The 115,343-nt window shown below is 53.3% G+C and carries 85 protein-coding genes (2 of these 85 cut by a window edge); 38 read left to right on the forward strand and 47 right to left on the reverse strand.

The window, feature by feature from the left end; all coding sequences use genetic code 11:
* Window positions 1-555, reverse strand: the 5' portion of a protein-coding gene (gene trmB / locus HG66A1_RS02080) for a tRNA (guanosine(46)-N7)-methyltransferase TrmB (protein WP_232106737.1). It extends 78 nt beyond the left edge of the window; the window shows 555 of its 633 coding nt (coding positions 1-555); it begins with the start codon at window positions 553-555; its stop codon lies off the left edge, out of view.
* 123 nt (window positions 556-678) lie between these two features.
* Between trmB and HG66A1_RS02085 the strand changes: the two genes are divergently transcribed.
* Complete coding sequence (locus HG66A1_RS02085) at window positions 679-1,239, forward strand: CinA family protein (protein WP_145180392.1); 561 nt, start codon at window positions 679-681, stop codon at window positions 1,237-1,239.
* A 438-nt stretch (window positions 1,240-1,677) separates the two neighbouring features.
* On the forward strand, window positions 1,678-4,047 hold the full coding sequence (locus HG66A1_RS02090; protein WP_197996947.1) for a HEAT repeat domain-containing protein: 2,370 nt from the start codon (window positions 1,678-1,680) through the stop codon (window positions 4,045-4,047).
* A gap of 87 nt (window positions 4,048-4,134) precedes the next feature.
* Here the strand turns inward: HG66A1_RS02090 and HG66A1_RS02095 are convergent, their stop codons facing one another.
* On the reverse strand, window positions 4,135-4,401 hold the full coding sequence (locus HG66A1_RS02095) for a hypothetical protein (RefSeq protein WP_145180396.1): 267 nt from the start codon (window positions 4,399-4,401) through the stop codon (window positions 4,135-4,137).
* Between the two features lie 389 nt (window positions 4,402-4,790).
* Between HG66A1_RS02095 and HG66A1_RS02100 the strand changes: the two genes are divergently transcribed.
* On the forward strand, window positions 4,791-6,464 hold the full coding sequence (locus tag HG66A1_RS02100; protein WP_145180398.1) for an NAD+ synthase: 1,674 nt from the start codon (window positions 4,791-4,793) through the stop codon (window positions 6,462-6,464).
* A gap of 50 nt (window positions 6,465-6,514) precedes the next feature.
* Window positions 6,515-8,860: an exo-beta-N-acetylmuramidase NamZ domain-containing protein gene (locus HG66A1_RS02105; RefSeq protein WP_145180400.1), complete on the forward strand. Its 2,346-nt coding sequence runs from the start codon at window positions 6,515-6,517 to the stop codon at window positions 8,858-8,860.
* A 25-nt stretch (window positions 8,861-8,885) separates the two neighbouring features.
* On the opposite strand, the gene ppk2 is transcribed toward HG66A1_RS02105, so the two are convergent.
* Entirely contained in the window at window positions 8,886-9,803 is a 918-nt protein-coding gene (ppk2, locus tag HG66A1_RS02110) for a polyphosphate kinase 2 (RefSeq protein WP_145180402.1), read from the reverse strand.
* A 402-nt stretch (window positions 9,804-10,205) separates the two neighbouring features.
* Between ppk2 and HG66A1_RS02115 the strand changes: the two genes are divergently transcribed.
* Window positions 10,206-11,027: a hypothetical protein gene (locus tag HG66A1_RS02115; RefSeq protein WP_145036114.1), complete on the forward strand. Its 822-nt coding sequence runs from the start codon at window positions 10,206-10,208 to the stop codon at window positions 11,025-11,027.
* Window positions 11,028-11,047: 20 nt separating this feature from the next.
* On the opposite strand, the gene HG66A1_RS02120 is transcribed toward HG66A1_RS02115, so the two are convergent.
* From HG66A1_RS02120 to HG66A1_RS02135, 4 genes are all read right to left on the reverse strand, one after another.
* A complete protein-coding gene (locus HG66A1_RS02120) occupies window positions 11,048-11,725 on the reverse strand; it encodes a dual specificity protein phosphatase family protein (protein WP_197996948.1) in 678 nt (225 codons plus the stop codon).
* Between the two features lie 115 nt (window positions 11,726-11,840).
* The gene (gene tatC / locus HG66A1_RS02125) at window positions 11,841-12,785 is read right to left on the reverse strand and encodes a twin-arginine translocase subunit TatC (protein WP_145180406.1); all 945 of its coding nucleotides are present in this window, start codon (window positions 12,783-12,785) and stop codon (window positions 11,841-11,843) included.
* A 289-nt stretch (window positions 12,786-13,074) separates the two neighbouring features.
* Window positions 13,075-14,856 (reverse strand): hypothetical protein, encoded by a 1,782-nt coding sequence (locus HG66A1_RS02130; RefSeq protein ID WP_145180407.1) that lies wholly within the window; start codon window positions 14,854-14,856, stop codon window positions 13,075-13,077.
* 208 nt (window positions 14,857-15,064) lie between these two features.
* On the reverse strand, window positions 15,065-15,928 hold the full coding sequence (locus HG66A1_RS02135) for a tetratricopeptide repeat protein (RefSeq protein ID WP_145180409.1): 864 nt from the start codon (window positions 15,926-15,928) through the stop codon (window positions 15,065-15,067).
* Window positions 15,929-16,469: 541 nt separating this feature from the next.
* On the opposite strand from HG66A1_RS02135, the gene groES reads away from it, so the two are divergent.
* The 4 genes from groES to HG66A1_RS02155 all read left to right on the forward strand — a co-directional run bounded on the left by groES (window position 16,470) and on the right by HG66A1_RS02155 (window position 20,826).
* Complete coding sequence (gene groES, locus HG66A1_RS02140) at window positions 16,470-16,787, forward strand: co-chaperone GroES (protein ID WP_145036124.1); 318 nt, start codon at window positions 16,470-16,472, stop codon at window positions 16,785-16,787.
* Window positions 16,788-16,885: 98 nt separating this feature from the next.
* Complete coding sequence (gene groL / locus HG66A1_RS02145) at window positions 16,886-18,487, forward strand: chaperonin GroEL (protein ID WP_145180411.1); 1,602 nt, start codon at window positions 16,886-16,888, stop codon at window positions 18,485-18,487.
* Between the two features lie 269 nt (window positions 18,488-18,756).
* Complete coding sequence (locus HG66A1_RS02150; protein WP_145180413.1) at window positions 18,757-20,013, forward strand: argininosuccinate synthase; 1,257 nt, start codon at window positions 18,757-18,759, stop codon at window positions 20,011-20,013.
* 117 nt (window positions 20,014-20,130) lie between these two features.
* Entirely contained in the window at window positions 20,131-20,826 is a 696-nt protein-coding gene (locus tag HG66A1_RS02155) for a metallophosphoesterase family protein (protein ID WP_145036131.1), read from the forward strand.
* A 26-nt stretch (window positions 20,827-20,852) separates the two neighbouring features.
* Here HG66A1_RS02155 and HG66A1_RS02160 read toward each other — a convergent pair whose 3' ends face one another.
* Entirely contained in the window at window positions 20,853-22,271 is a 1,419-nt protein-coding gene (locus HG66A1_RS02160) for an aldehyde dehydrogenase family protein (protein WP_145180415.1), read from the reverse strand.
* A 344-nt stretch (window positions 22,272-22,615) separates the two neighbouring features.
* Here HG66A1_RS02160 and HG66A1_RS02165 point away from each other — a divergent pair, with 344 nt between their 5' ends.
* Complete coding sequence (locus HG66A1_RS02165) at window positions 22,616-23,047, forward strand: hypothetical protein (RefSeq protein WP_145180417.1); 432 nt, start codon at window positions 22,616-22,618, stop codon at window positions 23,045-23,047.
* Window positions 23,048-23,071: 24 nt separating this feature from the next.
* Here the strand turns inward: HG66A1_RS02165 and rlmN are convergent, their stop codons facing one another.
* The 3 genes from rlmN to HG66A1_RS02180 form a co-directional block, all read right to left on the reverse strand.
* Complete coding sequence (rlmN, locus tag HG66A1_RS02170; protein ID WP_145193651.1) at window positions 23,072-24,178, reverse strand: 23S rRNA (adenine(2503)-C(2))-methyltransferase RlmN; 1,107 nt, start codon at window positions 24,176-24,178, stop codon at window positions 23,072-23,074.
* A 206-nt stretch (window positions 24,179-24,384) separates the two neighbouring features.
* Window positions 24,385-26,301, reverse strand: coding sequence for a hypothetical protein (locus HG66A1_RS02175; RefSeq protein WP_145180419.1), 1,917 nt, complete (start codon window positions 26,299-26,301; stop codon window positions 24,385-24,387).
* Window positions 26,302-26,610: 309 nt separating this feature from the next.
* On the reverse strand, window positions 26,611-27,810 hold the full coding sequence (locus HG66A1_RS02180; protein WP_145180421.1) for a DegT/DnrJ/EryC1/StrS family aminotransferase: 1,200 nt from the start codon (window positions 27,808-27,810) through the stop codon (window positions 26,611-26,613).
* Window positions 27,811-28,405: 595 nt separating this feature from the next.
* On the opposite strand from HG66A1_RS02180, the gene HG66A1_RS02185 reads away from it, so the two are divergent.
* The gene (locus HG66A1_RS02185; protein ID WP_145180423.1) at window positions 28,406-28,684 is read left to right on the forward strand and encodes a ferredoxin family protein; all 279 of its coding nucleotides are present in this window, start codon (window positions 28,406-28,408) and stop codon (window positions 28,682-28,684) included.
* A 68-nt stretch (window positions 28,685-28,752) separates the two neighbouring features.
* On the opposite strand, the gene HG66A1_RS02190 is transcribed toward HG66A1_RS02185, so the two are convergent.
* Window positions 28,753-29,721 carry a dihydrodipicolinate synthase family protein gene (locus tag HG66A1_RS02190; protein ID WP_145180425.1) on the reverse strand — a complete coding sequence of 323 codons (969 nt, stop codon included), beginning with the start codon at window positions 29,719-29,721 and terminating at the stop codon, window positions 28,753-28,755.
* A 100-nt stretch (window positions 29,722-29,821) separates the two neighbouring features.
* Here HG66A1_RS02190 and HG66A1_RS02195 point away from each other — a divergent pair, with 100 nt between their 5' ends.
* Both HG66A1_RS02195 and HG66A1_RS02200 read left to right on the forward strand, forming a co-directional pair.
* A complete protein-coding gene (locus HG66A1_RS02195; RefSeq protein WP_145180427.1) occupies window positions 29,822-31,252 on the forward strand; it encodes a sulfatase-like hydrolase/transferase in 1,431 nt (476 codons plus the stop codon).
* Complete coding sequence (locus HG66A1_RS02200; protein WP_145180429.1) at window positions 31,252-31,461, forward strand: RNA-binding S4 domain-containing protein; 210 nt, start codon at window positions 31,252-31,254, stop codon at window positions 31,459-31,461. The genes HG66A1_RS02195 and HG66A1_RS02200 overlap by 1 nt, the downstream gene beginning before the upstream one ends.
* Window positions 31,462-31,467: 6 nt before the next feature.
* On the opposite strand, the gene HG66A1_RS31815 is transcribed toward HG66A1_RS02200, so the two are convergent.
* The gene (locus HG66A1_RS31815; protein WP_187782005.1) at window positions 31,468-31,608 is read right to left on the reverse strand and encodes a hypothetical protein; all 141 of its coding nucleotides are present in this window, start codon (window positions 31,606-31,608) and stop codon (window positions 31,468-31,470) included.
* 118 nt (window positions 31,609-31,726) lie between these two features.
* Window positions 31,727-34,312: a hypothetical protein gene (locus tag HG66A1_RS02205; protein ID WP_145180431.1), complete on the reverse strand. Its 2,586-nt coding sequence runs from the start codon at window positions 34,310-34,312 to the stop codon at window positions 31,727-31,729.
* A gap of 406 nt (window positions 34,313-34,718) precedes the next feature.
* On the opposite strand from HG66A1_RS02205, the gene HG66A1_RS02210 reads away from it, so the two are divergent.
* Window positions 34,719-36,014 (forward strand): glycoside hydrolase family 15 protein, encoded by a 1,296-nt coding sequence (locus tag HG66A1_RS02210; protein WP_145180433.1) that lies wholly within the window; start codon window positions 34,719-34,721, stop codon window positions 36,012-36,014.
* 29 nt (window positions 36,015-36,043) lie between these two features.
* Here HG66A1_RS02210 and HG66A1_RS02215 read toward each other — a convergent pair whose 3' ends face one another.
* The 5 genes from HG66A1_RS02215 to HG66A1_RS02235 are packed head-to-tail and all read right to left on the reverse strand — an operon-like array spanning window position 36,044 to window position 40,531.
* Window positions 36,044-37,213: a GTPase gene (locus HG66A1_RS02215; RefSeq protein WP_315851625.1), complete on the reverse strand. Its 1,170-nt coding sequence runs from the start codon at window positions 37,211-37,213 to the stop codon at window positions 36,044-36,046.
* 6 nt (window positions 37,214-37,219) lie between these two features.
* Window positions 37,220-38,050 (reverse strand): type III pantothenate kinase, encoded by an 831-nt coding sequence (locus tag HG66A1_RS02220; RefSeq protein WP_145180435.1) that lies wholly within the window; start codon window positions 38,048-38,050, stop codon window positions 37,220-37,222.
* 24 nt (window positions 38,051-38,074) lie between these two features.
* Window positions 38,075-38,425, reverse strand: a complete 351-nt coding sequence (locus HG66A1_RS02225) for an exodeoxyribonuclease VII small subunit (protein ID WP_145180437.1) — start codon at window positions 38,423-38,425, stop codon at window positions 38,075-38,077.
* A 47-nt stretch (window positions 38,426-38,472) separates the two neighbouring features.
* Window positions 38,473-39,714 (reverse strand): exodeoxyribonuclease VII large subunit, encoded by a 1,242-nt coding sequence (xseA, locus tag HG66A1_RS02230; protein ID WP_145180439.1) that lies wholly within the window; start codon window positions 39,712-39,714, stop codon window positions 38,473-38,475.
* A gap of 34 nt (window positions 39,715-39,748) precedes the next feature.
* Window positions 39,749-40,531, reverse strand: coding sequence for a sugar phosphate isomerase/epimerase family protein (locus HG66A1_RS02235; protein WP_145180441.1), 783 nt, complete (start codon window positions 40,529-40,531; stop codon window positions 39,749-39,751).
* Between the two features lie 227 nt (window positions 40,532-40,758).
* Here HG66A1_RS02235 and HG66A1_RS02240 point away from each other — a divergent pair, with 227 nt between their 5' ends.
* Window positions 40,759-43,440, forward strand: a complete 2,682-nt coding sequence (locus HG66A1_RS02240) for a hypothetical protein (RefSeq protein WP_145180443.1) — start codon at window positions 40,759-40,761, stop codon at window positions 43,438-43,440.
* 9 nt (window positions 43,441-43,449) lie between these two features.
* On the opposite strand, the gene scpB is transcribed toward HG66A1_RS02240, so the two are convergent.
* The 13 genes from scpB to hpf form a co-directional block, all read right to left on the reverse strand.
* The gene (scpB, locus tag HG66A1_RS02245; protein ID WP_145180445.1) at window positions 43,450-44,340 is read right to left on the reverse strand and encodes an SMC-Scp complex subunit ScpB; all 891 of its coding nucleotides are present in this window, start codon (window positions 44,338-44,340) and stop codon (window positions 43,450-43,452) included.
* Window positions 44,341-44,347: 7 nt separating this feature from the next.
* Window positions 44,348-46,099 carry a hypothetical protein gene (locus tag HG66A1_RS02250; protein WP_145180448.1) on the reverse strand — a complete coding sequence of 584 codons (1,752 nt, stop codon included), beginning with the start codon at window positions 46,097-46,099 and terminating at the stop codon, window positions 44,348-44,350.
* 378 nt (window positions 46,100-46,477) lie between these two features.
* Window positions 46,478-48,442: a prolyl oligopeptidase family serine peptidase gene (locus HG66A1_RS02255; RefSeq protein WP_145180450.1), complete on the reverse strand. Its 1,965-nt coding sequence runs from the start codon at window positions 48,440-48,442 to the stop codon at window positions 46,478-46,480.
* Between the two features lie 68 nt (window positions 48,443-48,510).
* Window positions 48,511-50,286: an SLC13 family permease gene (locus HG66A1_RS02260; protein WP_145180452.1), complete on the reverse strand. Its 1,776-nt coding sequence runs from the start codon at window positions 50,284-50,286 to the stop codon at window positions 48,511-48,513.
* A 40-nt stretch (window positions 50,287-50,326) separates the two neighbouring features.
* Window positions 50,327-51,313: a 3'(2'),5'-bisphosphate nucleotidase gene (locus HG66A1_RS02265; protein ID WP_145180454.1), complete on the reverse strand. Its 987-nt coding sequence runs from the start codon at window positions 51,311-51,313 to the stop codon at window positions 50,327-50,329.
* Between the two features lie 119 nt (window positions 51,314-51,432).
* The gene (locus HG66A1_RS02270; protein ID WP_145180456.1) at window positions 51,433-52,479 is read right to left on the reverse strand and encodes a Gfo/Idh/MocA family protein; all 1,047 of its coding nucleotides are present in this window, start codon (window positions 52,477-52,479) and stop codon (window positions 51,433-51,435) included.
* A gap of 242 nt (window positions 52,480-52,721) precedes the next feature.
* A complete protein-coding gene (gene lpxB / locus HG66A1_RS02275) occupies window positions 52,722-53,891 on the reverse strand; it encodes a lipid-A-disaccharide synthase (RefSeq protein ID WP_145180458.1) in 1,170 nt (389 codons plus the stop codon).
* Window positions 53,892-54,147: 256 nt separating this feature from the next.
* The gene (rplU, locus tag HG66A1_RS02280) at window positions 54,148-54,519 is read right to left on the reverse strand and encodes a 50S ribosomal protein L21 (protein WP_145036180.1); all 372 of its coding nucleotides are present in this window, start codon (window positions 54,517-54,519) and stop codon (window positions 54,148-54,150) included.
* Window positions 54,520-54,767: 248 nt separating this feature from the next.
* Window positions 54,768-56,324, reverse strand: a complete 1,557-nt coding sequence (locus tag HG66A1_RS02285) for a ribonuclease E/G (RefSeq protein ID WP_145180460.1) — start codon at window positions 56,322-56,324, stop codon at window positions 54,768-54,770.
* Between the two features lie 859 nt (window positions 56,325-57,183).
* Window positions 57,184-58,947: a phosphoenolpyruvate--protein phosphotransferase gene (gene ptsP / locus HG66A1_RS02290; protein WP_145180462.1), complete on the reverse strand. Its 1,764-nt coding sequence runs from the start codon at window positions 58,945-58,947 to the stop codon at window positions 57,184-57,186.
* Window positions 58,948-59,022: 75 nt separating this feature from the next.
* Complete coding sequence (locus HG66A1_RS02295; RefSeq protein WP_197993780.1) at window positions 59,023-59,325, reverse strand: HPr family phosphocarrier protein; 303 nt, start codon at window positions 59,323-59,325, stop codon at window positions 59,023-59,025.
* Between the two features lie 219 nt (window positions 59,326-59,544).
* The gene (locus tag HG66A1_RS02300) at window positions 59,545-60,018 is read right to left on the reverse strand and encodes a PTS sugar transporter subunit IIA (protein WP_145036190.1); all 474 of its coding nucleotides are present in this window, start codon (window positions 60,016-60,018) and stop codon (window positions 59,545-59,547) included.
* Between the two features lie 203 nt (window positions 60,019-60,221).
* On the reverse strand, window positions 60,222-60,596 hold the full coding sequence (gene hpf / locus HG66A1_RS02305; RefSeq protein WP_145180466.1) for a ribosome hibernation-promoting factor, HPF/YfiA family: 375 nt from the start codon (window positions 60,594-60,596) through the stop codon (window positions 60,222-60,224).
* A gap of 430 nt (window positions 60,597-61,026) precedes the next feature.
* On the opposite strand from hpf, the gene HG66A1_RS02310 reads away from it, so the two are divergent.
* The gene (locus HG66A1_RS02310; RefSeq protein WP_232106739.1) at window positions 61,027-61,251 is read left to right on the forward strand and encodes an FmdB family zinc ribbon protein; all 225 of its coding nucleotides are present in this window, start codon (window positions 61,027-61,029) and stop codon (window positions 61,249-61,251) included.
* Between the two features lie 22 nt (window positions 61,252-61,273).
* Window positions 61,274-62,074 carry a hypothetical protein gene (locus HG66A1_RS02315; protein ID WP_145180470.1) on the forward strand — a complete coding sequence of 267 codons (801 nt, stop codon included), beginning with the start codon at window positions 61,274-61,276 and terminating at the stop codon, window positions 62,072-62,074.
* A 33-nt stretch (window positions 62,075-62,107) separates the two neighbouring features.
* Here the strand turns inward: HG66A1_RS02315 and HG66A1_RS02320 are convergent, their stop codons facing one another.
* The 4 genes from HG66A1_RS02320 to HG66A1_RS02335 all read right to left on the reverse strand — a co-directional run bounded on the left by HG66A1_RS02320 (window position 62,108) and on the right by HG66A1_RS02335 (window position 68,406).
* Window positions 62,108-63,637, reverse strand: coding sequence for a polysaccharide biosynthesis/export family protein (locus tag HG66A1_RS02320; RefSeq protein WP_197996949.1), 1,530 nt, complete (start codon window positions 63,635-63,637; stop codon window positions 62,108-62,110).
* A 75-nt stretch (window positions 63,638-63,712) separates the two neighbouring features.
* Window positions 63,713-64,612, reverse strand: a complete 900-nt coding sequence (locus tag HG66A1_RS02325) for a hypothetical protein (RefSeq protein WP_145180474.1) — start codon at window positions 64,610-64,612, stop codon at window positions 63,713-63,715.
* Window positions 64,613-65,081: 469 nt separating this feature from the next.
* Window positions 65,082-67,226 carry a diguanylate cyclase gene (locus HG66A1_RS02330; RefSeq protein WP_145180476.1) on the reverse strand — a complete coding sequence of 715 codons (2,145 nt, stop codon included), beginning with the start codon at window positions 67,224-67,226 and terminating at the stop codon, window positions 65,082-65,084.
* 394 nt (window positions 67,227-67,620) lie between these two features.
* Window positions 67,621-68,406 (reverse strand): IclR family transcriptional regulator, encoded by a 786-nt coding sequence (locus HG66A1_RS02335; protein ID WP_145180478.1) that lies wholly within the window; start codon window positions 68,404-68,406, stop codon window positions 67,621-67,623.
* Between the two features lie 147 nt (window positions 68,407-68,553).
* On the opposite strand from HG66A1_RS02335, the gene HG66A1_RS02340 reads away from it, so the two are divergent.
* The 4 genes from HG66A1_RS02340 to HG66A1_RS02355 all read left to right on the forward strand — a co-directional run bounded on the left by HG66A1_RS02340 (window position 68,554) and on the right by HG66A1_RS02355 (window position 76,011).
* Complete coding sequence (locus HG66A1_RS02340) at window positions 68,554-71,613, forward strand: DUF1553 domain-containing protein (RefSeq protein ID WP_145180480.1); 3,060 nt, start codon at window positions 68,554-68,556, stop codon at window positions 71,611-71,613.
* Window positions 71,614-71,650: 37 nt separating this feature from the next.
* Complete coding sequence (locus HG66A1_RS02345) at window positions 71,651-73,099, forward strand: DUF1501 domain-containing protein (protein ID WP_197996950.1); 1,449 nt, start codon at window positions 71,651-71,653, stop codon at window positions 73,097-73,099.
* Between the two features lie 174 nt (window positions 73,100-73,273).
* Window positions 73,274-74,620, forward strand: coding sequence for an NAD(P)/FAD-dependent oxidoreductase (locus HG66A1_RS02350; RefSeq protein WP_145180482.1), 1,347 nt, complete (start codon window positions 73,274-73,276; stop codon window positions 74,618-74,620).
* A gap of 92 nt (window positions 74,621-74,712) precedes the next feature.
* Window positions 74,713-76,011 (forward strand): hypothetical protein, encoded by a 1,299-nt coding sequence (locus tag HG66A1_RS02355; RefSeq protein WP_145180484.1) that lies wholly within the window; start codon window positions 74,713-74,715, stop codon window positions 76,009-76,011.
* Window positions 76,012-76,019: 8 nt separating this feature from the next.
* On the opposite strand, the gene HG66A1_RS02360 is transcribed toward HG66A1_RS02355, so the two are convergent.
* From HG66A1_RS02360 to proC, 7 genes are all read right to left on the reverse strand, one after another.
* The gene (locus tag HG66A1_RS02360) at window positions 76,020-77,384 is read right to left on the reverse strand and encodes a DUF1501 domain-containing protein (RefSeq protein ID WP_145180486.1); all 1,365 of its coding nucleotides are present in this window, start codon (window positions 77,382-77,384) and stop codon (window positions 76,020-76,022) included.
* A gap of 122 nt (window positions 77,385-77,506) precedes the next feature.
* A complete protein-coding gene (locus HG66A1_RS02365; protein WP_145180488.1) occupies window positions 77,507-78,835 on the reverse strand; it encodes a metal ABC transporter permease in 1,329 nt (442 codons plus the stop codon).
* Window positions 78,835-80,337, reverse strand: a complete 1,503-nt coding sequence (locus HG66A1_RS02370; RefSeq protein WP_145180490.1) for an iron chelate uptake ABC transporter family permease subunit — start codon at window positions 80,335-80,337, stop codon at window positions 78,835-78,837. The genes HG66A1_RS02365 and HG66A1_RS02370 overlap by 1 nt, the downstream gene beginning before the upstream one ends.
* Window positions 80,334-81,167: a metal ABC transporter ATP-binding protein gene (locus HG66A1_RS02375; RefSeq protein WP_232106740.1), complete on the reverse strand. Its 834-nt coding sequence runs from the start codon at window positions 81,165-81,167 to the stop codon at window positions 80,334-80,336. The genes HG66A1_RS02370 and HG66A1_RS02375 overlap by 4 nt, the downstream gene beginning before the upstream one ends.
* A 38-nt stretch (window positions 81,168-81,205) precedes the next feature.
* A complete protein-coding gene (locus HG66A1_RS02380) occupies window positions 81,206-82,195 on the reverse strand; it encodes a metal ABC transporter solute-binding protein, Zn/Mn family (protein WP_145180492.1) in 990 nt (329 codons plus the stop codon).
* Window positions 82,196-82,311: 116 nt separating this feature from the next.
* A complete protein-coding gene (locus HG66A1_RS02385; protein WP_145180494.1) occupies window positions 82,312-85,089 on the reverse strand; it encodes an alpha/beta hydrolase in 2,778 nt (925 codons plus the stop codon).
* 157 nt (window positions 85,090-85,246) lie between these two features.
* On the reverse strand, window positions 85,247-86,071 hold the full coding sequence (gene proC, locus HG66A1_RS02390) for a pyrroline-5-carboxylate reductase (RefSeq protein ID WP_145180496.1): 825 nt from the start codon (window positions 86,069-86,071) through the stop codon (window positions 85,247-85,249).
* A 301-nt stretch (window positions 86,072-86,372) separates the two neighbouring features.
* Between proC and HG66A1_RS02395 the strand changes: the two genes are divergently transcribed.
* The 8 genes from HG66A1_RS02395 to HG66A1_RS02430 all read left to right on the forward strand — a co-directional run bounded on the left by HG66A1_RS02395 (window position 86,373) and on the right by HG66A1_RS02430 (window position 97,252).
* Window positions 86,373-87,194, forward strand: a complete 822-nt coding sequence (locus HG66A1_RS02395) for a menaquinone biosynthetic enzyme MqnA/MqnD family protein (RefSeq protein WP_232102114.1) — start codon at window positions 86,373-86,375, stop codon at window positions 87,192-87,194.
* Window positions 87,163-88,293, forward strand: coding sequence for a cyclic dehypoxanthinyl futalosine synthase (mqnC, locus tag HG66A1_RS02400; protein WP_145180498.1), 1,131 nt, complete (start codon window positions 87,163-87,165; stop codon window positions 88,291-88,293). Before HG66A1_RS02395 ends, mqnC begins: the two co-directional genes overlap by 32 nt.
* 154 nt (window positions 88,294-88,447) lie before the next feature.
* A complete protein-coding gene (locus HG66A1_RS02405) occupies window positions 88,448-89,218 on the forward strand; it encodes an ATP-binding cassette domain-containing protein (RefSeq protein WP_145180500.1) in 771 nt (256 codons plus the stop codon).
* Between the two features lie 29 nt (window positions 89,219-89,247).
* Window positions 89,248-91,734, forward strand: a complete 2,487-nt coding sequence (locus tag HG66A1_RS02410; RefSeq protein ID WP_232106741.1) for an ABC transporter permease subunit/CPBP intramembrane protease — start codon at window positions 89,248-89,250, stop codon at window positions 91,732-91,734.
* Between the two features lie 124 nt (window positions 91,735-91,858).
* Window positions 91,859-93,031, forward strand: coding sequence for an amidohydrolase family protein (locus tag HG66A1_RS02415; RefSeq protein ID WP_145180504.1), 1,173 nt, complete (start codon window positions 91,859-91,861; stop codon window positions 93,029-93,031).
* A 177-nt stretch (window positions 93,032-93,208) separates the two neighbouring features.
* Window positions 93,209-95,104, forward strand: a complete 1,896-nt coding sequence (locus HG66A1_RS02420) for a hypothetical protein (protein WP_145180506.1) — start codon at window positions 93,209-93,211, stop codon at window positions 95,102-95,104.
* A gap of 144 nt (window positions 95,105-95,248) precedes the next feature.
* Window positions 95,249-96,430, forward strand: a complete 1,182-nt coding sequence (locus HG66A1_RS02425; protein ID WP_145180508.1) for a hypothetical protein — start codon at window positions 95,249-95,251, stop codon at window positions 96,428-96,430.
* 24 nt (window positions 96,431-96,454) lie between these two features.
* Window positions 96,455-97,252, forward strand: a complete 798-nt coding sequence (locus tag HG66A1_RS02430; protein WP_145180510.1) for a class I SAM-dependent methyltransferase — start codon at window positions 96,455-96,457, stop codon at window positions 97,250-97,252.
* A gap of 11 nt (window positions 97,253-97,263) precedes the next feature.
* Here HG66A1_RS02430 and HG66A1_RS02435 read toward each other — a convergent pair whose 3' ends face one another.
* Window positions 97,264-97,797: an adenine phosphoribosyltransferase gene (locus HG66A1_RS02435; protein ID WP_145180512.1), complete on the reverse strand. Its 534-nt coding sequence runs from the start codon at window positions 97,795-97,797 to the stop codon at window positions 97,264-97,266.
* Window positions 97,790-99,520 carry a serine/threonine protein kinase gene (locus HG66A1_RS02440; RefSeq protein ID WP_145180513.1) on the reverse strand — a complete coding sequence of 577 codons (1,731 nt, stop codon included), beginning with the start codon at window positions 99,518-99,520 and terminating at the stop codon, window positions 97,790-97,792. Before HG66A1_RS02440 ends, HG66A1_RS02435 begins: the two co-directional genes overlap by 8 nt.
* Window positions 99,521-99,656: 136 nt before the next feature.
* On the opposite strand from HG66A1_RS02440, the gene HG66A1_RS02445 reads away from it, so the two are divergent.
* A complete protein-coding gene (locus tag HG66A1_RS02445; RefSeq protein ID WP_145180515.1) occupies window positions 99,657-100,052 on the forward strand; it encodes a sirohydrochlorin chelatase in 396 nt (131 codons plus the stop codon).
* An 83-nt stretch (window positions 100,053-100,135) separates the two neighbouring features.
* Here HG66A1_RS02445 and HG66A1_RS02450 read toward each other — a convergent pair whose 3' ends face one another.
* Window positions 100,136-101,149: a DUF1573 domain-containing protein gene (locus HG66A1_RS02450; protein WP_145180517.1), complete on the reverse strand. Its 1,014-nt coding sequence runs from the start codon at window positions 101,147-101,149 to the stop codon at window positions 100,136-100,138.
* A 992-nt stretch (window positions 101,150-102,141) separates the two neighbouring features.
* Between HG66A1_RS02450 and HG66A1_RS02455 the strand changes: the two genes are divergently transcribed.
* From HG66A1_RS02455 to HG66A1_RS02485, 7 genes are all read left to right on the forward strand, one after another.
* The gene (locus HG66A1_RS02455) at window positions 102,142-102,933 is read left to right on the forward strand and encodes a hypothetical protein (protein ID WP_145180519.1); all 792 of its coding nucleotides are present in this window, start codon (window positions 102,142-102,144) and stop codon (window positions 102,931-102,933) included.
* A gap of 241 nt (window positions 102,934-103,174) precedes the next feature.
* A complete protein-coding gene (gene lpxK, locus HG66A1_RS02460; protein ID WP_197996951.1) occupies window positions 103,175-104,233 on the forward strand; it encodes a tetraacyldisaccharide 4'-kinase in 1,059 nt (352 codons plus the stop codon).
* 314 nt (window positions 104,234-104,547) lie between these two features.
* Window positions 104,548-105,321 (forward strand): hypothetical protein, encoded by a 774-nt coding sequence (locus HG66A1_RS02465; RefSeq protein ID WP_145180523.1) that lies wholly within the window; start codon window positions 104,548-104,550, stop codon window positions 105,319-105,321.
* Window positions 105,322-105,426: 105 nt separating this feature from the next.
* Window positions 105,427-107,601, forward strand: coding sequence for a PQQ-binding-like beta-propeller repeat protein (locus tag HG66A1_RS02470; RefSeq protein WP_145180525.1), 2,175 nt, complete (start codon window positions 105,427-105,429; stop codon window positions 107,599-107,601).
* 58 nt (window positions 107,602-107,659) lie between these two features.
* Window positions 107,660-108,262, forward strand: a complete 603-nt coding sequence (locus HG66A1_RS02475; protein WP_145036255.1) for a peroxiredoxin — start codon at window positions 107,660-107,662, stop codon at window positions 108,260-108,262.
* Between the two features lie 161 nt (window positions 108,263-108,423).
* Window positions 108,424-109,131 (forward strand): hypothetical protein, encoded by a 708-nt coding sequence (locus HG66A1_RS02480; RefSeq protein WP_145180527.1) that lies wholly within the window; start codon window positions 108,424-108,426, stop codon window positions 109,129-109,131.
* A gap of 106 nt (window positions 109,132-109,237) precedes the next feature.
* A complete protein-coding gene (locus tag HG66A1_RS02485) occupies window positions 109,238-113,821 on the forward strand; it encodes a PQQ-binding-like beta-propeller repeat protein (protein ID WP_232106891.1) in 4,584 nt (1,527 codons plus the stop codon).
* Window positions 113,822-113,890: 69 nt separating this feature from the next.
* On the opposite strand, the gene HG66A1_RS02490 is transcribed toward HG66A1_RS02485, so the two are convergent.
* Window positions 113,891-114,871 (reverse strand): AAA family ATPase, encoded by a 981-nt coding sequence (locus HG66A1_RS02490; RefSeq protein WP_145180531.1) that lies wholly within the window; start codon window positions 114,869-114,871, stop codon window positions 113,891-113,893.
* Window positions 114,872-115,316: 445 nt separating this feature from the next.
* On the opposite strand from HG66A1_RS02490, the gene HG66A1_RS02495 reads away from it, so the two are divergent.
* Window positions 115,317-115,343 carry the start of a CBS domain-containing protein gene (locus HG66A1_RS02495; protein ID WP_145036263.1) on the forward strand. Its footprint extends 453 nt past the window's final position, so the window shows 27 of its 480 coding nt (coding positions 1-27); the start codon lies at window positions 115,317-115,319; its stop codon lies beyond the right edge, outside the window.

Consider the following 115,343-nt stretch of genomic DNA (forward strand, 5'->3'; position numbering starts at 1 on the left):
ATCCATGTCGTGTTCCGGGAGTTTTTCCTCGGGGGCTTCCCGTTTGATGAACTGGGGCGCGTGATCCATCAGGTTAACGACCCGTTCGTAGTATTCTTCCACGTCCGTCCAGAAGTGCAGCTCACCGCCATTCTTTAATGCTTTGGTGACCCGTTCCACAAACACGTCGGTAAAAATCCGGCGTTTGTGATGACGCTTCTTCCACCAAGGATCGGGAAAGTAGACATGTACTTCGGAAACAGAGGAGTCGGGGATGAACTTGTCGAAAGCAACCCTCGCATCTCCGCCCAGCACACGTGCATTGGGACGCGCGGACTTCAGTAACCGGGTTGCAGCGCGGCGCCCTTCGCGGTAGTCGATCTCCATCCCCAGAAAGTTTTTCTCCGGGTGCTCACCGCTGGAATTGAACAGAAACAGACCGCGGCCGGCACCTACGTCCAGAACCACCGGATTGTCATTGCCAAAAAAGGCAGCCCAGTCGAAAGGGCCTTCCAGGTCTTCGAGAGTCTGAAAATAGGGTTTGAGGTCTTTGGTCGGTTTCGAACGCGTCATCATGGATTCGTTGTGCTATCGCAGGTGAGGTAAGAGAAATTATTTCTGGTTTGCACACTGTAGAATAGATGGGATGTTGTGTAAATTATCAGCAGAGCCGCAAACGCTGTTTTTGGAGAGATCTGCATGTTTCCCGAGTTTTTGATCCAGTCTGCTGAGGAAGTTAAATCAGCTCTCTCCCGTCACGACCGGAAACTCGTCCTGGCAGAGAGCTGTACCGGCGGACTGGTGGCCACGCTGATGACCAGCCTGCCGGGGATTTCTGACTACTTCTGTGGCTCAGCCGTGGTCTATCGCTGGGATACCAAAATGAAGTGGCTGGGAGTACAGGCGGAGACGCTGAACCAGTTTACCGATGTCAGTCGCGAGACGGCCCGGGAAATGGCTTTGGGTGTCCTGCAGGAAACTCCCGAAGCGAGTCTCTCCGCAGCGATCACGGGGCATCTGGGACCTGGTGCCCCGGAGTCTCAGGATGGGCTTGTCTGTATTGGTATCGCCCGACGGACTTCCTGTGATCTTGCGGTGCCACCGGAACTGGTGTCTGTTGAGGCGCTGCAAAGTGATGCGCTGATCGCGAGTGGACCAGTACAGAATCATCCCGCAGACGGGCTCACTCTACGTCAACGTCGTCAGCTGGCAGCCGCCGATCAGATGCTGAAACTGATCGCCAAAGCACTGGAAAGCTGAAGGATAAGCCTGATGGAGTGCCTGTCGGCAGATTCGGGATAATCGCCAAGGTTTAACTCTTCGGAAATCTTGCCCCGGTTTGGTCACGCGTTACAGCCGGCGCTTCCGTCACGATCTTCATGACAGGTGCGATATTCTGTACTTCCCTTTACACCGCTGCAACGTGAATAACCGAACTATTCATAAAGCCGTGAGTTGTCGTTGCAGGTGGTTTACCTGTTACATTCGCTACGAGCGAGAACCGGACAGGAATCCCTGCGCCAGCGACAGCTTGAACTGACTCTCAAAATATCTCAGTCATTCGTGCTCACGAGACGGCTAACCTGAACTAATCGCTCTCGACTCTATTTATTCGAGGATTTCAACATGAAGCGCTGCAGTATTTGGGCCGCAGTTCTTTCAGCGTCTGTTGCTGTTCCATTTGCCGGTTGTACTCATATGCCCACAGCCATGCTCCCAGCCTCCGCGAAGGCCAAGGTACTGGACAGCAAGATGGAGGTCGCTCAGAATCTGGAAAACAAAAAAGAATTAAAAAAGGCGAAGGAAACCTACGAAGACATCTTCGAAGCGGATCCCAAACGGGCATTGGCGTGTCACCGCCTGGCGATCGTAAGTTATCGCGTGGGTGAGCGGGAAGAAGCCCTGGAATACTTCAAAAAGGCGGAAGCACTCACACCGGAGAATCCGGAACTGTTGAGTGACTACGGCTATGCTCTGTACAAGATGAAAAAGCTGGACGAAGCCGAAAAGGTTCTGCAGAGATCCGTCAAGCTGGAGCCGGACAATGAACGCGCCGTGACGCGTCTGGCCACGGTTCTGGGAACCCAGGGGAAAATGCACGAGAGCTATACGCAGCTGTGTAAAATCAGCACCCCCGCCGAAGCCCATGAGATCGTTGCACATCTGCACGCTCAGCGTGGTGAAAAACGTGAAGCCCTGGAACGCTATCAGCGATCGCTGGCCATGAGCCGGATGGCGGCTGGTGAAAGCGGCGGCCTGAAACCGGGGTCTGCTGAATTCAAACAGAATGAAAAACTGCTGAAACGCGTGCAGATGAATATTGCACAGCTGTCTGCAGACCCTGCATTGAAGTCGGCTAAACCGGATGTGCAGATGGCTCAGCATTCGCGATCTGATACTGCCAAATCCAAACTGGAAACCGCGAGTGCAGAACAGAACACATTCCGTAAATTTGAAGTCGCTCAAAAAACAACACCGAAACAGAAACCGGCTCCCAAAGCGGAACCGACCAGAGAAGGCTTCGAGCCCAAAACCGAAGTGGCTGCGACCAATGATTCTCCTTTCCGGAAGATTCGTGATCGCATCGGTAAAGGATCTGCTAAACAGGAAGTTGAAAACCCGTTCCTGACCGACCCGAGTCTGAGCGAGCCTGCATTTGAGCAGGAATCAATGGAAGTCGCCGAGGTGAAATCGGAAAAGACACCGATGAAATCTCAGGTAGACGACTCAGCACAAAAACGGGAACAGGCAGGTTCCAGACTGAATGAGATTCTGGCCCAGGCTGAAAATCGTTCCCAGCCCGAAGAGGAAGTCTCTTTCAGAAGACTGACTGACGAAGCGGTCGCCCAGATGGAATCCGCGAGTCAAGCAGATCGGCAACCGGTTCGGAATGCCGAAGTCCGGGAAACACAGGTCGCTCAAGCGACTGAAAAACCGGCTGCAACTCAGCCCGCGCAGAAACGTTCCGCTTACGAGCTGATGCGGGACCTGCAGACAGAGTTAATCGCTGATTTCACACCGGCGGACGAGCAACGGGTACAGGTTACACCAGATTTCCGACAGGTCGCACAAAGCGAAATGCTACGGGAAACACAGAATCCGTTCGAGCGTCAGCAGCGTGAAGCTGTCAGCAATTCGCCTTTTGAAGATGCTGAAGTGGCTCAGATCGGAACCTGGAATCCCGTCGATCCGAAATCAAAATCGGAACAGGGAAAAATCAGTACGGTTTCCCGGCAGATCGAAGTTGAGCCGGTACAGCCCAGCCAGAAGCCGATGGTACAGAACGTGAGCCTCAGCCAGCCCAAGCGGGAAATCGTACCTCCCAATTCGGCAGCCGCTCTCTGTCCCAATGCCAGTGGTGAAGTCCTGTACCTGGTCAAACAGTTGGATTCCAGTGATGTGCCCGAACTGAAACAGGCAGTCCAGCGACTGGGAGCGATGGAAGCAGAAGCGATTGCTTCGGTTCCCGCTCTGCGTTCTCTGTCACTGCATGAGAATATGGGTGTGCGGATTCAAAGCGCATTCGCATTATGGAGAATCGAAGGGAATACCGATGATTCCGTGCCGACTTTGATTGAAGCCATGAATTCCCAGGTGGAAAGTGATCGTTCGTTCGCGGCAGCAGTGCTGTCACAGATTGGTCATCAGTCACAGGAACTGACACCGATTCTGGTTCGCTCACTCTCGGACAGCAATCCTTACGTTCGCCTGCATACGGCTGAACTGCTGGCCCGGAATCCGGACTGGAAATATCAGGCTCATAAGACACTGTCAGACTGCCTGATGTCCAAAGATGTCAACATCCGTTGGCTGGCCTGCTACAGCCTGGCTGATCTGCAACCGGAAGATGACCGTGTCGTAGCGGCCCTCTCACTGGCTCTGCAGGATAAAGCAAGTCAGGTGCGTGCGGGAGCCGCTTATGCACTGGGAGAGATTGGGCCCTTCGCTCACAAATCAATTCCAGAACTGCAGAAAGCCCGGTTTGATACGAACTCAGACGTACGGACCGCAGCCCGTAATGCCTTGACCCGGGTAAGCCATCGGATCAATGCTCCTTCAGCCAACTGATTGAGTATGTGCTAAAAAGCTCCGAACGGTTTCAGATTCGCGAAAGCAATCTGGAACCGTTTTTTTATGCCCGTCTGAAACCAGAGTTCAGCGATTCTGGCATGCGGTCAGTTGAGGCATCTCAGCCTGACGGTCAGCGTTATGCAGGCTACCTGCACTGGCCACGCGCTGAGGCGGAGGGCATTGCGGATTCGTGGTCAGATGGCGTTCCAGACGGCCTTCGAGTGCTTCTTCTTTCTGTTCCAGGATCTGCTGCCGACGTTTCCGCTCGCGGGAATCGGCCAGCGCACCCAGTCCAAAGTATGAGATGACGCCGAAGACGCCCATCATCAGGAACGAACTGTTAGCAGGCACGGACGAAATATTTCCTGTAGCCATACCCAGGATGAAGATACTGATAATCAGGATCGAGGTATGGCTCAACAATGGTCGCCCATTTGCCTGTGATGAAGCTCTTTTTCTAAAATGTGTCATAAGAGATCTCTGTCCCGGGATACTTTGTAAAGGGGAATCAATCTATAATGAGCCTCAACAAATGGCCCTGTTCCCTTGAGAGATGTAGTTCTACTCATCTAAACTTAGGTCGCGTGTCTGCGGTGGTCAAAAAAAAGTCGTGGAATTAGCCCAAAATCAGGAAATTCCTTTGTCTGCTGTCTGAATTACAGCAAGTTTGGGTTCCCCTGGCGTTCAGGTCCGTAGAATCCGAACATCTGATGTATCTGTTGCAGGAGTAAAGAGCGTCCGTGAAAATTGCTTTGGCCCAGCTGAACCCGACGGTAGGTGACCTGCGCGGAAACTGTCAGCGAATCTTGGAAGCAGTGCAACGAGCTGAACAGGCCGGCGCTGAACTGGTCCTGTTTTCGGAACTGGTTGTCTGCGGATATCCCCCCAAAGACATCCTGCTGAGAGAAGGTTTCATCGCAGCCTGTGACCGGGCAGTAGAAAAACTGGCACAGGAAATCCCCGTCAATATCGGCGTGATAGTAGGACATCCAACCGGACGAGGTCTTCGCGGCAGACGCATGGCAAACGCGGCCAGCCTGCTCTATCAGGGAGCTGTCGTGGAATGCGTGCACAAGCTGCTGCTGCCCAATTATGATGTCTTTGATGAACAGCGCTATTTCCGCCATGCCGAGCTGGAGCAGATCTGCCCCGTCACTTTTCGTGGACTCAAATTGGGTCTGCATATCTGCGAAGATGCCTGGTGGGGGCAACCCGATACCTTTTATCATGATCAGCCGGTGCAACTCCCCGATCCGGTTCGAATCCTCGCCGAAGCCGGTTCCGATCTGCTGATCAACATCTCTGCCAGTCCCTTTGAAATCGACAAACGAAAACGACGGCAGCAGATCATTCAGTCGCATGTGGATCGTTACTCAATCCCTTACCTGTTCGTCAACCAGGTGGGGGGCAACGATGATCTGGTGTTTGACGGGCATAGCTTCGTCCTCGATCAGAACAGTCAGCTTCAATTACAGATGGCCAGCTTCAAAGAAGATCTGCAGCTGTTTGATACTGAGGCGGCCGTTGAATCGCCTCTCGAAATTTCACCCCTGTCCCGCGATGAGCAGTTGTTCGATGCCCTGGTGCTGGGCCTGCGGGATTATATGCAGAAGTGTGGATTCACCGATTGCGTTCTCGGTCTTTCGGGAGGCATCGACAGCGCACTGGCCGCAGCGGTTGCAGCCGAGGCCATCGGTCCGCAGCACGTGCATGGTCTGCTGCTTCCCAGTCGATACAGCAGCGATCACAGTGTGGTGGATTCACTGGCACTGGCGGAGAACCTGGGCATCGATTACGAAACCGTTCCCATTGATTCAGTGCATCAGGCATTTGAGAATCTGCCTGTTATCGGCGATGATTTACGCGAAGCACCTGCAGGGCTGGCAGATCAGAATCTGCAAGCGCGTATTCGCGGAGCCAACGTGATGGTTCGCAGCAATCAACATGGCTGGATGGCTTTAGCGACCGGTAACAAGAGCGAACTGGCCATGGGATACTGCACGTTGTATGGCGACATGGCCGGAGGTTTCGCCGTTCTCTGTGATGTGCTGAAATGTGATGTCTACCTGGTTTCGCGTTATGTTAACCAGCGCGCCGGCCGTATTGTGATTCCGGAGAACATTCTGGATAAGGCACCCAGTGCAGAGCTGGCACCGAATCAGGTCGATCAGGACTCACTGCCACCTTATGATGTTCTGGACGGGATTCTGAAAGGTTTGATCGAAGACGAACGTTCCGTGCGGAGCATGTCGGAGCAGTATCCACGTGAGACCGTTCAATGGGTTGCCAACCGTCTGGATCGGAATGAATTTAAACGTCGACAGATGCCACCCGGCATTAAACTGTCAGCCCGGGCATTCGGATCAGGTCGTCGTATGCCGATGGCGGCCCGCTTTCACTGGGACGAAGAGTAAGTACTGAAGCATCAATGGAATTCAATTCGCTGGTTAGTAGGGAGTTTTCTATGAAGTATTTCATCCTGTTTATCACCTGCCTCCTGTTTCTGTCAGCAAGTCTTCCCGAGGTCCGCTCGGCTGAACCAACCCGACTGCCGCATGCTCAGGCAGCAGCAGTGGGGATGAACCCACAGAGGTTGTCTGAGATTGACTTTGTCGTCGAGCGTGGTCTGGCGCGAGATTCGATGCCCGGCGCCGTGGTGCTCGTAGGATATAAGGGCAAAATTGTTTTCCTCAAAGCCTACGGCTATCGTCAGGTGAAACCCGAAAAACGGGCCATGACGACAGATACCGTCTTTGACCTGGCCTCCCTGACGAAACCGATTGCGACCGCGACCAGCGTGATGAAGCTGGTCGAGCAGGGGAAGCTGAAGCTCAGTGATCCAGTATCGAAATATATCCCGGAGTTTGCCGCCAATGGCAAGCAGGATATCACTATCTATCAGCTGCTGACCCATCAGGGAGGCCTGATCCCGGATAACTCCATCAAAGATTATCTGGATGGTCCCGAGACCGCGATGCAGAAGATTTATGATCTCAAACTCTACTACAAACCGGGAACACGGTTTGCCTACACCGATGTCGGCTTCATCATACTGGGAGATATTGTGAAACGAATCAGCGGAGATTCGGTGCATGAGTTTTCTCAGAAAAATGTATTCCAGCCGCTGGGGATGCAGGAAACCGGATACCTGCCGGCAGACGAACTGAAACAGCGGGCCGCGACAACGCAGGAACGGGACGGACACTGGATGCAGGGGGAAGTTCATGATCCGCGCGCTTATCGACTCGGAGGGATCGCCGGGCATGCGGGCCTGTTTTCGACTGCCGAAGATCTGGCGGTTTACGCCCAGATGATGTTGAATCAGGGTAGCCAGAATGGTACCCGCGTTCTGAAACCAGAAACGATCGACCTCATGACGCGGGGCTATCCTGTCGTCGATGACATTCGAGGCCTGGGCTGGGACAGCCTGTCGCGTTATTCCTCGAACCGGGGCGACCTGTTTTCCCCACGTGCGTTCGGGCATGGCGGATTCACGGGGACTGCAATCTGGATGGATCCCGCGCAGGACCTGTTCGTGATTTTTCTCAGCAACCGAGTACACCCCGACGGGAAAGGCTCTGTCAATTCTCTGGCGGGGCGGATTGGCACGATTGCCGCTGCGGCGATTACCGGACAATCGGCAGCGACAGCGGAAGTCAAGGTTGCATCAAAAGACAGCCTGGATGTGCTGACCGGAATTGATGTCCTGAAGCGGGAACAGTTCAAATCATTAAATGGGAAACGCATTGGCCTGATCACGAATCATACCGGGCTCACCCGCGAGGGGGAGAGTACGGTGCAGGTTCTCAATGACGCACCACAGGTGCAGTTGAAAACCCTCTTCAGTCCCGAGCATGGCTTTGCCGGTAAACTGGACGTGTCGAAAATCGGCGATTCCACTGACGCGAAGACAGGACTTAAAGTCTTCAGTCTGTATGGCAAAACGCGAACGCCTACGCCAGAAAGTCTGCAGGATCTGGATGCACTGGTGTTCGACATCCAGGATATCGGGGCGCGGTTTTATACGTATATCTCTACCATGGGAAATGCGATGCGGGCTGCGAAACAGCAGGGCATCAAATTTATTGTGCTGGATCGGCCGAACCCGATTAATGGCATCGATTACGCAGGACCCGTGCTGGATGAAGGAGCTCAATCGTTTGTCGGTTACCACCGCATACCCGTGCGTCATGGCATGACTGCGGGCGAACTGGCCCGGATGTTCAATACGGAAATGCAGATCGGCGTCGACCTGCAGGTCATCAAGTTGCAAAACTGGAAGCGGGACATGTACTACGACGAGACCGGGCTGACCTGGGTCAACCCGTCGCCCAATATGCGGAGTCTGAATCAGGCCGTCCTGTATCCCGGTATCGGTTTACTGGAGACGACAAATCTGTCGGTCGGACGTGGAACGGATACGCCCTTCGAATGGATCGGAGCTCCCTGGCTGAAAGGCATGCAGCTGGCTGAAGCGTTGAACCGGTCGGGATTGCCGGGCGTACGATTTGTGCCGGTTGAGTTCACTCCGGAATCGAGTAAATTTTCCGGGGAACTGTGTGGTGGTGTGAATTTTATTGTCACTGACCGGGAGCAGTTTCAACCCGTGCAGACCGGCCTGGAGATTGCCATCCAGTTAAGGAAACAGTTTCCCAAGAAGTGGGAGACTCGGAATTTCAATCGACTGCTGGGAAATCAGCGTGTCTTTGATGCCGTGCTTCAGGGGGAGTCTTTGATGCAGATACGCTCTGGCTACCAGCAGGATCTGGCAGAGTTCGGCGTCCGGCGGGCCAGGTTTCTCATGTATTAAATGTCTGACAGAGGATCAAGGCAGTCTACCACTCACTGGTGTCGTAGATGACTTCCTTGGGCCCAATGATGGCAGAATCGAAGTCCGACACCAGGCTTTCATCCTTGTGTGGATAGTTAAGCGCATTCAACACATATCGAATGCAGTTCAGCCGGGCGCGCTTTTTGTCGTCGGAACGAATGACTGTCCACGGACAGGCTTTGGTATCCGTCGCCATGAACATCGCATTCTGGGCATTGGTGTATTCGTCCCACATGCCCAGGCTCTTGACGTCGATGGGGCTGAGTTTCCACTGCTTCAGTTGATCGGTTTCTCGTGACTTGAAACGGCGGTACTGCTCCTCGCGGCTGACAGAGAACCAGAGCTTGAACAGGTGAATGCCCGAATTGACCAGCATGTTTTCCAGTTGTGGTGCCTCGCGCAGAAAGGTGTGGTGCTCGGTCGGGCGGCAAAACCCCATCACCGGTTCGACGACGCCCCGGTTGTACCAGGAACGGTCGAAAAAGACGATTTCTCCCTCAGTGGGTAAGTGCTCAATGTACCGCTGGAAATACCATTGGCCTTGCTGGGTATCGCTCGGTTTGGGCAAGGCGACAACCCGGGCACCCCGGGGATTGAGGTGTTCGGTGAAACGTTTGATCGTGCCCCCTTTGCCGGCGGCATCCCGTCCTTCAAACAGTAACACAATCCGTTCGCCATTCAGTTCGACCCAGCGCTGCAGTTTTAACAGTTCAATCTGCAGCGGCACTAACTGTTCTTCGTATTCCGGTCGTTTTAGTTTCTGGCGATAGGGGTATTTCTCGCAGAGGATATCCCGTTTATGCGCTGCCTTTACCTTGTTCCGGATTTCTTCCGGTACGACATCCCGGGGAAGTTTCCGCTGCCAGGTGACCGGCATGAGCGCCGCTTCCTGTTCCTGTTTGTCTGTTTTGGACGAGCCCATGCTGATTCCTGTTCTGCTGAAGTGATACCGGCTGGAGAGAGATGAACAGTAAACTTTATTATGAAGATCCTGTGAGAAAAGTGGAACCGGATTTCGGGTCATGAACCGGGTTTGAATTAAAAGGGCCGTTTTTTGTTATGTAAGTCACTTTTATTTATGGAGATAAGTGCTGCGGTGCTTCTGGTCGATTTGTGAAGTTGTCGAGACAAAACGGGGCCCTTGATCGCCAACTTCCTCTTGCAGTAAAACGGGCTTTTTTTTACGCTCCCGCTCTCATCTCTCAATTCTTACCCGAAGTACATTCAAAAACACTCACTCTGAACAGACTGAAACCGTGCAGCTTTTCTGCTGCCGACGGTAGCACTCCGTCTCTCTGTTTCAAATCAGGAAAGTATATCTGATATGTGGAGACCACTTCTCATCACAGGCATTCTGGCTGTTGTACAGCTTGCGGGAAGCAATACCGGTATCGCCCAGGAATTTCGCATCCGGACGACGGTATATCACCACCAGCCACAGGTCGATCCGACAATCGTCTCGCGGAGTGTTTCTATCTTTCATGCTGAGAAGGTTTACGATCATGTCGACGGACTCGGAGAAGTCACCATTTTCGAGCCGGCCCGGAAACGCCTGATGATTCTGAACGAATCGCGGATGATTAAAACCGTGATCAACTTTGATGAAATCAAGAATGTGCTCAACGTCGCCCAGCATCAGACTCAGGAATACATTCACGATCAGCTCAAAGTTCAGGGAAGCCAGGGAAAGAAGATTGCCTCCGAACTGCAGTTCCAGTTGGAACCACAGTTCAATATTCAGTTCGAGAACAATAAAAACCTGCTGACACTGGACAGCAAACTGATTACCTACCGCGTGCAGTGTGTCACACCTGATCAACAGGACGCTGTGGAAACCTACCTGCGTTTTGCAGACTGGATGGCACGCCTGAATTACGTGCTGCACCCTTACACGCTGCATCCCACTTCAAGGATTACGCTGAACGAAGAGCTGCGAAGCCGCAAGAAACTGCCCATCGAAGTGGAACTGCAGACTCGCATGGAAGACCCGCTTCACCTGCGTGCCGAGCATAAAATTCACTGGAAGCTGGACCACAAGGATCGTGGCCTGATCCATCACTGGGAAACCCTGCGTAAGAACAAAGATGTAAGCTCCATCACTCTGCAGGAATATCTCCGCAATCAGTTTGCGAATCTGCGGAAGTAATAGAGCTCTTTTCCACAGCGTTACTTCCCAATCACAGGGATCTCGGCTGGCGGCTCATACCAGTCGACTTTCTGTTCGAGCCGTTTGGAAAGCTCTGCCAGATTCTGGTTCAGGTAATTGATGAGTGCCTGGTCTTTGTGTGGTTTCCAGTCGTAGAGCAATAGTTCCTGATACGCTTCTTCAGGAGACTTTTTCTGGACCAGCATGCGATAAGCGGCGACAACACCACCGGTTCGCTGTGCACCAGCGGCACAATGGACCAGAACCGGTTTACCCGCTTTTTCACAACGCATGAGTTCAGCGACCGCTTCCGCGTAATCGTCAACATCGCCTGTTCCGTCGCCAATCAGATGCAGCACCTGGTGGTCGATGTGTAATTTCTTCGCCGTTTCGACTTCAGTTTTCAGGTAAGGCTTCTGTAAGTCGCTGCCGTTGAGCGCGATGACCTTTTCGATTTTATTTTCACGCAGCACGGGCTCAATCAGGTGACTGGAGATCTGGCCGCTGCGGTAGATTTTACCCGGTTCCACGACGCCAAAGCGTTTCGCTACCAGGCGGTCTTCGAGCAGGCCCTCCCAGAGCAGGACTCCGCCACCAATCAGTGCGCACGCCAGAAGGGAGAATTTAATCAGTTTATGCCGCCGAACTGGTTTCTCGGCGGGTGGCACAGGCGCATCCTGCTCAGTGCTGGTACTCATGGTCTTCCTCATTGATTCGAGTACAGTATCGCTTTTCCAGGGAATCCTCACCCCGGGCTGAAAGCATTGTAGTCCAACCTCGCGCCGTCTGAACAGGGGAAATTCAGCCTCTGTTTCAGGGGGTATCTGGCGATTCAAAGGGGCTGGCGTTGGCGCTGGGGAAATATTTGCACATCGCGATTCCCAGTCCATAAAGCAGCAATAACGGCAGCATCATCAGCAGCATACTCATCGGATCCGCGGGGGTCATCAGCATCGAGATGATGGAAATCACGAGGATGGCCATGCGGGTTTTCTCGATGTAATCTTTGACTTCGAAGACGGAGATGCGTTCCAGGAAGAGCATAATCAGCGGTAACTGGAAGCTCAGCCCGAACATCAGCGGGAGTGTAATCGCAAAGCTGATCCATTCCGAAAGCCGAATCTGTGGATTCACACCCAGGAGTTTATTGAACCCAAGCAGGAAGTTGAGCACAAACGGAAAGACCGCATAGAAACAGAACAGGGCACCACCGAGAAACAGAAAGATACTGATCGGGAGGTAAATATAGACATACTTGCGTTCATGAGGGTAGAGCCCCGCAGCCACAAACAGCCAGATCTGATAGATCACCCAGGGACTGGCCAATACCAGACCGGCGACAAAAGAAACCTTGAGGTAAATCGTGGTAAACGCTTCCTGAACTGCCAGCGTTACCGGCTCTGCCATCGTGTCTTCGATGTTGTTGATCCGGTGCTGATAGTCCTGGAGAATCTTCTGCAGTGCCTTGTTTTCAGCAGTGGGGTTCTCCTGGGCACTCAGGCTTGCGATCAGGTCTTCAATGCTTTTCTGCTGTTCTGGCGACTCTTCTTCAGGGAGCTTGTCCAGATTGTACTCTTTCAGAGCAGAGTCGATGGGAGCCCGCACCACTGCAACGATTTTATGTCCGATAAACAGGGCCAGGACCACACAGATCGCCAGTCCAATTAATGCCTTCCAGAGGTGGATTCGCAGGGCTTCGAGGTGATCTCCGAAGCTCATCGTCGATTCGTCAAATAGATCGTGAGACTGTGGTTTCATCAAACTATGTCATTCTGGAGTGACCAATGCCCGGCGGTACCACGATCAACAGCTTGACTGTAAGGTGAACGGCCATGGCATCGATGAGATGAGTGGGTATGGTTCAGAACAATTGGGATACTGTCACTGGCTCCCGGCAATCCAGCTCGCTTCAGGAACTGAATCAGGAGTACCCACTCTGGTTGCCCGCTGGATGAGCAGGAGGGAAGAGCGGTCAATACAGACTTTATTGTAAACAACCAGACAGGGCTGTCAACCAGCGACTGCCGACTGAGGCCGATTTCCCTGATTATGGGACCGCTGGTTCGGCAGGTGCTGCATCAACTGCAGGATCAGCGGGACCCTCACCAGCTTCAGCAGCGGCCGGGTCTTCCGGGGCCTGAGCGTTCGCATTATTGTTCAATTCCGTGAATATCATGCTGACGGCATGGTAGACGAGTCCAATTTGAGTGAGCGTACTGGCTATGAAAAACAGGGTCCAGAGCATCATTGTGCCACCGATTTCCTTGTCTTTCTTGGCATAGATCCAGCCCATGACATAGGCATAAATTGAGACAAAGAAACCCAGAATTGCAAATCCCAGCCCTTCTTTCTGCTTGATCTGGGCGAGCACATTGAACAGACAGCCGATCTGAGCGACCCCCATGATGATGAGCAGAACACGCAACAGAAGCAGGGGCATGAGGGGAATCAGGAAGAACATCGCAATCCCGACGACCACACCGATCCCGATTCCGACCAGCGAGAGCTGCCAGCGGGGAGTCGGGGGACCCGTTTTCTCCCGTTCTGCTTTCGAAACGTATTTGACTTCTTCGAGCTTGGTGATCAGTTGTAAATCCGGTTTGCAATGGACGGCCAGCAAGCCATTCACCCGGGCATTGTAAATCAGAGTCGGGGCATAAAACGCACAGGCGAACAGCCAGAGAATCGATGGCAAGATCAGCACTTTGGGCTGCAATTCAACTGGCTTTTTGCCAACCATGGGGCCTTCGACAAAATCTTCGATCTTGTTTTCATCGGCCCATTCTTTGGCGTCATTATCGGCAGCGACGGCCGAGTTATAGCGAACGTTGGAGAAAAATGTATCCAGGTCACTACCGGAAATGGCTCCGATGGCAGCCAGACAACCGAGGGCCGGCAATGTAGTGACAAAGAAGACAAAGCACCAGAACAAGGCTGGTTTCGCGAGTGTTAAAAACACTCTGCCCAGTTTATGGACCAGCCAGCCTGGTGTGGAATCGGCCACAGTCATATGAGGCATCGCCAGGGGGAACATCAGAAATGTCGGAATGAATCCAACGGCAATCAGCGCGGCTCCGATGGGAATCGATCCGTTAGTGATATAGTAATAGCCGATGGTGCCAAACACGGCCTGTGCAGGCAGGCTGAACAGCACGATCCAGAAAATGAACTTCATTCCCAAGGCCGAACAGAGGAAGAAGTCAAAGTTGATCCGTTTGAGTTTATCTTTCTTCTGCAAGGCGTAGCGAACGACTTCGGTCTGAATAAACCAGATCCAGCCTGGAACTGCCATAATGGAGACAAAGGCAATGAATCCCCAGAAAGCTCTCGGTGGAGTCCGATGGCACCAGAACATCATGAAGATGGCACAGAAGAAGAGTGTGCTGGCGATAAACGAATACAGAAAAGTTTTGGTTGCCAGTCCCTTATGATTTCCCAGAAACGTATAAGCATCGCCCCAGGATTTCGAGTAGAACTCTTCGATCGCCGGGCCTTTTCGTCTCCGTTTTTTACGGGTCTTTTCACTCAGACGACCGGTGGTCAGGTTCACGCCACAGTTGGAGCATTCGATATCTTCTTCGTCCGCATCGTGTCCACAACGGGGACAGATCCGGGCTTCCTTGTCCTCAATTTTATCGATATCAAAACTGGCCAGAAAATCATCCGTGTCCGCTGACTTGCTGGCAGTGGCGGCCCGTTTCTTCCGCTTCTCGCCAGAGGGGACCTTAACCGGTGAGCCGCATCCTTTGCAGCGTACCCGCTTTCCAGCCGCTTCATCTTTGACAGAAAAGGTAGTATCACATTCTTTGCAATGAACCTTGATGGGCATGGATGACCTTCGAGATGTTGAGAGATATCGCTCGTAGTGAAACTGAGCAGCGTCCACCTGTTAAACAGATCCAGCCAGGGACCAGGATGGGCAATGACAGGATGGACTTGCGCGTTTTTCTAATTATCAACAGAGAGAGGGGCAGTTCGCAAGTGGACAGTCATGGAATTTCAGGGGCACTCAATTTCTTGCTGACAGATCTGACGGGTTAATTCAGCAAAGGATCATGCTGCTGGACGGCGAGTAATCGTTGCAATTCATGTAAACGGACGCATGCCTCTTTTTCCGCATTTCCCTGGCTGTTGCATTGGGAGAAACAGTTGATTGCCCGCTGTAGGCAACGCGCGGCGCGTTTCAGACGACCAGTTAACTGGAAAACTTCTGCCAGATGGACCAGATCCTGTCCCAGGGCAGAATGGTTTTGCGTCTGTTGATGGAGTTGATATGCCTTATGCAGGTAGACGATAGCGCGGAGATGATTACCTTGTAAACCCTGTAGGATACCAAGGTTGCCCCAGTCGGCGGCCTGGGCATCCGCATCACCGTCAAGTATCTCTCGGCTAAGTGAAATGTTCAGTAGTTGTTCTGCAAGCTGATAGTCTTGCTGCAAGATCGCGTCGTTTGCCCTGCCTGTCAGATCGCAGGCTGCATGTTCGGACAAATGATGAATTTCTGATTCGAGAGTCTGATGATCAGCGGAGCGAAGGTCCCCCCAGGCGATCGAATATTGCTGAAACTGGGCCGCGAGTTGCGAATACCCCAGTTCACGATAGGCGATCGCCAGGTTGTGGCAGGCGACTGAGCGAAGCGATTTTTCGTCGGTCTGGTGTGCATAATCCAGGACCAGCGAGAATGGTTCGATCGCATCAGCAGTCTGACCCATCGACAGGAGAAATTCCCCCAGTCCCAGCTGGCGTTGCCAGTCTGGTCCCTCAAATTCGTCTGCATAAAAAAGTGCACGGGCCTCGCCGAACTTTCCCTGTGATGCCAGTTCACGTGCATGCTGGCTCAGGGTATTCAGATTCAGGTAGGGGCTGTTGTTGTTGGATGTAGAGGAATATGGCTCAGGCACGTCTCTCGGTCTCCTGTTATGGATCGTGATTGAAACAGAGAGAGAGTGTGCGAGGATCTTGAATAAGAGTGGAGCGGTGTGAACCGCCGCTGATTTGAGAAGATCAGCCCCTGATTGAGAGCTCAGGGAATTTTTATGTGTTGGGTTTGTAGTGATATTACCTATTTTAACATCTGTGTCAATTTGAATTCCCTGGTTTTCTCTGAGATTATTCAGACTGCCTCAGGGTCGGATGCCTCAGAGCGTGAATGTGCTGGCGCTGCCAATATGGCAGCGGATTTGAATCACACACGACTGTCCGGCAGCAAACCTGACATATCGTTATTTGGGTGGAATTTCTTAAGTATAGATATATTTTACTCTTAGGGATTAATCGCTAAATAGGCACGGCGTTCGCATCTGGTCACGGTACGCTGAGGTCTGCCATCAGATCTGAGCTGAGAAATGTGTTGTTGTGGTCCGGCCTATAGCCACCACAGATCATAAATCACACCGATGTGAAGACATTTGAGTCGAAATCAAAGCAAACTAGGAGATCCCAATGGCGAAGAAGGCTGCCAAAGCAAGCAAAGGCGCCCGTATTGTCCCTCTTGGTGACAAAGTCGTTCTGAAAAGAGAAGTTGCAGAATCAACCACCGCAGGGGGGATTGTTTTACCAGACAGTGCCCAGAATAAACCACAGCGTGGTGAAGTGGTCGCCGTGGGAGATGGACACGTCAAGTCTGACGGAACCAAGCTGCCATTGACGGTAAAAGAGGGCGACCGTGTCATTTTCAGCCCTTATGGCGGAGATGAAATCAAAATCGGCGGAGAAGAATACCTGCTGCTCCGCGAAAGTGACATTCTGGCAACTTACTAGGCTGTCATTATTGTATTACTGGATCATCGCTCCCCGGCTGGGTGAAGCGATGACTCTTCCCTTTATATTTCATACTGCGTACATGGAGATATAGTGAAATGGCAAAGATGATTGCCTTCGATCAGGAAGCTCAGGAAGCGATGCGACGCGGCATCAGCAAGCTGGCAAGAGCTGTTCGCGTGACTCTGGGGCCGAAAGGTCGTAACGTCATTCTCGAGAAAAGCTTTGGTTCTCCGACTGTAACCAAAGACGGTGTATCTGTTGCCCGTGAAATCGAACTGCCTGACAAGTTCGAAGACATGGGTGCCCGCATGGTGCGTGAAGTTGCCAGCAAAACATCTGACATCGCTGGTGACGGAACCACAACTGCAACCATCATGGCTGAAGCGATCTACAACGAAGGCCTGAAGTCTGTTGTTGCCGGCGTCAGCCCGATTGCCATGAAGCGTGGCATGGACAAAGCTGTCGAAGACATCGTGGATAAACTTCACAAGATGTCCATCGAGTGCAAAAACAAAAAAGCCATCTCTCAGGTTGGTAAAGTTGCTTCTAACGGCGATGAAGAAATCGGCAAGATCCTGGCTGACGCTATGGAGCAGGTCGGTAAAGATGGCGTGATCACCGTTGAGGAAGGACAGAGCCTGCAGACCAGCTTCGAAGTTGTCGAAGGGATGCAGTTCGATCGTGGTTACCTCTCACCTTACTTCGTGACCGATCCTCAGAGCATGTCTTGCGAACTGGAAGACTGCTACGTGCTGGTACACGAAAAGAAGATTTCGAACATCAAGGACCTGGTTCCTGTTCTGGAAAAAGTGGTTAACGCCGGCAAGCCGCTGCTGATCATCGCTGAAGACATCGAAGGCGAAGCCCTCTCGACTCTCGTGATCAACAAGCTGCGTGGTACCTTCCGCTGCAGTGCAGTCAAAGCTCCCGGTTACGGTGACCGTCGTAAAGCCATGCTGCAGGATATCGCCATCATGGTTGGTGGTCAGGCCATCTTCGAAGACCTCGGAATTCAGCTGGAAAACCTGCAGCTGTCTGACCTGGGCGTCGCTAAGAAGGTGACCGTCGACAAAGACAATACCACCATCATCGAAGGTGGCGGAAAGCCAGGCGAAATCAAAGCCCGTATCGACCAGATTCGTCGCGAACTGGAAAACTCCACCAGCGACTACGACAAAGAAAAACTGGAAGAACGGATCGCCAAATTGTCCGGTGGTGTTGCCCAGATCAACGTGGGTGCCGCTACAGAAAGCGAAATGAAAGAAAAGAAAGCACGCGTCGAAGACGCTCTGCACGCCGTTCGGGCTGCTGTTGCTGAAGGGATCCTTCCCGGTGGTGGCGTCGCCCTGCTGCGAAGCTCTGCTGCCTGCAAACCAACCGGTCTGTCTGAAGAAGAAAAAGTGGGTTACGAAATCATTCTGCGTGCCTGCCGTGCACCACTGACTTCGATCGCCAACAATGCCGGCGACGATGGCAGCGTGGTTTGCGAAAAGGTTTCGGAGCTGGAAGGCAACATGGGCTACAATGCCGCGACTTCCAAGTACGAAGATCTGGTCAAAACCGGGATCATTGACCCGACCCGCGTGACCCGATCCGCTCTGCAGAATTCCGCCAGTGTTTCAACCCTGCTGCTGACCAGCGATGCTCTGATCGCTGAAAAAGGCAAGGATGACCATGGCGACGACGACCTGCACTAAACGCAGGTTACGTCCCGTTTTTTAATAGATGCGAAAGCACCCGACAGTCATTCTGTCGGGTGCTTTTATCATATCTGTCGCGACTGTGGTGGCTGAACGGTTGTGGAAGGCATCCGGCTTTCAGGCATCAGATTTCGTATTTTGCGGCTCAGAATGTTAGAATGTGCGCATTGCGGATGCGTTTCGATCATAGTACCATTTGCATCGTTCGCAGATTCCGTCGAATTCGTTTCTTTACTCCTTCATTTCCAGAAGATTGGTAGAATTTCGTGGCAAGAGAAAAAGTAGTTCTGGCATACAGTGGTGGTCTGGATACTTCCGTCGCCGTTAAGTGGATCAATGAAAAATACGACATGGACGTGATCACTTATACCTGTGATCTCGGCCAGGGTCGCGATGTGGACGGAGTCAAGGAAAAGGCGATCAAAACCGGTGCCGTGGAAGCCGTAGTCGAAGACGTAAGAAACATGTTTGTCGACTTCTTCGTCTGGCCTTCATTGATGGCTGGCACCATGTACGAAGGTAAGTACCCCCTGGCGACCGCTCTGGGCCGTCCGCTGATCGCCCACCGGATGGTGGAAGTCGCGAAAGAGCACGGGGCGACTGCTGTCGCGCATGGCTGTACCGGTAAAGGTAATGACCAGGTCCGCTTCGATGTCTCCTTCCAGACCCTGGCACCACAGCTGAAAATCATTGCCCCCGTTCGCGAGTGGAAATGGACACGCACCGAAGAGCTGCAGTACGCCAAAGAACATGGAATCGAAGTTGAAGCCACCAAGGAAAGCATTTTCAGTATCGACCAGAACCTCTGGGGACGCTCCGTGGAAGCGGGCGTGCTGGAAGATCCCTGGGTAGCTCCGCCGAAAGAAGCTTACAAGTGGACCGCGTCTCCCAATGATGCTCCCGATCAACCAGTAGAACTGGAGATCGAATTCGAGCAGGGACGTCCAATCGCCATCGATGGTAAGGAAATGGACGGTGCTGACCTGATCGCACACCTGAATAAAATTGGTGGCGAAAATGGTGTCGGTCGGATCGACCACGTTGAGAATCGTCTCGTTGGTATCAAGAGTCGTGAAATTTACGAAGCACCCGCTGCCGTGATTTTGCACAACGCACACCGTGAACTGGAATACCTGACACTCAGTCGGCAGTCACTGCGATTCAAAACGTTCGTCAGCCAGACTTGCAGCGATATTATTTACGATGGTCTCTGGTACAGCTCTTTCCATCAGGACCTGATGGGATTTGTTGAAAAGAACCAGCGGTTTGTTTCCGGAACAGTCCGCGTCTCGCTGTATAAAGGAAATCACACCGTAACCGGTCTGAAGAGCGAACACAGCCTTTACAGTCCCGAACTGGCAACCTACGAAGAAGGCGACCAGTTCCCGCACGAGACTGCCCTGGGCTTCATTCGTATTCACGGACTGGCACAACAGACACAAGCCCGCCAGCAGTTGTTGAAGGGGGAACCGAGCTCGAAACCGACCCGGATTATGCCCCCCAGTCAATCCGATAAATCCTGATCACACCCACCGGTAAATTTCCGTGGTTCAGTTGCGCAGCTTTGACTGTTGCAGCTGACTCCGGAACCCGGTCCCCCAGGCTGTTTTCAGGTTGACTTCAAACAGGATAGTCGCGTGATGGATCAAACGACTCAGCAAGGACGTACGATTGCGATCGGTGACATTCACGGTTGTGATGTTGCGCTGGGAACGATTCTGTACCATCTGGAGCTCAAGCGCGAAGATACCGTCGTCTGTCTGGGGGATGCTGTTGACCGTGGTCCCGGTACGAAGCATGTCATCGAAATGCTGCTGGATCTGAAGTCCACCTGTAAGCTCGTGATGCTCAAGGGGAATCACGAAGAGATGATGCTGGACGGACTGCACGGAGGACGCTGGGAGTCCACCTGGTTGCAGCATGGTGGAAAGGAAGCTTTGGATTCCTACGGGGGACGCTATGACCTCATCCCGGAAGAGCACCGGATTTTCATGGCTACCGCCCTCGATTACTACGAAACGGACACCGATATTTTCGTGCATGCCACAGCTGTGCCGGGAGTGCCGCTGGAAGATCTGACTCCACAGGAACTCCGCTGGGATCGACTCAAAGGGACCGAAGAGCCCGACCCCTCCGGACGACGGATTATCTGTGGGCATACCGCGCAAAAATCAGGTAAGCCGCTGGTCTTTGATGGCTGGGTCTGTCTCGATACAGCCGCCTATCGCGGCAACTATCTCACCGCGATTGACGTGAAGACAAACGAAATGTTTCAGGCTAAGCAGTCCGGAAAATACCGTGAAGGCAAAACCCTGGAACAGTATGTGGTGAAGTAATCCGCATTGGGAAACAACTCGCGGGGTCAGTCCGCAAGATGCATTACCACCATCTTTTCTTCGCTCATTTCATGAATGGCGTACTTGGGGCCTTCTTTACCGGTGCCGCTGTGTTTCAGGCCACCGTAAGGCATCGCATCGGCCCGCCACTGGCTGGACCAGTTGATGTGAATGTTACCGCTTTCTACCTGCCGGGCGAACTTCATGGCCCGATCAATATCCTGCGTAAAGATACCGGCCGACAGTCCGTAGGTGGTGTCATTGGCCAGCCGGACGGCTTCATCGATGTCATCGAAGTATGACAGAGCGACAGCGGGACCAAAGATTTCGTCTTTAACGACCTGCATTTCCGGCGTAGTGTCGTCCAGAATGGTGGGGGCATAAATGGCTCCCTGTCGCTGGCCCCCGGTAATCAGGCGTGCTCCCTGGCTGACGGCTTCGTTAACCCACTGCTCAACCCGGCTGGCATCCGATTCCCGGACCATGGGGCCGATTTTGGTGCCTTCTTCCAGTTGGTTGCCCGTCTGCAGCACATCAACTTTGGATTTCAGTAGATCGACGAAATCTGTTTTGACTTTGGAAGAAGTCAGAATCCGCTGTGCCGAGATACAGACCTGGCCTGCATTGGCATAGCCGGCCATCGTAATCGCGGTGGCAGCTTTTTCCAGATCGGCATCGTCCATGATAACCACGGGACTGTTGCTGCCCAGTTCCATTGTCACACGTTTCATACCGGCCATTTCACAGATTTTGGTTCCGACCTCATAGGAACCCGTGAAACTGATTTTGCGAATGCGGGTGTCGGTACAGATGGCGCGGCCGATTTCTCCCCCCGGGCCGGTGACGCAGGCGATAGCTTCGGGAGGCAGACCGGCTTCGAGCAGGATCTCCGTCAGCTTCAGTGCAGAGAGTGGTGTGTCGCTGGCGGGTTTGATCAGGATCGCATTCCCGGCGGCGATGGCAGGGCCGACTTTGTGGCAGACCAGGTTCAGTGGGAAGTTGAACGGAGTAATCGCAGCCACGATGCCGCAGGGAACTCGCAGGGTGAATCCGAGTTTGTTTTTTCCGCCCGCGTTGCCTTCCAGTGGAATCATTTCGCCTGTCATGCGCCGGGCTTCTTCTCCGGAGAGCCGAATCACATCAGCACTGCGGCTGGCTTCGACCTGGCCTTCACCCAGGATCTTTCCGACTTCCAGGCTGATGGTGCGGGCCAGATCGTCCTGACGTTCCAGCATCAGTTCCGCTGCTTTTTGTAAGATCACGCTGCGATCATAGGCCGTCATGGATTTCATGATCTGTGCCCCCCGCTCCAGCACACCTACGGCGTTCTGGATGTCCTCGCCGCTTCCCTGGGGAACTGTATCGATGACCGACTGGTCAAAGGGGTTCGTCACATTGATTGACTGTTTGGTATCCTGCCACTGGCCAGCGCAAAACATTTTCATCTTGATCGAAACCTTCCGGAACGGAGTAACTCTGGGGAACAAATGCGTCCTTCAAATTCAGAATAGACGTGCGGCAGGAATCTGACAAGCCAGCGAAAGAACCGATTTTGGTTTAGCAGGGGGAATTTGGCCTTAAGCTACTGTCAGTTAAGCGTTTAATGAGGCATGTTGCTGGTGAAATCTGATCTTGGCAGGATACGGATATTCTGCTAAAAAACGGCCCACATTTCATGGGACAGTCTCGTCTCCGAATTCACTTCTCTCCAGTCCTCGGTACTGACTCTGTTTCGCGCCAGTGACGCACTCTCCCAACCTTCAAGACCTTTTATCAGACGGAAATGATCATGGCCAATCTACGATCCATGGCGCCGTGGATGACATGTATTGTCGTCACGCTGCTGCTGAGTACGGGATGTGAAACCATGCCCGACTGGGACAGCGGTATGGCGAGTGGCACACATCGAGCAGAGAAGCGGGTCAGTAAAGCAGAGCATCAGCGGATGTTATTCCTCACCGATCGTGATCCTGATGCGTTGAACTGGATCTTGAAACACCGACTGCAATCCGGTATGTCACGCGCCAGCGTAGAGAAAGAACTCGGTGAAGAAGGGGAATTCCAGGAATCCTCCAAATGGTTGAAGGCCAGCGGTGGTTCATTCCGCACGACGGATGACGCGTACAAATGGGGACCGGATAAGACCGGTCGCAGCGTCTACCTGATGTTCCGGGACGACGTGCTGGTTAATTTCCATCCCGAAGATTTCAATCTGGATTAAACCACTGATTCAGATTCCTGGTTTCTATTGAATCTGAACCATTTCCTTTTCTTTTTCCCGGTTCAGACGCAACTGGCCGCAGGCGGCATCGATGTCGTCCCCTTTACGCTTGCGGACAGTGACATTCACGCCCCCCTTCGCCAGCGTCATAAAGAAGCGATCTACATCGGCCGTGGTGGGGTTCTGGTAGCCGGTCTCTTCCACACCGTTGGCTGGAATCAGATTCACGTGTGCATTGCGGTGTTTGAGCAGGCCTGCCAGCTCTCGGGCATGAGCCGGACTGTCATTGACGCCGGACAGCAGGATGTACTCAAAGGTCACTCGTCTGCCGGTGGTGACGTAATAGTAATCGGTGGCATCCAGGATTTTCTGAATCCCGATTTTATTGTTCGTGGGAACGATCTGATCGCGGAGGACATCGTTGGGGGCGTGCAGGGAAACGGCGAGGATGTATGATTTGTTGACATCCGCCAGTTCCCGGATTTTTACAGGAAGACCAACTGTAGAGACCGTAATCTTACGGGCGCCAATCCCCATGCCTCCCTTGTGATTTAATGTATCCAGGGCAGGAATCAGTGCCGAGAGATTGGCCAGCGGCTCGCCGATTCCCATGACCACAATGTTGGAGATGCGTTCGTCTTCATCGATCACGCGGTCCAGACGGAGAATCTGTTCCAGAATTTCGCCCATTGACAGATTGCGAGTCAGTCCCAGCAGTCCGCTGGCGCAGAAGACGCAACCCATAGCACAGCCGACCTGTGTACTGATACAGACGGTATTCCGCTTGGGCTCCCGCATCAGCACGCATTCGACGTGGTGTCCGTCTTCCAGTTCCAGGAGTAGCTTTTCCGTGCGGTCCTTTGCGGTCTGCTGTTTGACGATCGTAGTCGAAAACAGCCGGAAGTTCTCTTTCAGCAGTTCGCGAAACTTTTTGGAGATGTCGTGCATTTCGTCAAAATCGTTGACGCGTTTGGTAAAGATCCAGCGACGAATCTGGTCTGCACGATAAGAAGACGAACCGTGATCGATGCACCACTGGGCAAGTTGTTCCCGGGTGAGATCAGTAATCAGGGGGAGTCGACCTGCTTCAACAGGAGAAGCGGTGGACGGAACATTTTCGGAAGAAAGCATGGTTTCTGGCTCGAGCGTGCGTTCGCGGTCGGTCTGGACGCGGCGAATCGGTTTCGCAAATAACAAAAGTCGCGATTTTGCACCGGCACCGGAAAAGCAGGGCCGGGATACGTTGCTGTCATCATATCGGGGACCGGGGCAGATGACTACTATTTATCGGACCAGATTTCTAATTCTAGCCCGGTCTGAACACGTTTTTGCCAGATTTACGGTACATTCGTCTCTTCAGGAGGGGCTGGAAAGCTGACTACCGTCCCTTTTTTCCCTTTCTGGATATCCTGCTCCTCCTCGAATGTGCCCGGATCAAAGGAGAGGGCCGGGATTGGCGGAGGAGACTGGGGGATGCCCAGCTCAGGTACATCCAGCGTCGGAAGTTTCGACTTCGTCTCGGCCTGGAGAGTCTGCTCAACAGCGGGCTGCTGCGGACGAGGCTCGTCCTGCGACAGCCGTGGTGCATCGGTAACTGGTTGTGGTTTCTGTCTCACAATGCGTCGCCCGTCGTCAACGATGGCTTTGTCATTGAAGGCGATCCGCTGACCCTGAATTTCTGCACCAACAATCCGGTAGTGCTGGCCGGGAGGTGCTTTGAGTGTGTTCAGAGCATTACCGACGTCAATCTGTTTGCGATCCTGTGGGTTTGAAGCCAGCATCAGTTCCAGACTGGACCCGTCCGGATATTTCAATCGCAGTTTAGGTTGCGCACTAGCCAGGCCTGAGTTCGCAAACGGATTTCCAAATTCGGCGACCCGTTCAAAACGGGCATGAACTTCATTTTGTCCGGTGGCAAGCCGGGGTCGGGAATAGGTTTTGTTTGCCATCACCAGTTCCGCCTGAGACATGTGCAGGTGCCAGTTGCCGGTGGAAGCAATGACGATATCGTCTGCTCCAAAATGGAGCTGCGGATAGACGTAAAGTGAGGATTCAATCTGCGCAGTGGCAACCGGAGGCATTTTGTCTGCCCCCAGGAACATGGCACATTGAATCAATGTGGGGACCGGAACCGATTTCACGACCTTGGGCTGATTCAGTTGGGCCATCATTTTCTGCTTGTTATTTGTTTTGTAATAAAGCGAAAGCAGGGCGACCGAGCTTTGCCGGGTTTCCAGATCGACGTCCAGATTCCGCAGGATGGCTTCTTCCGCTTCATCCGCCTGCTGATGCTTCTGCAGGATCTGCGAACAGAGCAGGTTGGCTTCCCAGACTTCGCTGGAATAGGTTTGTGATTTCATCGCCATCTGTGCGGCACCCGGTTGTCCCAGGTAGTCGCGAATACTGGCCAGGTTGGCCGTGCCCGAAGCCAGCATATCATCTCGCCGGAAATAGCCTTCACCGATACTCGCCAGTTCGGTATAGGTCTGCGAGGCGGCGAACAGTTGCCCCTGAGCCTGCTGTGTACGGGCAACGTAATACCAGTACGGAGGGTAGTGGCTCATGAAGCGTTCCATGCGTTTCAGAATCCGCAAACGCACGCGCGGGTTCTGCTCCTGCATGGCTTCATCCAGCGCATCGAGATCCACATCCCGGATCAGCCATTGATCCGGAATCTTTTTCTCCTGAGCCAGTTTCCAGAAGGTGTCCAGGAAAAGGGTCGATTTGGAGATCACCGTCTCCATGCGCTGCTTATCGACTTTCCAGAGATCAAGGTCTTTCTGCGCCTGGACGTTCCGATAGTCCCACCAGCTGTTGGCACCCGTGCGGACGGCACTGCCAAACTGCAGTGTGAGTACATCGGTCGTGAGTGCCAGCGCGTTGATGGCCACTTTCTGGCGAGCCTGATAATTATGTTTGTTCTTGAAGTATTCGCGTTCCTGGTCCGCGATCTCAACCTGCGCGATTTCATCGAGCACTGATGAGTAGAGTTTGATGACTTTCTCATCGCCGATGCCGTTGAGGTTCAGGTTGTTGAGGATCTTTTCCCGTTCCTCATACATCACCTCTTTCGAGCCGGTTTTCCTGATGCGGTAGAATGCGGCGCGACAGTAGTTGAGCGCAATAGCGGTTTTGCTGGCCGTGGAGTCAGGTTCCCCTGATGTTTCTGCTGCGTGTGAGGAGTCCGAAACGGAAACGCAGAAAACAAAAGCCAGTATGATCAGAATTGTCGGTTTTTGAAAAAGAGTCGGCATGGGCTCTCCTTAACTGCCGATCAACGTCATTATTTTGGCAGGAATTGGGATTGGTTTTTGGATGCTTTGCACATCAATGCAGGAAATTAATTTCATCACTCTAAGCTTACCCTACGAAAGGCAGTCGTGTGGGCGCGTCCTGATTTTTTGTAGGTTTTTCGCCCCTGCAAAATGCTGTCAGGTCCGGTTGAGTAAACTGGGGTGACTTTGGTGTGTGGCTACCTCAGGAGCCTCTACCGTGCAAAAAAAATCCCCTGACTGCTGGAGCAATCAGGGGATTTGGAAATTTCAGATTGTTCGGGTTGCTGATTAAGCAACCTTTCTGACCTGTGATGTCTCTGAATAGAGGGTCGGGAAGTGAGGAGAAGACAGCCGACCCAGGCTTTCCGCAATTCCGCGAATCACAGTTTCCTGCTGAGTCGCTGTTAATTCAGAGAAAATAGGCAGAGCCAGGCATTCGCTGGTGATCAGTTCAGTGACGGGCAGGTCCCCTTCCTGGTATCCCAGATACTGGAAGCACTGTTGCAGATGCAGAGGACGTGGATAGTAAATCGCACAGCCAATCTGCTTTTCACGTAAGTCGTTCAGCACCTTGTCCCGCTGTCCGCCTTTGACACGGAGACTGTACTGATTGTAAACGTGACGACGGTCCGGCAGCACGGCAGGAGGTTCGATGCAATCAAGCAGCTGGTAGTGACGCAGCAGGGAATTGTACCGACGAGCATTTTCCTGTCGTTCGCTGGTCCACTGATCCAGGTGTTTCAGTTTGACCCGTAGAACGGCTGCCTGCAGGGCATCCAGACGACTGTTGATGCCAACTTCAGCATGCTGATAACCGCCCAGGTCTCCGTGAACCCGCAGGCGACGAATTCGAGTAGCGAGATCCGGGTCATCAGTGGTAACCAGTCCACCATCTCCGGCGCCCCCGAGATTCTTGGTTGGGAAGAAGCTGAAACAGCCTACGGTTCCCAGGACGCCAGCACGCCGGCCCCGGTATTCGGCTCCAATTGCCTGGGCTGCGTCTTCGATGACGGGAATCCCATTCCGGACGGCATTACGCCAGATCGGTTCCATGTCGGCACATTGTCCAAAAATATGGACAGGCATAATGGCTTTGGTGCGTTCGGTAATCTTTTCTTCGATGGACTCAGGGCAGAGATTGAAGCTCACGGGGTCGATATCGGCAAATACCGGAGTCGCACCCACGCGGGCAATCGAGCTGCCTGTTGCAAAGAAGGTAAACGGGCTGGTAATGACTTCATCGCCAGGGCCGATTTCCAGGGCCATCAGAGCCAGCAAGAGGGCATCGGTACCTGAAGCAACTCCGATGGCATTCCGGGAGTCGCAATATTCGGCAATATCACACTCAAATTCAGCGACTTCATCGCCGAGAACGAAAGACTGATTTTCAAACACATTCAGGACGGCATCCTGAACCTCAGTCTTGATTCTCTGATACTGGTCGACGAGATTGATAAAGGGGACAGGTGTGGGGGTGTTGTTTGTCATTCAGCGACTCCATTCGCTATGGAAAACCGGGGAGTTCCGTGCTCAAAAACAGGTAAGTTTGGATGTTTTGAGAGATTTGATGCGGCTTAATTTCGAGTAAGTCGCAGAGATTTCGATCAAACTGAGCGGTCTCCATCCTGGATTACTCAAGGGCGAATCGAAATTTCGTGCGTAGATTATGTCGAGAACCAGATTCTGTCAATATGTGTCAATCCGAAAAAACACAGGACTCAGGCTGGTCTCTGAAGAAAGAGTGCTAAGCAGATCATCAGGTCTTCTTTGTCGCCCTACCTTTGGCAAACAACGCATGATTATCAGGAAGATTGCCGATAGAAGAAACAGGGGCTGAGCCGGGCCGGGAATATGTAGTCTTGACACCTGATTTTCAGCGTTCTAGGATGAACTGTCCGTTTCTTTCCGAGGCGGGTTGATCAACTTGAGTTTTATCACAAATGACTGCCATTCAGACTCATCCACAGCGAGGTCTGATCGAGCGCGACTGGTAGTTTTTTGATTTTCGAAGTCTATAATACCATTAAACGCTTCGAGTAGATTAATCACATTTAAGAAGTGCAACGTCCAGAAAGGAAAACTCATGGCACACGTGGTTACAGAGGCTTGCTTCAACTGCAAATATACAGACTGTGTTGTGGTTTGCCCCGTAGAATGTTTCTACGAAGGGGAATCCATGGTCTACATCAATCCTGATGAGTGCATCGACTGTGAAGCTTGCGTGCCAGAATGTCCGGTAGAAGCGATTTTTCACGAGGACAATCTTCCTGATAAGTGGCAGGATTACATCCAGATCAATGCCGAAAAATCTCAGGAACTGCCCGTCATTACCGAAAAGAAAGAGCCCCTGGCTGATTCGTGATTCGATAAGACAGACTGAATACAACAAAAAACTCCCCATGATCAAACCTGGTCATGGGGAGTTTTTGCTTAGTCGATGACATTGAGTCGCTGTCCCAGTTCGCGCAGAATCTCAATATCGCTGTCGGGGCGCGTCGGGCTGTTTGGATGTGTCTGATTCGTTTTCACCCACCCGCGCAGGTGCAGAAACTGGGCCGCCGAATGCTTGTAAGCCGGCGAAGGGCTGCGGAAGGTGAAATAACCCAGATACTGCAGCAGGTCGTTCAATTCATAAAACGCCGGATCGCCTGCTTCCCAGAATGCATCCCGTTTGGCGAACAGGTCGGGGGCGAAAGTGCTTAGGCCGAGCAGGTAATCGCTGCCGTACTGGACCATATCGATCCCAAAATCATTTCCCGTGAATACTTTGAAATCGGGACGTTTCTGATCGCGGAGCTGCAGCCGCTCCCACTCCGGTTCGCGATGGAAGGATGAGTGTTTGGCACCGATACACTGCGGGATCTCCATCAGGGCGGCATACGTATCGAGATCGTAGACCGAACCGAAGGGAGCCAGGTCACGGGTTAGTTCAAACCCGATGAAGCGGTCTGTGTTGGCGGCAATTGTTCGGTAAGATTCGATAATCTGTTCCGGAGTCTGTTCTACCAGACCAAAGGACTGGAAAATGACCGGCGTCCCCCCATACTCCTGGATCAGGTCAATCTTGTGCTGGTAGCCATCAGCATCGAAGGCCGCCCCGGTCTGATCGCCGACAAACGCACCCGCGACAAAGGAGCCCCCGTTGAGAGTCTCACGGGCGATTTTCAGAACTTCGATGAAGGTGGGTTCATCGATGAGATTCACATAACCGGTGTCCATATTCACGGCGGGGATGATTCCCAGATCAGCCGTACGGGCGACATGAGCGCTCAGCGACTCACGGTCAATTTCACCCGACTCCAGATAGGGGAGCAGGACAGCGGAAATCCCGGTCAGTTTTCGACGGGGTTTGATCATTTTAACGGGATCATATGTGGCCGCGGGGGCTGCTTCTGGCATTTGGTTCGTCCTTGCTATATATTGACATTCGAATTACTGATTTTCAGTGTTTCATGCTCCCGCCAGAATACCAGATCGGCGCTCAATCTTGGAGGCAATCATGAGTTTTCGCTGTCGAGTTTCTTTCGCTTTACTGTTGATGGCCTGTTTTTCTCCCCTGTTCGGCAGCAGTCTTAATGCAGCCACGAAAGAAAAAACCAATATTCTGTTCCTGTTCACGGACGATCAACGGGCGGACACGATACATGCACTGGGCAACCCTCTGATCAAGACTCCCCATCTCGACCAACTGGTGCGCAGCGGGTTTGTCTTTAACAACGCCTACTGTCTGGGCAGCAACTCAGGGGCGGTTTGTGTCTGCAGTCGGAATATGCTGCTCAGTGGTCGTACTTACTTTCGCTGGACCGGCCGCTACGCCTCGGCTGACAAACCGAATTTCCCTGATTCCATGAAAGACGCCGGGTATTACACCTACCATCACGGCAAACAGGGCAATACTGCGGCATTGATTCACAAAAAATTCGATACGACGAAATATGTGAATGATCAACAGGCCCGTCTGCTGGGACAGCCCGGTCAGGAGATCGTGAACGATGCGATCCAGTTTCTGAAGACACGGAAAGAAGATCAGCCGTTCTTCATGTACCTGGCATTCGCCTGTCCGCATGATCCGCGAGTGGCAGACCAGGAATACATGGACCTCTATCAGCGCGAATCTATCCCTCTGCCGGCAAACTACCTCCCCCTGCATCCCTTCAATAATGGAGAGCAGGTCGTCCGGGATGAACTGCTGGCTGGCTTTCCTCGCACTAAATCAGAAATCCGAAAACACCTCCACGATTACTACGCAGACATTACTGGTCTGGATGGACACATCGGACGACTGTTGACTGCACTCAAAGAGAGCGGGGAGTATGACAACACCATCATTATCTTCTCGTCCGATCATGGTCTGGCGGTAGGCAGTCACGGCCTGATGGGGAAACAGAGTCTGTACGAACACAGTATGAAATCTCCCCTGATTTTCAGTGGTCCCGGCATCCCGCAGGGGCAGAGCGACGCGCTGGTCTACTTGTATGACATTTTTCCGACGGTCTGTGAAATGGTCGGGACCCAGGTACCGCAGGGACTGGATTCCCAAAGTATGTGGCCTGTGATCACAGGTGAGCAGAAGCAGACTCGAGAAACGTTATGCACCGCTTACAAAGACGTGCAGCGCTCGGCCCGCGACGGTCGCTGGAAGCTGATTACCTATCCGCAGATTAACAAAACACAGCTCTTCGATTTGCAGGACGATCCGGCAGAAACCCGTAACTTGTTCGGCAATCCCGATTACCAGCAGCAGGCAGACCATCTGCTGACGGCTTTGAAAACCTGGCAGAAAGAGGTGGGAGATACCGACGCACTTTCTTCCACCCATCCACAGGATCCGACTTTCAAGGCACCGACAGCCGAGGAGCTCAAGGAACTACAGCAGCGCTGGCAGCCCAAAAAGAAGAAAAAGCATGCAGTCAACACGGGAGATAAGTAATGTCACATGAGGAACGTCCCCCGATCCGACTGGATCAGTTTCTGAAACAGCAAGGCGCTGTCGGCACCGGTGGACATGCCAAGGTTGTCATCCAGGCAGGTGAAGTGACTGTGAACGGCGTTGTAGAAACACGGCGTCGTAAACAGCTTGCACCGGGAGATGTCGTCGCGTATGCCGGCGAGCAGTGGCGTGTAGAAGTCACTCAGTAGAGTTAGTCATCTCACTTTACTGCTGCGAATGCTGAAAAAGCCTCCGATGAGAATAACGCCGACCATCAGTTTCAGGTATTCGGCGGTAGTTGCAGTCCGCCAGGCGTCAAGTAGATAATCCAGCCAGCCATCAATCCAGAGTTCCATAAGAGGTTCCCCCGTTCCTGGCCCGCAACGAATTGAGATATGAATAGTCTACCCTCTGCAGCGGCGCATGCCGGAATGAAACCCGGTGGAGACATGCAGGGCGGTTGATGGTTGCTTTTCAGAAACGGGGAACCAGCTTCAGTGCTTCGATTTTTTTTGCTGCTTCTAACAGTCCGTGCTCCTGGGGGGCGAGGACATTGAGCTGAGCACAGGTCTCTTCAGCTTCCGCTGTGAGGGTAAAGAGCAGCTGATACTTAAGAAGTAACTTGAGAATTTCCAACTGCTTGGGAAACACAGTATTCACGCGTTCCATTAAGGCCAGTGATTTTCCCGGTACGCCAAAGTCTTCATATTCCTGAGCGAGTTGCAGGATCTCTTCCTTAAGCGGAACGTCAATATGTCCCGTTTTATCAACAGGATATTTTCTCGGATTATTTAAGAATTTTTCGACTCGAGCCTCGCGCTGAATCATCCCCAGCAGCGTTTGTGCTTCACCTTTTTCCGTTGTTGGGGCTGTTTTCAGAGCGAGCTCTAACTGCTCGGTTGCTTCAGCCGCTCGGCCCTGAGCCAGGTAGACTTTCGCCAGCAGAGTCTGCATTTTTGACTGGGTTTCTGAATCAAGAGATTCTCTCTTCAGAGCCTGATTTAACTCCGTTTCCGCTTTATCGATCTGCGAGTATTCCCACCAGGTTCGCGCGAGCTGCAGCGATTTCTTCGCTGCTTTAAGATTTGCTTCCTCCGGTGTGAGTTCTTGCTGATTAGCGATATATTTATGTGACAACTCAATTCCCCGGATCAGGTCACCGCGCATCATTTTCTGACCGGGCATACCCAGGGCAAACTGGAATTCCTGAATCGCCTTCGGATATTGTTCTGTCTTAAAATAGCACCAGCCCAGCAGAGAGGTGAGTTTCACATCTTTAACCTGCTGCCCTTGAAGCTGTTTGATGAATCCGATCAATTCTTCATAGTCTTCATTTTTGAACATCTCTTGCGCCAGAGCTGTCTGAAAGGTCGAGCGGTGAGGGAACTGTTTATAGGCCTGTCGAGCGATCTCCAGTGATTCACCGGCTTGCCAGTATTTCTGGCGAATGGTGCCACTCCGGTTAGGTTCGACTTTGAGAATCAAGACGCCTTGCTCGTCGTAGACAGGGTTGAATCGGTAGACCAGATCCTGGTCGAGCAGGTACCACGGGAAGGCGGAAACGATCTCTTTGTCGTACGATGTCAGATAGCGTGCAGAGAACTTCTGAATACTTTCATGCAACTTGTCAGGACTGACGAGTTCAAAAAAAGCCAGCATTTCAAAACGATGAGCCGTTGTGGCAATGGCTGCCTGACGGGTGATGATCCGGTCTGAGGGTTCTGAGTTCTGCTTGAGCCAGGCTCCCGCTTTCGTCCAGTTACTGAATCCGTTGGAGGGCAGTTCTTCGTCATATAACTGATCTGGTTGCCAGACCATCTTCAGATTGGCGTGGACCAGTTGCGTGTCAGTCCAGCAGAGACAACCGACAAAGAGAAACAAAACAAGCGCAGACCCACCTGCAAATATTTTACCGGTGACAGGACGGGCAACCTGAATGTGCCGTTTCAGGGCTGCCCAACCTGAAGGAACAAATGCGAGAACGACAGGCACCAGAGGCAGCATAAAGCGTTCCTGCATCCAGGGCCAGAGGGAGAGGATGCCCACGCTGAACACCAGATAGCCCAAGGCAACAGTTCCGCCACGATTTCGGCGATAAAGCATCCCATAGCAGGCGACAGCAATAACTCCTGCTGTCATCAGATAGTACAGCCAGGTTGGTCCCGGCAAGGTGATGATTTCATCAAGAACCATGCCACTGTAGATCGGTCGCATGCCTGGCATATTGGGAAACAGTTGTTGTCCAAAATTCTCAAAGTGAGCACTCAAGCGTTCCCACATGCGAAACGCTGTGCCGATGACTCCCTGCGATCTGATTTCGTTGACGGCGATACTGGCGTAACCACTTTTCCCCAGTGCCGCATTACGTAACATCCACAGTCCGGAGGCAGCTATTGAGCAGGCCACTCCCACCAGCCAGGGCCAACGCGATTTTCGGACCACTGCCCAGCAGGCGACAGCCAGTACCATGGCGATCCCGATCGTGCGGAGAAAGGGGAGGAAGACCAGTAATGCAGTGATTAGAAACAGATCCCGTTTGCGCGGTTGTTCTGGTCTGACGGCAATCAGATAGAGAATCCCCAGAGTGCAGGCTGTGAAAGGGATTTCACTCATGATGAGCGTCGAGTAGAAGAGCGTGAATGGATTGACTGCAAACAGAAATGTGATCAGCAGGGCGCCGTTATTAAGGTGCTTATCAGACAGGTCTTCTGGTTCTTCTGACTGACTGAGACGCACGATGTAATAGTACATTAAAGCCAGTAGGAGCAGAGTGGTGAGCAGAACGGTGGCTTTGGCGGCAATGGCATCGTAAGGCGCGATCCAGGCCGCGGGCATGAGCAGGACCGACATACCCGGGGGGCGGTGCGCATAGAGAGGGGCTCCCGGAGTATCAATCTCCCGGTAACCGTCGCCGTTAACGAGGGAACGGGCCATGATCACGTAACGGGCACTGTCGGGGCTGAAAAAATATTGCCGGTTCCAGCGTGCGATGGCCAGTCCGGAAAAGAGGAACAGCAAAAGACAGATACTGATTGGACGAGATCGTATGACACTGGTCATGGAGTTCTATCACTCGATCGAAGTAGGTGAAGAAGAAAAACTGCAGTCATCTCATGAGAATTGCAAATGTCGTACCCTTGTGGTTGAAGCCTCAGATGCAAACCTCGGTTCACTACTTCAGATGACTGAGTGCAGGATCTTATCGGTTAGAATGATTCTGTCGGCAGAAATTCCTGTCATCAGGAATTTCTGCTTGAATACGGGCTTCACGGTAATGTTGCCAGAAATCAACCATGTTGTTTTTGGGAAACAGAGAATCAGGGGTTTCCCTGTTGTCCTGCCGTTGCAATTTGACGGCGATTGTTTCACAATTCGAGGCGCGCAGCGCGGCGCCGTTATAATCCCAGGTGAACGGATTCAGAGGAACAGTCCGCTCAACTCGTTTTTAGAAGTCAGGTGAATCATCATGGATGACAACAGTTTTCTTGCCCTGAAAGAATCATTACAGACCATTGAAGAGACGGATCAGTTATTTTCATTTCTTGAGTCTCAGCAGACGTTCTCGTTCCCTGCTCTGGAGAACGGTTTGTTTCCCGCAGCCATCGCTCATGAATCGACGGGATATCAGAGCATCTGGGTCCGGGATAATATCCATGTCGCTCATGCATTGAATGCCGTGGGGAAAACGGAACCAGCAAGTAAAGCAGTCGCCACGCTGACAGAGTATTTTCTCAAGCATCGAGATCGTTTTGATAAGATCATTTCGGGGGAAGCAAATCCGAAAGAAGTGATGCAGCGGCCGCATATCCGTTTTGACGGAAACACGCTGGGTGAAATCGATGAAAAATGGGCTCATGCTCAGAACGACGCACTGGGATACTTTGTCTGGTTGTACTGTCGGATGCTGGAGCAGGGACACCTGACGGCGTCCGCTCAATCTCTCGAACTGCTGGCGGCGTTCGTGCGCTATTTCGAAGCCATCCGTTTCTGGGAAGATGCAGACAGCGGCCACTGGGAAGAAGCACGCAAGATCGAAGCCTCCAGCATTGGTACTGTGGTCAGCGGGCTGATCGCTCTGAAGGAATATCTGAATTGCAGCGATAACTGGGATGACTTGCAGCACCAGCAGACTCTGGTGACACCCGAGATGCTGGACTCTCTCATTGCACAGGGGCAGACGACACTTGAAGAGATTCTGCCTGCCGAATGCATACAGGCTGACTCTCTGCTGGCCCGAAAATATGACGGGGCGCTGCTGTTCCTGATCTTTCCCCTGGGGCTGGTCAAAGGAGAACTGGCAGACACGATTCTGGAAGATGTCAGAACGCACCTGATGGGGGATTACGGAATCCGACGCTATCTGGGAGACTCTTACTGGTGTGCTGATTACAAAGAAGTCTTCAGCGAGGATGACCGCACGAGTGACTTCAGTGATGATCAGGCCAGCCGGGATCAATATCTGAAACCGGGTCAGGAAGCCCAGTGGTGCATTTTCGATTCCATCATGTCGGTGATTTACGGCCAGCGATTTCTGGAATCAAGACAGGACGCTGATCTCGAAAAGCAGCGTTTTCACCTCGATCGCGCTTTGAATCAGTTGACGACATCTGAGTGTCCCTTTGGTCCATATCGTTGTCCTGAGTCGTATTTTCTGGAAAAAGGAAAGTACGTTCCCAATGATATTACGCCACTGTTATGGACGCAGGGAAATCTGATGATGGCCCTGCATCAGTGGAAACAGACTTTAAAAGCACAGCAGTAAGTAATACAGCTCAAGTTGCTGACAGGGGATTAAACCTCTGTCAGCAACTGTTTGATTAAGCGTGTGTAAGCCTGCTGGTCGTCTGCATCCAGTGCTGCTGCAGCCTGTTTCAAAAGTTCGATCTGGCGTGATGTGACTGGAAGAGCCGTCTCCTGGTCGGGGACTTCGGGAATCAGTTGTTCCACCAGTTTCTGCAGAAACTCATCGAGCCCCGCTTTTGTGACTGAAGAAATTCGAATCGCCTGTGGGGGAAGTGGTGCGCCCCAGCATTCGGGGAGGTCGGCTTTATGAGCCACGATCAGCGACTCGGGCCATTGAGTGAGCAGTCGGTGATCGTCTGGATGCGCAGGTTGGCTGATATCGATCAGAATGACGCGGGCATCCGCGGCGTTCAGGATCTGCTCGGCGCGTTGGATTCCAGCTGCCTCCAGCTGTTCTGCTTCTGCCCGAATTCCTGCGGTATCAGAAAACTGGAACGGCCAGCCGTAGAGCGCCGTGGTCGCTGTCAGCACATCACGGGTCGTTCCCGCTTCGTTAAAAACAATGGACCGTTCATAACCCAGGATCGCATTAATCAGACTGGATTTTCCGACATTCGGTCGACCGGCGAGTACGACATTCCAGGGACGGGTCAGGTGTTGTCCCAATTCTTTCCAGCGCAGCAGATCCTGAATCTGAGATTTCAGATGTTCTGAATCGAACGAGCTCTGTTCCTCGGGCAGAAGTGAGGCGAAAGCGGATCGTAGTAAGCCTTGCGATTGACACAGGAGAATTTCTGCTGTTCGAAACGTAGTGGCTGCCGTCAATGCTTCCTGGATTTCAAGCTCCAGGCCTGTCGCTTTCCGGCTGGCCAATGCCTGCCAGGTAAGAACGTCACAGCCCTGGGCCTCTAAATCATTCAGGATTCGATTCACCGCCGCCATGCCTCCATGACAGTGAATGTCAACGGTTTCAAAATCAATACGACAGAGAACCAGGTCTTCGGTATTAGAGGTTCCCCAGTATCCATAGACAATCTGGTTCACAGCCTGTTCGATCAGTGGTTTCTGATTGACGGCGTGAAAACAGGGATTTACCAGCGCATTCAGTGCAGCGGTTCCTCCCTGAACGCGAATCGTAGCGACAGCTCCTCTTCCGCGGGGGGTAAGGAGAGCGGCCTGGCAGGTTTGTTGAAACTGTTTTGGGGAATGCGTGGTCATGCTGGTTTATTGAATCCCGCGAATCTGTTGTGCGACCAGTGCCAGCCCCTGCAGTGACAGGAGAGGTTCAAAGTGAGCCGATTCATCCAGGTGCGGAGCGAGCAGGGCTGAGCCGCCCCCGGTGAGCAGCACCAGTGGAGTTTCCCCCGATGTGGATTCCGCAAGTATCTGATTTGTGTGCTGAGTGATGAGTTCACGGACCGCACCGAGCTGCCCCCAGAACAGACCGCTGCGAATAGCATCTGTCGTGTTTTTGCCGAGTACCACGGGTTCAATTTGACGCAGATCCTCGACCGGAATCAGAGGGAGCAGGGCGGTATAGTCGTGTAATGATTTCGCGGAAAGTTCAAAGCCGGGTAAAATCGCTCCCCCGGCAAAGCAACCTTCGGTGCTCACAACATCGATCGTGGTGGCGGTCCCGGTATCGACGATGATCGCAGCCTGCGATGTCGATTTTAAACGGTTGGCGGCGACAGCGTTGAACAATCGGTCGATGCCCACTTTACGGGGTTCATCGACGGCAATCTCCAGAGGGAACTCGTCTGTATTCAGAACCTCCAGCGGATCGGGGAGGATAGATTCGGGCCAGTCATTGAGGACCCGTTTGATGCCATGCGGATTGGAACCCGCGACCGAACTCAGACATGGAGTATCAGTGGGTTCGAGCCAGTCAGCGATCTGATCCCAGGGGAGAGGATCCTCAACCAGAATTGAGAGCGCATGTTCGACCAACGGAAGCTGATGAGAGGCTCCCAATGGGAGCTCCGTCTTGAGCAGCACAAACTTGATGCGACTGTTGCCGACATCAATCACCAGTTGTCTTAAAAGTTGCGACATGCGTGGCTTCTTTGTATATCCGGTTTAAAACAGGGTCCGATCCTGATCGTCTTCGTCTTTACTGGAACTGCTCTTTCGTTTGCCTGTTTTTTTCGCAGGGCCTTTGGTATCGACCGAAGCCGTGGAGTCAAATTCTTCCAGCACCGGATTGCCGTCTTCGTCAACGCAGGTCAGAATTTCAATTTTCTGCTCGGCAGTTTCAAGTCGCTGGTAACAGGAACGCAGCAGTTTTACACCACGCTCAAACTGTTCCATCGATTCTTCCAGACCGGCAGTGCCTGACTCTAGTGTGCTCACAATTTCCTGCAGCTCGGTCAGGGATTCTTCGAACAGAGGTTCTTCTGTTTGTTCTTTCGTACTTTTTTTCTTGGCCATGTGATCAGATCTTTATGCAAATAATGGTTTTCGATATTCAACAGGATTCAGGAAGCTTCTTCCGAATCTGGGTGTAACTCCTGAACCTGGCTGGTGATGCTCCCGTCAGAAACTTTCGTGGTGATCGTGTCTCCCGGTTGCAGTTGATCGACTGATTTGACGATTTCCGGCGTCGACGCTTTCGATTCTGCTCCGCGACGTGTGATACTATATCCGCGGCTTAGAACTTTCAGGGGACTGAGTGCTTCCAGTGATGAGGCCAGATGTCGGGTCTCGGACTGCAGTCGGCTGACCAGTTCGCGGGTACTGCGTTTCAGACGCCGGTCCAGTTCATCCAGCTGGGAAGCCCGATTGTGAATCAGGTCCATAGGTCGTGTCAGCGCGGGACGCCCCGCGAGGGAATCCAGTTGCAGGCGAATCTGTCGGGCACGCTGCTTCAGGTTGGTCGCGAGTTGACCTCTCCAGTGAGAGAGCGTCGCCAGGACATCGGTTTGCAGGGGAACAGCCAGCTCGGCGGCTTCACTGGGAGTCAGGGCGCGGCGGTCAGCTACCAGGTCGGCGATGCTGATGTCAATTTCATGACCGACGGCACTGATAATGGGAATCGGACAGTCGAAGATGGCGCGGGCGACCACCTCTTCGTTGAAGGCCCAGAGATCTTCCAGGCTGCCCCCTCCACGTCCGGTAATGATGGTGTCGACCCCTGGAAGTTGAGCAGCGACTTCGATCCCGGCAGCGATCTGTTCAGCAGCTCCATCTCCCTGCACCGCCACCGGGACGATGACAATGTCAGCGGCCTGCCAGCGGCGGGTGATAACCTGCAGCATATCGCGAACTGCGGCGCTGGTGGGACTGGTTACCAGTGCAATCTTCCGGGGGAAGCGGGGGATCGGCTGTTTGTGTTCCGGATTGAAGAGGCCCTCAGCGGCCAGTTTTTCCTGCATCTGTCGAAACGCGAGTTCCAGCGCGCCGACCCCCTGTGGAAGTAACTGTTCGATGTTGAGCTGGTAAGTGCCGCGTGCCTGATAAAGTTCAATCGGACCAGCGGCTACCACTTCCATGCCGTCCTCAATCTGAAACTTGAGTCGGGACGCAGTTCGTTTCCAGATGACTGCACGCAGCTGAGCGTTGTCATCTTTGAGGGTCAGATAGATGTGCCCGGAACGGGCCACCGTGCAGTTGGAAATTTCACCAATCACCCAGGTGTACGGGAAGTTGGCTTCAATCAGATTTTTAATCTGTCGAGTGGTTTCGGTCACCGACAGAATTTCAGGTTCCAGAAGAGACATACAAATGCTTTATCGGGTTAAAATTCAATGGCGATCAGGGAAGGATTGTCGTGAGGTAATCGATTCCCCGCCGACAGTCCTCTATCCGCTGGTCGCCCTGCGTGCGATCCACGGCGAGCCAGCCCTGATAAGCGGTTTCCCAGACCAGAGGCAGGAACTGGTCCCACATGACCATACCCCTGCCCAGAGGAACTTCCTGGCCGTCGGTATCCATTTCACGAACGGCATCACGCAGACGGTAGGCGCGAATCCAGGGATGTAGTTCACGGATTGTTTTTTCCGGATTATGGTTATTGAGGACCATGTCGGCTGGGTCGAGTTCGATACCCAGGAAGCCGGCGTTGACCCGGGAGACCAGATCACGCATGACGGCAGGGGAATTCTTTCCACAAGCGATACAGAGTTCGGTACCAATATGATTCGAAAAGCGCACAAGATCGTTGAGTACTTCACAGATAAGAGTAAAGTTCCCTCCGTCATCTGTCTGAATGAGCCCCGGATGAATAATCAGGGAAGGTGCCTGCAACCGCCAGGCGAATTCCAGGGCTGCGCGGATTTGTGACACTCTCTGGTCCAGGAATTCCGGGTCGACCAGGGCGCCCCGGGCAGGCATCCTGAATGAAGCGAGGCTGAGATTGAACTCTTCCAGCAGTTTACGAAACTGACGGTCTCCAGAAGCCCCGAAAGAGGATGGAGTGACTTCCTGTTGTACATCAAGTTGAATCCCGCGGGCTCCGATGCGGGCAGCTGTCTTGATAGCATTCCTGATCGGCATGCCGAAGCAGCGGGTGGCAACGGCGAGTTTCAGACGAGACATGTTCTACCTTAAACAAAACGCGAAACGGGTATTTTAACTGAGTCGGATAAACGCAGCAATTCGTGCGACAGGCAAAGTTTATCTAACCGGATGTGAAAAGAGAATGATCTCCCGGCGTTCAGGGAACCGGATTGAAAAAACAGGATTCCCAGCCGGGTTCCCCATAGAGAATCCCTCAAAAAATGGTCGATTATGAGAGAGAGCCTCGAATTCACCCGGGAATTTCCATGATACTGTCATCGCTTCTCACCTGCTACCTTGCGTTGCTGACCGGTTTACCCGTAGAGGGTAATCTCGTGGAAGATACGCTCCCCATTCTGTCATACTCATTTGAGACGGACCAGGACCGGGATTTCGATGACATGCCGGATGACTGGTCGCGGCGAAAAGGGCCGGGATATCCCCAGTATGTGCAAGTCAGCATCGACCGAAATCAGGGACGCACTGGATCTCAGAGTCTGCATATCGGCGTGAACGGGGGCCACGCCACGATCTATTCACCGCCACAGAAAATCGATGGGGATCATGCGTACGTCTTTCGCGGGTATATAAAAACTCAGCGACTCAAATACGATGCAGCCATGGTCTCGATCTCATTTCTGGATCATAAGCGACAACGGGTTCAACATTTTGTGAGCCGACCTGTGACAGGGACCCACCAGGATTGGGTGGAAGTAACGCTGGGGCCGTTGACTCCAGATCCCAATGTGCGATTTATCGTGATTGGCTGTCATGTCGCTCATAACAACCTGAAAGATATCTCTGGTGACATCTGGTTCGATGATTTGTGGGTCGGCAGTCTGCCACAGCTGGATATCCTGAATAACTATCATCGCCATTTTGTCGATCACGATGCGGAAATCCGGGTGAGCAGCCGGATCAGTGGTTTAAACCCCAAGAACAAATATCGCCTCGACCTGGAGCTGATTGACAGCTCAAACCGGAAAATTGCGAGTTCAGCGTTGGATCTGGTCACCGATCCCGATGATGTCAAGGGGGCACCCAACAGCAGGTTGCTCGATGGGAATAATCATACCGAGGTCTGGCGTCTGAAACCGATGGAGTATGGCTTCTATGAAGTCCGTTCCAAACTGGTTCGGGACGAAAAAGCCATTCTGGAAAAGAAAACTTCCTTTGCTGTGATTGATCTGGTGAATTCCCGTCCCCAGGGGGAGTTCGGTTGGGTGATTTCTGAAGAACACGACCAGTTGCCTGTTTCTGAGTTGCCTGATATCGCAGCGCAAGCAGGAATCAACTGGATCAAGTTTCCGCTCTGGAATGTTATGGCGTCGACTGACATTCACCATTCCAGTCGGATCGCGGAGATGCTCGACCAGTGTTCCAATCAAGGTATTACTCCCGTTGGGTTGTTAAATCATCCACCTCGGGATTTACGCTCGCAGTTCGCCAAAGACTGGCAGGGGGTCAGCGGAATATTTACGATGCCCGCCAGTTTCTGGTCCCCTTCACTCGAAGAGGTCTTTGCGCGATACACTTCTTTAGTCAATTACTGGCAGCTGGGGGGAGATGAAGACAAAAGCTTTATCGGAATGCAAAATCTGTCCGAGACGTTGAAGAATGTCAAATCGCAACTGGATCTGATCGGTCGGGATACGCATGTCGGCATTCACTGGGACTGGAAAACGCCGCTGCCTGAGAATCATATGACACACAGCTTTGTCGCGATCAATAATGAGGAGCGTCTCAATGCGGCGGAACTGGCAGTAGAGCTACAGAAGGTGAAGCTGGGATCTGGTATGGGGCCGCACTGGGTTACGCTTACGCCTCTGCCGAAAACCGGTTACGAACCTGAGGAACGGGCCATTGATCTGGTCAAACGAATGGTGACCGCGAAATACATGGGCGCGGATGCAATATTTGCTTCGTCTGTGTTTGATGAGCAGCATGGTTTGCTTAATCAGAATGGCTCTCCCACGTTGTTATTTCTCCCCTGGCGAACAGTGTCGCTGGCATTACAGGGAGCGAAGTATATCGGCAGTTTCAACATGCCCAATAAGAGTTCGAATTTCGTATTCGCACGAGACCAGGAAGCGATCGCGGTCGTCTGGAATGAGGAGCCCACGGAAGAGGAAATCTATCTGGGGGAGAACGCTTATGCCACCGATGTCTGGGGGAAACGGATTTCGCTGGAGCGGGATGAGACGACCCGCCGCCATAAGCTGCTGGTGACCCGTTCTCCGATTGTCCTGCGCAAATGCAATCAGCAGGTCGCTTACTGGAGGCTGGCTGCTCAGTTTGAGAAAGGGAAGTCTAAGAGTGAATATGGCGGGCATGCAGATGCGGTTCTGGGAAAGAATACTTTCGCTCAGAGTGTGCAGGGCAAGGCAGTGTTGAATGTCCCCAAAGGCTGGGAAGTCGAACCGCGAGAGTGGACGTTTAATGCCGGCACCGGCGAAAATTTCCGCCTGGAGACATTCATGACACTCCCCACGAATGCGAGCCTGGGGAAGAAAGATGTGTCGATTGACTTTGATATTTTTGCCGAGCGAAAATATTCAATTCGCGTACATCGCCCTTATCATGTCGGGCTGGGAGATATCGTGATCAAGGTCACGGATCGAAAACTCGAGGGGAATGTTCTGGAGATCGAACAGATCATCGTGAATAATACCTCACCACTGGAAACACTGCAGTTCCGTTGTAGTCTGTTCATTCCCAGCATGAAGCGGATGCAGCGTTTTATTACCGAGCTCAAAAACGGACAGGACCGGAAGCTGTATTACCTGCCGAATGCGGATCGGCTCAAAGGGAAAGAACTCTGGATTCGGGCAGAGCAGGTGAATGGCCGCCGAATTCTGAACTACCGCTGGACGGTGGGAGAGAACTGGGAAGCACAGGAACCGGTGACCCGGAAAGCGAATAAACGTCAGACCACATCGGTACGTTAAAAGGCCGGTTCAGGCAGCTTCGAGGTCTTCGTCTTCTGAATCTTCATCCTCAAAGTCTTCGAAAGAATCAGACTCTTCGACCTCGGAAATTTCTTCTGTCTGCTCTTCGGCATCAGTCGAGAGTTCAGCGACTTCTTCGGACTCACTGGTGTCTTCCGTTTCATCCTCGGTCTCTTCGATCGCAGCTTTCACCGGCTCCTCAGGCGCAGGGCGGAGCATGTCGGCCATGGGGAGATCTTCCAGGTTTTTCAAGCCGAAGATTTCCAGAAACTTGCGTGTGGTTTCATACAGGAAAGGACGGCCGAGTGAGTCGTCTTTACCGCCGATGCGAACCAGGCCGCGATCCATCAACTGCTTCAACATTTCGGCACTCTGGACGCCACGAACCGATTCAATGTCCGCACGGGTAATGGGCTGGCGATAAACGACGATCGCCAGTGTTTCCATGGCGGGTGGGGAGAGTTTGAGAGCCGCCTGTCGCTGATGAAGTTTGTTGAGCCAGAACGAGAACTGGGGATGCGTCATCATGCGGTAACCGGTGGCGACTCGCTTGATGTGAAACGCAGACTGGCTGGCCGCCAGTGCGTCATTGAGCTGGTCGATGAGCTCTTTGGCTTCCTTGGCATTGGCCAGGGTGGCCAGTTGAGCAATCTTTCTTGTAGAGAGCGCACCATCTGCCACAAAGAGTACTGCTTCCACTTTTGCCATTTTCAGACTGCGGCGTGTATCCACTTCCTGATCAGTCGCAAACAGCAGACTGCTGGATTGCTCAGACCGTGTCTGAAAATTCCAGAGAAATCCGCGCGCTGGAATTTGTTGAAAAACGGAATCGGCCAGCGATGTGTTTTTGGGGGTTACGAGGCCGCAGGCGTGATGGTGAGATGCTGGTCCGGGAAACATATGAAGCTTATCGCACCGTGAAGTTTTGAGAGTAAGTGGCTACCTTCTGGCTGATTTCATCTTCCACAGTCAGTTTCATGATGTGAGGCCCGAGCGAAATATTGCGGGGGATCTCAAATTTATAACTGTGGAAGTAATCCTTACGTACATTGCGGCAGAGATCCTCGGTAGTATCGAAGGGGATCTCTGCTACAAGATCACCGTTGGTACCCGCTTTGAAGATCTGGATCTTTGACTTTAACAGTGTACGGTACATGCCGTCTGCGGTCAGTTCGCTCGTAAAGTTTTCAATTTCTGAATAAACCAGTACGGGACGACCGGGCGTGTATTCATCACGTTCGAAGCGTTCGTAACTTCCAAAACTGCTGATCTTGTGGCAGAAGGCGACATTCTTGAGTTTCAGGTTTGCCTTTTCCTGCAGGCGGGCGGTTGCCTGACGGAGCTGGGTCACTGTTTGAGTGGCCCGATCGGCAACATCTGGAATGGCCGCTTCATCAAAGTAGTTCGCGACTGCCCAGAAGGTCTGCTGCCAGAATTCCTGATCTGCTGGTTCAATCCCCGGAATCGCTTCCAGGGCACGTTCGTGCTGTCCGGCCATCAGGTAAAGCATGCGGAGGTAAACGTGCCGCTCAATGTAGTTCTGTTTTTCTTCGGGAGACGAACCCGGCTGAAGCTGAGCGATTTCTGATTCCGCAACCGAGATCAACTGCTGCAACTGATCTTGCGCCGATGCACCTGATTGTGCAACAGCCAGGGGGACCATCTGTGGGGCCAGCTCGGCTGATTGTGGATTCGTGACCGGTGCCATTTGTGGATTTGGGGACGTGACCGGCAGTTGCTGTGCGGCTGGGTTCTGCTGACCGCTGAAGGCAGTACTGGTACGAGTGATACCATTCTGAATTGCAGACGTGCCCTGATGGATCGCTGAGGATAATTTTGTTTTCAGAGGGCCAACCAATGGGATGTGGTTCAAACCCTGGCTGATGGTTTCTGATGTGGAATAAGCTTGTGGCTGACCGGGAACGACAGTCGGGAGGCCTGTTTGCGGATTGTTTCCTGTTGTTTCCAGGGTTCCCAGCTGAACTGGATTGTTCATTTGCTGTATCTGCTGGCTGCCGGGAGTAATCTGCCCCGGTGGAGCCATCTGCTGGGCACTCGCCTGTTGCACGACAGGCTGTTGATTAGCGACTTGAGGCAGGTTTGTATTGGGAGCCGGAGAACCACCAGGCTGGGTATGTCCCAGGCCGGGTAAATTCACAGGAGCAGCCGGAGACGTTTTGTGTTCGGCCAGCTGTTGAGCCTGCATACTGTTGACCATTCTACGCGTACGCAGAATGTTTTTGATCATTTCCGGATCGACGCCCTTGAAACTGGCCAGGTACTGAGATCGTTCCTTTGGCGTCGCGTCTTTCAGTTCTTCGTGGATGTAGGCCAGCAGTTCCGCGTTATGCGTGGTGACTTTGGCCGGCTTCTTTTCTGGTTGAGTTAACAGTTCCCCAACTGCCTTACCGATTATCTCTGCTGTTTCTTTATCTATTTCCACACCGTTGATTTTGGCAACGGCTGTTTCTTCTTCGGCTGTCGTTTCTTTTTCTGCTTTCTCAGATTTCTCTTCAGAAGAAGCGGACTTTCCCCAGTTCCACGGCGCAACAGGTGCTTTCCAGGCCACGGCCTTAGTACCTGATGTGGAAGCACATCCGCTCATCGATAGAGAAAGTAGAACAGCAGGGATGACCGTGCTGAGCCGAAATCGTTTCATTATGCTGCCCGGTTTCATGGGGTGAAGGGCTGGAGTAACTGTCGCACGCTGATGGTGCAGAAGGGTAAAACTGTGATTTGGAGGTGATTGAATCTGAGTGAGAGTTGATCCTGATCAGATCCCTGATGGGACAGGAATCGGTTTTTTATGAAAAATCGCGAAATGAAGCAAGATCGATTCAAGAAAGTTGAAACTACTGTCGGCACTCTCTTTTTCGCAGAGCAAAATGCGGAGTCGCGGGGAGGGTGTTGCGTTTAAGTGATGGTCTGGAAATGGTTTGCGGTTGGCAGGTGGCATGTGATGCGTCCTCTCCTTGAGGGAAAAGAACGCATCGAGCATGTCTCTGATTCGATTAACTGAAAAAAACGAATCTCGAAATCAGGGAAGTTCCCAGTTGCTGTCGAAGAGTTCAGCCCAGACCGTTTCATTCTCGAAATTACCATCTTTGTTCTCTTTGAACTTGATGACGGCAATATCACCCAGCTTGGGGAACAGCCAGGAATTGGAAGCGCGGAAATCTTTTTCATGCATGGTATGCCCGGAATTGATGACCACATATCGCGTCGGATTCAGAGGGTTGGGATAGATCAGGGCAACTCCATGGTCTTTGGTATCATAGGTCTTCCCGTTGACGGTGATCTGATCGTTCGACCATTGGATCGGCAGGTCTTCGACAATTTTGGCGATCAACGCATTGGAGCCAGGGTCTCCGAACAGAATCAGGTTCTTGTCGGCGATGGTCTGATCAGTAACCTCTTTATCTGTGATGACGGGAACCTTTCCTCGCAACCACTTGTCGAATTCTTTCTCGAAAAGAGAGAGCACGGATTGCGACCAGGCTTGTTGCTCGGGAGTCCAGGGAGTGCCAGTCCCTTTCACGCAAACAAAGGGCAGGGTGAAGGCGTCGTCGATCGGCCCCTGTAGATTGCGGCGTTTGCGTAGATTCGAGTTTTCGATGAAGGCTTTGGAATCGTCGTATTTGAGCACATCCCAGCCGCTGTTACCTTTGACAAAGTAGACCTGGGGCAGCAGTCCGCTGGCTGCCGACTCCAACGGAAGCAGGGTCCCGTCCAGTTCGACTTTGGGAGCGATATCACGGGCGATAGACAGGGCAGCCACATTGTCAGTGGTCAGTTCCAGATTTCCTGATTCCTCATCCAGTCCCCCTTCGACGGTGGTCGGCTCGTACATCTGGTCCAGCTCTTCGATGTTGAGCCATTCGCATTCATTGAACTTGGGGGTGTATGTAATAAAGCGGATCTGCTTGCGGCCCGGCCAGGCGGGGCGTCCCTCTTTGGAGATCTTCAGCAGCTGTGCAAGGAAATCCTGATAAGCGGGCATCCGTGACTGATGTGCCGCCTCGGGGCTGATATACAGGGGGATTTTGATATCCAGTTCTTTAGCCTTTTCGACCATCCGAGTGCTCGAGACCAGCTGCTTGTCTTTTCCGCCTCCATAGGTCACGACTGGAACATCCGCAGCGTTGAGGGCGTAGTCGATGGAGTCATAAATGTGCAGAGTTTTATCCTGATAGGGAGGCAGTTTCTCTTTATGGTTCTGATACTGGTAGAAATCGACAAAGCCCGCTCCCGGTCCCACACCGCACCATTCAGAGGGATAATGCAGTCCCAGATGCCAGGCACCAGCGCCTCCCATGGAGAAGCCACGCAGGGTGATCCGCTGTTTGTCGATCAGGTAACGTTTTTTGACATCGGCGATCGCTTCATGTACGTCAACTTCTCCACTCCAGCGCCAACCGTTATCTGTCCGGCCAAAGGGATCAAGGTGCAACCAGTCGTGATCTTTACGCGGTCCTCTGCCATTTGGATGCATGATAAAGAAGACTTCGTTGCGTCTGCCTCCTCGGCCATGCAGTTCCACATGCAGGGGCCAGCGCTGGCTGGATTTCTGTTTGAAGTCTGCAGGAAAGGTCAAAGCATACGGTTGTACGGAGCCATCGATCTTCGAGTAGTATCCGAAGAGCACCGTACCCTTCGGATCAGTCCACTCGGGTTTGCCTGCTGCGAGTTGACTGGCTCGCTGGCGTCCGGTTTCGAGAACCTGGTAGGTCTCTTTGACGTACTGTGGTTTGTAAAATTCCTTGTGGCGTAAAATCCATTCTGCTGCTTTCGCATAAATTTCCACGTCGGCGAGCAGGGAGCGTTCGATCTGGGGATTTTGTTTAAGTGTCTGAATCTGCTGTTGCAGTTCCTGAAGTTCTGCTTCGAGTTTCTTGCGATCTGCAGGAGGTGCATCCTGAGCAGAGAGATTTGCGGGAGCAGATACCAGTAAGGCGAAGAATGCCAGCGCGGGGACAAAGCGGGAGCAGAGGCTGCGATGCATGGAGGAACCCTGATCATGAAAAAAGGAATCGGTACCGAATACGGCGGGTGATTTCTCAATTTACATTATCAGGGATGGAAGGGCCAGACAAGAGGTACGACGATGACTGTCAATAACCAGACAATCAAAGTCAGCGGGCCGCCAATACGCAGATAGTCACCATATTTATACCCCCCGGGCCCGAAGACCATCAGGTTGGTCTGGTAGCCGATGGGGGTGGCGAAACAGGCGGCTGCGGAAATGATGATGGCAATCACAAACGGCATCAGGTCCACACCCAGGGCATTTGCGGTGGCGACCGTGATCGGAAAGATCAGTGTTGCCGTGGCTTTGGCGGTAATCAGATTCGTGAAGACCAGGGTGATGAATGAGAGAATCGCGAGGACGATCAGAGGACTGTCGTTAGCCATGCCGGTAAATCCGTTGGCAATCAGTCTGGCGGCACCAGAGTTATCGATGGCCTGTCCGATTCCCAGTCCGGCTGCGATGGTGATCAGCACTCCCCAGTCAATCGAGCGTTTGGCTTCCGTGGCACTGCAGCAGCGGGTAGCGGTCATCAGACCGGCAGCCACCATAGCGGCCACAAGCATCGGAATGTTGAACACGGCGACCATGCCGATCATGGCCAACAGGATCAGCCGGGCGATCCAGGCGCGTTCGTGTCTTGGAGGCGTGGAATCTTCGACCTGGCTGACCAGGAAGAATTCACGGGAGTTCCGTTGCTGATCGATGAACGAGGGGTGTGCTTCGATGAGCAATGTGTCGCCTCGCTGCAGTTCAATGTCACCAATCTTCTTATTGATCCGCTGACCATTTCGCGCCACCGCGATAACCGCAGCGTTGTAATTGGAGCGAAACTTCGCGGTGCGGATGGACATGTTGAGAAACCGAAAGCTGTCTGAGACAACTGCTTCAATCAGGCAGCGTTCGGAGCGGGGGCCGGAGAGTTTGAACAACTGGTCGGTGGCTGGTTTGAGGCCGGGGATTTTCTGCAGATCGATGACCGATTCAACAACGCCCACGAAGACCAGCTGATCGTTGGCGGCCAGTCGTTCATTCGAGGAGACCGCGGCGATCACATCATCGGCCCGGTCGATTTCCATCAGGTACATGCCGGGCAGATGACGCAGACCGGCCTGTTCGATGGTTTTGCCTATCAGAGGGCAGCCAGGTTCAACGACCATTTCTACCGTGTATTCTCGAGGATCATCCATGGGAGTGATCGCCGGTTTTCGCTCGGGGAGCAGCCAGCGAGAGCAGACCAGCAGATAAATCAGTCCCACAACCATGACCGGAACTCCGATCCAGGCGATTTCAAACATGGTCAGTGCAGGGCGATCTGTCTGGCTCTGCAGCAGCCCATTGACCACCAGGGTGGTGCTGGTGCCAACCAGGGTACAGAGACCGCCCAGAATCGCGGCATAGCTGAGAGGCAGCATCAGATGCGAAATGGAGATCCGCATTTTCTTGGCCCAGTCAGAAATGACGGGCATCATCATGGCGACGACGGGAGTGTTATTCAGGAATGCACTCAGGATGGCGGAAGGCACCATCACGCGGGCCTGCGCATCGGTCAGGGATTTCGGATGTCCCAGTAGTTGCTGGCCCGTGAAGGAGAAGCCACCGGTCTGCCGAATACCTTCACTGACCACGAACAGAAACGCGACTGCCAGCAGGCCTTCGTTGGCAAACCCCTGCATAGCCTGATTGACGGGAACGATGCCGGAGACGATGAGAATGGTCAGACCACCCATCAAAATCGTATCAGCGCCGGCACGTAGAAACGTCAGAGAGCAGATGACCCCTGCCAAAACGAGAAACGTGACTACGATGTGCCAGTCCATGTCGGTTAATACATCATCAAAAGACAGATCGATACAGAGATTAAAATTCGAGTTCGTCCAGAGACTGGATCAGGAGCGAGTGCAGGTGTCCGTTGGTGACGATCACGCCCTGATTATTTTTCAGTTCATATCCCTGGTCAAATTGCAGAGGGTTGCCGTGGATATCAGTGACTTCCCCTCCCGCTTCTTCAACCAGCAAGACCCCTGCCGCATGATCCCAGATTTTCTCGCGATAACCGGGGCGTGTGGGCAGCCGCATGTAGATGTCAGCCTCACCCTGGGCGACGACAGCGTATTTAGCCTGACTGTCCAGACGCCGGGGCTCTTTGCTGATCCCCAGTCGTTCCGCCAGCTGCTGAGAGTGGCTGTGTGAACTGTGTCCCGATTCGACGGATTCACAGAAGCGGGATTCCGAAAAATCGGAAGTGGTGGTCACACGGATGCGTTTCGGCTCCTGTTCGCGAACGAGGGGAAGGGCGTAGGCACCTTGTCCAGCGATTGCATAATAGAGCGTCCCCGCGGTTGGGTTTTCCCCGGGAAAGGGCAGGTTGGGACAGCCCAGCACGCCGAGTACGATTTTTCCCTCTACGATCAAAGCCAGTGAAACCGCATACTGTTCTTTGCGTAAAAAGCCTTTGGTTCCATCAATGGGATCGAGTGTCCAGAACCGGTCGCTGTATGTTTTGGCACCGCCGTAATCGATCCAGGTACAGACATTTTCAGGAGTTGGATCCTGAATACCGTCAGCAGTCAGTTCTGCGACAATCTTTTCCAGGAACTCCCGGTTTTCAGGTCCTTTCAGTTCAGCGGCATCTTCTTCGCCGATGATCGGATCTTCCGGGAATGCGTTGTGGAGTGCACGACAGATAACGGCCTGACTGCTGAAATCTGCGATCGTGACCGGGCTCTTATCTTTTTTTTCCAGGACTTCATCCGTGATGGCAGATTGAACTGTTCTGCAGATCAAAGCAGCCTGTCTGACTGCCAGAAGTGCTGTCTGTAATTCCTGTTCCAAAGTTTCTGTCATGATTTCAGATCGTTTCGAGTGAAGCTGGCTGTCAGGGATAACATCAATATCGACAGGTTCGACTGTCTGGCTTTGAACGCTGTCCCTGTATTATGACGATTTTCAGTCGATCTGCCAGTTTACAGCGGAAGCGAGACAGGCTGATTCTGTTCGCAGCTCCGGGCAACCGCTTCGGAAAACTCCATGTATTTGACACCGGTGGCGAAATCAGTGAAGTGTACGACTTCCTCTCCACGGATGGCACCGATGAATTCCGATTCCACACGCCAGCCGCTGATCTCTTCCTGAGGAACCTGAATTTCTTTGAGCTTATCCTCTCCCATGTGACCAACAAAGATTTTCTCTTCGGGAGTGAATTGAACTTTGATGGTTCCCAGGCTGCCATACAGGTGAATCTGCAGACCTGGTCCAAAGAGAATTGTTCCACTCAGGTGATAGATGACGTTGGCGCCTCCCTGCAGGCGAGACACGATCTGCAGGCTGTCAGGGAGAGTCACGTTGGCGTTGCCCTGGTCAGTTGCTGAGGGGCGAACGGGTTCGAAGATTGAAGACTGGGCAAATACGCGTTCAGTGGCAGGCACCCAGCGGCTGAGGGTCTCGTGCAGGATGCCCATGGTGAGCATGTTGTTGCCACTGATTTCTTTATCGAGACGCCAGTGCATTTTTTTGCTGTAATCCCAGAATGCATCGTCGGCACCCTGGACGATGACTTCCCGTAATTGACCCAGATACTGATGCGAAATCAGCTTAATGATTTCATTATTGTATTTCAGGCCGAAAGGGCTGGGGACGATCTGGGCGATCAGGTCGGGGCGCGCCTGGGAGACTTTCAGCATCTTGCGTGCTTCTTCCAGGTTACGTGCCATTCTGGCTTCGGTAAGCACGTGCTTGCCTGCTTCCAGTGCCATGCAGGTGATCTCACAGTGCAGATCGGGCCAGGTGCCGATCACAACAGCGTCGATTTCCGGGTCTTCCACCAGTTCCTGCCAGTGGGAGTAGGTTTGCGGAATACCGTATTTCCGGGCAACTTTATCTGTAGAGGCTTGAGTTGAGTTCACAACGCCTGCGAGTTCGACGTCATCAATCGCCTGAAATCCCGGAATGTGTCGCGCTTTTGTATTTGCTCCTGCGCCAACAATTCCAATCCGGATCGTTTTTTTTCCCATTAGTTTAAGTAGTCCCGATAGTCCAAGATGCGTTTTACAGATTGTGATCTTTTCAGCCATCCGGGGCTGATTTCAGCCGGGAATGGTCTGTTACGACGTATCCGACGATTCTAACGAGCAGTTTTCAAGAGGACCATTCACACAAAACAAACAATTGGAGGTTCCCCAGATTCTCATTGGAAAATTGTCGTTTTGTGCCCGATTTAACACGAATTGAACACCGCGGTGTGTTTATGTGTATATCAGGCGGCCGCTTTAGAGCTGATCTGGACTCCGGTATGGCTCAAGATGGCTTCTGCTGCATGTGCGGAGGCACCGGGTATGACGGTTTCATTATAGAGCGACGTGAGCTCTGACCGGGCCCGTTCCAGGGCCAGGGGGCTGCTCAGCCACTCGGCCAGGATCGTCGACATTTGCGTTACGACTTTGTTCGGATTTCCGACAGAGGGGAATTCCGGCATGATTTCCCGTCCTGCGATCAGGTTGGGGAGTGACATGTATTTGCAGGTGATCAGCAATTGTCCCAGGAAATACATGCCCCAGTGGCTGCGATACAGCACAACGGCTGGCGTTTTGCGGGCCAGCATTTCCAGGCTGACCGATCCGGAGACCATCAGGCAGCAGTCAGCGGCTTCGATGATTTCCGGTGTCTTTTTGAGATAGAGCTTCAGTGGTAAATCTTCAGCCTGTTGTTCGCGAATAAAGTTCTGGCAGAGTTCAAGGTGTGATTCCCGGTAGCAGGCAATCGGAAAGATGGCGTCGGGAAATTGTTGAGAGAGGCGACGAATCGTCTGTAGCATCACAGGGAAGTTGCGCGTGACCTCATTTGTGCGGGAGCCGGGGAGTACACCTACAATCTGCGGCGCGGACTGTTTTAACTCGGTAAGGGTATCCTGTTGCAGCTTGCGGGAAACCACTTCATCAAAGAAGGGATGGCCGATGTAATCGACGTTGATTCCTCGCGATTCATACCATTGTTTTTCAAACTGGAGCCCGGAGAGTATGTAATCCACATTTTTGCGGACCCGGCGAATGCGCCAGGGGGCCCAGGCCCAGAGTTGAGGGGGCAGGTAATAGAAGACCGGAATACCCAGGGCTTTGGCTTTTTTCGCAACCCACCAGTTGAATCCGGGGAAATCCACAAGGATCACGGCGTCGGGGCGCTCCTGTTCGAGGTAGGCGCCGACTTGCCGGATCAGCTGAATGAATTTAAAAATCAGAGGCAGAACGTTGAGAATGCCCATGACGGCATAATCGGTCAGCCGAACTTCAAGGTGACAGCCAGCAGCCTGCATTTCTGGCCCACCGAAGGCAGAGAAACGAGCGTCGGGGCGGCGGGTGCGAATTTCTTCGATCAGGTGAGCCGTGTGCTGATCTCCGCTGGGTTCGCCTACTGAAAAAAAGAGATGCATCGAAGTATCCTTACCTGCCTGGGATGCGGTCTGCGGTCCGTCCGAATATCTGAACTGCCCGGTCTCATAGCCGGACGTCTCAAAAGCCGCATAACGTTAAGTCAAATAACGGTTTTGGGTCAAGGTCGATTTGCAGGCAAGAGAGACTGGGGATGCGTTCAAATGCAAACAGCCCCCTGAGATTAACTCAGGGGGCTGAGAGTAGATTTCATACAGTGCGCATCAAATGACAGCGTAGGGCACGCGTCAGTTTGAATCAGGCTTCAGTAGCAGCAGGTTCTGTTTCTTGTGCTTCCACAATTTCCAGACCAGGCACTGTGATCGATTTGATGCGAACTGTGGTGTATTTCTGGCGGTGACCCGTATGGCGACGAGAGTTCTTGCGGCGACGGAACTTCTGAATTTCCAGTTTCTCGCCTTTGACCTCTGGATTTACAACTTCGGCTTCGACCGATGCACCTTCGATAGCCGGGGTGCCGATCGAGCTGGCACCGCCACCATTGGCGAGCAGCACGCTTTCAAAAGTGATTGAATCGCCTTCTGTTGCTGTAGCACGGTAGTCGATTGTCAGGGTATCGCCTTCCTGAATCGTATATTGATGGCTGCCATCTTCGATTACTACAAACATCCTCAAACCTTCTTTTTTCTTACACTTGGATCAAATAATTGCTGAAGTCGGATTTATGAAGCAAATGGAATCCGATCTGTATTCAGAATCAATAGCGCAACGCTAATGATATTATATAGTTAAACACAGCTACCAGAGTGTGTTTATTTTATCAGCCAGCCAGGCCCTGCGCGGAATCCGTACCTCTCATACGCATAGCGAGCAGGGCATTGTAAAGAGTCACTTTTGAAATTTCGAGTCAGAAGCGACTAGAAATTCACTTCATTTCCAATATCGTCGTAACAACGTGCGGTGAGATGCTCTGGTTCGACATCTGTACGTGCGTTAATTGCAATAACGGTGTTCGATGATTCTTCGAGGCTGTTGATATCTTTGCGGCGTTTATTATTCAGGTAATTAGCCACATTTTCATGTACATTCAGCACCAGCCGCGCGATGTTTTTCTTGTAGACCGTGGTCATCAGGGTTCGCATGACTTCGATGGCCATACTTTCGGCTGTTTTGACCTGGCCCGTTCCCCGACAGGAGGGACAGTCTTCGTACATGCTCCTGCGGAGCGAGGGGCGAATTCTCTGGCGGGTCATTTCAATCAGACCGAAGGGACTGATGCGGAGCACTTTAGTACGGGCACGGTCCCGTTTGACCAGATCGCGCAGTCGACGTTCGACGGACCGACGGTGCTTTTCTTCCCGCATGTCGATGAAATCGATAACGATTACTCCGCCAAGGTCCCGAAGACGAATCTGGCGGCTGATTTCTTCAGCGGCTTTCATGTTAACTTTGAAAGCTGTTTTTTCAGCATTGTCATCAGCCCGGTAGTTACCACTGTTGACGTCGATCGCGACCAGGGCTTCAGTCTGGTCGATTACGATTGAGCCGCCACCTTTCATGGGCACGTGCCGGTTCTGGATGCTGCAGATTTCATCATCCAGGTTGCTGTTGTAGAAAATCGGATCACTGCCGGTGTAGTGCTTGATGCGATTGACGTGCTTAGGCAGGACGACTTTCATGAAGTCGCGAGCCCGCTGGTAGGCCGTGGGTTCGTCGATGTAGAGCGTGTCGATTTCGCTGTTGTAGATGTCGCGAATCGTGCGAATCATCATGTCGGACTCGGAGTAAATTTCGACAGGCGCCGGTAGTTTCTTGATGCGCCCGACGATGGTTCCCCAGAGACGGAGCAGGTAATTCAGGTCGCGTTGCAGATCTTCAGCTGAGCGATCAATGCCTGCGGTGCGGACAATAAAACCCAGTCCTGGTGGAGGTGCCAGTTGTGTCAGGATGGAACGCAGCTGTTTTCTCACGTCTTCATCGGTGATTTTGCGGCTGATGCCGACCCGCTGCAGTCCGGGCATGATGACCAGGTAGCGGCCGGGAATACTGATGTAGGTAGAAAGCGTGGGGCCTTTGTTGCCAATCCCTTCCTTGATTACCTGGACCAGCACTTCGCTGCCGCGTTTCAGGATTTCCTGGATCGGTGGTTTGTTAGCCACGCTGCGTTCATTGATACGGCGGCCTTTGGAGTTTCTACCCCGTGCAGCTTTGTTCTCACCGTTTTCCGTGATGTGTTTGTAGTACTGATATTCGAGATCGCTGACGTGCAGGAAGCCATTCCGTCCAACGCCGAAATCGACAAATGCGGCCTGAATACTGGGCTCGATATTGACGACTTTACCCTTGTAGATATTTCCTACCAGGTTTTCGAGGCTGTTACGCTCGACATACAGTTCTTCGAGGACACCATCTTCAACGATGGCGATTCGACTTTCCTCCGGCTGGAGGACATTAATCAGCATTTCCTTTTTCATGGAATACCCTTTGTCGTGGAACACGACGAATGCAGTATTCCTCAGCAGTCACTGTGGAGACGGACTTTCCACGTCGAGAACAGTCTCTTGTAGTGGAGCAGCCAGTCAGTTGCCCTTGCGGGAGCACATAAGTCTCCGGGCGGGCGATTCTCCTGGAATAAGCCGAAGTGTCGCTGGTCGATCGACCGTGACGAGGCGGCTTAGAGAGATTCTGGTGGGGGCGACTGGTGAGTCGAATCATTTCCCGAACATTGTCGACGGGCGTGATCGTTCCTGAGAATGCTGTAACTGCTCTGGTGTGGCTGACAGTCGGAGTAGCGCGTGGCACACAGAACGCATTAAGGTCTGTTGTACGGGCGGATGACCGCAGCGGGTTAGAGGTCGTTACAGAGGCGGCAGGAACTGCCTGTGGACTTTGAAAGCGTGATGTGCAAGCGGCAGCATATCCCCGTAAGGCGGCTTGAGCCGTCTTCAAAATGATCTGTTCTGAAGGATCAGGGGGGTAGTTCATACTGCTGTCACTGGTGCGAGAGGACGGTTCGCAGGAACTCTGACAGGCTGCTCGGGAAGAGCCAGCACTGTGTCGGGAACCTGCATTCAGTCTGAATCACACGTAAATGCTTTCGGTTTGAGAAATGACTGTATCATGCATTTCGTCTTGATTGAATCTGGTTCATACTCAACCCACGCACCACCGAGGTGCAGTGGATGGCAGCGAACCGATTTTTGAAAAACAGTTCGAGTCCGCTGCAAAATGTAAACGTAAAAATCGTGGTTGCAGAAGGGGTGAGTTTTCACCTGATCCTGCAGTTAATGTTGTCCCGGTGCTTTTCAGAAGCGACTGCTTTGAGTTGAGCGCTTACAAAGGAAGCTCTTCATCAAACAGGTCAGGACAGATTTTGTACAATTCTCCTCTTAAATAACTTTCAACGTCGCGGGCCACGTCGATGGTCATCGCATGTGCTGCGATTTCCTCGGCCCGGGCGATTGTCAGATGTCTGATTACTTCTTTTACTTCCGGGATCGCCAGTGGTGTGGCACTGATCTGTCGAATCCCCAGGCCTGCCAGCAGCGGGATCGATTTCAGGTCGGAGCTCATCTGCCCACAGACGGTAACCGGTATGTTTTTTTTACGGGCCGCTTCTACCACCATTTTGATGAGCCTTAAAATCGAAGGATCAGCAGAATTGTAGAGCGACGAAACGGCGGGATCAGACCGATCCACTGCCAGAGTATACTGAATTAAGTCGTTTGTCCCAATGGAGAAAAAGTCAACTTCTTCGGCAAATTCTTCTGCCAGCAGGGCAGCTGCCGGGACTTCTACCATCATTCCTATCGGAATATTGGGATTGAAATCCACACCCCGTTCTTCGAGATCTTCCAGAACGTCGCCGACAATCATCTTGGCCTGCCGCCATTCGAGCAGGGTCGAGATGAGGGGGAACATGATGCGGACGTCCCCGTGAACGGCTGCCCGGAAGATCGCCCGGAGCTGGGTTTTGAAGAGTGGCAGGTCCCGCAGACTGAGGCGGACACTGCGGAGTCCCAGAGCCGGGTTCATACCCTCTTTGGCCAGGTGGCGATAGCCACGAGGAATCTTATCTGCACCCAGGTCGAGGGTTCGGATGACAATCGGGCGGTTCTGGGCCGCCTGGACGACGCGACAGTAGGCGTCGTAGTGAATTTCTTCGGTGGGCTCGGTGTTGGACTGCAGGTAAAGGAATTCGGTTCGGTAGAGGCCGATTCCGTCTGCCCCCCGTTCGGCACAGTGTTCAACCTCATTAGGGAATTCAATGTTCCCCATGACGTGAATTCGGGTCCCATCTTTGGTTTCCGAGCGAATTTTACGCCTCGATGCCAGTCGGGCTGCCATCGAACGCTGACGTTCGCCGGTATCCTTGTATCGGGCCAGCGTCTCTTCATCGGGGTCAATGATGATTTCGCCGTTGTTGCCGTCAACAATGACCATGTCGCCGCCGGAGACATCGGAGAGAAATTCTCCCAGACCGACGACGGCTGGAATTTCCAGGGCTCCTGCCAGAATTGAGGTATGGCTGGTGCGACCTCCGACTTCGGTAGCAAAGCCGAGCACAAATTCCTTGGCCAGCCCCGCAGTTTCGCTGGGGGTCAGGTTATTGGCGAGGACGACGATGGGCGTTGTCAGGTTGGATAATTCTTCGCGTTTTTCGCCGAGCAGCTGTTTCAGCAGCCGCTTTTCCAGATCGATGATATCGCTGGCGCGTTCCGCCAGGTAATTGTCACCCAGGTGTTGCACCAGCTTAGTATAGCGTCTGAAGACTCGGCTGGAAGCGTGCTCAGGGGAATAGCATTTATCCCGGATCAGAGTCTCGATCTCTTCACGAAGCCGGGGAGAACTGACCATCTGCAGGTGTGCGGCGAAAATGGCACCGTACTGTTCCCCCAGTTTGTCGGAGGCAAGTCTTTCATTTACGGCGATCTCTTCACAGACCGCATCGAGCGCAGAACGCAGGCGAGCGATTTCGGTTTCGATCACATTGACGCTGACGAATTGCCGCGGTATGCGAAAGTCCTCCGCACCCAGAATCAGGGCGGGACCGAAATTTACTCCCGGAGAAACTGCAATTCCACGTTTTACAAGCATTCAATCAGGGCCTACTATGGCGCTTTCAACAGACAGGCAACCGGTGATGAACCACCGGGTTGGTGTGTTCAGGGGCTAGTCAGACAGATCAGAGACTTCTTCAAATTTTTTGTATCCTGATTCAAAAAACTGAACGATTTCTTCCATGAGTTTTGTGGCGTCGTCGCCGACTGCTTCCAGGACCAGTTCGGTTTCCGGGAGTGCCTGCAGTTCCAGCAGGTCATAGACTTCCCGGGCATTGGCCGACCGATCCCCGTTGGAAATTTTAAAGTCGCAAGAATAGTCACGGGTCATTCTGACAATTTCAGAAATCGGGCGCAAATGCAGACCCTGTTTCATTTTGACGGTGACAATCTGACGGCAAACAGATTCTTGCATGGCACTTTTGATAACTACAGAAGCTGGCTGAAAACAGGCCATGGACCGCTTGAAGGCTTTTGTTTTCAGTGAGGTTTCGTAATTACCCCTTTCCTGTTAGTTTGATCAATCAGGAGTACAGCGAAGCGTATACTCCTCCCAGACAGTCATCAACTCAACTCAGCAGGAAGTGTCAGTTTCAATTGAGCAGGGGTATCCCTGACAATCAGGTCTCTCAGCTTAGTCCAGTTGATTGCTGTCCGCTTCATTGAGCAGTTCAACAATGTCTTCGATGTTCTTGGACTGGCGGAGAAACTTACAGAAGTTCTGATTCCGCAGGTGGCGAGAAATATTCTCCAGACCGCGTAAGTGATCTCCTGGACGATCCAGGGGGGAGATCAGCAAAAACAGAATATAAACATCTTCGCCGTCCAGGCTGGCAAAATCGACCCCGTCTGAAGAGAGGGCGACAGCTGCTGTCAGGTTTTCGACAGAAGAATGTTTGGTGTGGGGGACTGCAACGCCGTTACCAATTCCGGTAGATCCCAGTTCTTCCCGTTTGAGAATTGCCGATACGATACCTTCTTCGTCATCAGCCGAAATGCTACCTGCATTTTTCAGGCTGGCGACCATGGTGCGGATTGCTTCTTCTTTGGTGGTCACATTCAATTCCGGAATGATCGCTTCCGAAACCACGAAGTCTGTTAACTTCATGTATTCTTTCCTTCTAACTACATCTGCAAAAAAGTCGGTGTTTGCGTCCTTCTCGTGGAGAACGGATGGCACGCAAGACATGATTGTTAAATTGTGACGGCCCCGGAAATGGATTCTTTCCTTCAGGGGAGGCTGTTCACACGATATTAATTGTAAGACGTTTCGTCTCAATCCTCAGCAAAAATCAGCCTGCGAGGAATAAATTATTCAGATTCGGTTTCTTCTTCGGACTCGGCTTCCGCCTCAGCCATTCCGTTCTCAGCGATTTCATTGAGGGGAAGATCGCGGCGGTGATCCTGAATCTTCTGTTTGTATTTTTTAATCTGCTGTTCCATCTTGCTCAAAGCGGCGTGGAAGTTAGGTTTAACTTCGTCGCCCTCTGCATGTGAAACAAAATTATGTTTGTGTTCTGCATCGACGAGAATTTCGACCCGGTTTTGGTTTTCGCCTTGATCGATTGTGATCTGGATTGCCGTTACCCGCTCAAAGTAAGTCAGTAACTTCTCAGACTTTTCAGTAATATATTCACGCAGACCATCTGAGACGCTGCCATGACGACAAGTAATCGCAACTTGCACGGAAAATTCTCCTGTTAAAAAAACTACCCACGCTGTGTGTACTTATGTGAGTTTGTCTGGGTTCAGCAATAGAAGATGCTAACAGATTCTAGCTGGGCAGGTCCAGATATACCAGCCACTAAATCTCAAGCTCGCGCTGCAAACTTCAGGACCTTTTCCTTGCATGCGGGTTCGGATATGATTTCAATAGATCTGATGAAGCTATAGTCTGTGCAGTCTGCTGTCTGGGGAGGGATTTGTCCCTCAATTTCGCCCGTTTACTCGGTGGGGAATATGAACTGACAGTGGTCTGATGGCCAGTGTGTCGGCTGGCAGATTCTTGATTTCTGCCCCCCTTTTTTGAGGTTATCCGGTAGCAATGCCTACTTATGTGTATGAAGTCGTCAACCCTGATGGGTCGGCTGGTGAACGATTCGAGGTCATTCAACGGATGAGTGAACCAATTTTAACGCAGCATCCAGAGACCGGAGAGCCGGTTCGACGCGTCATTACTGCTGCGAATATTTCCGGAAAATGGTCAGACGCCGAGGCGAAGCGTACTTTAAACGATGACAAACGTCTGGGAGAGCTGGGATTCACTAAGTATGTGAAATCCTCCAGCGGAAAGTACGAGAAGCGGGCCGGCGATGGACCAGACCTGATTTCTGCCGATTAGCTGTTGAGGAGATTTGCTGGTGATGAAACTGCAGTGTGAGTCATGGTTGCTGGTAATTGCTCTGGTCTGTGGTCTCCGTACCATCGCCCAGGCGGAAACAAAGCCGGAACAGACTCCCTATCACAATACCCGCTGTGAGGGAACGTATCCGCATCATTTGCAGGGGGTTTGTGTTGATGGACAGGGAAATATCTTCTGGAGCTTTACTACTCAGCTCGTAAAAACCAATACTGACGGGAAGGTCCTGATCAAGATTCCGGTGGGAAATCACCATGGAGATCTGTGTCATGTGGATGGCAAAGTCTATGTCGCTGTGAATTTTGGTGATTTCAATAATGCCGAGGGGAAGGCAGATTCCTGGGTTTACGTTTACGACGCGGAGAAACTGCTGCTGATTGGCAAGCACAAAACCCCGGAAGTGACCTATGGAGCCGGAGGAATCGCACACCATGGGGGCAAATTCCTGGTCGTAGGTGGATTGCCAAAAGGGTTCAAGGAGAACTATCTGTACGAATACGATCAGAATCTCAAGTTCGTCAAGAAACATGTCTTGCAGAGTGGCTACACTTTGCTGGGAATTCAGACGGCCACTTTTGCGAATCAGCAGTGGTGGTTTGGCTGTTATGGTTCGGAACTGTTGAAGGCTGATGAAAACTATACCTTCAAAGCGAAATTCCCCCTCGATTGCGCGTTGGGCGTTGAGCGTATCTCCGATCAGCTATTGCTGATTGGTCGGGATACACTCAAAGACAAGCAGCACATAGGAGAAGTTCTACTGGCTAAACCCGACGAAAAACAGGGCTTCATCGTCGAGAAGAAGTAGTCTCGACTTTCAGCTCTGCTCAGGCAGACCTGTTCAGCGGTTGCCGCCGCCATTCTGGAGATTCGAGGCTGCCAGCCCGAACAATGCTCCTTCCAGCAAGTGTCTTTCAATGAAGGCTGCGATCGCTTCCGACTTGGTGTATTGCAGAATGATGTAGTCGCCGGGCTGAATCAGCACCCGTTGACTCGGATCACGGACTGCCTGATAGAGGTCAACCTTGATGGGGAGTTGGGTACCATTCGGCAGTTGCCGGAGGATGATCGCGTTGCTGGCACTGATTGTCACGTCCTGGTTGAGTGCCGAAGGACCTCCCGTTGATTTACCATTGCTGGAATTATTGCCTCCCTGGGCAATGGAGATGGCGCCCAGAATATCGAGGTCGTAATCGCGGGGCAGGGTGTATTGTCCTCCGCCCAGCAGACCGCCGGTATAAAAGATCTCCGTATCTCGCGACTCAATAAACACCACATCACCATCGTGCAGTATAATGTCTTCGCGTGTGAGGTTGACTTGCTCACCCGGGCTGAGTCGGATCGGGATTTTGACGATCCCTGGTCGCTGCATGGTGGAATCGTTGATCATGGTCGGAGCGGGGAAGTCCCCGGAGTAATAGTTGTTTCCCTCAAACGGATACAGGGGCTGTCCCACCTGGAAGGCGGTGTCTGATGGAAGCTGAGTTGGGGCCGGCAGCGGAGTGTATGAGTCAGAGACCTGTTGGATTTTCTGCGCGTTTCTCGGCTCGTTCATACTGTGCGAACCGGTCTGCACCGGAGGGGGACAAACGGATTGATTCATCTCATTGGCGCCGCCACGAATAATATAGATGGAGTTTTCTGCATCCAGTCCGGGCAGACCGCCGGTTTCTGCCAGGGCGTGCAGGACGTCATTATTATAGGCGGGTAAATTGATGACCCGGCCGGTTCCCCGCTTGGAGCGACCAATATTCAGGTTTCCGACGGTGGCTCCCACCAGATCGTTGGCATTTTCCTGACGAATGACCAGCACCCGATACGAACGAGGCTTCTGCAGGCTGATCAGGATTCGATCCCGCCCTTCGCGAAGAATGTCCTTCTCGGTCGTGTATTTACGGCGAATCGTTTCTTCCAGCTGAGTCAGTGTGAGTCCCCGGGCGAACACAGTGCCGATCAGGGGGAGTGAGATTGTACCGTCTTCACGAATAGGAATCGGGTAACCTAATGAAGGCGCGACTTCCTGTGTCTGAGGAAAATGAACGGGGGGTACTTCTTTAAACTGTCCCAGAACGCCTTCGATATATACACCCAATACATCGCCCGAGTCCAGCAGGTAGTGTTTGGGGGCGGGTTGACGGAGCAGTGAAAGGTCAATGGTTTCCTTACCGGAACGGACTTCACCTTTGTATTCATTCGGCAGGTATTGTGCGGGAACACCTTTGAGTGGATGAATGGCGGCACAGCCATTCAGGGCCAGCAGCAAGGCCAGTGCGCACCAGAACTGTCCCCGCTGTACGAAGTCAGTGGTGTAGAGTCTCAACATTTTGATCGAACCTTTACATTCGATTGTTGTCATGTTGTGTCGTGCCATTCTGTGGTTCATTTCTGCTGTTGATTTACTCTCGACAGGAAAGACTTCCCGTCCTGTTCTTATAATGTGTCGGGTTTATCGGTAAGGGTAATCTTCAATGCTGGAATCAGAATACCGCTGCTGTCCATTCATCTGATTGATCGCACCTTGCGTGTCCAGTCGCGCCCCTGTTCCGGGCAATGGTGTATATGGGTAAGACTGTAATGAGTACGGGCTGGGGGGCGGATCATCATTGATGTAAGCGGGTAAGGCCGGTTCTTTGACCTGAGGACGAATCTGTTTCGCTTTCTGATCAGGCAGAGGCGTATGTTGAATCCCGGCCGATGGACTCGGTGTCGGTTTTGCAGTCGGGGATTGAATCCTGGGTTGTGGAACCAGTGGTCGCGGTTGTGCGCTGGGGGTTCTATCAGGCAGACTCTGTACCGGAGGTGGTTCTGGTAAGTGTCTCTGTGGTACTGTCTTCAATGGTGTTTGTGGTGCGGAGACCGGTGGAGGTGGCAGTGTTGTTTCAGGTAATCTATGGCTGGGTGTTGCCGCTGGTGCAGGGTGTGTTTCAAGTGGGGCCTGACTTGGCATGGACGCCTCTGGATAAGCTACATTTCCATCCCAGTGTTCAGCAGCTGGTTGCTCCCAGGCGGCCAGTGAGTAAGGGGTCGCGATCCGATTATAGTCGTATCGTCCGTCAGCGCGGGCATGTTCCGAGCCCAGTTTGTATCCTGTGAACCATTCCTGCACTTCCATGTAGCCTTCCGGAGTCCGATAGTGGGCAGCCCAGTATTCCTCAGGCGGTACAGGGGGAACAACTCCCGATTCGCCCAGGGCAATGTCCATGTAGGCTTGCTGATATCCCTTTCGAAAGGACTTGGATGGCTTGTCCTGGCAATCGGCGGACATGGTCTTCAGCGATTCTTTGGCACACTTTTTGGCGGCGTGTTTCACAAAGAATTTATCGAGGTCGGTTTGGTACCCTTCCATAGACCAGTATGGTTTCGGAGAGCATTTGTCATGATGGAAGAGAAAGCATTTCTTCACACGACTGGAGACCGTCGGGCACGAATCTGCTTCGCCACAGCTGTTATGGGCACAGCCAGTCACTCCCACCAGAGTGAAAAACAGAAGCAGGGGAACACACCTGAGTCTACTTGAACTCATCAAGCGGGTTTGAATCATGTTGTTTCGAAATCTGGAATCCACAATTAGGCCACCGTGCGCAGACTGAGTGTTAAGCTATACGGTTGATTTATCGGATGCTGATTCCAGCGGTGTGTACGGTTTTTCGGTTCTTGACGATTATCCGGGGGTGCGGGACGGGTAAAATCGTTGGATATTCAGTATTTGACGCAGGGTGCGTGATTGGAAAAGGTTGGCCATTTTGCCTGGTCTGTTGCGAGCGGTAGGACGGCGGCGAGGCACAGGCAGAATCTGCCGATCAAGGCTGGCTTGCTCAGTCAGCGACGAAATAATCTTTCAGCAGACGAAAGACACGAGTAGCCCGTTTTTGGAAGACTTCAGGCTGTTTGATCCAGCCCAGGGGAGTCATTCTGATCATGACTTCCACGCGGGGTGTTGCATTTCGTGAGCCAGAAGTGGATTTCCGGGTGGCATTATCAAAGACCAGTTCCACCTCGATCGGGCGGCGGTCATCCGTTTTTCCCCAGAAGGGAAGTAGCCCGGCTTTGCCCAGACGCATGACAGCTCGATTCGGATTGACTTCGGTGAGGCGGGCATCATTGTCATTGACGAAGCCTCCGAGCTTGTAAACTACAATATCGGAGGAGATGAGGGCGCTGAAGGAGCTCTCAAAGACCATTTTGCCTGCATTGGATTGGGCAGGAGCAACAACTTCAGGTGCTGCTCCCGACATCTGATCCTCACAGGTCAGGGAGCAGACCCGATTACGTCCTGTTTCTTTCGCCTGGTAGAGGGCATTGTCGGCCCGATGGAACAGGCTTTCCAGGGAGTCACCAGACTCCAACTGTGCAACGCCAAAAGAGGCGGTAATGCGGTTGTTGTTGAGATTTTCCAGTTTCAGATTGTTAACCGCCAGTCGCAGGCGTTCTGCTTTTTGCCGTGCATGTTCCAGATCGGTTTCCGGGCAGAGAATGACAAACTCTTCACCCCCGTAGCGCCCCACCAGTTCTCCGGAATAGGTTTCATGCTGAAACAGACGGGCCAGTTCAATGAGCACTTCATCGCCAACCGCATGCCCATAAGTGTCGTTAATGTTTTTAAAGTGATCGGCGTCGATGAAAATAATGCTTAAAGGAGCTGTGTTCTGGTTCTGGCTGGCCTGGTTCAGCATGATTGCCAGCTGTGTTTCCAGTTCTCCCCGGTTGGCAACGGACGTCAGTGCATCCTGGCTGGCGGCCATTTTCAACTGGTTGAATTCCTGAGGGCGCTTCAGGCTCCGTGACAGATCACGAAAGATCTCCGCTACGCCAACCAGGCGGCTATCTTCCCCGAACATGGGGACGGATTGAACTTCGATCTGAATCAGCCGGCCATCCGGTCGTTTCAGCATTAGTTCCGTGGTCATTGATTTACCACTGGCGATGACCCGGTTCATAGTGTGCTCGGATGAGGCGAGCATCGTTCCATCCTGATTCGTCACCGGGACGCTGTGATTGGTCCAGGAGTTGCCCAGCATGTCGCCGGCTCGCAGGTTAGTCAGTTGTTCCAGACCCGGGCTGAATAACACAAACTGGAAATCCGAGTTGACGATATAAAAGCCGTCGTAAAGGCTTTCGATCTGAAACAGGTAGGAAAAAATATTACTGATCAGATTCGCTTCCGCGATCTCCTGCTCAGTCAGTGGCTTCGGCTGAAAGTTTCGGTTGACCTCCTGAATGGCTTCGTGGAAGGTTTCCCGTTCGGTCTGTTCCCAGCGGGACAGGGCACAGATGATGTTGCCATCGAACTGAGTGCCTGCGGCCCCCATCAGGATCGACATGATGTCTTCGTGTTTCTTCCCAGTTCGATAGACCTGATCGGTGGCCAGTGAATCATAGGCATCAGCGATCGCCAGGATGCGTGCCCCCTGATGAACGTCACTGCCGATACATTGATATCCATTGGTCGCCCCGCTGAAGTGAAAGCGGGTTTGCGAGAGGATCGTCAACACTTCATGGTCGGTGCGACAGGCCTGTAGCACATCGAGACCGATGTGGTGGTAATGCGACATCAGTTCGATTTCATCTGATGTCAGCTTACCCGGCTTGAAAATGATGTGGTCGGGGACGCCGATTTTCCCAATATCGTGTAGCAGGGCGGCTACTTCCAGGCGTTTCAGGTGGATACCTTCCCAACCCAGATTGTTGGCAATCCCTTTGGCCAGGAAAGCGACCCGTCGACAATGACCGAGTGTGACAGCATCACGTGCCTGCAGCGCAGTCAACAGTTTGCGCAGGTGTTTACGGCAGATGACCTGATCGATATCGTCCGTATGTTGTGTATTGAGTGCCAGTTCATCGGATTCGGCCGAGAATGCAACCAACTCCCTCAGGATCTGTGAAGAGCCCATATGATAGCTGCCATGCACAGACTGCTGCTGTGGCACGGTTTGACTGTTGGCTATCAGGGAACTATTCATCGGAAAACCTTGACGAGATTACAACCCGAGACAGGTACTGCCCGAACTGGTCTGGCGCAAATTTGAATTTCAATGCTCTTTAAACAGACATTTGCCTGATGTATTTCATCGTCACCCGCATTGAGCACTGGAGTAACTTGCATTCCGGGGAAACCGATTCAGGCAGTTTGGTCTGTTTTCAGAGCATAACGGTCATCGCGATGATAGAGATACATCTGAATGACTACCTAAAGCTAGGTCGCGTTACGAAGATGTCAAATTGCAACATAACTCTGTAAGGATGGATCGCTGGCAAGTGTTAGAGATTGTCTGTGTAGAACGCCTGGCGGGAATGGAGTGGTTCTGCTGGCCGTAACGGCTGTGCCGCCTTTACAGGAGCGGACCGCAGGTGAGATCAGGTATTGAAGGTGAGCGTGACCTGAGTTGCCCGCGACTGGACGATATCCCCCAGCGATTCGTATTCGTCCTGGGGAATACGTTCTGCGGGACCAGTGATTGTGAATGCAGCTATAGCAATGCCGTTACGGTCCAGGATAGGAGCAGCCACACAGCGAATCCCGGAGAGCCCTTCTTCGTGATCCAGGGCGTAGCCCCGTTTGCGAATCCGGTCCAGCTCGTTCAGGAAGGCCCGTTTCGAGGTGATGGTGTGCGGGGTGAAACGTTTAAAGCGGATGCGGTTCACCAGATCTTCGCGTTCGTTTTCCGGAAGAAAAGCAGCGATAGCTTTGCCCGGAGCACAACTGTAACAGGGAGCCCGGGCACCGATCTCGGCGGAATATTTAAACGGATGCCGTGCCAGCAGCTGTTCCAGAATCACAATTTCCGTATCGATCAGACAGCAGAGCTGTGTCGTTTCTCCGGTGAGATCACGTAATTCCCGCATGGGGCCAATCGCGCATTCCGATAAAGGGCGATCCTGGACACTGGGGGGAATCAACTGCAGGAAGCGATTGGTCAGATAGTATTTTTTGGAAGCGACGTCGCGGGAAAGGTATCCCATTTCTTCCAGTGCTTTCCCAATCCGCAGCAGCGATGCCTGGGGAACAGAGAGTTCCTCGCTGAGTTCGCTGAGCGTGCAGCCGTGCGAGTGCTTCGCCAGATATTCGAGCAGGGCGATGCCCCGTTGCAGGCTGGGGGAGGCGGCAGCCGCCGATTTCTGATTTGTATCGGGAGCGGGCATTGTTGTTGACTTCATATATGAAATAGGTTTCAATAGTGAAATATATTAAAGGGGCGAGATTAAGGTGTCAAGCACTTTGGGATCGGTTTAAGATTGAAGTTATCGAATCAACACTCCTTTCGAACGGCAGCAGAAAGCAGCTCTGATATGCACGCAGGCGAGAAAGTATGGGTGGCGCTGACGTTGTTCCTCGGGTTAGCTTTACCGGGACTCAGCAGGGCAGACGATCTCTTTGAAACACCTGAGCGTATGCAGGCGGACTTTGACCGTGTGATCGCTCCGTTGATTGCTGGTCACTGCCTGGACTGTCATGCGGGACTGGATCCCAAAGCGGGGCTGAATCTTTCCCGCCGCGATTTGACTTTCCAGGGAGGCGAAACGGGAGCTGCGGTGAAGGCAGGTAAGCCGGATGAGAGTCTGCTCTGGCAATACATCGAATCGGATGCGATGCCCCCCGAACATCCCCTGTCTGCGGAAGAGAAGCAGTTGTTCCGCCGCTGGATTGCAGCAGGCGCGCCGTGGGGCACAGATCCCATAGATGCCTTCAGTAAGACAACGGAAAAGCGGGCCGGTTACGACTGGTGGTCGCTGCAGGCTCTGCAAAAACCAAAAGTACCCGTTGCGACGGGTGAGCGCGAACACTGGGGCAAGAATCCCATCGATGCCTTCGTCTTGCGGCGGCTGAAAGAGCATGGCCTGCAGCCGCGTGCTGAAGCGGATCGTCGTGCTTTGATTCGTCGGCTGTATTATTCCGTGATTGGTCTGCCTCCGGAACCGGAAGAGGTGGAAGCGTTCGTCGATGATAACTCGGCTGACGCGTATGAGAAGATTATCGATCGCCTGCTGGCATCGCCACATTACGGCGAGCACTGGGCGCGACACTGGCTGGACGTGGTTCGATTTGGTGAAAGCAACGGGTTTGAACGGGATCAGCCACGTGAGAATGCCTGGCATTACCGGAACTGGGTGATTCAGGCTCTGAATAAAGATTTGCCCTACGATCAGTTCGTCAGGCTGCAGTTAGCCGGTGATCTGCTCAAGCCCGACAACCCCGGAGCGGTCAAGGCGACCGGTTTCCTGGTGGCGGGCCCCCATGATGTCGTGATTCCACAAAGCACATTGATGCGGGCAACGATGAAACAGGACGAACTGGAAGATATCGTCGGCGTGACGGCGCAGACATTCCTTGGGTTGACCGTAAACTGTGCCCGCTGTCACGATCATAAATTCGACCCCATCGGTCAGCAGGAGTATTACCAGTTTGCCGCAGCGCTGTCTGGCGTCGTCCATGGAGAGCGGAATCTGCCCGATCCAGCCTATAATCGAGCTCAACAAGCTCTCGCCCAGAAAGAGAAGACACTGAGAGAAGTCCAAGGACAACTCTTCCAACTGGAGACGGTTGCCCGAAAACGTGTACTGGCGAAACGCAATGAAGGGCGGGACACAACGGAAGCATCGCTGGTATCCTCTCCTGTCGCTGCCTGGGATTTTCGCAAAGGGACAGACGATCTGGTGGGAGGTCTCTCGGGGACGTTGCACGGTTCTGCAAAGCAGACGCCTGAGGGACTGGTGCTCGACGGTAACCGTTCCTTTTTGAAAACAGACCCCCTGCCTGAAGTTCTGGGGGAAAAGACGCTGGAAGCCTGGGTGAAACTTTCGGATCTGCAGCAGCGAGGTGGAGGCGTCCTGAGCGTACAGACAACCGATGGTAATATTTTCGATGCGATTGTGTTTGGCGAGCAGCAGCCGGGACACTGGCTGGCGGGGAGCGATCATTTTAATCGCACAAAGTCATTCCAGGGCCCCGAAGAGAAGACCGCTTCAGAAAAAGAGGTGCAGGTTGCCCTGGTGTATGCCGCGGATGGGACTATCACTGCTTATCGTAATGGAGCCGTTTACGGGAGTGGTTACCGCTCCAAAGGTTTGCAGACATTTCCCGCTGGGAAGACAGAAGTCCTCTTCGGTTTACGCCATGGTTCTCCGGGGGGGAATCGACTGCTCAAAGGCGTGGTCAGTCAGGCACGCCTGTATGATCGGGCGTTAACGCAGGAAGAAATTCAGGCTTCTGCCCGCTGGGGAGGCGTCTTCTTTTCTCAAGAAGAACTGCAGGCGACTCTGAATGAAACACAGCGGCAACAATGGCAGGAACTGCGTCGACAGCGTACCGGTCTGCAGGCAGAAATCAAAAAGCTGCAGGCCGTGCAGCCAGTAAAGGTCTATGCCGCTTTGTCCCGCGATCCGGGAGTCTCACACTTGCTCAGGCGAGGAAGTGTGGCGGCACCAGCGGGTGTCGTTCAACCGGGGGGACTGCAGGCGATTGAGGGGCTGGATGGTAATCTGCAACTGGCCGCTGACAGTTCGGATCAGGAACGCCGCCTGAAATTTGCCAACTGGGTGACCGATGCCCGCAATCCGCTGTTTGCACGAGTAATTGTGAATCGGATCTGGCATTATCATTTCGGTCAGGGGTTGGTGAATACACCGAATGATTTCGGCTTCAATGGCGGACGCTGCAGTCATCCCGAACTACTCGACTGGCTGGCGATTCAGTTAAAAGAAAATGGCTGGAGCCTGAAATCGCTGCAGCGTGAGATACTGCTCTCGGCAACGTTTCGTCAGTCCTCAGAGGTTGATTCGCAGGCAATGCAGGTAGATGCCGACAACCGCTGGTTATGGCGGAAAAGTCCGCAACGGATTGAAGCGGAGTCAATTCGTGATTCGATCCTGAAAGTCGCGGGCAAATTGAATCCTGAAGTCGGGGGCCGCGGTTACCAGGACGTCAAATCGTATTTCTTCAAGGGGACCCAGTTCTATGAACCACTGGATCCCGTGGGTGAAGAATTTAATCGCAGGTCGATCTATCGATTTTCTGCACGCGGGGGACGGCATCCGCTGCTGGAAACGTTCGACTGTCCCGATCCTTCTACGACCACTCCCGATCGGGCATCGACAACCACGCCTCTGCAGGCACTGGCATTGATGAATGATTCCTTTGTGTTACGGATGTCGGATCATCTGGCCGCGCGGGTTAAGCAGCGCTCAAGTGACAACACCGGGCAGCAGGTGATTGAACTCTTTGAGTTGGTTTATCAGCGGCCGCCAAGACCGGAAGAAGCAGCGGTGTCACGTGAGTTTGTTTCTCAACATGGTCTGTCCGCCTTATGTCGGGTGCTGCTGAACAGTAACGAATTTTTATATGTGAATTGAAACTGCCATGTCATTTGCAGAGCCACAGCAGAAGAATATGAAATTCTCTCTCGAAAACGAATTATTGTCCCGACGTGATTTCTTTTCCTGGGCCGGGACCGGACTGGCGGGGACCGCACTGATGGATCTGTTACTTCGTCAGCAGTCTGTACGTGGCGCAACACCGAAGCAAGCTACGGTTCCGGTACCGCATTTTTCGCCGCGAGTGAAACGGGTGGTCCATATCTGTCTGATCGGCGGGTTGAGTCATCTGGATTCGTTTGACTATAAACCTTCGCTCAAAAAACTGCATGGCAAGGAAATGCCGACCGACAAGAAGCCCGAGACGTTTTTCGGCAAAGTGGGTCTGTTGCGAAAGAACGATTTTGAGTTTCAACAGCGCGGCGAAAGCGGTCTGTGGATTTCCGAGTTGTTCCCGCACATCGCGGCACAGGCGGATGAATTAACGCTAATCCGCTCGATGAAAGCAGATTCCGCCAATCATACCCCCGCCACATTTCAGGAAAACACCGGGTTTCGACTCAACGGTTTTCCGGTGCTGGGTGCCTGGTTGTCTTATGGACTTGGTTGCGAGACCGATGAACTGCCCTCTTATGTCGTGCTGCCGGATGTCCGCGGCTATCCCGCTGCGGGAACGATTAACTGGTCCAACGGTTTCCTCCCGGCTCAGCACCAGGGGGTTCCATTTCAGAGCGAAGGCCCCGCCATTCGGGATCTGTTTCCTGAACGGCAGATTTCTGAGCAGACCGAACTGGCCAGTCGACAATTGTTGAACCGTTTCAATCAGGCTCACCTCGAACGCGCTGGTGCCAACAGTGACCTGGAAGCCCGGATCCGCAGCCACGTTCTGGCTGCAAAAATGCAGCTGGCCGTACCGCGGGTGACTGATCTTTCAGGGGAGACTGCCGCGACCCGGGGGATGTACGGCTTTGACCGGGAGGAAACCGCTCCCTTTGCCCGCAACTGTCTGCTGGCCCGGCGTCTGCTGGAGCAGGGGGTGCGTTTCGTGCAGCTCTTTTCGGGAGGCCCTTTTGGTTCTCCCCGCATTAACTGGGACGGGCATGAGGATGTAAAGCGGAATCATCTGCGGGAAGCGACCCGTATCGATCAGCCTGTAGCGGGGCTATTGAAGGATTTACGTCAACGGGGGATGCTGGAAGACACGCTGGTACTGTTCTCGACTGAATTTGGCCGGACGCCTTTCACGCAGTCAGCTTCAAACACGGTGGGCACAGGCCGCGATCATAATATGAATGGTTTCTCGGTCTGGATGGCAGGCGGTGGTCTCAAACATGGGATCAGCTATGGAGCCACCGACGAATTCGGTTGGAAATCGGTCGAGAAAGTTGTTCCCTGGCACGATTATCATGCCACCGTGCTGCATCTGCTGGGCATCGATCACACCCGGCTGACCTGGTATCACAACGGGATCGAACGTCGGCTGACCAATGTGCACGGCGAAGTGCTTCATGAAATTCTGGCCTGATTTTCATCTGTTTTTATCGATTCTCTTGCGAACCAGCTGATTTTTTCAGGAACTTATTTTGTGTGCATGGACGGATCGACTAGAATAGCTATAGTGTGTTTTCGTGATCGGCATCGAGGAGGGCGCTTACTTCTGTCTGATTGACATTAACGTCCTGTCTGAATAATTACTGAGATGAATACTATACAAAACCCCGGCAGCAAGGCAGACTCTAAAAGGGTCCTGATTATCGGTGGTGGTTTTGCCGGCTTGAATGCCGCGTTAGAACTGGGAGGCGTTCCCGGCGTCGAAGTGACCCTGGTTGACCGCCATAATTACCATCTGTTTCAACCATTGCTCTACCAGGTCGCCATGGCTGGCCTGAGTCCTGCAGATATCGCGACGCCCATTCGCAGCCTGCTGTCCCGCTATAAGAATACCAGTGTCCTACTGGGAGAAGCCCAGTCAATCGATCTGCCCGGCAAGAAAGTTCAGTTTGATTTTGGCGAACTGGAATACGATTACCTCGTCCTGGCCTGCGGTGCGACACACAGTTATTTTGGTCATAATGAGTGGGAAGTTTACGCTCCAGGCTTAAAGAACATCTCGCAGGCCACTGAGATTCGTAAGCGGGTTCTGTCGGCCTTTGAGCATGCAGAGCGGATTACCGACCCCGATGAGCAGAAGAAATATCTGACGTACGTGATCGTGGGGGGCGGACCAACGGGGGTTGAGCTGGCAGGGGCGATCGGCGAGATGAGCCGATTTACCCTCTCCAAGGATTTCCGTCGCATCAATCCCAGTCATACTCGTGTGATCCTGGTCGAAGCGGGACCACGGATTCTGCCGATGTTCTCCGAAGAACAGGCGAATCGAGCAGCCCGCGACCTTGAGAACCTGGGAGTTCAGCTCTGGACTTCGTCTGTGGTAACTAACATCAACGAAGATGGCGTCGAACTGGGGAGCGAACGAATCCGGGCTGCCACTGTGCTCTGGGCGGCAGGCGTGGAAGCTTCCAAGTTGGGGCAGTCTGAGGGGATGCAGACTGATAACCGGGGCCGCGTGATGGTTGAACCAGACCTGAGTCTGACCAATTATCCCAACGTGTTCGTTGCCGGTGACCAGGCCTGTTATACACACCAGACAGGAAAACCCTTGCCGGGTACCGCACCGGTGGCACTGCAGCAGGGGCGATCCATCGGCAAAAATATCCGTACTGAAATCCAGGGCAAACCCCGCAGTGAGTTCCGTTTCCGCGACAAAGGACAGATGGCGACCATCGGTCGCAGTCGAGCCATTGTCGAGATGGGAAAGTTCAAATTAGCCGGTTTCTTCGCCTGGGTGGTCTGGCTGGTCGTGCATGTTTTCTATCTGACTGGTTTCAAGAACCGGGTGCTGGTCGTTATGCAGTGGGCCTGGTCTTACCTCAGTTTTCGTCGAGGCGCGCGACTGATTGTCGGCAAGGAATGGGATCCGGAGCCGGTGCAGGAGCCGCAGCACGAACACGAAAACGAGGAAGTTCCGGTTTCGTCCGAGCACTAAACTTGTCCTGAAAAAGCCAAAACACTCGTTTTTCGTAGCACGGCGATTTATGCTGAAGGGGATGTTTCATTCCTGATTCAGCTGAGGACGCCATGCCTTACCAGATTGCTCCCTTCCGCTTTGATGTCACTGTGCCGATCGGTCACTCGTTATGCGGAGGCTGGATTCCTGCCGCATCACGCATTGATTCACCGCTGGAAGCGCTGGGTTTTGTGTTGTTGACCGAGCCACAGCCTGTGGTTGTCTGCACGCTGGACTGGACGGGGCTCTGTAACGATGCCCATTTGCAGTTGCGGCAGGTACTGGCAAAAGCCGCCGGCACGACTGCAGACCGCGTGGCGGTGCAGTGCGTGCATCAACACGATGCCCCGTTTGCCTGCCTGGAGACGGACCGGATTGTGCGGGCGCAAGGTGATCTGCCACCCAACATGGATCCACAGTTTTTTCAGACCTGTCTCCAACGGGCGGAGTCTGCGGTAAAGGAGAGTCTGAAATCACCACGTCGCCTGACGCATGTCGCTTCGGCCCAGGCAGAGGTGGAGCAAGTGGCTTCCAACAGGCGGGTGTTAAACGACCAGGGGAAGATCCTGAAGAATCGAAGTGTGGCGGCCAGTAGCGATGATATTCGTGATCTGCCGGCCGGCGTGATCGATCCCTGGTTGAAGACGGTCGCCTTTTATGATGGAAAAGAGAAAGTCGCCGCCTGCTATTACTACGCGGTGCATCCCATCAGTTACTGTTGTACCGAGGGGCATGTAAACAGTGAGTTTGTGGGACAGGCGCGAAAGCTGAAGGCCGAGCACGATGCCCCCGATTGCCTGCACGTTTACTTCACCGGCTGTGCGGGCAATATCAATGCAGGCAAGTATAACAACAGCGATCACCACGAGAATCGGCCGGTGCTGGCGCAACGGATCTTTGCGGCGATGGAGCGGGCGTCCGCACAACTCCGTCCCGAACCGATCAAGCGGCTGCAGTGGACGACCGCTGATTTCCTGCCCCCGGTCAACCGTGCGTTTTCCATCGCTGAGCTGGAGAAACAGATCAATGATCACAGTCGGCGGGTGGTGCATCGGAACCGGCCTGCATTCACACTGGCCTGGTTGCGACGGCATGCCGCTCAGAAGCCGATTACGTTGAGCGGACTACACGTCAACCAGATTTCCATGCTGCACCTGCCGGCCGAGCCGTTCATCGAATATCAGCTGCGAACCCAGATGCTCTACCCCGAACGATTCATGGCGGTGGCTGGCTACGGGGACGGCGGTCCCTGGTATCTGCCGACTGCGGAAGCTTACTTCCAGGGGGGCTATGAAGTCAGCGTGGCTTTCAGCGGCCCGGAAGTGGATCAGCATCTGATGCGGGGTATTAAAGATTTGATGCCGAGTTAGCCGGATACTCAAATCAGCCCGGCAATCGGTTTGCCGTGCGGCAGGATGGGAATCGGTCGTCCCTGATGGTCGACGAGGGAGCGAGAGTAATCGATGCCCAGGTGACGGTAGATCGTGGCCAGCATATCCTGTGGCGTGTGAGGATTATGGGTCGGATATTCGGCCTTGGAGTTGGTGGCACCAACGACCTGTCCCATTTTCAGATTGCCTCCTGAGAAGAGGGCTGTATAAGCCTGGGGCCAGTGGTTGCGTCCCGTCCCTGAGCTGTTGGAAGAGAGTCTGGGAGTACGTCCGAATTCACCGACGGCGACAACCATGATTTTCTTATCCAGGCTGCGTTCGTGGATGTCCTCAATGAGCGTGGCCAGAGCCTGATCCATGTACGGGAGACGGACCTGCATGTATTTCGCGAAATGGCCGGGGCGTCCCGCGTTGAGAATGTGATCGTCCCAGTTCGTGAATTCCTGCCCGGTCTTCGGGGTGTTGAAGAACAGCGAGACGACACCACAGCCGGCTTCCGCCAGGCGACGGGCGAGCAGGCAACCCTGGCCCCACATGTTGCGTCCGTAGCGATCGCGCAGGCTGTCCGATTCACGGTCAATGTCGAACGAACGGGCGGCATCGGGACTGGTCAGCATCTGAAAAGCGAGGTCGCGGAATTTGTCATTGCCGTGCAGGTCTCCTGTGAGATCGAGATCGCTGCGCAGTTGATCGAACTGTTTGAGCAGCTGGCGGCGTTCGAGCAGATGCTTCCCATCCATGCCGGCCTGCAGTTTCAGGGAAGGGGGACGGTAACTGGTTGCAGAAGGCTCGGTCGATTCAAAAGGTCCGTGCTGCAGGCCCAGGTAAGTGGGCTGGACCATGTAGAACTTCGAGGGAATCGAGACATAGGGGGGCGTTCCCGCAGTGGAGAGGCCGCGGACAACACTGGTGACGGAACCGAAGTCGGGGTGTTCGCTTTTTGATTGTGAAGTGGGGTCCAGTTTCGAAGGACGTTTGCCGGTGAGAACGATGATCCCCCCATCGCTGTGGATGCCGACGTCGTGGTGCAGGGAGCGGACAAGCGAGAATTTATCTGCGATCTTAGCCTGTCGCGGAAAGAGCTCGCAGAGATCCATTCCCGGAACATTCGTGGAGATCGGATTAAAGAGGGAGCGGTAATCCGAAGGGGCGTCGGGTTTGAGGTCGTAGGTTTCCAGTTGCGAGGGACCGCCATGCAGGAAGAGCAGGATGACGGATGTTTCCGGTCGGATCGGGGCGGCTTCACTGCGGAGAGACAGCAGTTGCGGGAGTGATAGCCCGCTCAGCGCGAGTGAGCCGATGCGCATAAACTCGCGTCGGTTCACCGGTCCACTGCAGTAATTGCCCGTCATTTGATTTTATCCCGCTCTGGAGCACCCGATGACGCACTCGGGTGGAACTTTGAAATATCAATGAATGATTATATGTGTGCGGCTTGGAAAATGCCAGAGGAACCTGTCGGGGAGGACCTGAATCAGGGAGCGTGCTCTTCGGGAGGGATCGGACGGCCGTGGGGATCCTGGTCAGTATCGAGGGTATCGGCGTTGAGGCGGTCGCGGAGTTCCCGGTCGGTGAAATGCTCGAGCTGTTCGGCCTGGCGGTGAATCGTTTCCGTCGACATGCCGGCGTGTTCGACGAGGTAGTGTTCCCAGAGTCGATGCGAGCGGACGAGCTGCCGAGCCCGGTCGCGACCGGTATCGGTCAGGGTGTAGGTTCCGTTGGCGTGTACGAGCTGGCTGTGCCGCACGAGGTAGCCGAGTGTCAGGCTGGTGGGCAACGGTCGGGAAAAGAGGATGTCTCGCAGGTAGAGGGCATCGGGCCTGAGTTCAGGATCCCGTTCTTCGATGCGGTACATCAGGGCGACGATGTCATCCGCGAGAATCTGCCAGGCCAGAAACTGGCGTCTCAGGAAGACGATGACCACGCCATGTCGAGGGCCGAACAGGGCGGCGATGATAAACAGTAGACCTGCGGCGACCGCCATCATGCCGGCTGTCGAAGTACTCTGAAAACCAAACCAGTAGGGGACGGTAATGGCACTGATGTGCCCGATGATGGCGGAGAGCATCGCCAGCAGTACACTGAGGACCAGCATGACTCCCAGTCGATCGGTGAGCATATAAGCGGCCGCAGGGGGTACCACGAACATGGCGACGACCAGAATATTGCCGACTGCTTCAAAGCTGGCGACCGCGGTGATCGCGACCAGAGTCATCAGCGCGTAATGAATGAACGTTGCATTGAAGCCTGTGGTCGTAGCCAGGGCCGGGTCGAAAGAACTGAGCTTGAGCTCTTTGAGAAACAGGATGACAAACAGCAGGTTGATCAGCAGTACGATGGAGAGGACAAAGACCACGCGGGGGATTTCCCAGCCGGCGACCAGGACGGTGTCGGCGGGAGTGAGTTCGATCGCTCCATAAAGGACGCAACCCGGATCGAGATCCACACGATCGGCTGCCTGGACAATCATCACCAGCCCCAGGGCAAACAGGGAGGTGAAGACGACGCCCATCGAGGCACCTTCATCCACTTTTCCAAAGCCGCGAATCCACTCCGTGAACAGCGCAGTCAAAATGCCGGCAATAACAGCACCGACAAACATGGGCAGGCTGCTGCGGGAGTCACTGATTAAGAAGGCTGCGGCCAGACCCGGCAAGATGGCGTGCGTGATCGCATCGCCGAGCATGCTCATTTTACGGAGCACAAGAAAGTTACCCAGCAGGGCCGTTGCGGCAGCACACAACATGCCCGCGACGATGATCCAGCCATCCAGTGCCCAGCTCCATTGTGCGAGTCCGCCCATCAGGTGGTCCTCCTGAAAGTGGGGGTACTCAGTGATTGAGGCAGATCTATATCATGCGGACTCTGCAGAATCCCTTCCGTCGACTGGCGGACCAGCAGGGATTCCAGTTCAGCGATCACTTCCGGTTCGAGAACGTGCTCAATCGCGTCGGCATCCTGATCGACTTTACTGGAAGCGACGTCTGCGTAGGTAATCAGGTAGAGTTCCCAGAGGCGATGCTCGTGCACAACACGGGCGGCTTCTTTCAATCCAGAGAGTGTCAGTTGCACGCGATTGTCTGAGAGTAACGTCACCAGACGTTCGTCCTGGGCACTGCGAATGATTTTCTTGAGGGCAGGCAGGGACCAACTCCGCAGCTGCTCCAGGGCAGAGAGTGAGACCGGTGGTGCACTGTCAGTCACCCCGATCGGGAGTTGCTGATGTGCTTCGAGGTATTCATAAAGGCCGCGCAACAGGTGCTGGCGATTGACCTTGGTATTCAGTTCATAACGACGGTACTTGCGAACCAGGATCCCACGGGGAACGCCAAAAATCATACTGAACAGGAACATGGCGGTCGCGACGAGAACGATCATTGCCCCGGAGGGGAGATTGGGGAAAATCGCACTCATGCCCGAACCAATCATCCCGCTCAAAGCTCCCAGCACCACCGCGACCACTGTCAGCCAGAACATTTTTTCTGTCCAGAAACGTGCGGCTGCAGGGGGAATTACGAGCAGAGAGATCATCAGGATCAGACCCACCGCCTGCAGACCGATGATTGTCACGATCACAACCAGTCCCATGAGGAGTGTGTCGAGCAGCACTACCGGAAAGCCTCGCGAATCGGCGAAGCCTTCATCGAAACACAGCAGTGTCAGTTCCTTATACAGCAGTAAGGCCACGAGTACACAAGTCAGACCCGCACCGCCGATCAACCAGGCATCGCTGGCGATCATGGAAGCGGTTTTTCCATAGATGAATGATTCAAGGCCGGCGGCGTGCCCGGTCTGCATCTGCTGTACGATATTGAGCAGCGCGATTCCCGCGCCGAAGAAGACGCTGAGTACGATGCCGAGGGCCGCATCTTCCTTGAGTCGGGTCAGGTTGCGAATCATCAGGATACCAGCAATTCCAAAGAGACCACTGATGGCTGCTCCGGTTAACAGAAGAGGCAGCGACTTACCATTGAGCCCCAGGGTGCTGCCGATGATGAAGGCGATCGCGATGCCGGGAAGTGTCGCATGGCTGAGGGCGTCACCCATCAGGGCGCGTTTGCGAAGCAGGGCGAAGCTGCCGATCATGCCAGCGGACATTCCCAGGAGCGTCGTACCCAGGATGACAACCCGGGTGTTATAGTCCTGCATGAAGAAGACGCGTCGCCAGTCTTCCCAGGCAGGCCATTCAATACTGCGATCGGTGATGGACCGCTGTGTCTGAATGGACTTGCCTTCGGCAGCCAGGAGAACCTGGCCGGGACTCAGCAGGAGCAGCAGAATCAGCATCCGCGCGCTGAGATTCATAGCGACTGCTCCCTGCGGCGCATCGTTTCGGTGGCTTCTTCCAGCAGAGTGAGACGGCCGCCATAAGTTTTCTGCAGGTTCTCCGGAGTGAAGACCTGCTCGGTCGGACCGTGATCGATGACACGCATGTTGAGCAGAATGACGTAGTCAAAATACTCGGGGACGGTCTGCAGGTCGTGATGAATCACGAGGGCCGTTTTGCCGGCCTGTTTCATTTCCTGCAGGATTTTTACAATGGCTTTTTCGGTGGCGGCATCGACGGCGGCGAACGGTTCGTCCATCAAATACAGATCGGCATCCTGAACCAGCGCACGGGCGAGGAAGGTCCGCTGCTGCTGTCCGCCGGAGAGTTGGCTGATCTGTCGCCGGGCATAGTCTGCGATCCCCACGCGTTCGAGGGCATCCAGTGCGCGTTCGCGATGTTTCTTGCGGACAGGCAGGCACCAGCCGATCTCGCTGTAGAGTCCCATCGTGACAACATCGAGAGCATCGACGGGAAAATCCCAGTCAACGCTTTCCCGCTGAGGCACGTAGCCCACGCGGTGCCGGTTTTTCTGATATGGTTTACCGAAGATGTTGACGCGGCCCGAGGCTCTGGGAATCAGTTCCATGATGGCTTTGATGAGCGTACTTTTGCCTGCTCCGTTCGGACCAATGATTCCGACCAGTTTCCCCGGCGGAATATCGAAGCTGACATCCCAGATCACAGGTTTCCGGTGATACGCGACCGTCAGGTCATACACGGAGAGGGGGATCTCAGCAGGTGACAAATCGGTCTGCGTGATCGGACTCTGGTTTTCGGTTGAATTCGTCGAACTGGATTGATTCATGTTGGCTCTGAAGAAAAGTAGAGACTGAGCTGTGTTTCTCAGGGAGTGAGTTTGTCCTGCATGCCTTTTTCCGGGGCAGTGCCTCCCAGCGCCCGGGCCACGATGGTGATGTTGTGGTCGAGCATACCGAGATACGTTCCTTCGTATGTTCCCGGTTCACCCATGGCATCTGAGAACAGTTCTCCTCCGATTTCGATCTGATGCCCCTGCGCGCGGGATCCTTCAATCAGAGCGGTAATATTCTTTTTAGAGACACTGCTTTCCACGAAGACCGCTTTGATTTTTTTCTTCACCAGCAGATCGACGAGTTCGTTAATCCGTTTCAGACCAGCTTCTGATTCGGTGGAGATGCCCTGTACGCCTTGAACATCGAGTCCATAAGCTCGGCCGAAATAATTGAAAGCATCATGAGAGGTGATCAATGTGCGGCTGTCTTCCGGGATTGATTTCAATGTTTCCAGGCCGTACTTGTGCAGTTGCTCCAGTTTCTGTTTATAGGAAGCAGCATTCTTCTCATAGACATCCGCGTGTTGCGGGTCGTATTGGGAGAGGGCGTCTTTAACGGCGTCAACACATTGAGACCAGGCAGAGACATCCATCCAGACATGGGGGTCGTAGTGGCCGTTAAAATCATCCGGTTCCAGAAGCGTTTTTTCGTTGATCAGTTCGGTCACCGCATAGACCGGTTTATTGCGCGAGACCTTGATCAGGGTGTCGGTCATTTTGCCTTCGAGCATCAGACCGGAATAGAAGACAACATCTGCGTTCATAATCGCCACCACATCATCGCGACTTGCTTTATGCATGTGGGGGTCGACGCCGGTACCCATGATCTGTTTCACGTCGACATATTCCTGTCCCACATTTTTAACAAGATCGGCGACCATCCCTACGGTTGCTGCGACAGGGATCGGGTACTGGATATTGGCTCCGGATTCCTTGTTTTTAGTCTGGGGCGTCGAATTATCCTGCGACTGACAGCCGACCAGGCCGATTAACACCAGGGTGAAAGCGAAGAGCTTTCTCATGATAAAGTATGCTCCGGTAAGGGTTTAGTGCGTGCGGAGTGCTTAAATGTAGCCAAGGCTACATTTTTATGATTTTATAGCAGGTACCCCGGGAATGTCAACTCCACGGAAATGCATTACTTCTGTGGCTTGAGGTGCTGATCAAAGAAGCCGATGACCGCAGGTCGGAGGTCACGCTGTTTGGGTTGGAGGTGAAAGCTGTGTGGAGCGCCTTCGATTATGATGAGTTCGGTAGGGATACCACCCTTTTTCAGTGCTGCCTGCAGGAGCTCTGACTGTTCTACCGGGACCAGAGTGTCGCGGGTTCCGTGCAGGATGAGGAAGGGGGGATCATCGTCTGAAATATGCGATACTGCAGAGGCCTGTTTGCTGAGTGACTTTTCTTCTTCCGAGAAGGAGCTCAGCAAGTCACGAGATTTCGCCAGGGCAATCAGGTCATGCGCACCGTACATGGGGACCACTGCCTGGATGCGGGACGAAAGGCCTGCATAGGGCTCTTCAGGTTCGAGCTGTGGATCGTCGCCAGTCACAGCCAGCATCGCGACCAGGTGTCCGCCGGCGGAACCACCGATCGCTCCGATGTGGTCGGCGTCGATGTGATATTTGTTGGCATGTTTTCTGAGAAAGCGAACGGCGGTTTTACAATCCTGCAAGTGGCCTGGCCAGACCTGTTTGAGGTTATCAGTAAAGCGAGAATGTCTTTTTGCCAACTGGTAGTTGATGCTGGCACAGACGTAGCCGGCTTTAGCCAGGTTGGTGCCGATGTTGATTTCGCGACGGGCGCCTTTGTCACCGCCATGCCAGCCCCCGCCATGAATAATCACGACGGCGGGGTACGGGCCTTTCCGCAAGCGGGAATCGGGAAGATAGAGATCGAGTTTTTCCTCGCGGCCTGCGCCCAGGTAGTCCACGTCTTTCTGAATCTCTACCTCGGAAAGTTCACGTTTGACCCGTTCGGAGGGGGAAAGGAAGGTGACCCGGTCCCGGCCTGCAAGTTCGGTGAGTTCTTTAATATCGAAAGCTTTGAGCAGACCGAAGCAGAAGAGTTCGGGTGCCTGGCTGACAGCTTTATCCTCTTCGAGTACTTCCTTGAGGGACCCGTAAGAATCCTGCAGCCTGACACCTGAGATGGCTGCGGGTTCGATCGCAGCCGCGACGAGTGTGAACAGGCTGCTGCGGGGGCCGACGGACTGGATCTGAATGGTGGACTGCTTCTGGTCGGTTTTCAACCAGCGGGCGATGGCAGCGAGCTGGCTGGCCTGAATGCCCAGGGGGCGTTCTCCCACGGCAGCGACAAGCAGACCATACAGGAAGTCACGCTGACTGATTTTCGATTCGCCGAAGTAGAAAGGATCGACGGCGAGCACGTTCTGTCCTTGTGCCAGCAATGTTTCAACTGTTGCTGCCAGACTCTGACGGCCTGCATCTGCGACGACGATAGTGGTGGATTTTGCAGAACCTCGTGAAAATACCACGGCAGGGACGGTCCAGTTCTGATCGACGTTCAGTTTCCAGAAGGTGACTTTGGTGTCGCCTGCTGATTTGTGGTCGACCTTAGTGCCGATGACTTTTGACTCTGGGGCAGAGATGAGTTTTTTGAGTGCTGCCCGTTGTTTTTCAGGTGTGGTCTTTTTCGCGGGGCGAGGCAGATCCTGACTGAGTTTAAGGGCCAGAGTGTGGAAGTCCGCATTGTCAGCGGGGAGTTCGACCTGCAGTTCCTCCGCTGTTTTCAATTCTTCGTCACAGGGGATTTCTTCGACTGTCAGCGGTTTGCCGGGTTCGGAGAAGTGTGCTGAGAGCATGCGATAGAGGGCTTCGCGATTGTCTTTGAGGAAGTTGTGCGTGCCGGGATCGTCGTTGATGTGCTTCTGCAGATTTTCTTCTTTGCCGTAGAGCTTGAAGATTGGGAAGGCCGCCTTGAGCAGTGGGGGCTGGGCGTATCCCGATTCGAAGCAGCAGTTGTCTTTCGAGTTGTTGGTCAGCAAGGTCGGACGGGGGGCCCGCATCGCGGTCAGGTGTGTATAGTCTGCATAGAGCGCCAGGTCGTTGGGTGTCTGTTCGGAATCACCCAGGTCTTTGGTGTGATAGTTACGGGTGAGGAAGCTCGAGTAACCGGCTACCGGATTGGAGAGGGTGACCCGTTCGTCGAGGGAGCTGATAAAGATCGTCTGCCAGCCACCTCCAGAGAGGCCTGCGACTGCGACGCGCCGGGGGTCAGCGTTAGGATGCGTGAGTAGAACATCGAGCCCTTTTTTCATCGCGAGATAAAAGGGAGCAAGCCCGCTGGTGCCACACAGGTCGAGCTGGTTCATCTTGTAGTGTGTGAAGCCGGGAGAGTTGAGCTGACCCATGCCGAGCCATTCGACGTTGAGAGCCAGCATGCCGCGCTTGGCCTGATTGATACAGCGGACCTGTTTGTAGTCGGCGGCTTTTCCATCATTGCGGTCGTGACCGTTGACGTTCATCACGACAGGAACTTTGCCCGTCAGGTCATTGGGAATGTAAAGCAGGGCGGGGACCCAGAGTCCGGGGACGGCTTCGAAGCGAAGTTTCTGGATTTTGTATTCGGGACCGCCGGGGATGGTCTCTCCCCAGACGACGTTCAGTTTCGTGTCGCGCCATTTGGCGGCTTCACCACGATAGACGACTTTGTCCAGAACCTCTTTGCGAATGCGGTTATTGACCTTTTCCCATTCGGCGACGCTGCTGACTTCGGGCATGCCGGGGACTTTGGGAGCGATAAATGCCTGTACCTCTTTCCAAGGCTGATCTTTTTCCAGGATCGGTTGTTTCAGACAGTTCTGCAGGTCGGGTTCAGCGGCTGACAATCGCGAAAAACTGAGAGAAAGCAGGCTGCAGAAGACGAGTAGAGTGCGGACTGAATGGTGCCTCATGGCTGGAGCTCCCGATGAATTCTGGTGGGATCTGATAAATCAATATTGATTCATTCTGCGAAAAACGGGCAGGGAACACAAGTTGGTTAGGAAAATTAAAGAAGCGGCACGCGCAGCACGAACCCCGGTTGCTGGCCAAGTATCAGCAAGGTTCTGGTCAGGATTTTTTGCCTAACTCGATGGAACGGAGTGTGGCCGCAGCGACGGCGTTCATGAGGCTGCTGCGCAGGCCTCCCGATTCAAGGGCGTGGATGCCGGCGATCGTGGTACCACCTGGACTGGTGACCGCATCTTTAAGGGCACCGGGATGTTCACCGGTTTCGAGCACCATCTCCGCGGCGCCTTTCACCGTCTGTGCAGCGAGCTGAGTAGCGACGTGGCGGGGGAGTCCCATCCGCACGGCGCCATCGCTGAGGGCTTCAATGATCTGATAAATATAAGCGGGACCGGAGCCGGACAGTCCGGTGACGGCGTCGAGTTGTGACTCGGGCACTTCGACGGCGGTGCCGACGGTGGAGAGCAGGGAGTCGACCAGGCTGGCATCGGCTTCTGTCGCATTGCCTCCCCGGGCGAATGCAGAGGCCCCCTGTTTCACCAGACAGGGGGTGTTAGGCATGACGCGGATCACGCGGATGGAATCCCCGAGAGTCTCGAGGAAGAGAGAGAGTGGAGAACCAGCGGCGATGGAGACCAGCAGCTGTTTCCCGGTAATTGTGCCTTTCAGTTCCTGCAGAACGTCGGGGAGCTGCTGCGGTTTGACTGCGAGGATCACGATGTCGGACTGTTCAGCGACGGTGAGATTGGCCTCAAGAGTAGTTGCACCGGTTTCGTGGGCAAATTTTTCCCGGGCTGACTCGTAAGTGTCGCTGGCACAGACGTTTTCTGCAGAAGTGAAACCGGAGGAAATCAGGCCTCCTGCCAGGGCGGTCGCCATGCGTCCTGCACCAATAAAACCGACTTTCATTTGTCTACTGTCTGACATTCTGGGGGGCTTTCTGCTGTCTGTAGCTGTCAATTCGACTGTAATTTGAGGCTATTTCGTGCTGTCCTCAAATTTTCCTTCGGATAGTCCCTGATAGAGAGGACGTAAACTGCTAGAATACTATCTGCGTCTACGATATCAATGTAAGCGTAAGTAACTTTGAATTGTAACACCAACGATCGGAATGTGCATCAGTGCCCGTTTCAGACGTGTTGATCCATAAATGCGAGCTGATTGCGAGATGAAGACGGCCGGTTATAATAAGCTGCAAAATGCAACCGGGAATGAAAGCCAAACGAGAATGTCAGACGTGGTTCCCCCCCCGATTCGTGTGGGGGCGGTCTCTTATCTCAATTCGAAACCGCTGATTCAGGATCTGGAAGATCTCGCGGATAATGCTGAACTGATGTTGGATTATCCCAGCCTGCTGGCTGATGATCTGGCTGAGGGGCGAATTGATGTGGGGCTCATTCCCTCAATTGAAGTCATTCGCAGTCCCCACTATGAAGTGATTTCCAATGCCTGTGTGGCGACTCAGGGGCCGGTGCTGAGTGTGAAAATGTATAGCCGCGTGCCTCTGGGCAAAATCAAGCGACTGGCACTGGACATGGGCTCGCGGACGAGTGCGACGCTGGTCAGAATCATGCTGGCGGAGCAGTACGGCGTGTTTCCGGAAGTGGAACCGCTGCCGATCGAACAGACCATTGAAGCAACAACCGCAGATGCGATCCTGCTGATCGGCGATCGGGCGATTCATACACCAAGTACGAAGTTCGCTGCGACTTGGGATCTAGGCGAAGAGTGGTTGCGCTGGACAGGGCTGCCGTTCGTCTTCGCGATGTGGGCCGTCCGTAGGGATCAGGATACCGGATCGCTGGAGACCGCGTTATGTCAGGCACGCGACAGGGGTGTATCGATGCTGGACGAGATTGCCCGACGGGAAGCACCTAAGCTGGGCATTGACGTGGCGGTGGCAGAAAGCTATCTGAAGAATAATCTGAGTTTTTATCTGGGATCTGCAGAGCGTTGCGGATTGCAGCTGTTTCAAGAATTAGCCATTAAAACGGGACTTGCTCCCGAGGGGGTTCCTCTTGTCTTCCGAAATTGCATCTCTGCTGGATAAAGCAGTCGCCGGCGAACGTCTGAACCGAGAAGAGGGGCTCAAGCTGATGGAGTCTCACGATCTGGTTGCGCTGGGCAAGGCAGCCAACGAAGTCACGAAGCGACTGCACCCCGAGCCTTACCGGACCTATAACATCGACCGGAATATCAACTATTCGAATTCCTGTACGGCGGTCTGTGATTTCTGTGCGTTTTACCGGAATCCGAAGTCGCCGGACGTGTATGTGCTCAAGCCGGAGCAGCTGTATCAGAAAATCGAAGAGACCATCGAACTGGGGGGAGACCAGATCCTGCTGCAGGGAGGTCTGCACCCGACTCTGAAGCTGGAGTGGTATGAAGATCTGCTCCGCGATCTGCGGGAACGATATCCGACCGTAAACGTGCATGGCTTCAGTCCGCCGGAACTGCATCACTTCACCAAGGTCAACAAGCTGCCTCTCCGCGAAGTGCTGCAGCGGTTGAAAGATGCCGGCCTGGGTAGTCTGCCCGGCGGGGGAGGCGAGATCCTCGTGGACCGGGTCCGCAAGGAAATTACCCGCGGCAAAGCGCTGACCGACGAATGGCTGGAAGTGAATCGGGTATGGCACGAACTGGGGGGCATCTCGAGTGCCACGATGATGTTCGGCCATATCGAGACACTGGCTGAGCGGATTGAGCACCTGGATCGCCTGCGTGAACTGCAGGATGAGACGGGCGGCTTTTCGGCATTCATCTGCTGGACGCTGCAGCCTGATCATACCGATATGGATTACGTACCACCTGCCGGGGCATTCGAATATCTGAAGACCCAGGCTGTGAGCCGTCTGTACCTCGATAACTTTAAGAATATCCAGTCCTCCTGGGTGACACAGGGAGAAAAGACGGGGCAGATGGCACTCTTCTTTGGTGCCAATGATATGGGCAGCCTGATGATTGAAGAGAATGTGGTTTCCCAGGCGGGAACAACTCATCATCTGACAGTTGAGACAATTCGTCGCTGTATTACGGAATCGGGATACATTCCCCGGCAGCGGAATGTCTTTTATGAATATATCGATGATCCTGATTCTAATGGTCCTGCAAGGGGTTCAGGTCGCGTTCCTCTGCCCGTGCTGAACTGAGAGAAAATCGGTCAGAGAAACAGCTCAGTGCAGCCGATTCGCCATGATAGGTTATGCTTGCTTATATTAATGAAATATCGGTAAGCCTCTTCGGTCTGTCGATTTCCTGTTGAAGGTCGACAGGTGTATCGGGCAGCAGGAATAATGGACGAATATGATTCACATCGAGCAACTGAGTAAAAGTTTCGATGATTTGCGACGTGGCAGCATTGTCGCACTCGATTCAGTGAGCTTCGATGTCCAGGCCGGAGAAATCTTCGGCCTGCTGGGACCCAACGGTGCAGGTAAGACAACCTGTCTGCGATTGTTGAGCACCGTGCTGCAACCCACATCCGGAACCGCGACCGTGGCCGGTTATGACGTGCGAACGCATCCTCAGGAAGTCCGCTCCCATATCGGCTTCATGTCAGGCAATACGGGAATCTATGACCGGATGACGGCCTGGGAGATGGTCGAATACTTCGGGCGACTGTACGGTATTGAAGAAGGCCCCCTGCAGGAGCGGCTGGAGTGGATCTTCACCACGCTGCAGATGCAGGACATTCGGGACATGCTGGGCTCAAAGATGTCCACGGGGATGAAGCAGAAAGTTTCAATCGCCCGTACGATCGTGCACGATCCGCCGGTGTTAATCTTTGACGAGCCGACTTCAGGCTTGGATGTGCTGGTAGCACGAGCGGTTCTGAAGACGGTGGAAGCTTTGCGCGAAGAGGGTAAATGCATCATCTTTTCGACACACATCATGCGGGAAGTGGAAAAACTCTGCGACCGGGTGGCGGTGATTTATAAAGGTACCATCCTGGCAATCGGCAGTATTCCTGAACTCGAGGAACAATATCACGAATCGGATATGGAAGAACTGTTTTTCCATCTCATTCAGAAGCATGAAGATGAGCTGGCGATGAAGGCACAGACAGACCAATGATACAGTGGAAGAATATCAAGCTCATTTTGATGCGTGAATTGCGCGACCAGCTCCGCGACCGGCGGACGCTGTTTATGGTCGCCATTCTCCCACTGCTGCTCTATCCGGCGATGGGTATCGGGATGGTGCAGATGACTGTGATGTTTTCGGAGCAGCCGCGGAATGTTGTGCTGCTCGGGGCGAAAGATTTGCCTCAGCATCCGCAGTTGCTGGAAGGGGATCGATTCGTCTCCAACTGGTTTATGAATCCCGCCGACGCGGACAAATTGCGGGTGATTACCGATGCACAGGTTGCCGAGAATGACCTGTCCGACATTGATAGCGAAGAGCGGGAAAAACTGCTGGAGCAGGCCCATGAACTGGAAGTGGATCTGAAGCTGCATCAGCAACTTCTGGATACCTGGGATCAGTTGCAGGTTCGACTAAGTCAAATACAGACGAAGTTAGATCAACATCAGAAAGAGCCGACTGAGGGTGACACTCAGTCGGAAGAAAAGCAGCAACTGGTTCAAGAGCAGAAAAAACTTGGTACTGAGAAGATCGAGCTGGCTGAACAGATTACCCAGAGTAATGCACGTCTGAGTAAGCAGTTTGCTGAGAGTCAGATTCAGGTTTTGATTCTGTTTCCCCCGAATCTCTCCAAAGAACTGGAACTGGTCAGTCAGAAACTGGCCCGACATGAGCCGATCGATTTTGATCCGGCCGTCTCGCTGCGACCTCTGGTTCTGGAAAATACTGCGGATGAAAAATCGCGGCTGGCATTCACTCGTGTTCAGGAAGCGCTGGATGCCTGGGAAAATGCGATTCTGCGAGACCGATTGAGCCGTGCCCGGTTACCGGAAAATCTGCCGAATCCGATCAATCCGGATGTGATCGACCTGGCACAGGATGATCAGCTGGCTGCGAACCTGTGGAGCAAGCTGTTTCCAGCGTTGCTGATCATCATGGCAGCGACGGGTGCTTTTTACCCGGCGATCGACCTGGGGGCCGGTGAAAAAGAGCGGGGCACGATGGAGACGCTGCTGATTTCACCCGCGCGTCGCACAGAGATCGTGCTCGGTAAATTTCTGACAGTGATGATCTTCAGTGTTTCCACAGCATTGTTGAACCTGGCGAGCATGGGTTTCACCGGCAAACATATGGTGAATGTGGCAGGCAGTGGTGCGTTGTCGAAAATCGGTGATCTGTCGTTTCCTTCTGCTTCTGCACTATTCTGGATTGTGATTCTGCTGATTCCGCTTTCGGCGTTATTCAGTGCCCTGTGTCTGTCACTGGCGACCTTTGCCCGCAGCAGTAAAGAGGGGCAGTATTATTTAACGCCGCTGTTGATGGTGACGCTGGGATTGACGGTGTTCTGTCTTTCTCCGGCTGTGGAGATCAATGCTTTTTACAGTATGATGCCGATCGTCGGGGTGGCTTTGCTGTTGAAAGGAATGCTGCTGTCTGCGGTGAATGCGGGTGCCTTATATGTCTACGCGATTCCGGTGCTGGTATCGAGTATCGGTTACAGTCTGCTGGCACTCTGGTGGGCCATCGATCAGTTCCAGCGGGAAGACGTATTGTTCCGGGAGGCGGAACGGTTCGAACTGGGATTGTGGCTCAAGCACCTGATGCGGACCAAAGACGCCTTGCCCAGTTTTGCGGAGGCAGGCTTCTGTTTCGTGATCATCATGTTACTGCAGTTTGCCGTGATGAATACGATGCGGGATGCAATTCTGACCGCGCCTGAATCGATGCGGGCGGTACGGAGCATGCAGTTGCTGATGATCCAGCAGCTGGCGATCATTGCGACACCAGCGTTGATCATGGGGATCATGCTGACGACCAGCGTGCGGAAGACGTTTCGTCTCTTTTTCCCCAGCTGGGGTTTCTGGGGCGTAGGACTTCTGTTGCCCTTCATGCTGCATCCGTTGTCGCTGGAACTGTCGGCGAGTCTGCAGTGGTTCTTTCCAAAGTTGCCACCCGGGGCGGCGGCGATTATCAAGGAAATGTCTGATCCCAATCAGTCTTTGTGGTTTATTCTGTTGGCATTTGCAATCGCACCGGGGATTTGTGAGGAAATCGCATTCCGTGGATTTATGCTGAGCGGGTTTGGCCGCCGGGGCCGCGTCTGGCTGGCTGTGATTCTCTCGAGTGTGACGTTTGGTGTGATGCACCAGATTCCACAACAGGTATTTAATGCGACCCTGATGGGGCTGGCTCTGGGGCTGGTCGCGGTTCACAGTCGCAGTCTGTTTCCCGGGATCGCGTTCCATATGATTTATAATTCGCTGTCGGTATTTCGCGAACGGATCCCTGAAAAATGGGAACCGACACACGGTCTGCAGTATTTTGTCAGTATGCAGCCTGAGGGCTTAAGGTATTCCTGGCCGCTGCTGGTCCTGTGTGCTGTGGTCGCATTTCTGCTGCTGCGGTGGACGATTCTGCAGTCCCGCCCGGCCGTCGATCCGAATAGCTCTTCCACGGATTCTCTGACGTCTCCGACCTTCAACCGTCGACTGACGGATACCAAATAAGTGTCGGGCTGATATAATGGGCGACGTCCCTGTTATCCGCCGCTGACCTTTGTTTTGAAACTACAGTCTCTTGGAACGTCAGATTTATCAAGCACGTTGGGTGTTCCCCGTTGCGGGACCACCGTTGCCAGATGCCACTGTCGAAATTGAAGGGACCCGCATTGCGGCCTTCTATGCAGGCAGGCATCCTCGCGCAATCGATCTGGGCAATATGGCTCTGATTCCGGGCCTGGTGAATGCCCACACGCATCTCGAATTCAGTCAACTGCGTGCCCCCCTGGAACCAGCTTCCCCGTTCACCGACTGGATTCGGGCAATCATGAAATCCCGATTTGAGACCGAGCAGCCGGTCACGGAACGGATTCAGCTGGGGATCACAGAATGCCTGTCGTCGGGAACGACTCTGGTCGGTGAAATTGCGACAAGCGTCGAGAGTCTGCGATTGTTTAATATGGAATCACAGGTTCCCCGGGCAGTTGTATTTCGAGAATGCCTGGGGTTTACTCCCGATCGTATCGCGGGGCAGGAGCAGGTTGCCGATGAGTTTCTGGCGGAACCCCTTGCGCCAGCGGCAGTCGAGCGGTTATGCCCGGGCTTGAGTCCGCATGCTCCGTATAGTGTTCATCCCGATTTATATCTGAATCTGGTGCAGCAGGCCCGGGATCAGGGAGTGCCTGCCGCCGTTCATCTGGGGGAGACGGCGGCGGAATATGATCTGCTGGAACGCAAATCAGGCGCATTTGTTGACCTGCTGAGTGAGCTCGGACTGTGGGATCCCAAGATTTTGAAAGACGGGATGCGGATGACCGATTACCTGGCTCCATTGGCAGAATTACCGGCTGCTCTGGCGGTACACGGTAATTATTTCGGCCCGACCGAGTGGGAATTTCTGAGGGGAGCACCGTCAATTTCAGTGGTCTATTGCCCCCGCACGCATCACTATTTCGGGCATTCGGAGCACCCGTGGCTGTCGATGATCGGGCAGGGAATCAATGTCGCGCTGGGGACGGACAGTCGGGCTTCGAACCCGGATTTGAGTCTCTGGAGCGAACTGCAGTTCCTGCGTGAAAGGTATCCCCAGTTGGCCACGGCACTCATTCTGGAGTGTGGTACACTCGCCGGAGCCCGTGCTTTGGGGTATTCCGACGACACTGGTTCGCTGGAGGCAGGAAAAGCCGCAGATCTGGCCCTGATCCAACTACCTGACGATTTTGATGGGGGAACGGATACTGATCTTTTGTTAGATTCCCGATCTTATGTGGCCCGGGTCATGCTGAATGGGCAGTGGATCAATTGATTTCAACTGAAATCACGTTACCCTATAATGTCTATCTTAACGCAGGTCGCGCATTGCACTACTTTTCAACTGTTTCGTCATTGCAAAGTGATTCGAAATTAAGCCGGGCAGGCGGCTCTGTTTTGCCTATGGTTGGCACAACGGTCTTTGTTGGGGAACTGAAGAATGGAAGAAATCATGTCGATTGAATTTGGTCAGGCTGTACCCCAGCAATACTGGTCACTCTCTGATGAAGAGTTTCTGCCCGCAGTCGGCTGGGCATCGAAACCACGCGGCGACCTGATGAAAGGGGCTCAAGCCAGCGACCTGGAACGGTTCGGACAGGGTTTGGCGGCTGTGTTGAAAGCGATTGCCAAGCAGAAAAAGCAGACCAGGCACAGCTTGGAGATGATGTGGTCCGTACTCTGGTCGGCAGAGAAGGTTGAAGACACTGGCCGCACTGCAGATCTGATTCATCTGGTGGAGTCTGCCAGCGCGGTGCCGGCCAAGAGCAAAAAGGCACCCAAAGCGGGCAAAAAGAAAAAAGCCCCAGATCTGAGTTGGGACGAAATCAGTCGCCTGTTGTATGGCTGGCTGGAACAGGTAACGCTTTCAGAGCCGATGCAGCCGTTCGAATTATTGCTCCTGATGGAACTGCTGGAGAATGTTGGCTATCGCCTGGCACCCGCGACTCTGATCAGTGCATGGCGCGCCTGCCTGTGTGCAGCGGTGGCACATTGTTTCAAGCTGGAAGAGACAGATTTCTCCGAAACTCCGGATGACCAGATCCTGCTTGTTTCCGGTGAAGTTCCCTGGCGGGCCAGCTTTCTGTTTGCAGGAGTCGCAGGCGCCAAGAACCTGAGGCAGCTGGGCCAGCAGAATCTGCGGGACGGTTTCTTCGAGCGGACGGATACCGATGGAACACCTCACGCGGACATGCTCTCACGGATCGACTTCTGGCTGGCAACGATGACGCGTTCCCTGTTTATCGGCCAGGTCTGGAAAAAACGACTCTGGGATAAGGAAGCACAGGAACGGTTTCAACTCACGCTCCAGGTGCTGGTGGCAACCAGTAACGCCTCCGGGAAACTGGCTTTGTGTCCGATCCATGAAATTGGACATGCCGAATTACTGAGTCTGGCCGCTTATTTTTCTGGTCTGTCGAACCGGAGTGCCGAGCGGATGTATCTGAAGGCATTGAATTCCGGGAAGAAAAAACGGTCACAGTTCTTTATCCAAACAGAGGATTATGCTGCGAATCAGTCAGACTGGTCCGCGCTGGCTGTGATGCGAAATTACTGGTCTGACTCATCAAATCTGCTGATGGTGACCTGGAATGGTGATCTGCCGGCTGTCAGTCTTACCGCACTGGGTAAACAGTTGCTGGAAGGACGCTGGGAGTTCTCTCTGACGGTCGATGGTACTGAAGTCAGTGGGGATGGCGAATGGAGCGCTGTCTGCTGGAATTCAGATGAAGACGCCGATTACCTCGAACTGCAAATGGATCTGGAAGGCGGTTACACACTGGATCGTCAGATTCTGTTGCCTCGCAATCAGCATTTTGTCTTTCTGTCAGACATCGTGAATGGTAGCGAAGCGGCACGGTTGGAATACCGTTCCCTGTTGCCCGTGGCCTCTGGTTTCACTGATACTGTGGATGAAGAGACGCATGAACTTTCGCTGAAAACCAAAGGACTCGCGGCGCGCGTCTTTCCGCTGGGGCTACCTCAGGATCGGGATTTCTTCTACCCTGGCAGCCTGAGCCTGAATGAGCGGGGACAGATTGAACTGCATCAGGCAGCAGCGGAAGCGACAGCCTTGTATGTCCCCCTCGTGATCGACTGGGAACCGGACCTGAAACGAAAGCCAGCTGACTGGCAGAGTCTGACCATCAGTGAAGCGGGGAAGATTTCTCCCCGCGATGTGGCCTCCGGCCATCGGTTGCGGATCGGCAAACATCAACTGCTGGTCTATCGCAGCCTGAAGAAGGGTGAGGTGGCCCGGGCCGTGCTGGGACATCATACCAGTTACGAATCAGTGATCGGACGTTTTGATTCTGATGGAGAGCTGACGCCGCTGCTCTTCGTGGAATAATGGGCCTCTGAAATGGCCTGAATCCATGCTTTCTGGATCGACAGGGTACTCAGACGGGCTGGGAACTCTTACAATGGATAGCTTATCGTGCCGTTTTCGGCGTAGATCAGTGAAACTGAAGCGATCAGGATCAAGCGAGGAATCATGTCAGAAGATGTTTTTGCCGCACTGGAAGAGTCACAACAACAATCTCCGGAATCCGTCCTGGAGCGGCTGATTGAAACATTGACCGCTCAGAAAAACTATCATCGTCTGTTTGATGCATTACTGATGCAACAGAAACACGCGATGGGGCTGGAAGTCCTGCAGCCGACGACCTTCGACAATGTTCCTGATGAACGGAAGAGAGAGTTCGAAGAAGCTTACATCGAGGCAGCTCGGAAGGTGGGCAACCTGTTCCTGGACGAAAAAATGTATTCCGATGCCTGGCTTTATTTCCAGACTATTCAGGAACCGGAACAGGTAACAGAGGCTCTCAGCAAGATCAATCCCCGAACTGTGCCCGAAGACAAGGTTGAAGGACTGATTCAGGTTTGTGCGTATGAAGGAGCGAATCCGGAGAAAGGATTCGAGATCATGCTGCAGTCGAACGGAATCTGTAATACGATTACGGTCTTCGACCAGATGAATGCCCAGCTCAAGCCAGAGAGCCGGAAAAAAATCGCACAGCTGCTGGTCGACCAGCTCTATACCGATCTCGTCCAATCCTTGCAGTATCATGTGCAGCAGAAGATGCCGATTGCACCACCCGCTGATAATCTGCGCGAGTTAATGGCCGGCCGGGACTGGATGTTCGAAGGGGGCAGTTACCATATTGATGTCTCCCACCTGAATTCCGTGGTCCGATTTGCACGGCTCCTGTCGGAAGACGATCCGCACCTGGCCAAAGTGATCGAGTTGTGTGAATACGGGGCGCGACTGGATCAGCAGTTTCAGTATCCGGGTGAATCGCCGTTTGAAGATTTTTATCCGGCTCACCTGCATTTCTTCAAGGCACTGGTGGGAGAGGAAAACGATCGGAACCTGGCCATAGGTTATTTCGAGAAGAAGCTCGAAATGGAACCGGATGAAGATGACAAGCAGATGATTGCCTATGTGCTCATTGATCTGTTGACGCGTCTGAAAATGAATGAGCGGGCGATTGAACTGGCGGAAACGTATCTCAGCCAATTTGAAGATCCGAATACGTTCTCTTTCACAAGTCTGTGCCGCCAGACAAATCATCTGGATGTCCTGCAGAAAGTTGCGCGAGGTAAGGGGGATCTGGTGACCTTCGCGGGGGCACTGCTGGACGCTCAGAACAAACCGCAGCCTCAGGAATCCTGATTCCCTGTTTGAAGAGAACAGTCTATGTCTCACCTGCCTCAGAACCGAGCCGCCTGGAACCGGTTGGCAGAAAACCGCAGTCAGTTTACGAAGCTGGCAACCGATGAAGAGTGTCGCAATCCGTTGCAGACGCTGGACTCGCGCGGCTGGCTGCCTGCTTCGGTCGAAGGGAAGTCGGTACTCTGCCTGGCATCGGGGGGAGGCTGGCAGTCGATTCTGTATGCTGCAGCAGGAGCCCGGGTCACCGTTGTTGACCTGAGCAACAAGATGCTGCAACTGGACGAACAGGAAGCGCGCCGTCGCGGGTTGCAGGTCAAGATTGTGGAAACGTCGATGGATGATCTATCGATTCTGCACGAGGCGGAGTTCGATATTGTGCATCAGCCGGTGAGTACCTGCTATGTGCCCGATATTGAAGCGGTGTACCGCGAAATCGCACGTGTGCTGCGTCCCGGTGGTCTGTATATCAGTCAGCATAAGACGCCCACCAGTCTGCAGATTACGCATCGGGATCAGCAGAACCGGTATGTGATCGGTCTGGAATACTATCAGCAGGGCGCATTGCCCAAAGTCGAAGACCGGGCCTACCGCGAAGACGGGGCCACAGAGTACCTGCATCGCTGGGATCAACTGGTGGGGGGCTTGTGCCGCACCGGGTTTGTGATCGAAGATTTACGCGAGCCGCTACGGGCTGACCCCAGTGCACCGGTAGGTCATTTTCGCTACCGGGGACGTTTTGTCGCACCTTACGTACGAATCAAGGCACGACGGATTTCCGAAGATACCGGGAAACAGGAATCTTCGTCTCTCTGGGTCCCTTAGTCGAACTGAGCTTATTCGGCGTCGTAATGAATCAGTGAGAAAACATCGCAGCCATTCATCTTCTCGCGACCGTTGAGGAATGCCAGTTCGATCAGAAAGGCACAGCCCACGATTTCCGCGTTGGAGTGGCGGGCCAGTTCGATACAGGCGGAGATGGTACCCCCGGTTGCGAGCAGGTCATCTACGATGACGACTCGGTCATCTGAATGAATGGAGTCAGTGTGCATTTCCAGCGAGTCGGATCCGTACTCCAGTTCGTAGTGAAAGGCTCTGGTTTCGAAGGGGAGTTTACCTGGCTTGCGAATCGGAATGAAGCGGGCACCGAGGGCCAGGGCCAGGGGGGCTGCAAAGATGAAGCCGCGTGCTTCGGCAGCCAGGATGGCAGTAATTTGTTTATCGCGGTAGTAGTCTGCCAGACGATCGACGACAGCCTGGAATGCCTTCGGCTCGGCCAGCAGAGGTGTGATATCCCGAAACAGGATACCCGGTTTGGGGAAGTCGGGGATCTCACGAATATAATCTTTCAGATCGATCGAGTCATTCATTCTCGGTACTGGCTTTCTCAGGTTCAGGGGTTGGGGTTTCTGCCGACATGTTATCGGGCAGTTGATCCAGATGCTTGCGCGCATTTTCAACAAAGACACTGGCAGCCGGGTCCTGTCCATAGAGGACGATGATCGCACGCCAGACAGCAGCAGCTTCAGCGTATTTCTGTTCTTTCAGCAGAGCGTCTGCCTTGGACATTGATTGCGTGAGCATAATATAACGTTGAGCGGTACGGTTAGGGTCCTGCCGGAGATCGTTGCGCATCTGGATGGCCAGATCCCGCATCTCCTTCTGTTCCGGTTCGTCCGGGAGCAGTTCAATCAGTGAGGACAGAACAATCTCGGCCTGCATCAGGTTTCCTGATTCCAGGTAATTCTGGGCCAGGGCTATGAACCGCTGCGGTTCGGTCTGCAGGCCAGAGCGTGATTTGCGCTTAGCAGTCATGCCGGCTTTCGAGCGGAGCTCATAAGATTGAATGCGACTCAGCTGCTCCTTGATGATGCTCTCGTCTTCATTAGAAGGATTCTCCAGCAGGGGGAGCAGGTATTTATCGCGGGCGATGTACCAGTCGGGGCCTTCCGGCTGCTGCAGGATCTGTTTCGCGTGCTGCAACATTTCCTCGCGGGACAGTTCGCGTTCCTGGAACCAGAAGTAGCCTCCGGCGATGACCAGGGCGAGCAGACCGAGCAGAAACCAGGTGTTGTCAAACAGTTGTCCCAGCCGGGAGCCGGTACTCTCTGCTTCGAGCTGCGCCCGCATCAGTCCCTGCATCAGGGTGCCTGAGCCCGCTCCCTGATCGGAGAAGTCAGAGTGTGCCTGGGTGGAAGTCGCTGAATCTGCGCTGGTGCCGGAAAGTGCATAGGTGTCTTCCGAGGTCGACATCTCATACTTGTTGATCACTTCCTGCAGACGACGTGAGAGCACATACGCATCGGGGTAACGTTTCTGAGGATCTTTTTCAAGGAGCTGGCAGACGATCTCTTCCAGCCAGACCGGCAGATCGTCCACATAGCGACTGGGTCGATCGTATTGGCCGTACTTCTGTTTCTGGATGATGGCCAGCATGGTTTTGCCACTGAAAGGGGGACGGCCGGTGAGCATGACATACATGACGGCACCGAGTGAATACAGGTCGCTCTGGCGAGTAACCCGTTTGCCCTCTGCCTGTTCGGGGGACATGTATTCTGCCGTACCGATGATGCCCCCGGTGACGGTCAGTTTTTCAGTCGCGAAGAGCTGTGCCACGCCGAAGTCGGCCAGCTTGACCGTGTTATCGACTTTGAGAATGAGGTTGGACGGTTTCAGGTCGCGGTGAATGATACCGGCGTCGTGGGATGCCTTGAGGGCAGAGCAGATCTGAATCGAAATATCGACAACGATTTTCCAGTCGAGCCGTTTGTCGCGGCGGAGACGGTTAGTGAGCGTTTCGCCTTCGACATACTCCATTACATAGTAGTAGATGTCGTTTTCGACTCCGCTGTCATAGAATTCGATGACATACGGGTTGTGCATTTTCTTGAGTGCTTCGATTTCACGATGGAAGCGTTCGACGAAGCCGGCTTCACGGGCCAGGGCACTCGGGAGAATTTTTATGGCAACCTGCTGATCGGTGTGGATGTTCGTTGCGAGGTAGACGGAACCCATGCCGCCGGCCCCGATTTTTTTCCCGATCAGATATTCCCCCAGACGTTCGGGGGCGGATTCATGTTCGTGTTTATTCAAGGTTGCTGCTCGGTTTGAAGTGTGTTGGTCGTCGATGAAAAGCGTCGTCAGACTGTCGGTTGTTCAGTGTCAGGAGACTGGCTGAAGTCTATAATCTCAGCAAGCGAAATGAAAGACGATTTCAGTACACTCTATTATGGATGAATCCATGTCTGATGCAAGAAGGAAGGCTGTTCTGCTGATCGCACACGGCAGTCGACGTGCGGCAGCAAATCAGGATCTCGTGCGGCTCGCTGAGATGCTACGGGAACGGTCTGTGTTTCCGATCATCGAGATCGCTTATCTGGAACTGGCGGAACCGACGATCCCTGAGGGGGCGGAACGCTGTGTGGCTGCGGGAGCGGAGGAAGTGTTGATGCTGCCCTACTTTCTCTCGGCAGGTGTCCATGTGCAGAATGATCTGGAAGAGCACCGGAGTGAATTTACGACACAATTCCCCGGGACCGAGTTTAAATTGTGTGGGCATCTGGGCCTGCATCCGCTGATGCTGGAAATTGTACTCGCTCGGTTGCGGGAGGCTGACGAAGTCTGACTACAGTTGTTGCTTGCCTGTACGACAGAGATCATAAAAAAAGGACGCCCCGAAGGACGTCCTTTTTCTCGCAATGAAAACCACTAATTGGTTTTTGTTTCAGCAATCCGACCGAAGGCCTTGAAGGTAATCGGTTCACTGCGACCATCGATGGTCACGGTAAACTCTTCTGAGTATTCACCTGGTTTATCGGGAGGAACGATTGTCAGCGGCAGCACGTGAATAGGCTGAGCTGCTTTCGGCATGCGGATTTTGAATGCTTCATCGTTGGATTCGCATTCAATCTTTGTGATTTCAAATGGCTTTTTGCCCCGCATTACAACATTGACTGTTTTTTCCTGTCCCGGAACCATCATGCCCAGAGAAACGACTTCGGGGGTAATGGTGATGTCAGATTCGACACGGGCTTCGACCAGCAGCGGTACTGTTGTGAAGTTAACGTCGTTGGTCTTCAGGATGAGCTGTTCCCGGATTGGACCTTTAGGAGTCTTGGGATCGAGAGTCAGCATGATGTTGTAATTGACGCGTCCACCACCGCGATTCGTTTCGACAGCCTTGGCAGTCACGTGTGGGTTACGGGATTCGATTCCGGTCAGTGCCCAGTCTTCACGGCCTGCATAAGCGAGAGCCACAGTGGTCTCTGCACCTTTACCGACTTCGACAGAACCGAAGTTGGCAGCACCCGGTGTGAAGACGACATCGGTACGGATATACGAAGTAATCGGGATCCGGACTTCAGCATACTGGGGAGCATCAATGGTGATAATCACGTTAGAATCTTTGCGACGCTGGAAGCGGGCGGTATCCATTTTGACCTGGATGTATCCTTCTTCGCCACTTTCCAAGATGCTCTTGGAAGGCTCAGCAGCCGAACAGCCGCAAGTAGTGCGAACATTGGCAATATGGACGGGATCTTTATAGATATTCTTAATTTTCAGGCGGTATTCGGCATCGGAACCACGGGCGATGACGCCGAAGTCGATTTTGTCTTTATCGAACATCTTCATCGCCCAGTCCTGTCCGAATGATGGGGCAGCATTCAGGACAAACAGACACAGGCTCAGGACGCCGAACCGGAAAATACAGTTTTTCAGCATTATTGAATCTCACTTCTGCAAAAAATGAATTAACTTCGATGTATCACTCAAGTCGAGGCGCTGAGACCGATTTCATCCGGCCAGGGACAATAACCGACTTTCAGCACATAACCCTTACATCATTATAGTGCAGAATCCATTCACAGAGACGTTTCACACTATTTGTAAAAACGGGCTCGGCAGGCAGATAACTGTGGTGCCAAAGTTCAGCAGACAGTCGAGATGCACAAGCCTGAATCAGTTAGCCAGTATTATACTGTGTTTCCGTTTCTGAGATCAAATTTGAGATTCAGAACATCAGTAAATGGCATGTGTGTGACAAATACATCAGTCGGCATCGACACTTTGGTTGTGGCAATTTAGTTCGCATACGTTGAATTGTCAATGTTGTCTCTTTCCGGTCGCAACTACCGGTTCTGGACGGATTAAGCTGCGTAATCGAACCCGATTCAGATGACCTGATGCGATTGTTCATGATGTCGCAAACAGTTTCCATAACTGGCTTTGAGCACTTACTACCCGCAAACGGTATTTTTATTACAACTGGTGAAAATCCATTCAACAGTCTTCTCTATTTGCTGATATTACTCATAGATTAACAGGCTTTCCTAAAGTGGGTGTGCCTGTTCTTTTTCCAGTTCAGCAGGATGCTTACAGCAGTTTAACTCACGGATTGGAAAAGTGGGTTTCTTCAAAATCGAGCCAGCACGCATAGCGCGGAGTGATAGGCTTGAATTACGAGTGGGTTTCCACTCCGGCAAATACAACAGCGGGTCCCCGACGGTTCCAGCTGCATGATAAGGAAGAGGGGATCTCTTTCATTATCAGGTCAGTTTCATTCTGAGAGGAGTGCAGGCTGGTCCGTTTCATACCAAAAGTGTGTGAGTGTGTTGTTAATTCGAGTAGAGAAGTGTGTGAGAAACGTCACTGTCTGCGCCGAGGTGGCGGGAATATCAGTTCGGTCTCATTCAAACAGGGAGCGATAGATTCAAATGAAAATTAAAAATACTGCCAGGGCAGGTATGACCGGACTGCTTGTGCTGGGAATTTCCTGCCTGGTGATCTCAGACCGACTTGAAGCCGGTCACAAATGTGGTCACTGCAAGATGGGCGGTCTGTCGATGTTCCATAAAGGAGCGTGCTGCAGTCCGTGGCGTCCGGGCTTCAAACATAAATGCGGTCATAAGCACAAATGTGGTTCCGGTTGCGGGATGAGTTCCTGCGGCTGCGGAGACTCGTTCGTTGATCAATATTATCAGGGAGTCGTTTATGGTATGGGAAACGTTTCGCAGGGTGGCTGCCGGTCATGCCAGTCTGGAGGTGCTGTGGCTGGTGCTTATGGGATGCCAGCCGGTGGTGGTCTCCCGCCGCAAGCGGGGTTAATTCCCGCTCCGGCAGTGCGACCAACGATTCTGCATTATCCGGGAACGATGGGGATTGCCTATCGTCGACCAACGCGGATGATGCCGGCCGATGGTCCGGAGGGGCATCCGCGCGATGCCGGTCTGGATATCTATGCTCCAGGTGCAACCGACATTCGCGTGGTCGCACTGAACCGACAACGCGATGAGATGGTGGGATATCGTGATCCTGCGAATGATGATATCTGGGAATTCGTGACCAAGCGTCCTTTAATTCCCGGGATTCAGCATGTCTATCAGGTGTATGCGATATTCCCTGAGACAGGAAATGTTCCCCAGACCAGACGAGTCCGTCTGATTATGGGACGAATCGTCGAACTCAGTTACAAACCGTATCCTCCAACTGACGGCACCCACCGGTAAGGTGCCGGGGTTCAAAAGTATTCCTGTCAGCTCGAGCCGGGAACGACTGCTGAACCTGTTCGACTCGATTCCTCCCTGTGCACGCACGCCCTGTCCGGAACGTGGTAGATTCTGATTGATGAAGTCTGGCCTCTGGTTAGCCAGAAAGCTTCATCTCAGCTATCATGTTCGGGACAGGGCGTGTTTTTGTTGAACTCTGCCCGCACGGTAATTCTGCCAACCCGGGAAGACAGGCTGAATTGTGAACGAGGTTGACTATCTGAGCATCATTTCCGGCGCCCGACATGATTGGCGTGCCCGGTGTCTCAAACCCTGTTTCGGGTTTCTCAGCCTCTTCTATGGAACCGCGGTCGCTGTTCGCAACCGTCTGTTTGACTGGGGTCTTAAACGGGCACGACCGGTGAGCGTGCCGGTGATCAGCCTGGGAAACCTGACGACCGGGGGGACCGGGAAGACACCGTTAGTTGCCTGGCTGTCTCAGTGGTTTCAAGCACAAGGGATTTCTGTCGCGCTACTCAGCCGAGGTTATCGTGCGCTGCCCGGTGAAGTGAATGATGAGAAACTGCTGCTGGATCGACTCTGCCCGCAGGTGCCGCATTATCAGAATCCGGATCGTTGTGCTTCAGCAGAGAAGGCTGTTGAAGCAGGGGCACGCTTACTGATTCTGGACGACGGGTTTCAGCATCGCAGGCTCGCACGTGATCTTGATATCGTGTTGATCGATGCGGTGAATCCCTGGGGCTACGGTCATCAATTACCGCGGGGACTGTTACGGGAGTCGAAGTCGGGATTGCGGCGGGCAGGATTTGTGTTGATCACGCGGGTGGATCAGTGTCCGCCTGAGTTGCTGGAGAATCTGATAACGGAAGTCAAACAATTTGTGCCCGAGCACAGGATCGCCCATGTGCGTTTTGTTCCCCGGGGCCTGGTCAATGCCGCTGGAGAAACCAGGAGCCTGCATGAAGTGACCGGGAAACAGGTATGGGGTTTTTGCGCGATCGGGAATCCTCGCGGATTTCAGCAAACACTGGTGGATGCGGGAGGCCGGGTTTGCGGCATGCGCGTCTTTGCGGATCATCACCACTATCGTGAAAGAGACCTGCAGGAAATTGGCTCAGAGGCAGCACAGTCGGGAGCCGAGTTGATTTTGACGACTGCGAAAGACCTGGTGAAAATTAGTGAACAAAAACTGTCAGGGCTTCCGGTCTGGGCGGTGGAAATCGGTGCGGAAATCGTGCAGGGAGCGGCTGATTTTGAGGAAATCCTGCGGAAAACGGGGCTGGCGGAGTCGGGGGAATAAGTCTGTACCCGCTGAGTCAGGGAGGGAATCAGCTCCAAACCAGTGGAAAACCAATCTATATCGGGTTAAATCACGTCAGAGATCCCGAAATTTGCTGTAATCCCGTTTCAGATATACTTGATTTTGGTTCTGCGTTCTGTCATCCTGAGAAGAGAGTAACTTCACACAATGCAGGCCGTTTACCCCGTAAACGAACTTTTCCTGCCAGAAACCTACCAAACTGACGGGCCGCTTAGACTGAATGTGGTGACCGTATCCCTGCCTCCATCATTGGTCTGTTCAATCATAATTCAAATAAACGAGGTGTTTAAGTTATGCAAAAGAAAAATATTAGCCAGGTTCTGCTCGCCGCTGTTTTGATCTCTGGCCTGAATTTTTTCACGCCTGTTACTGCTTCTGCAGAAGGCTGGGGTTCGATCACTGGTAAGTTTGTCTTCGATGGTCCTGTCCCCGAGCGTCCCGTACAGCGAAAGAAAGGCGATCCCAACGTCAAGGATGCTGCCGTTTGTGCAGCTGACACTCATCTGGGAAATGACCTGGTTGTCAATCCTGACAACAAAGGCATCCAGAATATCTTCCTCTACATGCGTCGGGCAAAAGACATTCATCCCGATCTGAAGGAATCCAAAGACAAGACCGTCGTGTTCGACCAGAAAGGTTGTACTTTCGAGCCTCACGCTCTGATTGTTCGTACCGACCAGAAAGTGATTGTCAAATCTGACGATCCCGTCGCTCACAACACCCATACCTTCCCGATCAAGAACCAGGCTGTCAACTTCATCCTGGCTCCCAAAGATCGTGAAGGAAAAGAAGTTTCCAACCCGATTCCTGAAATTCTGCCGATGCAGGTTAAGTGCGACATCCATCCCTGGATGACCGCTTACTGGTTCGTGGTAGATCATCCTTACGCTGTGGTATCTGATGCAGATGGAAAATTCACCATCAAGAATCTGCCCGCCGGTAAGCAGACTTTCCGGATCTGGCATGAAAAGAAAGGTTACCTGGATCGTAGCTTCAACGTGAACGTCAAGGACGGGGAAACCCTCGACCTGGGCGAGATCAAATACAAAGCATCTGATTTCGAGTAATCCTCTGTAACATCAGAGAAACGTACAGACAGGGCACGTCCGATTGGGCGTGTCCTTTTTAATGCCCTTAGATCTGTTGCTGAATGATGCGGGGTCGTTTTCGCCATGCATAAACCGTGCGGTTGCATCGCTCTGCTGGTGCTGGGAGCGATCTTATTCTCGACAGAGATCAGCCTGGCTCAGACAGAGCCACAGGCAGCCGCCGATCAATTTCGCGAATCGGTCTCCCTGGACGTGAATAATGCGGTGCTCAAGAAGATGGGCTCCGTGCAGGATTTTCTGGCAGGCGCGCAATGGGAAGACGCGATCAACAGTCTGATCCAGATCTCCCAGGAATACGGCAACACGCTTTATCCGGAATCCCCGGGACGCTATCTGCGGGTGGCGACTTACTGTCAGAACCTGCTCGCAGGATTTCCCCCGGAAGCGATTCAGATCTACCGGGAAAAGGTTGATCCCCGGGCCCGCAGGTGGCTGGAAGAGGCGGAAGCGGAATCGTCGGTCGGCCCGCTGTTGCAGATTGTCGATCAGGCACTGATGAGCAGTTACGGCGACGATGCCCTGTATCGCCTCGGCGAAATCTCCTGGGAACGCGGTGAACTGGGACAGTCGCGGGATTACTGGCGGAAACTGCTACCGCCTGAACCGGGATCTGCAGCGCGCAGTGATACCGGACTCTTCTATTATCCCGATTCCGATTTATCTGTACCCCCGATTCTGGCGCGTCTGATTCTGGTCAGTCTATTCGAGGGAAATTTCAAACAGGCTGAAGCGGAACTGGCTGTGTTTCGCGAGCGGTATCCCGATGCGGAAGGCTCACTCGCCGGTAAGCAGGGGAACCTGGCAGACCAACTTACAGGAATTCTATCAGATCGCGGTCAGGTCTCACTGGCGCATGATCAAGACGAAATGCAGACCTTTGCCGGACACCAGACCCGTAATTTCCGGGCCGGACATGCTCTGGACGTCGGGGCCGCAGCCTGGTCTTTTCGTGTGCCTCTGGTCTGGAGCCAGGAATACACGCGGAAACCTGCCTTTGGTCAACGCGTGCCGCCGGGACTCTTCCCTGTTGTACATGGGGAGCATGTTTTTATTAATGACTCAGAACGCATTTATGCACTCAACTGGAAGACAGGAACACCCGCCTGGTCTGACGCGGATCCTCAGGCGAGTCCGATTATATATCCTTCCGTTCTACAGGGGGCAGTCAGACTGCCGTTTCGTTCCGTCGTGGGAGTCCCCCGGTTTACGATGACTGTTGCCGACGGACGGTTATACGCCCGCATGGGATCGCCGGTTACTTCCGTGGCGAAAGATGAGCGGCTGGGACTGTTTTCGGAACTGGTTTGCCTGGACTTGAATGAAGGCGAAGGCAAAATGCTCTGGAAGATTTCTTCCGCCGAGTTGCGCGAGCAGAATTTTGTCTGGTCGTTTGAAGGGGCACCAGTTATTGCCGGTGATCGTTTCTACGTCGTGTTACACCGGGGTTTTCCCGAAGTGCAGACGAATGTCGCCTGTTTCTCTACCGAGACCGGGGAGATGCTGTGGAATCAGAAAGTCTGCCTGGCACTGCGGAACATTGAAGAGGGTGTGAACTACATTACCCATCTGCTGCTGACACTCGCAGAGGGGCAACTGTATCTCTCCACGGATATGGGAGCGATCGCATCACTGAATTCTCAGGATGGGAAACTCAACTGGGTCGTGACATACCCTTCCGCAGACGATGTTTCCCGGCGGGAATTGAGCGATCACATGATGAGTGGTCTGGTCCCCTGCCTGTATGACCAGGGAATTCTATTCGTCGCTCCCCAGGATACGAAAACCCTCATGGCCTTCGATGCGTCTTCGGGACTTTTGCTCTGGGAGCGGGAATGGCCGGAGCAGATTCGAAACCTGCTGGGAGTCACAGCGCGGACCCTGGTAGTCAGCGGGAATCAACTGTATGGCATCGATCGGGCAAGTGGGGCGTTACGCTGGAAGGCAGGCTATCTTGATCCGGAGGGTTTCGGCTATGGTCGAGGGCTGCTCGCTGGAGAGAACGTATACTGGCCGTTGAGGGATGAATTGCTGGTCGTAGACATTGAGCGAGGCACACTCAAACAGAGAATCCCGTTGCAAGCCTTACAGGGAGAAACGGGAGGGAACCTGGTGATCGCGGGAGATCAGCTGTTGATCGCGCAGCCCCGAAAGGTGACCGCGTTCCAGAATCACGGCATCGTGCCTGGATCACGAAAAGCGAATGAGAATCTGTCTGCAGAGAAGACGCAGGCACGTTGAAAATGTAAGATGTAATGTAGCTCCAAGTCCAATTCTAATTTTAAACAAGGTGAATGACATGAAGGTATCGTATCGTAATATCCTCGGCTCCCTGTTGAGTCTGGTTTGTTTGTGTGGTTTGTCTGCCAGTGCCCAGGGGCAGGTGAATGCTCCTCCAGGAAAAGTGGAAGTCGGCGATGCGGCTCCCGCTTTCACAGCTACAGATGACGCGGGCAAAGGCTGGAAGTCGACTGATTATATTGGCAAGAAAATTCTGGTGGTCTACTTCTACCCTGCCGACATGACCGGTGGCTGCACCAAGCAGGCCTGTGGGTTCCGCGATGATATGAAGAAGCTGCAGGGGAAAGACGTAGAAGTTGTGGGTGTCAGTGGTGATTCAGTACGTAATCATCAGTTGTTCAAAAAAGAGTATGATCTGAACTTCACGCTGCTGGCAGATGAAGATGGCAGTGTGGCCAAGAAGTTTGGCGTTCCCCTGCGTCCCGGTTCCACGATTGAGCGGACCATCGACGGGAAAAAGGAGAAGCTGACCCGTGGTGTAACAGCAGCCCGCTGGACTTTTGTGATCGACAAAGACGGTAAGGTTGCCATGAAGAACACCAAGGTCAAAGCTGCTGATGACAGCAAAGCCATCCTGAAGAAAGTCAACGAACTGAAGTAGTTCCTGCTCCTAAAACCGTTCTTTGGGCCGAAAACTACGGTTCAGAAGCGTTCACTCACCCGTAAAAATCGTCATTCGTACTCGACAGTCAACCGGCTGAGGGCATACAATTGACGGTGCGGGTGAGTTATTTTTTTGTTTGTTACCAGGGAGACAAGCCCATGAGTCGTAACCGTTTGAATCAAATCCTGTCTGTCTCTGCCGCTGTGCTTCTGCTGGCTGCGATGACGCTGGCAGGATGCGGGAAAACGGAAACGTCGAATGAGACGGTAACGGACGCCTCTACCGAAACGCCGGTCACCAAACCGGAAGCCGAACTGGGGGCAGCAGCGCCTTTCCCGGGATCGGCATCCCCGAAACCTGACATGAGTCAGACAGAGACGGTTTCCTTCCAGTCGGGAATGGAAGTCGGAGAGATCCCGATGCCGTTTGAAGTGGAAGATGTCACGGGACCCAATGAGGGAAAGACACTCTGCTACCGTTGTCTATATGGGGAACGCCCCGTTGTGGGGATTTTCGTGCGGGAACTGGGACCACAGACCGAGACTCTGATTCAGCAGATCGATCAGGAAGTGGCCGCTCACAAAGATGATAAGCTGGCTGCATTCGTTGTATTGCTGAGTGAGAATCCTGGTGAGCAGAAATCGAAGTTAAAACAAATCGCCAGCGAGAAGAAAATTCAACATGTACCACTGACGGTGTATGAAGGCACTGACAGTCCGCTGGGTTATAACGTAAAGCAGGAGGCTGTCGTGAATGTCATGCTCTGGGAGGGCGTTGTCAAAGCGAACCGGGCATTCCGTACCGGGGAGCTGGATCAATCGGGCATTCAGGAAGTCATCGAAGACACCCGCTTGATGGTGAATTAGTTCTGTTGCCGGAGATGTGAGTCCGGTCAGGGCCAGGAGATTCGAAACTCGCTCGAATTTCAAAGTTATTTTATTTAGACAGGACGTGGAAACACCGCTTTTGCCTATGTTGTTTGCATCAGACGCTACCAGATTACTTCCAGAACGCACCCGCTGTTTCCTGTATGGGGGCATGCTGATTCTGAGTTTACTGCTGCCCGGTTTCTGTTTCGGGCAGGAGTCCCTGGATGCGTGGCCCAATGGCCGCGATCAACTGGAGTTGTTTCCTGCGAGCCGTCAGTTTTCAAAACGCTATCAGGATGCCCGCCAGCTGATCGATGAGAAGAACTATTCTGCTGGGATTCCTGAGTTGCAGGCGATTCTGGATGCTCCGGAAGATTTTGTGGCCATTGATCGTGGCGTGGGCTTTCACAGCCTGAAACGGGCTGCCGAAGATCAACTGGCGGCGTTACCTCCGGATGGGAAAAAATACTATTCGGTGCAGTACGGTCCCACCGCTGAGCAGATGCTGCGCGAAGCACGGGAGCAGGACAACCAGGACCTCCTCCGCGAAGTCGTTCGTCGATTTTTTCATACCCAGGCGGGGGCCGAGGCTGCTTACACTCTGGGTTCTTATTACTACGAGCGGGGTGATTTACCGGCTGCAGCGCAGTTGTGGGAATCCCTCAGCGAACGGCATGATCTGGCTATTGAGAAGGAACCACATCTGACGTTCAAGCTGGCGGTCGCCTGGTACCATCTGGGGAACCTCGGAAAAAGTCGCCAGTCGCTGATGAAGCTGGCCCGAGAGACCAACGGTACAGACTATGTCTTTCCGAATGGCAAAAAGGTCGCGTTGTTCCAGGAAGGGCAGAACCCTGTCGCGTGGTTATCCCAACTGGTGGGAACGCTGGATCTGAAGGGAGCCCGGGAACAGTCTGACTGGACTCTCTATCGCGGGAATGCAGAGCGAATCGCTTCCGCAGAGTTCGCCGTCCCTTCCTCGAAACCGGAGTGGCAGTTTTCCACGATCCGCGACCCATTCTTACAGAACAATCCAAATCTGCCTCCCCTGGAAGCGATCCTGCAGAAACTGGGTGACTTCCGTCGCAAGCATCTGTCGGGGGTATTACCTGCTGCCAGTCCGATTGTGGCAGGCGATACCGTTGTCGTGAGAACGCACAATAACCTCAAGGGCTTGGACCTGCGGTCCGGGAAACTGAAGTGGGAGACGACGGTTTCGGATGCGTTGTTCCGCGAGATGCTGAAGGATCCGCAGAATTCCGATGAAGAATTTCTGGGTACGCCCCAGACCCCGTTACAGAAGTATCTGACGCAGCGAGCCTGGCAGGATTACACGGTCGGCCATTTAAGCTCAGATGGCAAGCTGGTATTCAGCGTGGAAAACGTTGGCTTTATCGGCGGTTTCTATCACTTCAGTCGGGAAGATCAGGAGAGCGTGCTCTCACCCAACTCATACAACCGTCTGATGGCCTTTGAAGTCGACACGGGTAAGTTCGTCTGGGAACTGGGAGGTCCCCGGTTACAGAACCCGATTAATTACTCGGGGCACTACTTCCTTGGGCCGCCGTTACCCCTGAATGGCAAGCTGTATGCTCTGGCAGAAGAGGGACGCGAGTTTCGTCTGCTGGTGCTGGATCCGCAGACCGGAAAAACGCTCTGGACGCAGTCGCTGTTTCGCAGCGAGTATCCGATCGCCCGCGATTATACAACGGATCGTCGTCCGCTGGATCATATTCGTCGCCGCATGGGGTTGAGTCCTTCGCTGGCCCACGGCGTTCTGGTCTGTCCAACCGGTTCGGGGTGTACGGTGGGGATCAACGCCGTAACACGTCAACTGCTCTGGAGAAATGTGGAGCCACGCCGAAATGCGATTACCTCTTACGCTGCCTTCAGCCGCGATGCGAACGAGAACGCCGAAGGCTGGGCGGAATTCGCACCGTTGATCGTGGGTGACCGGGTCCTGTTAGAGTCACGTACGGGACAGAACCTGAAGTGCCTGGATCTGTTTGATGGTCGACTGATCTGGTCGCGACCGCGGCAGGAATACCTGTTTATTGCCTCGGTACAGGATGGGAATATCCTGATGGTAGGACCGGGTTCAATTGAGGCACTCAAGTTAAGTGATGGAAGTCCGGCCTGGCCGAAAGCTCAGAAGATTCCAGCCCCCAGCGGACGGGGCATCGTGGTGCGGGATACATATTTTCTACCTGTGGATACAGGAGAGATCCTGAGTATCCGCCTGGATGATGGTCTGATTCTGGCCCGGACGCGGATCGAGACTGACACGCTGGTGGGAAATCTGTCAGCCGGGAGCGGGATGCTGGTCGCTCAGAATGAGACCGAAGTCGTCGGGTTTCGATCGGCGGCGTCCATCATTGAACAGATTCGCCTGGCGAGTCAGTCGGATCAGCCAGCGAAACAGGCAGAGGCGGAACTCTTGCGGGGTGAGTTGTATCTTTACTCTGGAAATGTGAAGCAGGCCCTGGCGAAAATTGAGCGGTCGATTGAGATCAAACCCACCATCCGTGCGCGGCGACTGTATGCAGACATGATGCTGGAAAGTCTCGATCATGACTTCAGTCAGTATGAGAGTCAGATCAGTAAGATTGAACCACTGCTCGTTGACGAAAATCAACAGCGGCGTTTCTTCCAGATCCTGGCTACGAATTACCAGTCCAAGGGAAATCTGAAAGCGGCTCTGGAGAACTACCTGAAGCTCTCGGAATTGAAGAATCTGTTTTCTACCGAGACTGCCAAGGGGGGCGTTTTTGTTCGCACCGATCGCTGGATTCGTTCTCAGCTGGAACTGTTGATGGTGCGGGCGAATGAAGAGCAACGTCAGGAAATTGATGCATTCTTCTCCAGCTATTATACGAACCATCTGGCCTCTGCCGGTCAGGTTGAACTACAGCGATTCCTGAAGTGCTGTGGTAATCTCCCAGCCACACGTCAGGCGCGAATGCTGCTGGTTGAACGGCTGACGCAAGAGCTGAAAACGGCATCTCCGGGAAAGCAGTCGGTCTTGCGTCGGCAACTGATGCAGCAGCTTGAGCAGCTGCGCAACTCGGCTCAGCCTGTGAGTGCCTCCTTCGCCACGGCTAGACTGGCTGAGATCTATGTGTCACTCAATCAGTATGCCCAGGCAGAGGAGTTGTTGCAGGAGCTGAAAACAAAGTGGCCCGATGTCATCTGTCTGGATGGAAAATCGGGTCGACAGGTGGCGGAGTCCTGGCAGTCAGATCCGGAGTTTCAGAAACAGTCACGTTCCAGGTCAGTCTGGCCTGACTATCCGGCCCAGGTATATCGCGATGAGCAGTCCAAAGGTCAGAACACTTCGCTGCCGGTGGAAATTATCGGGCTGACAAATCCTTTATTCGAAAATCATCGACTGGAAGTGGGGCCGGCGAAAGAACAGCTGCTGGCATTTGACGGTGCTGGGAAGCCGCTGTGGACCTTCTCACTGGCGGAAGCCGGGATCGAAGTTCCACAACAGCCTTTCTTCTCGGCCCGCGTATTCGAGAATTATCTGGTCGTGAATTTTGGGGCCGAATTTTTTGTGCTGGATACCATCAATCGGAAAACCGATGGTCAGCCAACCCTGCTCTGGAAACAGAGGATGATCGCCGGTCCGCCGAGCCTGCGTGATTACATTTCCATTGAACGCAGTGGTTTAGCGCCGGTGCTACGCGAATATATCACGCGGAATTCGGATCGCGAACAACTGGGACGCATTGGCACAATCAATTCTGAATTCCTCTGCTATCAACTGGGGAGTGAATTAATCGCCGCCGATCTGCTGACTGGAGAAATTCTCTGGAAACGTCAGGGGCTGCCCAACAACAGCTGGCATTTTGGTGATGCGGAGCATGTGATTCTGATGACTTCTCAGAGCCGGACCGAGCCGCGGTATGTGGTTCGGAGTGGTCAGAATGGAGAGTCCGTCAATGCTTTCAAACTGAAGCCAGGTCACTCGGCGATTTTTGCGTTTGAACGCTATCTGCTGACACTGGGACCGCCCGCCGATGATACGCGTCGACTTGAATTGCGGGACCTGGTCAGCGATGAAGTGGTCTGGAGTTTCGAGATCAACAAAGATACGAATTATACGCTGGGGCAGAATTATGAGATCGCCATGGTGGCAGCGGATGGAACGATTTCCATACGAGACCTGCGGACTGGCGAGCAGAAGGTCGAAGTCAAAGGCCAGGCTGCACCCAATGTGATGCGTGTGCTGCTGCTGGAGAACAAAAAGCAGTACCTGGTGTTTGTCAGTCTGCCCTATGTCGTAAAAAGTAGAGTAACGTATCGCCCTTTGAGTATGACGTCTCTCCTGTTTAACGGGATGTTGTATTCCATCGATCGTGAAACGGGAGAGCTGATGTGGTCCCGGATGCTCGAGGCGCAGGGGATCGACTTCACACAGTTCTTCGATTTGCCGGTGATGACGTTTGGCATCCGCCGGGTTATGGGTATTTCAACTTCTTCGGGAAATCAGGTAGATCTGGAGGTCATCGATCTGCGGGATGGTTCGCAGGTACTTAAAGAGACGACGAGCAGCAATCGTCTGCGAACCTGGGTCGTACCCGATCTGGAGAAGAAAGATATTCTGATTGAACCATTCCAGATCCGGTTGAGTTTTGAAGAACCGCCGGTAGTCGCGCCGAAACCTGTAGCGGCTCCTCAGTAGGGCAACTCAGGCGATCGGTGCTAATGATCTGAGTCGACGCGCGAGTACTTTGCGGACTTCTGTGACGATTTAATAGTTGTCGTCGTCTTCGTCATCCTCGAAGTCTTCAAAATCGTCATCATCCCGGTCCGGGTGCAGGGGGTTATCCGGGGAGAAGAAGAAGTCTCCCAGTCCCATCGGCATCATGTTGCCACCCAGGTTCTGCTGACGCTTTTCTGAGAGAGATTCGAGGTCGAGGGCATCATCACCCAGGCAGCTCTTCAGGGACTCGAGCCAGATGGTATCTTTGCTGAGGGGGTGTTCTTTATCCTGAGCGGCACGTTTGAGTGCCAGTCGCAGCACGTTGATGCCGTCACGGGTTGAGAAATCGAGTTTCAGGCTGTGTGACTGCTGCAGGAAGTCGACGGTCAGGTCGAGCATATGCTCATCGGCGAAGGGGAGATGATAGTGCAGGATCATCTTCTCATCTTCGCGGTTCGGATGTTCGAGAGTGATGCTGGGCTGCAGACGACTGAGGATATAGTCGGGGATTTCGAAGGTAGACTCATCCTCGTTCATGGTGACCGCACAACGGAAATCGGGATGTGCGGGGATTGTGACGCCGGCGACAATGGATTCGATGTAGCGCCGATGATCGAGCAGTGGCGCGAGGCTGGCCCATGATTTTTCATTCATGCGGTTGCCTTCATCGAGCACACAGATGCCGCCACGAATCATGGCGCTGACGAGTGGAGAGGCGTGATACTTGATTTTCCCACTTTCGGCGAGTACCGGGGTGACCAGCAGATCTTCAGGTCGTGTGTCTGCAGTACATTGATAGATGTAGAGTTCCTGCTCGCGTGTGCGTGCGCCTGCGATGGCCAGCGAAGTTTTTCCGATACCGGGGGTGCCCACCAGTCGCGGTGTGAGTGGCATATCTTTTTCGTCGATTACCAGCCAGCAGGCGAGCAACTGCTTGAGTGCTTCATGTTGTCCGATCCAGTCGCTGACGGTCTGGTCCGGCCGTCCCAGATGCAGTCCGACACCATCGATTTCCACGTGTTGTGACATTGCCCTGATTTCTATTGTCTGACCAGGGGCTGTGAAACACCGCCGGTGCAGGAGATTCTAAAGTTGAGTAGGCGAAGCCTGATTATAAGCGTCCCGGAGCGTATCTGTCAGGTCTCGACTTCCAGGATGGGGGAGAAATTGGTGTAAAAGGCGCAGGAATCATTTTTTGCAGAAATCGTTAAGTCGTTGAAATTGTGAAAGATAACGCTGGTCAGATCACATGTACGGATACGTGATTAGCGGAAAAGATTTTGAGTAATCAAAAAGTGGTTGGTAAAATATAAAAGTTTTCCACATTCGATTATGAATAACGTGCCAGGCGTTATTTCATTTCTATATTGAGTTCACACTGATCACCTCGTTCTGAAGTCATTTCCTGTCACTGTTTATTGTGTGACTCACTGACCTGGTCTCTAAAATCGCCAATTTAGAAGGGGGAAAAGCTATGGATAAGCCTGTACTCGCGAAAGAC

This window comes from Gimesia chilikensis (assembly GCF_007744075.1).
Classification (GTDB): domain Bacteria; phylum Planctomycetota; class Planctomycetia; order Planctomycetales; family Planctomycetaceae; genus Gimesia; species Gimesia chilikensis_A.

Bases quoted from the DNA above. Each gene is read 5' to 3' on its own strand.
- HG66A1_RS02085 (WP_145180392.1), top strand. From the start codon at position 679: ATGTTTCCCGAGTTTTTGATCCAGTCTGCTGAGGAAGTTAAATCAGCT.
- HG66A1_RS02090 (WP_197996947.1), top strand. From the start codon at position 1,678: ATGCCCACAGCCATGCTCCCAGCCTCCGCGAAGGCCAAGGTACTGGAC.
- HG66A1_RS02105 (WP_145180400.1), top strand. From the start codon at position 6,515: ATGAAGTATTTCATCCTGTTTATCACCTGCCTCCTGTTTCTGTCAGCA.
- ppk2 (WP_145180402.1), bottom strand. From the start codon at position 9,803: ATGGGCTCGTCCAAAACAGACAAACAGGAACAGGAAGCGGCGCTCATG.
- HG66A1_RS02115 (WP_145036114.1), top strand. From the start codon at position 10,206: ATGTGGAGACCACTTCTCATCACAGGCATTCTGGCTGTTGTACAGCTT.
- HG66A1_RS02120 (WP_197996948.1), bottom strand. From the start codon at position 11,725: ATGAGTACCAGCACTGAGCAGGATGCGCCTGTGCCACCCGCCGAGAAA.
- tatC (WP_145180406.1), bottom strand. From the start codon at position 12,785: ATGAAACCACAGTCTCACGATCTATTTGACGAATCGACGATGAGCTTC.
- HG66A1_RS02130 (WP_145180407.1), bottom strand. From the start codon at position 14,856: ATGCCCATCAAGGTTCATTGCAAAGAATGTGATACTACCTTTTCTGTC.
- groES (WP_145036124.1), top strand. From the start codon at position 16,470: ATGGCGAAGAAGGCTGCCAAAGCAAGCAAAGGCGCCCGTATTGTCCCT.
- groL (WP_145180411.1), top strand. From the start codon at position 16,886: ATGGCAAAGATGATTGCCTTCGATCAGGAAGCTCAGGAAGCGATGCGA.
- HG66A1_RS02155 (WP_145036131.1), top strand. From the start codon at position 20,131: ATGGATCAAACGACTCAGCAAGGACGTACGATTGCGATCGGTGACATT.
- HG66A1_RS02160 (WP_145180415.1), bottom strand. From the start codon at position 22,271: ATGAAAATGTTTTGCGCTGGCCAGTGGCAGGATACCAAACAGTCAATC.
- HG66A1_RS02165 (WP_145180417.1), top strand. From the start codon at position 22,616: ATGGCCAATCTACGATCCATGGCGCCGTGGATGACATGTATTGTCGTC.
- rlmN (WP_145193651.1), bottom strand. From the start codon at position 24,178: ATGCTTTCTTCCGAAAATGTTCCGTCCACCGCTTCTCCTGTTGAAGCA.
- HG66A1_RS02175 (WP_145180419.1), bottom strand. From the start codon at position 26,301: ATGCCGACTCTTTTTCAAAAACCGACAATTCTGATCATACTGGCTTTT.
- HG66A1_RS02180 (WP_145180421.1), bottom strand. From the start codon at position 27,810: ATGACAAACAACACCCCCACACCTGTCCCCTTTATCAATCTCGTCGAC.
- HG66A1_RS02185 (WP_145180423.1), top strand. From the start codon at position 28,406: ATGGCACACGTGGTTACAGAGGCTTGCTTCAACTGCAAATATACAGAC.
- HG66A1_RS02190 (WP_145180425.1), bottom strand. From the start codon at position 29,721: ATGCCAGAAGCAGCCCCCGCGGCCACATATGATCCCGTTAAAATGATC.
- HG66A1_RS02195 (WP_145180427.1), top strand. From the start codon at position 29,822: ATGAGTTTTCGCTGTCGAGTTTCTTTCGCTTTACTGTTGATGGCCTGT.
- HG66A1_RS02200 (WP_145180429.1), top strand. From the start codon at position 31,252: ATGTCACATGAGGAACGTCCCCCGATCCGACTGGATCAGTTTCTGAAA.
- HG66A1_RS31815 (WP_187782005.1), bottom strand. From the start codon at position 31,608: ATGGAACTCTGGATTGATGGCTGGCTGGATTATCTACTTGACGCCTGG.
- HG66A1_RS02205 (WP_145180431.1), bottom strand. From the start codon at position 34,312: ATGACCAGTGTCATACGATCTCGTCCAATCAGTATCTGTCTTTTGCTG.
- HG66A1_RS02210 (WP_145180433.1), top strand. From the start codon at position 34,719: ATGGATGACAACAGTTTTCTTGCCCTGAAAGAATCATTACAGACCATT.
- HG66A1_RS02215 (WP_315851625.1), bottom strand. From the start codon at position 37,213: ATGACCACGCATTCCCCAAAACAGTTTCAACAAACCTGCCAGGCCGCT.
- HG66A1_RS02220 (WP_145180435.1), bottom strand. From the start codon at position 38,050: ATGTCGCAACTTTTAAGACAACTGGTGATTGATGTCGGCAACAGTCGC.
- HG66A1_RS02225 (WP_145180437.1), bottom strand. From the start codon at position 38,425: ATGGCCAAGAAAAAAAGTACGAAAGAACAAACAGAAGAACCTCTGTTC.
- xseA (WP_145180439.1), bottom strand. From the start codon at position 39,714: ATGTCTCTTCTGGAACCTGAAATTCTGTCGGTGACCGAAACCACTCGA.
- HG66A1_RS02235 (WP_145180441.1), bottom strand. From the start codon at position 40,531: ATGTCTCGTCTGAAACTCGCCGTTGCCACCCGCTGCTTCGGCATGCCG.
- HG66A1_RS02240 (WP_145180443.1), top strand. From the start codon at position 40,759: ATGATACTGTCATCGCTTCTCACCTGCTACCTTGCGTTGCTGACCGGT.
- scpB (WP_145180445.1), bottom strand. From the start codon at position 44,340: ATGTTTCCCGGACCAGCATCTCACCATCACGCCTGCGGCCTCGTAACC.
- HG66A1_RS02250 (WP_145180448.1), bottom strand. From the start codon at position 46,099: ATGAAACGATTTCGGCTCAGCACGGTCATCCCTGCTGTTCTACTTTCT.
- HG66A1_RS02255 (WP_145180450.1), bottom strand. From the start codon at position 48,442: ATGCATCGCAGCCTCTGCTCCCGCTTTGTCCCCGCGCTGGCATTCTTC.
- HG66A1_RS02260 (WP_145180452.1), bottom strand. From the start codon at position 50,286: ATGGACTGGCACATCGTAGTCACGTTTCTCGTTTTGGCAGGGGTCATC.
- HG66A1_RS02265 (WP_145180454.1), bottom strand. From the start codon at position 51,313: ATGACAGAAACTTTGGAACAGGAATTACAGACAGCACTTCTGGCAGTC.
- HG66A1_RS02270 (WP_145180456.1), bottom strand. From the start codon at position 52,479: ATGGGAAAAAAAACGATCCGGATTGGAATTGTTGGCGCAGGAGCAAAT.
- lpxB (WP_145180458.1), bottom strand. From the start codon at position 53,891: ATGCATCTCTTTTTTTCAGTAGGCGAACCCAGCGGAGATCAGCACACG.
- rplU (WP_145036180.1), bottom strand. From the start codon at position 54,519: ATGTTTGTAGTAATCGAAGATGGCAGCCATCAATATACGATTCAGGAA.
- HG66A1_RS02285 (WP_145180460.1), bottom strand. From the start codon at position 56,324: ATGAAAAAGGAAATGCTGATTAATGTCCTCCAGCCGGAGGAAAGTCGA.
- ptsP (WP_145180462.1), bottom strand. From the start codon at position 58,947: ATGCTTGTAAAACGTGGAATTGCAGTTTCTCCGGGAGTAAATTTCGGT.
- HG66A1_RS02295 (WP_197993780.1), bottom strand. From the start codon at position 59,325: ATGCAAGAATCTGTTTGCCGTCAGATTGTCACCGTCAAAATGAAACAG.
- HG66A1_RS02300 (WP_145036190.1), bottom strand. From the start codon at position 60,018: ATGAAGTTAACAGACTTCGTGGTTTCGGAAGCGATCATTCCGGAATTG.
- HG66A1_RS02310 (WP_232106739.1), top strand. From the start codon at position 61,027: ATGAGTGAACCAATTTTAACGCAGCATCCAGAGACCGGAGAGCCGGTT.
- HG66A1_RS02315 (WP_145180470.1), top strand. From the start codon at position 61,274: ATGAAACTGCAGTGTGAGTCATGGTTGCTGGTAATTGCTCTGGTCTGT.
- HG66A1_RS02320 (WP_197996949.1), bottom strand. From the start codon at position 63,637: ATGGCACGACACAACATGACAACAATCGAATGTAAAGGTTCGATCAAA.
- HG66A1_RS02325 (WP_145180474.1), bottom strand. From the start codon at position 64,612: ATGGAAGGGTACCAAACCGACCTCGATAAATTCTTTGTGAAACACGCC.
- HG66A1_RS02330 (WP_145180476.1), bottom strand. From the start codon at position 67,226: ATGAATAGTTCCCTGATAGCCAACAGTCAAACCGTGCCACAGCAGCAG.
- HG66A1_RS02335 (WP_145180478.1), bottom strand. From the start codon at position 68,406: ATGCCCGCTCCCGATACAAATCAGAAATCGGCGGCTGCCGCCTCCCCC.
- HG66A1_RS02340 (WP_145180480.1), top strand. From the start codon at position 68,554: ATGCACGCAGGCGAGAAAGTATGGGTGGCGCTGACGTTGTTCCTCGGG.
- HG66A1_RS02345 (WP_197996950.1), top strand. From the start codon at position 71,651: ATGAAATTCTCTCTCGAAAACGAATTATTGTCCCGACGTGATTTCTTT.
- HG66A1_RS02350 (WP_145180482.1), top strand. From the start codon at position 73,274: ATGAATACTATACAAAACCCCGGCAGCAAGGCAGACTCTAAAAGGGTC.
- HG66A1_RS02355 (WP_145180484.1), top strand. From the start codon at position 74,713: ATGCCTTACCAGATTGCTCCCTTCCGCTTTGATGTCACTGTGCCGATC.
- HG66A1_RS02360 (WP_145180486.1), bottom strand. From the start codon at position 77,384: ATGACGGGCAATTACTGCAGTGGACCGGTGAACCGACGCGAGTTTATG.
- HG66A1_RS02365 (WP_145180488.1), bottom strand. From the start codon at position 78,835: ATGGGCGGACTCGCACAATGGAGCTGGGCACTGGATGGCTGGATCATC.
- HG66A1_RS02370 (WP_145180490.1), bottom strand. From the start codon at position 80,337: ATGAATCTCAGCGCGCGGATGCTGATTCTGCTGCTCCTGCTGAGTCCC.
- HG66A1_RS02375 (WP_232106740.1), bottom strand. From the start codon at position 81,167: ATGAATCAATCCAGTTCGACGAATTCAACCGAAAACCAGAGTCCGATC.
- HG66A1_RS02380 (WP_145180492.1), bottom strand. From the start codon at position 82,195: ATGAGAAAGCTCTTCGCTTTCACCCTGGTGTTAATCGGCCTGGTCGGC.
- HG66A1_RS02385 (WP_145180494.1), bottom strand. From the start codon at position 85,089: ATGAGGCACCATTCAGTCCGCACTCTACTCGTCTTCTGCAGCCTGCTT.
- proC (WP_145180496.1), bottom strand. From the start codon at position 86,071: ATGTCAGACAGTAGACAAATGAAAGTCGGTTTTATTGGTGCAGGACGC.
- HG66A1_RS02395 (WP_232102114.1), top strand. From the start codon at position 86,373: ATGTCAGACGTGGTTCCCCCCCCGATTCGTGTGGGGGCGGTCTCTTAT.
- HG66A1_RS02405 (WP_145180500.1), top strand. From the start codon at position 88,448: ATGATTCACATCGAGCAACTGAGTAAAAGTTTCGATGATTTGCGACGT.
- HG66A1_RS02410 (WP_232106741.1), top strand. From the start codon at position 89,248: ATGCGTGAATTGCGCGACCAGCTCCGCGACCGGCGGACGCTGTTTATG.
- HG66A1_RS02420 (WP_145180506.1), top strand. From the start codon at position 93,209: ATGTCGATTGAATTTGGTCAGGCTGTACCCCAGCAATACTGGTCACTC.
- HG66A1_RS02425 (WP_145180508.1), top strand. From the start codon at position 95,249: ATGTCAGAAGATGTTTTTGCCGCACTGGAAGAGTCACAACAACAATCT.
- HG66A1_RS02430 (WP_145180510.1), top strand. From the start codon at position 96,455: ATGTCTCACCTGCCTCAGAACCGAGCCGCCTGGAACCGGTTGGCAGAA.
- HG66A1_RS02435 (WP_145180512.1), bottom strand. From the start codon at position 97,797: ATGAATGACTCGATCGATCTGAAAGATTATATTCGTGAGATCCCCGAC.
- HG66A1_RS02445 (WP_145180515.1), top strand. From the start codon at position 99,657: ATGGATGAATCCATGTCTGATGCAAGAAGGAAGGCTGTTCTGCTGATC.
- HG66A1_RS02450 (WP_145180517.1), bottom strand. From the start codon at position 101,149: ATGCTGAAAAACTGTATTTTCCGGTTCGGCGTCCTGAGCCTGTGTCTG.
- HG66A1_RS02455 (WP_145180519.1), top strand. From the start codon at position 102,142: ATGAAAATTAAAAATACTGCCAGGGCAGGTATGACCGGACTGCTTGTG.
- HG66A1_RS02465 (WP_145180523.1), top strand. From the start codon at position 104,548: ATGCAAAAGAAAAATATTAGCCAGGTTCTGCTCGCCGCTGTTTTGATC.
- HG66A1_RS02470 (WP_145180525.1), top strand. From the start codon at position 105,427: ATGCATAAACCGTGCGGTTGCATCGCTCTGCTGGTGCTGGGAGCGATC.
- HG66A1_RS02475 (WP_145036255.1), top strand. From the start codon at position 107,660: ATGAAGGTATCGTATCGTAATATCCTCGGCTCCCTGTTGAGTCTGGTT.
- HG66A1_RS02480 (WP_145180527.1), top strand. From the start codon at position 108,424: ATGAGTCGTAACCGTTTGAATCAAATCCTGTCTGTCTCTGCCGCTGTG.
- HG66A1_RS02485 (WP_232106891.1), top strand. From the start codon at position 109,238: ATGTTGTTTGCATCAGACGCTACCAGATTACTTCCAGAACGCACCCGC.
- HG66A1_RS02490 (WP_145180531.1), bottom strand. From the start codon at position 114,871: ATGTCACAACACGTGGAAATCGATGGTGTCGGACTGCATCTGGGACGG.